Source organism: Treponema sp. OMZ 805 (genome assembly GCF_050937395.1).
Classification (GTDB): Bacteria; Spirochaetota; Spirochaetia; order Treponematales; family Treponemataceae; genus Treponema.
The window spans coordinates 1-112,848 of record NZ_JACCLP010000010.1; the positions used below are offsets into that span (position 1 = coordinate 1).

General features: G+C 45.5%; 97 protein-coding genes, 3 tRNA genes and 2 pseudogenes. 57 read left to right on the forward strand and 45 right to left on the reverse strand.

The features are described 5' to 3' along the window. The 3 genes from HGH47_RS08555 to HGH47_RS08565 all read left to right on the forward strand — a co-directional run. A partial coding sequence (locus HGH47_RS08555) for a hypothetical protein (protein WP_432911743.1) occupies positions 1-1,019 on the forward strand: 1,019 nt, incomplete at its 5' end. 85 nt (positions 1,020-1,104) lie between these two features. Beyond that, positions 1,105-1,812, forward strand: a complete 708-nt coding sequence (locus tag HGH47_RS08560; RefSeq protein WP_432911746.1) for a hypothetical protein — start codon at positions 1,105-1,107, stop codon at positions 1,810-1,812. A 22-nt stretch (positions 1,813-1,834) separates the two neighbouring features. Next, positions 1,835-2,896, forward strand: coding sequence for a hypothetical protein (locus HGH47_RS08565; protein WP_212564908.1), 1,062 nt, complete (start codon positions 1,835-1,837; stop codon positions 2,894-2,896). A gap of 266 nt (positions 2,897-3,162) precedes the next feature. On the opposite strand, the gene HGH47_RS08570 is transcribed toward HGH47_RS08565, so the two are convergent. After that, positions 3,163-5,580: a Lon protease family protein gene (locus HGH47_RS08570; RefSeq protein ID WP_432911749.1), complete on the reverse strand. Its 2,418-nt coding sequence runs from the start codon at positions 5,578-5,580 to the stop codon at positions 3,163-3,165. Between the two features lie 97 nt (positions 5,581-5,677). On the opposite strand from HGH47_RS08570, the gene HGH47_RS08575 reads away from it, so the two are divergent. The 3 genes from HGH47_RS08575 (at position 5,678) to HGH47_RS08585 (ending at position 8,240) form a co-directional block, all read left to right on the forward strand. Beyond that, on the forward strand, positions 5,678-6,922 hold the full coding sequence (locus tag HGH47_RS08575; protein WP_212564909.1) for a hypothetical protein: 1,245 nt from the start codon (positions 5,678-5,680) through the stop codon (positions 6,920-6,922). Then, positions 6,906-7,868: a GNAT family N-acetyltransferase gene (locus HGH47_RS08580; protein WP_212564910.1), complete on the forward strand. Its 963-nt coding sequence runs from the start codon at positions 6,906-6,908 to the stop codon at positions 7,866-7,868. The genes HGH47_RS08575 and HGH47_RS08580 overlap by 17 nt, the downstream gene beginning before the upstream one ends. Positions 7,869-7,988: 120 nt before the next feature. Further along, positions 7,989-8,240 (forward strand): type II toxin-antitoxin system RelB/DinJ family antitoxin, encoded by a 252-nt coding sequence (locus HGH47_RS08585; protein WP_212564911.1) that lies wholly within the window; start codon positions 7,989-7,991, stop codon positions 8,238-8,240. Positions 8,241-8,490: 250 nt separating this feature from the next. Here HGH47_RS08585 and HGH47_RS08590 read toward each other — a convergent pair whose 3' ends face one another. Beyond that, complete coding sequence (locus tag HGH47_RS08590; protein ID WP_212564912.1) at positions 8,491-8,805, reverse strand: BrnA antitoxin family protein; 315 nt, start codon at positions 8,803-8,805, stop codon at positions 8,491-8,493. Then, positions 8,771-9,112 (reverse strand): BrnT family toxin, encoded by a 342-nt coding sequence (locus tag HGH47_RS08595; protein WP_253674972.1) that lies wholly within the window; start codon positions 9,110-9,112, stop codon positions 8,771-8,773. The genes HGH47_RS08590 and HGH47_RS08595 overlap by 35 nt, the downstream gene beginning before the upstream one ends. A 213-nt stretch (positions 9,113-9,325) precedes the next feature. On the opposite strand from HGH47_RS08595, the gene HGH47_RS08600 reads away from it, so the two are divergent. After that, on the forward strand, positions 9,326-10,525 hold the full coding sequence (locus HGH47_RS08600; protein ID WP_432911756.1) for an ATP-binding protein: 1,200 nt from the start codon (positions 9,326-9,328) through the stop codon (positions 10,523-10,525). Here HGH47_RS08600 and HGH47_RS08605 read toward each other — a convergent pair. Beyond that, the gene (locus HGH47_RS08605; RefSeq protein ID WP_432911759.1) at positions 10,503-11,273 is read right to left on the reverse strand and encodes a hypothetical protein; all 771 of its coding nucleotides are present in this window, start codon (positions 11,271-11,273) and stop codon (positions 10,503-10,505) included. The two genes, HGH47_RS08600 and HGH47_RS08605, sit on opposite strands and share 23 nt — an antisense overlap. Before the next feature lie 156 nt (positions 11,274-11,429). Between HGH47_RS08605 and HGH47_RS08610 the strand changes: the two genes are divergently transcribed. Both HGH47_RS08610 and HGH47_RS08615 read left to right on the forward strand, forming a co-directional pair. Beyond that, positions 11,430-12,176 (forward strand): copper homeostasis protein CutC, encoded by a 747-nt coding sequence (locus HGH47_RS08610; RefSeq protein ID WP_432911762.1) that lies wholly within the window; start codon positions 11,430-11,432, stop codon positions 12,174-12,176. An 11-nt stretch (positions 12,177-12,187) separates the two neighbouring features. After that, the gene (locus HGH47_RS08615) at positions 12,188-12,556 is read left to right on the forward strand and encodes a transposase family protein (protein ID WP_432911900.1); all 369 of its coding nucleotides are present in this window, start codon (positions 12,188-12,190) and stop codon (positions 12,554-12,556) included. 1 nt (position 12,557) lies between these two features. Here the strand turns inward: HGH47_RS08615 and HGH47_RS08620 are convergent, their stop codons facing one another. The 9 genes from HGH47_RS08620 to HGH47_RS08660 form a co-directional block, all read right to left on the reverse strand. Continuing rightward, on the reverse strand, positions 12,558-12,845 hold the full coding sequence (locus HGH47_RS08620) for a 3-hydroxyacyl-CoA dehydrogenase NAD-binding domain-containing protein (protein WP_212564916.1): 288 nt from the start codon (positions 12,843-12,845) through the stop codon (positions 12,558-12,560). Between the two features lie 207 nt (positions 12,846-13,052). After that, positions 13,053-14,591 carry a leucine-rich repeat domain-containing protein gene (locus HGH47_RS08625; RefSeq protein WP_432911765.1) on the reverse strand — a complete coding sequence of 513 codons (1,539 nt, stop codon included), beginning with the start codon at positions 14,589-14,591 and terminating at the stop codon, positions 13,053-13,055. 148 nt (positions 14,592-14,739) lie between these two features. After that, the gene (locus HGH47_RS08630) at positions 14,740-15,303 is read right to left on the reverse strand and encodes a chromate transporter (protein ID WP_432911768.1); all 564 of its coding nucleotides are present in this window, start codon (positions 15,301-15,303) and stop codon (positions 14,740-14,742) included. Continuing rightward, positions 15,300-15,884, reverse strand: a complete 585-nt coding sequence (locus HGH47_RS08635) for a chromate transporter (RefSeq protein ID WP_212564919.1) — start codon at positions 15,882-15,884, stop codon at positions 15,300-15,302. The genes HGH47_RS08630 and HGH47_RS08635 overlap by 4 nt, the downstream gene beginning before the upstream one ends. A 327-nt stretch (positions 15,885-16,211) precedes the next feature. Beyond that, positions 16,212-18,806 carry a transglycosylase domain-containing protein gene (locus HGH47_RS08640; RefSeq protein WP_432911773.1) on the reverse strand — a complete coding sequence of 865 codons (2,595 nt, stop codon included), beginning with the start codon at positions 18,804-18,806 and terminating at the stop codon, positions 16,212-16,214. 88 nt (positions 18,807-18,894) lie between these two features. Further along, positions 18,895-20,739: a glycoside hydrolase family 2 protein gene (locus tag HGH47_RS08645; protein ID WP_432911775.1), complete on the reverse strand. Its 1,845-nt coding sequence runs from the start codon at positions 20,737-20,739 to the stop codon at positions 18,895-18,897. After that, positions 20,736-22,121: an MFS transporter gene (locus HGH47_RS08650; RefSeq protein WP_212564922.1), complete on the reverse strand. Its 1,386-nt coding sequence runs from the start codon at positions 22,119-22,121 to the stop codon at positions 20,736-20,738. Before HGH47_RS08650 ends, HGH47_RS08645 begins: the two co-directional genes overlap by 4 nt. Positions 22,122-22,134: 13 nt before the next feature. Then, positions 22,135-28,326 carry an MG2 domain-containing protein gene (locus HGH47_RS08655; protein ID WP_212566580.1) on the reverse strand — a complete coding sequence of 2,064 codons (6,192 nt, stop codon included), beginning with the start codon at positions 28,324-28,326 and terminating at the stop codon, positions 22,135-22,137. A gap of 227 nt (positions 28,327-28,553) precedes the next feature. Further along, positions 28,554-28,627 (reverse strand) — tRNA-Arg (locus HGH47_RS08660). Between the two features lie 509 nt (positions 28,628-29,136). Between HGH47_RS08660 and HGH47_RS08665 the strand changes: the two genes are divergently transcribed. Continuing rightward, positions 29,137-29,766 (forward strand): TlpA family protein disulfide reductase, encoded by a 630-nt coding sequence (locus HGH47_RS08665; protein WP_230974346.1) that lies wholly within the window; start codon positions 29,137-29,139, stop codon positions 29,764-29,766. Beyond that, positions 29,759-30,562 (forward strand): cytochrome c biogenesis protein CcdA, encoded by an 804-nt coding sequence (locus HGH47_RS08670; protein ID WP_212564924.1) that lies wholly within the window; start codon positions 29,759-29,761, stop codon positions 30,560-30,562. Before HGH47_RS08665 ends, HGH47_RS08670 begins: the two co-directional genes overlap by 8 nt. Positions 30,563-30,593: 31 nt before the next feature. Here the strand turns inward: HGH47_RS08670 and HGH47_RS08675 are convergent, their stop codons facing one another. Then, complete coding sequence (locus tag HGH47_RS08675; RefSeq protein ID WP_253674961.1) at positions 30,594-31,508, reverse strand: selenium metabolism-associated LysR family transcriptional regulator; 915 nt, start codon at positions 31,506-31,508, stop codon at positions 30,594-30,596. Between the two features lie 78 nt (positions 31,509-31,586). After that, complete coding sequence (locus HGH47_RS08680; protein ID WP_212564926.1) at positions 31,587-32,405, reverse strand: M23 family metallopeptidase; 819 nt, start codon at positions 32,403-32,405, stop codon at positions 31,587-31,589. 350 nt (positions 32,406-32,755) lie between these two features. On the opposite strand from HGH47_RS08680, the gene HGH47_RS08685 reads away from it, so the two are divergent. After that, complete coding sequence (locus HGH47_RS08685) at positions 32,756-33,322, forward strand: redoxin domain-containing protein (RefSeq protein WP_212564927.1); 567 nt, start codon at positions 32,756-32,758, stop codon at positions 33,320-33,322. A gap of 80 nt (positions 33,323-33,402) precedes the next feature. Here the strand turns inward: HGH47_RS08685 and HGH47_RS08690 are convergent, their stop codons facing one another. Together HGH47_RS08690 and HGH47_RS08695 are read right to left on the reverse strand one after the other, a co-directional pair. Next, positions 33,403-34,329, reverse strand: a complete 927-nt coding sequence (locus tag HGH47_RS08690; RefSeq protein ID WP_212564928.1) for a transcriptional regulator — start codon at positions 34,327-34,329, stop codon at positions 33,403-33,405. A gap of 209 nt (positions 34,330-34,538) precedes the next feature. Continuing rightward, positions 34,539-35,291, reverse strand: a pseudogene (locus HGH47_RS08695) (ATP-binding protein); the annotation flags it as partial. Positions 35,292-35,534: 243 nt separating this feature from the next. Between HGH47_RS08695 and HGH47_RS08700 the strand changes: the two are divergent. The 8 genes from HGH47_RS08700 to HGH47_RS08735 all read left to right on the forward strand — a co-directional run bounded on the left by HGH47_RS08700 (position 35,535) and on the right by HGH47_RS08735 (position 45,690). Beyond that, the gene (locus HGH47_RS08700) at positions 35,535-37,778 is read left to right on the forward strand and encodes an AAA family ATPase (RefSeq protein WP_230974347.1); all 2,244 of its coding nucleotides are present in this window, start codon (positions 35,535-35,537) and stop codon (positions 37,776-37,778) included. A 38-nt stretch (positions 37,779-37,816) separates the two neighbouring features. After that, a complete protein-coding gene (locus HGH47_RS08705; protein ID WP_212564930.1) occupies positions 37,817-38,779 on the forward strand; it encodes a leucine-rich repeat domain-containing protein in 963 nt (320 codons plus the stop codon). Between the two features lie 12 nt (positions 38,780-38,791). Continuing rightward, on the forward strand, positions 38,792-39,571 hold the full coding sequence (locus HGH47_RS08710) for a leucine-rich repeat domain-containing protein (protein ID WP_230974348.1): 780 nt from the start codon (positions 38,792-38,794) through the stop codon (positions 39,569-39,571). A 114-nt stretch (positions 39,572-39,685) separates the two neighbouring features. Further along, positions 39,686-39,898, forward strand: a complete 213-nt coding sequence (locus tag HGH47_RS08715) for a hypothetical protein (RefSeq protein WP_385903840.1) — start codon at positions 39,686-39,688, stop codon at positions 39,896-39,898. 160 nt (positions 39,899-40,058) lie between these two features. Continuing rightward, positions 40,059-40,433: a hypothetical protein gene (locus HGH47_RS08720; protein WP_432911788.1), complete on the forward strand. Its 375-nt coding sequence runs from the start codon at positions 40,059-40,061 to the stop codon at positions 40,431-40,433. 310 nt (positions 40,434-40,743) lie between these two features. Beyond that, positions 40,744-43,809, forward strand: coding sequence for a leucine-rich repeat protein (locus HGH47_RS08725; protein ID WP_432911791.1), 3,066 nt, complete (start codon positions 40,744-40,746; stop codon positions 43,807-43,809). 111 nt (positions 43,810-43,920) lie between these two features. Beyond that, positions 43,921-44,616, forward strand: coding sequence for a uracil-DNA glycosylase family protein (locus HGH47_RS08730; protein ID WP_230974349.1), 696 nt, complete (start codon positions 43,921-43,923; stop codon positions 44,614-44,616). A gap of 87 nt (positions 44,617-44,703) precedes the next feature. Further along, entirely contained in the window at positions 44,704-45,690 is a 987-nt protein-coding gene (locus HGH47_RS08735) for a helix-turn-helix transcriptional regulator (protein WP_432911795.1), read from the forward strand. Here the strand turns inward: HGH47_RS08735 and tsaD are convergent. The 3 genes from tsaD to HGH47_RS08750 form a co-directional block, all read right to left on the reverse strand. Beyond that, positions 45,662-46,684 carry a tRNA (adenosine(37)-N6)-threonylcarbamoyltransferase complex transferase subunit TsaD gene (gene tsaD, locus HGH47_RS08740; protein ID WP_432911798.1) on the reverse strand — a complete coding sequence of 341 codons (1,023 nt, stop codon included), beginning with the start codon at positions 46,682-46,684 and terminating at the stop codon, positions 45,662-45,664. The genes HGH47_RS08735 and tsaD overlap by 29 nt on opposite strands. Next, entirely contained in the window at positions 46,681-48,099 is a 1,419-nt protein-coding gene (locus tag HGH47_RS08745; protein WP_432911801.1) for a divergent polysaccharide deacetylase family protein, read from the reverse strand. The genes tsaD and HGH47_RS08745 overlap by 4 nt, the downstream gene beginning before the upstream one ends. A gap of 116 nt (positions 48,100-48,215) precedes the next feature. Further along, positions 48,216-48,289, reverse strand: a tRNA-Pro gene (locus HGH47_RS08750). Positions 48,290-48,463: 174 nt separating this feature from the next. Between HGH47_RS08750 and HGH47_RS08755 the strand changes: the two genes are divergently transcribed. From HGH47_RS08755 to recA, 3 genes are all read left to right on the forward strand, one after another. Further along, positions 48,464-48,850 (forward strand): DUF4418 family protein, encoded by a 387-nt coding sequence (locus HGH47_RS08755; protein ID WP_212564937.1) that lies wholly within the window; start codon positions 48,464-48,466, stop codon positions 48,848-48,850. Positions 48,851-48,874: 24 nt separating this feature from the next. Then, positions 48,875-49,540: an ABC transporter ATP-binding protein gene (locus HGH47_RS08760; protein WP_432911805.1), complete on the forward strand. Its 666-nt coding sequence runs from the start codon at positions 48,875-48,877 to the stop codon at positions 49,538-49,540. Positions 49,541-49,918: 378 nt separating this feature from the next. After that, positions 49,919-51,277, forward strand: coding sequence for a recombinase RecA (gene recA, locus HGH47_RS08765; protein WP_212564939.1), 1,359 nt, complete (start codon positions 49,919-49,921; stop codon positions 51,275-51,277). A gap of 152 nt (positions 51,278-51,429) precedes the next feature. Here recA and pth read toward each other — a convergent pair whose 3' ends face one another. Both pth and dtd read right to left on the reverse strand, forming a co-directional pair. Continuing rightward, positions 51,430-52,044: an aminoacyl-tRNA hydrolase gene (gene pth / locus HGH47_RS08770; protein ID WP_432911809.1), complete on the reverse strand. Its 615-nt coding sequence runs from the start codon at positions 52,042-52,044 to the stop codon at positions 51,430-51,432. A gap of 16 nt (positions 52,045-52,060) precedes the next feature. Further along, positions 52,061-52,513 (reverse strand): D-aminoacyl-tRNA deacylase, encoded by a 453-nt coding sequence (dtd, locus tag HGH47_RS08775; protein ID WP_212564940.1) that lies wholly within the window; start codon positions 52,511-52,513, stop codon positions 52,061-52,063. 151 nt (positions 52,514-52,664) lie between these two features. Between dtd and rsmG the strand changes: the two genes are divergently transcribed. The 5 genes from rsmG (at position 52,665) to HGH47_RS08800 (ending at position 58,802) form a co-directional block, all read left to right on the forward strand. Further along, positions 52,665-53,351: a 16S rRNA (guanine(527)-N(7))-methyltransferase RsmG gene (gene rsmG / locus HGH47_RS08780; protein ID WP_432911812.1), complete on the forward strand. Its 687-nt coding sequence runs from the start codon at positions 52,665-52,667 to the stop codon at positions 53,349-53,351. A 313-nt stretch (positions 53,352-53,664) separates the two neighbouring features. Next, positions 53,665-54,966 (forward strand): dicarboxylate/amino acid:cation symporter, encoded by a 1,302-nt coding sequence (locus HGH47_RS08785; protein ID WP_432911815.1) that lies wholly within the window; start codon positions 53,665-53,667, stop codon positions 54,964-54,966. Positions 54,967-55,339: 373 nt separating this feature from the next. Beyond that, positions 55,340-56,896, forward strand: a complete 1,557-nt coding sequence (locus tag HGH47_RS08790; protein WP_253674946.1) for an extracellular solute-binding protein — start codon at positions 55,340-55,342, stop codon at positions 56,894-56,896. Positions 56,897-56,900: 4 nt separating this feature from the next. After that, positions 56,901-57,908, forward strand: a complete 1,008-nt coding sequence (locus tag HGH47_RS08795) for an ABC transporter permease (RefSeq protein ID WP_432911819.1) — start codon at positions 56,901-56,903, stop codon at positions 57,906-57,908. A 27-nt stretch (positions 57,909-57,935) separates the two neighbouring features. Beyond that, complete coding sequence (locus tag HGH47_RS08800; protein WP_253674944.1) at positions 57,936-58,802, forward strand: carbohydrate ABC transporter permease; 867 nt, start codon at positions 57,936-57,938, stop codon at positions 58,800-58,802. A 75-nt stretch (positions 58,803-58,877) separates the two neighbouring features. On the opposite strand, the gene HGH47_RS08805 is transcribed toward HGH47_RS08800, so the two are convergent. Next, positions 58,878-60,176, reverse strand: a complete 1,299-nt coding sequence (locus HGH47_RS08805) for an ABC transporter substrate-binding protein (RefSeq protein ID WP_432911823.1) — start codon at positions 60,174-60,176, stop codon at positions 58,878-58,880. Positions 60,177-60,409: 233 nt separating this feature from the next. Between HGH47_RS08805 and HGH47_RS08810 the strand changes: the two genes are divergently transcribed. Further along, a complete protein-coding gene (locus HGH47_RS08810) occupies positions 60,410-61,060 on the forward strand; it encodes a Crp/Fnr family transcriptional regulator (RefSeq protein ID WP_432911826.1) in 651 nt (216 codons plus the stop codon). A gap of 236 nt (positions 61,061-61,296) precedes the next feature. Then, positions 61,297-61,370, forward strand: a tRNA-Ile gene (locus tag HGH47_RS08815). Positions 61,371-61,472: 102 nt separating this feature from the next. On the opposite strand, the gene HGH47_RS08820 is transcribed toward HGH47_RS08815, so the two are convergent. Together HGH47_RS08820 and nrdD are read right to left on the reverse strand one after the other, a co-directional pair. Beyond that, positions 61,473-62,243, reverse strand: a complete 771-nt coding sequence (locus HGH47_RS08820; protein WP_432911829.1) for a radical SAM protein — start codon at positions 62,241-62,243, stop codon at positions 61,473-61,475. 3 nt (positions 62,244-62,246) lie between these two features. Further along, a complete protein-coding gene (gene nrdD / locus HGH47_RS08825; RefSeq protein ID WP_253674940.1) occupies positions 62,247-62,759 on the reverse strand; it encodes a glutaredoxin family protein in 513 nt (170 codons plus the stop codon). A 280-nt stretch (positions 62,760-63,039) separates the two neighbouring features. On the opposite strand from nrdD, the gene rpsP reads away from it, so the two are divergent. From rpsP to HGH47_RS08880, 11 genes are all read left to right on the forward strand, one after another. After that, on the forward strand, positions 63,040-63,288 hold the full coding sequence (gene rpsP / locus HGH47_RS08830; protein ID WP_253674939.1) for a 30S ribosomal protein S16: 249 nt from the start codon (positions 63,040-63,042) through the stop codon (positions 63,286-63,288). 14 nt (positions 63,289-63,302) lie between these two features. Continuing rightward, positions 63,303-63,536, forward strand: coding sequence for a KH domain-containing protein (locus HGH47_RS08835; RefSeq protein ID WP_006188554.1), 234 nt, complete (start codon positions 63,303-63,305; stop codon positions 63,534-63,536). Then, on the forward strand, positions 63,536-64,060 hold the full coding sequence (gene rimM / locus HGH47_RS08840) for a ribosome maturation factor RimM (protein WP_253674938.1): 525 nt from the start codon (positions 63,536-63,538) through the stop codon (positions 64,058-64,060). The genes HGH47_RS08835 and rimM overlap by 1 nt, the downstream gene beginning before the upstream one ends. Further along, entirely contained in the window at positions 64,057-64,803 is a 747-nt protein-coding gene (trmD, locus tag HGH47_RS08845) for a tRNA (guanosine(37)-N1)-methyltransferase TrmD (RefSeq protein WP_432911835.1), read from the forward strand. The genes rimM and trmD overlap by 4 nt, the downstream gene beginning before the upstream one ends. Continuing rightward, positions 64,781-65,140, forward strand: a complete 360-nt coding sequence (gene rplS / locus HGH47_RS08850; RefSeq protein WP_253674936.1) for a 50S ribosomal protein L19 — start codon at positions 64,781-64,783, stop codon at positions 65,138-65,140. Before trmD ends, rplS begins: the two co-directional genes overlap by 23 nt. 5 nt (positions 65,141-65,145) lie before the next feature. After that, on the forward strand, positions 65,146-66,123 hold the full coding sequence (locus HGH47_RS08855) for a hypothetical protein (RefSeq protein ID WP_432911839.1): 978 nt from the start codon (positions 65,146-65,148) through the stop codon (positions 66,121-66,123). A gap of 83 nt (positions 66,124-66,206) precedes the next feature. Next, positions 66,207-66,449 carry an EscU/YscU/HrcU family type III secretion system export apparatus switch protein gene (locus HGH47_RS08860; RefSeq protein WP_432911842.1) on the forward strand — a complete coding sequence of 81 codons (243 nt, stop codon included), beginning with the start codon at positions 66,207-66,209 and terminating at the stop codon, positions 66,447-66,449. Beyond that, on the forward strand, positions 66,442-67,665 hold the full coding sequence (locus HGH47_RS08865; protein WP_253674934.1) for an HD-GYP domain-containing protein: 1,224 nt from the start codon (positions 66,442-66,444) through the stop codon (positions 67,663-67,665). Before HGH47_RS08860 ends, HGH47_RS08865 begins: the two co-directional genes overlap by 8 nt. Next, positions 67,665-68,036, forward strand: coding sequence for a YraN family protein (locus tag HGH47_RS08870; RefSeq protein ID WP_212564951.1), 372 nt, complete (start codon positions 67,665-67,667; stop codon positions 68,034-68,036). Before HGH47_RS08865 ends, HGH47_RS08870 begins: the two co-directional genes overlap by 1 nt. Next, complete coding sequence (locus tag HGH47_RS08875) at positions 68,033-68,209, forward strand: hypothetical protein (protein WP_212564952.1); 177 nt, start codon at positions 68,033-68,035, stop codon at positions 68,207-68,209. Before HGH47_RS08870 ends, HGH47_RS08875 begins: the two co-directional genes overlap by 4 nt. Continuing rightward, positions 68,209-68,610 carry a hypothetical protein gene (locus tag HGH47_RS08880; protein WP_432911847.1) on the forward strand — a complete coding sequence of 134 codons (402 nt, stop codon included), beginning with the start codon at positions 68,209-68,211 and terminating at the stop codon, positions 68,608-68,610. The genes HGH47_RS08875 and HGH47_RS08880 overlap by 1 nt, the downstream gene beginning before the upstream one ends. A gap of 183 nt (positions 68,611-68,793) precedes the next feature. Here the strand turns inward: HGH47_RS08880 and HGH47_RS08885 are convergent, their stop codons facing one another. After that, complete coding sequence (locus tag HGH47_RS08885) at positions 68,794-69,081, reverse strand: hypothetical protein (protein ID WP_253674932.1); 288 nt, start codon at positions 69,079-69,081, stop codon at positions 68,794-68,796. Between the two features lie 2 nt (positions 69,082-69,083). After that, positions 69,084-69,368 carry a type II toxin-antitoxin system RelE/ParE family toxin gene (locus tag HGH47_RS08890; protein ID WP_253674931.1) on the reverse strand — a complete coding sequence of 95 codons (285 nt, stop codon included), beginning with the start codon at positions 69,366-69,368 and terminating at the stop codon, positions 69,084-69,086. Positions 69,369-70,543: 1,175 nt separating this feature from the next. On the opposite strand from HGH47_RS08890, the gene HGH47_RS08895 reads away from it, so the two are divergent. Continuing rightward, positions 70,544-72,469 carry a hypothetical protein gene (locus tag HGH47_RS08895; protein ID WP_432911851.1) on the forward strand — a complete coding sequence of 642 codons (1,926 nt, stop codon included), beginning with the start codon at positions 70,544-70,546 and terminating at the stop codon, positions 72,467-72,469. Positions 72,470-73,108: 639 nt separating this feature from the next. Here the strand turns inward: HGH47_RS08895 and leuS are convergent. The 13 genes from leuS to murQ all read right to left on the reverse strand — a co-directional run bounded on the left by leuS (position 73,109) and on the right by murQ (position 90,417). Further along, positions 73,109-75,679, reverse strand: coding sequence for a leucine--tRNA ligase (gene leuS, locus HGH47_RS08900; RefSeq protein ID WP_432911854.1), 2,571 nt, complete (start codon positions 75,677-75,679; stop codon positions 73,109-73,111). Between the two features lie 67 nt (positions 75,680-75,746). Beyond that, positions 75,747-76,031, reverse strand: coding sequence for a hypothetical protein (locus HGH47_RS08905; protein WP_212564631.1), 285 nt, complete (start codon positions 76,029-76,031; stop codon positions 75,747-75,749). Positions 76,032-76,045: 14 nt separating this feature from the next. Next, positions 76,046-76,204 (reverse strand): rubredoxin, encoded by a 159-nt coding sequence (rd, locus tag HGH47_RS08910; protein WP_212564630.1) that lies wholly within the window; start codon positions 76,202-76,204, stop codon positions 76,046-76,048. A gap of 274 nt (positions 76,205-76,478) precedes the next feature. Beyond that, entirely contained in the window at positions 76,479-76,844 is a 366-nt protein-coding gene (locus HGH47_RS08915; RefSeq protein ID WP_212564629.1) for a VOC family protein, read from the reverse strand. A 148-nt stretch (positions 76,845-76,992) separates the two neighbouring features. Further along, positions 76,993-78,096 (reverse strand): endonuclease/exonuclease/phosphatase family protein, encoded by a 1,104-nt coding sequence (locus HGH47_RS08920; protein WP_432911859.1) that lies wholly within the window; start codon positions 78,094-78,096, stop codon positions 76,993-76,995. Positions 78,097-78,528: 432 nt separating this feature from the next. Then, a complete protein-coding gene (locus HGH47_RS08925) occupies positions 78,529-79,401 on the reverse strand; it encodes a type I phosphomannose isomerase catalytic subunit (RefSeq protein ID WP_432911862.1) in 873 nt (290 codons plus the stop codon). Between the two features lie 86 nt (positions 79,402-79,487). After that, a complete protein-coding gene (gene priA / locus HGH47_RS08930) occupies positions 79,488-81,488 on the reverse strand; it encodes a replication restart helicase PriA (protein ID WP_432911865.1) in 2,001 nt (666 codons plus the stop codon). Between the two features lie 3 nt (positions 81,489-81,491). Then, a complete protein-coding gene (locus tag HGH47_RS08935) occupies positions 81,492-82,346 on the reverse strand; it encodes a uracil-DNA glycosylase (protein ID WP_371922036.1) in 855 nt (284 codons plus the stop codon). 470 nt (positions 82,347-82,816) lie between these two features. Further along, positions 82,817-83,323, reverse strand: coding sequence for a hypothetical protein (locus tag HGH47_RS08940; RefSeq protein ID WP_253674924.1), 507 nt, complete (start codon positions 83,321-83,323; stop codon positions 82,817-82,819). Then, positions 83,320-84,402, reverse strand: coding sequence for an AAA family ATPase (locus tag HGH47_RS08945; RefSeq protein WP_253674923.1), 1,083 nt, complete (start codon positions 84,400-84,402; stop codon positions 83,320-83,322). Before HGH47_RS08945 ends, HGH47_RS08940 begins: the two co-directional genes overlap by 4 nt. A gap of 217 nt (positions 84,403-84,619) precedes the next feature. After that, on the reverse strand, positions 84,620-88,423 hold the full coding sequence (locus HGH47_RS08950; protein WP_432911870.1) for an InlB B-repeat-containing protein: 3,804 nt from the start codon (positions 88,421-88,423) through the stop codon (positions 84,620-84,622). A gap of 119 nt (positions 88,424-88,542) precedes the next feature. Beyond that, on the reverse strand, positions 88,543-89,460 hold the full coding sequence (locus tag HGH47_RS08955; RefSeq protein ID WP_432911873.1) for an N-acetylglucosamine kinase: 918 nt from the start codon (positions 89,458-89,460) through the stop codon (positions 88,543-88,545). Positions 89,461-89,505: 45 nt separating this feature from the next. Next, positions 89,506-90,417, reverse strand: coding sequence for an N-acetylmuramic acid 6-phosphate etherase (gene murQ / locus HGH47_RS08960; RefSeq protein ID WP_432911876.1), 912 nt, complete (start codon positions 90,415-90,417; stop codon positions 89,506-89,508). Positions 90,418-90,753: 336 nt separating this feature from the next. Here murQ and HGH47_RS08965 point away from each other — a divergent pair, with 336 nt between their 5' ends. The 5 genes from HGH47_RS08965 to HGH47_RS08985 all read left to right on the forward strand — a co-directional run bounded on the left by HGH47_RS08965 (position 90,754) and on the right by HGH47_RS08985 (position 96,942). Further along, complete coding sequence (locus HGH47_RS08965) at positions 90,754-93,351, forward strand: UvrD-helicase domain-containing protein (protein ID WP_432911903.1); 2,598 nt, start codon at positions 90,754-90,756, stop codon at positions 93,349-93,351. Positions 93,352-94,229: 878 nt separating this feature from the next. Continuing rightward, the gene (locus HGH47_RS08970; RefSeq protein WP_212566482.1) at positions 94,230-94,454 is read left to right on the forward strand and encodes a hypothetical protein; all 225 of its coding nucleotides are present in this window, start codon (positions 94,230-94,232) and stop codon (positions 94,452-94,454) included. A gap of 177 nt (positions 94,455-94,631) precedes the next feature. Then, complete coding sequence (locus tag HGH47_RS08975) at positions 94,632-95,255, forward strand: hypothetical protein (RefSeq protein ID WP_212566481.1); 624 nt, start codon at positions 94,632-94,634, stop codon at positions 95,253-95,255. 209 nt (positions 95,256-95,464) lie between these two features. Next, positions 95,465-96,202, forward strand: coding sequence for a flagellar filament outer layer protein FlaA (locus HGH47_RS08980; RefSeq protein WP_212566480.1), 738 nt, complete (start codon positions 95,465-95,467; stop codon positions 96,200-96,202). After that, positions 96,202-96,942 carry a flagellar filament outer layer protein FlaA gene (locus HGH47_RS08985; RefSeq protein ID WP_432911881.1) on the forward strand — a complete coding sequence of 247 codons (741 nt, stop codon included), beginning with the start codon at positions 96,202-96,204 and terminating at the stop codon, positions 96,940-96,942. The genes HGH47_RS08980 and HGH47_RS08985 overlap by 1 nt, the downstream gene beginning before the upstream one ends. 41 nt (positions 96,943-96,983) lie before the next feature. Here HGH47_RS08985 and HGH47_RS08990 read toward each other — a convergent pair whose 3' ends face one another. Continuing rightward, complete coding sequence (locus tag HGH47_RS08990) at positions 96,984-97,655, reverse strand: hypothetical protein (protein WP_432911884.1); 672 nt, start codon at positions 97,653-97,655, stop codon at positions 96,984-96,986. A 3-nt stretch (positions 97,656-97,658) separates the two neighbouring features. Continuing rightward, positions 97,659-97,898: a hypothetical protein gene (locus HGH47_RS08995; RefSeq protein WP_432911906.1), complete on the reverse strand. Its 240-nt coding sequence runs from the start codon at positions 97,896-97,898 to the stop codon at positions 97,659-97,661. Positions 97,899-98,022: 124 nt separating this feature from the next. Between HGH47_RS08995 and HGH47_RS09000 the strand changes: the two genes are divergently transcribed. Continuing rightward, a complete protein-coding gene (locus HGH47_RS09000) occupies positions 98,023-99,687 on the forward strand; it encodes a Na/Pi cotransporter family protein (RefSeq protein WP_212566477.1) in 1,665 nt (554 codons plus the stop codon). Between the two features lie 116 nt (positions 99,688-99,803). Here HGH47_RS09000 and ileS read toward each other — a convergent pair whose 3' ends face one another. Further along, complete coding sequence (gene ileS, locus HGH47_RS09005; protein ID WP_432911888.1) at positions 99,804-103,088, reverse strand: isoleucine--tRNA ligase; 3,285 nt, start codon at positions 103,086-103,088, stop codon at positions 99,804-99,806. 148 nt (positions 103,089-103,236) lie between these two features. Here ileS and HGH47_RS09010 point away from each other — a divergent pair, with 148 nt between their 5' ends. The 5 genes from HGH47_RS09010 to HGH47_RS09030 all read left to right on the forward strand — a co-directional run bounded on the left by HGH47_RS09010 (position 103,237) and on the right by HGH47_RS09030 (position 105,094). After that, positions 103,237-103,458: a hypothetical protein gene (locus HGH47_RS09010; protein ID WP_432911891.1), complete on the forward strand. Its 222-nt coding sequence runs from the start codon at positions 103,237-103,239 to the stop codon at positions 103,456-103,458. 104 nt (positions 103,459-103,562) lie between these two features. Then, a complete protein-coding gene (locus HGH47_RS09015; RefSeq protein WP_044013163.1) occupies positions 103,563-103,811 on the forward strand; it encodes an AbrB/MazE/SpoVT family DNA-binding domain-containing protein in 249 nt (82 codons plus the stop codon). Continuing rightward, the gene (locus tag HGH47_RS09020; protein ID WP_044013167.1) at positions 103,808-104,206 is read left to right on the forward strand and encodes a putative toxin-antitoxin system toxin component, PIN family; all 399 of its coding nucleotides are present in this window, start codon (positions 103,808-103,810) and stop codon (positions 104,204-104,206) included. The genes HGH47_RS09015 and HGH47_RS09020 overlap by 4 nt, the downstream gene beginning before the upstream one ends. A gap of 326 nt (positions 104,207-104,532) precedes the next feature. Next, entirely contained in the window at positions 104,533-104,850 is a 318-nt protein-coding gene (locus tag HGH47_RS09025) for a BrnT family toxin (RefSeq protein WP_212566474.1), read from the forward strand. Then, complete coding sequence (locus HGH47_RS09030) at positions 104,822-105,094, forward strand: BrnA antitoxin family protein (protein ID WP_212566473.1); 273 nt, start codon at positions 104,822-104,824, stop codon at positions 105,092-105,094. The genes HGH47_RS09025 and HGH47_RS09030 overlap by 29 nt, the downstream gene beginning before the upstream one ends. 33 nt (positions 105,095-105,127) lie before the next feature. Here the strand turns inward: HGH47_RS09030 and HGH47_RS09035 are convergent, their stop codons facing one another. Further along, positions 105,128-105,886: a hypothetical protein gene (locus tag HGH47_RS09035; protein ID WP_230974645.1), complete on the reverse strand. Its 759-nt coding sequence runs from the start codon at positions 105,884-105,886 to the stop codon at positions 105,128-105,130. Positions 105,887-106,242: 356 nt separating this feature from the next. Here HGH47_RS09035 and HGH47_RS09040 point away from each other — a divergent pair, with 356 nt between their 5' ends. From HGH47_RS09040 to HGH47_RS09050, 3 genes and pseudogenes are all read left to right on the forward strand, one after another. Further along, complete coding sequence (locus tag HGH47_RS09040) at positions 106,243-110,778, forward strand: InlB B-repeat-containing protein (RefSeq protein ID WP_432911897.1); 4,536 nt, start codon at positions 106,243-106,245, stop codon at positions 110,776-110,778. Positions 110,779-111,147: 369 nt separating this feature from the next. Next, entirely contained in the window at positions 111,148-111,378 is a 231-nt protein-coding gene (locus HGH47_RS09045; RefSeq protein ID WP_162663440.1) for a hypothetical protein, read from the forward strand. Positions 111,379-111,383: 5 nt separating this feature from the next. Beyond that, positions 111,384-111,641 (forward strand): annotated as a pseudogene (locus tag HGH47_RS09050) (type II toxin-antitoxin system RelE family toxin). 50 nt (positions 111,642-111,691) lie between these two features. On the opposite strand, the gene HGH47_RS09055 reads toward HGH47_RS09050, so the two are convergent. Beyond that, the gene (locus HGH47_RS09055; RefSeq protein ID WP_212566470.1) at positions 111,692-112,576 is read right to left on the reverse strand and encodes an Rpn family recombination-promoting nuclease/putative transposase; all 885 of its coding nucleotides are present in this window, start codon (positions 112,574-112,576) and stop codon (positions 111,692-111,694) included. 109 nt (positions 112,577-112,685) lie between these two features. Between HGH47_RS09055 and HGH47_RS09060 the strand changes: the two genes are divergently transcribed. Then, positions 112,686-112,799, forward strand: a complete 114-nt coding sequence (locus HGH47_RS09060) for a four helix bundle protein (protein ID WP_212566469.1) — start codon at positions 112,686-112,688, stop codon at positions 112,797-112,799. The last annotated feature ends 49 nt before the right edge of the window (positions 112,800-112,848 follow it).

Here is a 112,848-nt window from a genome sequence, read left to right on the forward strand (position 1 = left end):
TACGCACTTACGCACTTACGCACTTACGCACTTACGCACTTACGCACTTACGCACTTACGCACTGCTCTGCCTCGTTTTATGTGCCCCTCTTTATGCGCAAGAAGTACCGCTCTGGGTTTTAAGCAAAGACGTATACTTTCCATCTGACACCTATCTTAGCGCGCTCGGCGTAGGAGATACCAATCAAGCATCGCGCGAAGATGCAATCTCACAACTCACTCTCTATTTTGATTCAACAATAACCGTAAACAACACAACAAACGCTTCCATAAAAGAAACACGCGATTCCGTAGACAAAACGCGGAGGCTTTCATCCGAAATTTCCGTTTTTTCGGAAGCTGAATTGCCGCCGCTTTCATTCACGGAATCGTTCTTCCATGCAAAGAACGGGAAATGGTATACGTGCGCTTCTATCAATAAAAAAGAAGCTGCAAAAATGTATGCGGCGGAACTGCAAACCGGCATTAAAAATGTTCAACTTACGCTCAAAAATCTCCAAACATCATCTTCCTTTACGAAATTTGTCGATCTTTCAAAAACGCTCAAAGAGCTGAATGCGTTGCAAAAGACGGCGGAAAAATTAACCGTTTTGGATTTTGCAAACGGTGAAAGACTGCACTCTTCAATTATTACGCTGAAAAATGACTGTATAACACAAAGACAAGCGTTAAAGGAACGGATGAAATTTTCCATTCGGATTGAAAATGATTGTGATGATGCCGTTACAATCGCTTTGCAGGAAATCCTTGAAAACGAAGGTTTTATCTACGACCCTGACGGCGCATTGTGCCTGAGCGGAAGTATTAAAACCGCTATAACCGAGAACGATGCCGGTGTTTTTGTAACGCCCCGTTTGTCGCTTAAAATTATCGATACAAAAAACGGCGGAAAATCGCTCGCGTCTTATGCAAAAGCATATAAAAGATGGGGGCACATCAATGTGGAAGGCGCGAAGAAAAAAGCCTTTGTTGAAGTTGAAAAAGATCTGCGTGCACACTTTATGGAAATTTTTCGGTAATTGTAATTGCAATGAAGGGTAAGAATTTTCAAAGAGGCATCCGCAGTTTTTTTATATTTAATTTACTTATTATATGGAGGAAAAAATGAGTAAAAATTTTATCAAAACGGTTTTGGTGTTATCGGCAGGTTTAATGCTGATAGCAGGATGTGCTTCTACAGGTGCGGCAACGACACAAAATGTGCTGCCTCAGGCTTCCGGTAATGCCCGCAATCTCAAATTTGAGATTATCGATTGGCAAGGCGCTTCTTTCGGAGCGGAAATCCCCGAATGGGCGCAAATTGTTCTAACGGATAAGGAACAGCTTGACCGCATCGCAGCAGCGCCCACGTATAAAGATTTAGCGGTACGGACGGCTTCGGCGCAGGGTAGGGATATTGACCTGTTAAAACGGTGGGTCCAAAACGACATTGCCGCAGCGGTTACCCGTGAAATTGCGCAAACAATTACAGTTAAATCCGGCCAAGGAATGAGCGGAAATAAGGACAGCGATAAAGACGCGCAAAAATTACTGCAGGATGTGATGGGTGTTTTTTCGTCCGTTACTTTAAACGGGCTGGAAAAAAGCCGCGAATTTTGGGTTGGACGGCGCGACAAAGGGACTGGGAAGGAAAGCTATGAATATGTTGCCGTGTATGTTATCAATAAAGAAGATTTACAACTGCAAATAGACCGCGCACTGGGTAAGGTCGCCGCAAAAACCGAAAAAGAGAAGGCGATGTTAACCGATATTAAAGCTGCAATACAAAACTCTGTTGATAAAGTTCAGCATATCGATTTCGGCGAACAATAAAAAAGGAAACGGGAAGTATACTATGAAAAAATTAATTATTTTTATCAGTCTGCTTTTGTGTGCCGGTTTTGCCTTTGCCGCAGATGTGCAGACTGCATTAAAAGAAACAGCGGAACAGTTTTCCGCTTCGCTTAAACCGAAAAGCGTTGTTGCGATTATCGGTATCCATTCAGAAAGCCCGGTATTAAGCGACTTTATGCTTGATGAACTGACACTGCGGTTAGTGCAGCTTAAAAAGCTCACCATTGCCGACCGTGCAAACTTGGAAGCGATAAAGAAAGAGATGAGTTTTCAGCTTTCGGGAGAAGTCGGCGACGAATCCATTCAGCAGTTAGGCGCCAAGATCGGTGCGGAAACGGTTATACAAGGTACGCTAAAACAACTGGGTAAAAGCGCTCGGTATACGTTGACCATCCGCGCATTAGATGTTACGACAGCCGCCGTTACCGATATGTACCGCGCAGCCGTAGAATTGAATGAGATTGAAGCATCGATGCTGGGAGTAAAAGCAGTAAACAAAACAAACGCGCCATACAGCGTAGGAAGTGTCGGGTTTCAAAACCTTTTATTCGGGCTCGGTTCATATAGAACCGGCCATCCCGGCGACGGCGCGGCATTGACTGTCGGACACATTGTCGGCTGGGGATGTCTCTTTGCGGGTATTGGTCTATGGACCGCCGGAGATTCAGCAATGGCAAGCTTGCGCAGAGAGAGCGAGCAGGCTGACCAGCAGGCTGATCGAAACCGCCCTCCTTCTGGTTGGTCTTATTTGGATGGAACTAGTTACGAGGATTATAAAAATAAGCAAGAGCAGTGGCAAGAAGCGAGAGATAGGCGAAAAAACGACGAAGCTACCAGACAAGCCTCTATAAATCGTCAAATTTCGACAGGTGTAATACTTTTGTCGGTAGGTGTCATCGTAGAAGTTGGTTCCTTTATTTACGGTTTTGTAGCGCCGGCTGTGCATCTTAAACGTGCCCGTGCGAATGCGCTTGCTGCTAACGACACCGGCGTCAAGTTTAATATTGCCTATACTTCGTCGGGGGACATAGCGCCGCAGCTTTCGTATAAGATCAGGTATTAGACCTGCTCCGATAACTGTGATGCCGAACAGGTTGGTGGATTGATAAATATCGTTTTTGCCGATAAGATAATGGCAAGGCAGACGTATCAGTTTTTGAAAATATACAGTACATCTCTGCACTGCGTCATTAAAAGTGTACATGAAGGTATACTTTTAATGACCAGTTTCGCATAAGTGCGAACCGCTGCTGTTGGTTAGTACTGTCGGCATTCTATAGGGCATCTCTAAAAACTCGGTTAGATTTTTCGAGTTGCCCGACATCCCGCTTACTTCCTAAACGCTTTCACTTTTTCCGCGAAGTCCCGCAGCGCGGCAGAGACGCGCACGGTAACAGCTGCCGTGTCACAACCGCTCAAGAGCTCGATACCTTCATCGATATTGCTTACCGCCCATATCCTAAACCGCTTTTCGGCGATAGCGTTGATGACGCGCTCCGGCAAAAAGAGATTGTTTTTATTGCCCTGAGGAATCATCACCCCTTGCGTGCCGGTAGACCTGAGAATCGCGCAGGTGTCAAAAAAGCCGGTTATCTTTTCCGAAATACCGCCTACCGGCTGCACCATACCGAGTTGATTCAAACTGCCGGTTACCGCGATATCCTGCCTGAGCGGGATGCCCCCGATTGCGGAAAGCAGCGTGAAAAGCTCGGCGCAGGAAGCGGAGTCCCCATCGATCATACCGTAGGATTGTTCAAAGCAGATTGCAGCGGAAATCGACAGCGGAAAATCCGGCGCGTATTTTTGTCGGAGAATCGAGCTGATGATGAGGTGCGCCTTATCGTAAATTTCGCCGGAAAGCCCTGCCTCCCGCTCGATGTTGATAATACCGGCAGTACCCGGCGAGGCTTGTGCGGTAACGCTGACCGGTATGCCGAAGGTATGGAAGCCGCGCTCCTCTACGGCAAGCCCGTTGATTTTTCCCACTGCGGCGCCGGAGGTATCGATTAAAATTTCTTTGAGCTGCACCATCTCGGCGAATTTTTCTTCGGGTAAGGCCGCAAGGTAATGCCGCCGCTCGATTGTTTTGGTAATGATCTCATCGGTGATAAGCTCGCACGATTGCTGCTTCGCCGTATAATTCGCCTCCGCAACAAAATCCGCAATCTTCGTAAACTGAGCGGAAATCAAATGCCGGCTCTCCGAAAGTTCAACCGCATAGGCAAGCAACTTCGCATACCCCGAATCGCTGAACGGCAGCGAATGGCGGTCTTTTACAAAGGTTTCGATGAGCGCCAAGACGGCGGCCAAGTTTTCATCCGTCAGCGGCATCACCGAATCGAATTCTGCGCACACCTTGAACAGCTTATAAAAGTCGGGATCCTCTTGATAGAGAATCTCATAGGAATATTCGCCGCCGATGATGATAACCTTCAGCTGTGCAGGAACCGGTTCGGGCTTTAAAAGAGAAGGCGTATGCGTACCGGCGGGCGGCGCTTGCACGGCAATACGTCCCGACTGCAGCACCCGCTTTAAATACACCCACGAATCCTCTTCTTCCAAAAGATCTTTCAGCCGCAGCACCAAAAAACCGCCTAAGGCACGGTGTACCGCTCCGCCGCGCAACCGTAAATGACCGTTCAGCAGCCCGTCTTCTTCATCACCGTGTCCTTCGATCGTCCCGAAAAGATTGGAAAAATTCGGCTGGTTTTCGTCGATAACGTAGGATTTATCCTCCGTATTTTCGCAAATCAAATTGATTGCATACCGCCCGAAAAAAGACTTCTTGCGCCGTGGAGACTTAAACGGCGCTGCATACATCACGGCACGGGCAATCAAATCCGCCTCGGTCTTTTTTAAAAAAGACGCAATCTTTTCATTGTGTTTTTTCTGCGTATCGGTTTCGGCAGGATAGCCGTTCAACAGCGCACGAGGCTTTTCAAGTTCCTCCGCGATAATCGGTTTGAGTAAATCGATGTAGAGCTGCTTGAGTTTTTCTTCCGCCTCCGTTCGGTTTTTCCGCAACAGGGCAAAAAGATCGGCCAGCTCATCGAGCGAGCGGTAATAGGTTTCACGCAAATCGTTGAGCGCTTGTTCGGAAAACTTTTTCCGCGCAACCTGCAGCTGCAACTCGCTAAACGAAATCTCCTTTCCTTTGATGAGCGGAATCAAATCGACGGATTGATTGGAATCGTCTTTCAGCTGCAAGAGTTTAAATCCCCGCGATAGCATCGTCACTTCAAAATTTGCAAGCAGGGAATTTTCGCCGCTGTCCACCGCCGACATAATCTTCTTTTGAGCAGACAAAAAGTTCTCCGATTTTTCAATCTGCAGCGCCCGTTTATAGAGCGCTTCAATCGCATTTTTGAGGCTGTGCTGAAACTTCTTGCCCTCCCCCGCCGGAAAAAACAGCGCGACAGGCTCCGACGGATGACGATAGTTATACGCATACGCAATATCTTGCAAGGCGGCGGTATTTGGTTTATAGTCCTTGAGCAGCGAAGTGAGAACCGTCCGGCGGCCTGTTCCCGGCGCCCCCATAATAAAAATGTTGTAGCCGTCGTCCCGAATACTTAAACCGAGTTCTAATGCGGACACCGCGCGGAGCTGCCCGACGATCGGCTTATGCGGCGCCTTCGTTTTTAATGCGGCGATTTTCGATTCCGGTATACTGAATTGAATTTCCGAAAGCGGAAGCTCCCGTGCCGAAGCCTGCTGCGAGATGTTTGACGTTGATGATGTATTCAATAGCTTCAATCTCCTCAATAATTACTACTAGATATTAAAGAACCTCTAAAAACCGATTACGCTGTTAGAGATTCTCGATATTTCAAAAGGAAAAAATATGACCGATCTGTTACTAAGCGAGCTTGTAGTTCTACTCCTTTTACTGCCGGTAGTGCTGCGCCCGTTTTCAAAAAGCTTAAAAAAAGGCCGTGCGATTCCTATTCTACCTTTTCTAAGCCTCTTTGTCTGTATCTGTATTATCATCGGACAGGGAATTGTCCTCTATCTTTTTATTTTAGTCCTCTTTGTACTGATTGTCTGCCTTTCGGAAATAATACGGCTGATTGCGTTTTTTCAAGGGATGCTGAACGATTTTTACAGCATCGCATCGATAATGCTGCGCATTGTGTTATTGTGCCTTTTTTGCGGAGTAGCGTATTGCGCATTCAGATATGCGCCGGAAGCAAGTATCAGAACCGAGTATCCGCTGACCGTCCGTTCGATCGAATTAACCGATAAAACAAACGCCGGTACCGATAAAGATACTGCCGAGCAAACCGCCGATTCAGCTTCACCTGATTCTTCCTCTCCGAGTAATCTATCCGCTTCGCGGAATCCTATCGAGGGATTATTGATTGAGCGGCAGGGCGGCGCCGATAAAAGAGCGCTGGTGATTATTGCCGAAGCCTTCCCCTACACCGAACGGCCGGAAACGCTTGCCTCTCTTTTGGCGGATCAAGGCTATACCGTTGCGGAAATCACGAGACTTAAACCGCGCGGCATTATTCCACGCATCGAACTGTACCGCAAGCTGCTGCAGCTCGCCGGGAAAAAAGAACACCGGTATTTGACAAAAGAAGATGACCCGCAGACGGCAGCATTCTTTGCCGACTTTCTCAAACAAACGGTTGCCCGCTACGGACGCAATAAGCGGATATTTTTATATGCGGAGAGCATTTATACCGATTTAGCCGCGCACTTTTGTACGGAAAATCCGGGAGTGTTTACCGGTGTGTTTTTCAACCTTTCCGAAGAAGAGCCCCTGCCGCCCGCCCCCGACGGATGGATACAAACCATGCGGGAACACAATCCGGAACTGCTGCCTGAGGACAATGTATCCGGCACTGCTGACCAACCGACTTCGACCGAAGCGGCATCGCAGCCTCTTACCGCCCCCACACAGCCGGAGCTGCCGCTGCCGTTCTATTGTTACATCCGCCCCTACTCCGAACTGGCAGGATTCGGACAACTGCGCGCAGAGGATGCCCTCGCAGCGGAACTCTTAGGCAGCGGCCGCAGCATCGGCAGGCAGGACAAAGCCGCAGCAGCCGCGGCATTTAACCGGTATGCACTACTGTTTTGAACTGCTGACCCCGGAGACTATCTATGACGCGGCTGCATTCGTGCGGCAGCACGAATACCGCTGCATCGATCTTGCAGAGCAGCTGCGGCTTTGCTTGTACCCCGACTATGCTCCGCGGTATAAAAAGGCGGCGGCTGTCTATGCCTGCCCGCAACGGCAAACTTGTCCGCAACCGCAAAAAATCTGCTGCGGGGTCTTACTGTTCAGCACGTATGGGCTTCTGTTCCACTGTATCGATACGGACATTCCGGAAGAAACGGTCTTAGCTTTCGGTCGGTTCTTTTTAGACGAGAACGTGTTCTATAGCGAACACCAGTGGGAACTCCATGCCGTTGCCGGCATCCGCGAACATACAATTCTCTTTGAGCGGATTATTGCAGCAACCGTATCTGCGCAACATACACCAGTTCGGCTTGACGCCGCCGTAGATTATTACCTGATGCGGTGCGCCAAACCTTGTACGGATACATTCTTTCAAACAGCACAGGCCACGCTGAATGCCGCGCTGTCGATTGAACGCGCAACGGAGAATGATCTTACAGAACTCTTCCCGCTCCAGCTTGATTATGAAAATACCGAAGTTGCCTACGAAGGCCGCCCGATAAACCCCGCCGTCTGTAAACTGTCGCTGCATACTCGCCTTGCAACCGAATACATCTACAAGGTGTCGGCAGACGGGCACATTGTCGCAAAGGCCGGAACCAACGCACAAGGCTTTCACTGGTTCCAAATCGGCGGCGTCTACACCCTGCCCTCATACCGGAACAAGGGATTAGCCGCAGCAGCCGTTGCGCATCTCATCAATACCCACAGCGCAAAAGCGCACGGCTTCGCACTCTTCGTAAAAACCGCCAACACAGCCGCCCTCCGCGTATACGAAAAGCTCGGCTTTGAGCAGTGCGGGCTGTTCAGAATGAGTTATTGGAAAGCGGGGGCGAAGTTATAGAAGGGGAATGAGGGAAAGACTTGCAATTTTTGCTGAAAGATAGAAAGCACATGTAATGCAAAATCTTTACAAATAAGCTCTATTGCTATACAATACACTAAAAAGGAGGAGTATGTAGTTATGGCACAAATTAGTTTGAGAATTGATGATGATGTAAAAAGGAGTGCAGAGCAAGTATGTGCAGATATTGGTATGTCTCTATCTACGGCAATCAATATTTATCTGAAAAAACTTGGAAGAGAAAGACGTATACCTTTTGAAGTGAAAGCGGATCCGTTTTATTCTCCTGAAAACAGCGCAATTCTTGATAAGAGAATCGCAGATATACGAATAGGAAAGAATATTTCCGAACATGAACTTATCGAGGTGTGATAGTGCATAAAATTGCTCAATGCGGTTCTCATTACGGCGATAAGTAAATGATTTTCTGATGGACGCAGTGAATAAATGGCTGCTATAAAATCCGATACTGTTTTGCAATAGGTAAGAATGAATAATAAACCTGTCCGGAAACTCGCCTTTCTGAACAGGTTACCTTGAAATGCGATGTTCTAAATCGTGCTATTTGTACGATTTAGAACTCGTCGACCTATTCGAAAACGAAAGTTTCAGAATAGGTCTATTATAGTGTTGAAATCGGGCAATTATTCATTCTTGCCCAACGTATGACATTATTTAACCGTGCTTGGTACCCTTTTCCATCTTTCCGTAACCATTCAAGATTATCATTATCAATCTTTGTATGAATTGCTGTTTTGGGAACTTTTAACGCTTGTATGTAATAAAAGCCGCCGTTGTTGTCAGGCATACTCGGTGGAATATCGGAGAAGTTTATCTCACTGTCAGGCATTTTATCTAGCCGTTCAAGCGTTGCCCTTTCCTCTGCGGTCAGCGGCGGAAAATCAATAACCTTGTATTCTCTTTGCGTTTTCTTCATAAAGCTTTACCTCCGTTTTCACTGCTTTTCGTGCAGAAATAAGCCTTGTAAGTCCATCCCTGTCAGTTGCTATCACGGTTACGATATAGTGTCCATCTATCTTGCCTATATATTTTTCCCGATCCTCATCGTCTGAATGTTTATAATCATAATCTTGGTAAAGTAACGGATCATTGAATATACGGCTTGCAAGTTCAAAACTAAGCCCGCTATGGGTTCTTATATTTGCTTCATTCTTTGCCGTATCCCACACAAAAGCATTAAGATAGACAAAATCCTTATTCCGTCCCATATATTTAATATACATTATTCATATACATAAATCAAGTGCAAAAAAAATAGAACATTATATTGTCAAGGACTCTTTTTAAACTTCTTGCCTCATGCCGTATCCTCAGTTTATAGAATCGACTATAATCGAAAAATAACAGCTATCAACATATTTTATCGACTATAATCGAAATTCATATTGATTCTATTAAGTATTTCGATTATAATCGAAATAATAGGAGGGGGCTTTATGAGTCAGATTATCAGACCGAAATACCTACAACAGATTGCGCAATTTGTAGACAAGCCGGTTATTAAAGTATTAACCGGTATGAGAAGAGTCGGAAAATCAACGCTTTTAATGATGATAAAGGACGAAATTCTCAAAAACATACCCGTTGAAAACAAGCTCTATCTTAATTTTGAGTCGGCGGAGTTTTTTGATGTAACAACAGCCGGCGCTTTACATGCCTATTTACAACCGCGCATACAACACATAAAAACGAAATGCTATTTTTTCTTTGACGAAATACAAATGGTGGCAGGATGGGAAAAGGTTATCAACAGCCTCAGCGTGGATACGGACTGCGATATTTATATAACCGGCTCAAATTCGACGCTTATTTCGGGAGACCTTGCAACTCTGCTTTCGGGGCGATATACGGCGTTTGAAATTTATCCGTTTACCTTCGACGAGTTTACTCAAATATGTAAAGATAAACAGCTTTCAAATGAAGCGCTCTTCGATACATATATACGGATTGGCGGAATGCCTTTTTTGCACTATTTTAATTTTGAGGAAGCTCCCTGTTTTAAATATTTAAGCGATGTGTATAACACTGTATTGGTCAAAGATGTATTGCAGTACAATAACATTCGGGATGTCGATATTTTTAACCGTATCTTATCATATGTGCTCGAAAATATCGGTCATACTTTTTCGGCAAACAGTATTAAAAATTATTTTAAAAATGAGAAAAGGACTGTTTCGCTCGATACCATTTTAAATTATTTGGAATATTGCCAGAATGCATTTATCATAAAAAAAGTCCCCCGCTATGATATGGCAGGTAAAAAGATACTGAAAGTAGACGAAAAATATTATGCAACCGATCACGGATTCCGGCAAGCGCAGGGATTTCCCAATACAAAAGATATTGAAAGAACATTGGAAAACATTGTGTTTATCGAACTTGTCTCAAGAGGATATGAAGTAAAAATCGGAAAACTGAAAGAGAGAGAAATCGATTTTATCGCACAAAAAAATAATCAGCTCTCTTATTATCAAATCGCCTATATGTTAAGCGATGAACAAACACGCGAGCGGGAATTCGGTGCATATAAATCGATTGAAGATAATTTTCCCAAATATGTGTTGTCGTTGGATCGTTTTGATTTCAGCAGGGATGGCATCACTCATAAAAATATTATTGATTTTTTATTAGGGTAGAGGTTTGATAAGGCAAATACCTACTTGCCATTTGCAGCTGATAGCTAATAACCAGTTTACAATACAAAATCGAAGAAATATACGCATTACAGGTTAAAAAGATAACACGTGCTAATGACGGCGTATACTGGGGATTATCAATAATAGCAAAACCGGTATAAAAGGCCGTTGCATACAGTATAAAGAAAAACGGCAGAACAACGAAAAAATTCTTCCGAAAGATAGCTTTACTTTCAGCGATAATATGCTTCATCTTCATACTTTCTTTTTTATAAACCAAAATAGTGGGTACAAACACCAAGCGGCTGAACCAGTATAAAAGCAGAATAAATATCAAACCGGTTTCTATCCAATCCATAACGGAAGAGAGAGCAGATGCTTCCGAATGTGCCGAATGAAAAGTAAGCATAACCACAGCAACCGGTATCGTGATAACAATCAACTGAATAAAATAAATAACATAGAGGTGTAGAATTACGGCAAAAATAGAATTGAAAACGACATTCCCTATCTGTTGCTTTATATATGCCCGCTGAAAATAGACAATAACGGCTGTTTGCAAAACTGCTACGGCAAGAATTAAAAGCGTGATAAAAGAGTTTATCGCCTCGTTTGAACCGGTAAACATGGGCATGATATTTGAAACGACCGATAAACCTATATAGGCAAGCGTATAGTTAATAAACGGTTTTCCCAAAAGCTTCATATCGGATACGATCGATCGAATAAGATTGATGAATTCTTTCATACCGGTTTCCCTTTTTGATGAATAATGACTGCACCAATCATAGCCGATATCCGATATTTTTACAACGAAGAAACGAAAAACCTATTTTTTAAGAAAGACCTAAGAAACACATCGCGTATCGTTGACCTTTGATAAGGGGTATTCTATAATTACGGTATGAAAAGCACTATTACGATTGAAATTTGCGCAGGTTCGCTCGATGATGCGATTGCAGCCGAAAAAGTCGGCGCTGCAAGAATTGAATTAAATTCTTCCTTGTTTTTGGGAGGTCTGACTCCTTCACTCGGAACTCTTCTCCTTGTTAAAAAAGAGACAAATCTCAAAGTGATGACGATGGTTCGCCCCCGCGCCGCAGGATTTTTGTACACCGCATCCGAATTTAAGACGATGAAAGAAGATGCAAAACTGTTTATCGACAACGGAGCTGACGGTATCGTATTCGGATTTTTAAAAAAGAACGGAACGATAGATGAAAAGCGATGCGAAGCGCTCATCAAAATTGCAGGCGATAAAGAAAAGGTATTCCACCGCGCAATCGATGTCGTGCCCGATCCCCTGAAAACGCTTGACATTCTGATTGATCTCGGCTTTACCCGTGTACTTACCAGCGGACAGGAACCGACCGCCTACGAAGGCATGGAGCTGATCTCCGCGATGGTTAAGCACGCAAAAGGCCGCATAGAAATTCTGCCCGGCGGCGGCATTACAAAGAAAAACGCGGCGAAGCTCGTAAAAGGCACCGGTGTCAATCAGATTCACTTTGCAGCGTTAAAAGCCGTAGCCGAGCCTTCGACGGCAAAGAACCCCGCTATCTACTACGGCGGCGCCCTCTACCCGCCCGAAGACCGGTTTGAAACAGCCGACCTCGGCGCAATGTCCGAAATTATCGGCACCGTAAAATAAGCGCTTGGAGTATTAAACTCTCCTCACGAATAAAGGAACAGAAGGGGAAGGAACGGACAAAGGATGAAATCGAGTTCAACGGGGAGATTCCACGGCAAAGAATTGCCATCGAGCATACCAGCCGTTATTTGAAGAGATTCAGGATACTTGGTTCCAGATACCGAAACAAACGAAGAAAATTCGCTCTCCGTATTACGCTGATCTACGGCATTTATAACTTGCGACACTGGTTTTCCAACATGTCTAATGTAAGGGAACTCCAGCCCTCTGCAAAACTCCCATTACTAAGTATATACCTGAATATCCAAACGGACAAGGAAGAATTCTTGGGCATCTCTAAAAACTCGGTTAGATTTTTAGAGATGCCCGACGAGTTTTAATTTAAGTCTTTATATTGTAATGACTTAAATTAAAACATCGCAAATTACATCTAATAGTCAGTGAAATGCGGCTTAGAATAACACTTACATCAGATTCAGCAGCAAGTCCCTCTTCCGCAAATTCTCCTAAACTTGTCTTTATCCGTTCGAGCGCCCGATTAAGGCTTGCTTCATTTCTTCCGATCAAGACAACCGTATAACCGGCTTTTGCAAATAATTCCGCAATACCGTGACCTATAATACCGTTTCCGATAACGGCAATGGTTTTTCCATCCATTTGATTAAGCATTTCTATATTCCTCCTCATTCTTATACTACAGGGCATCTGAAAAAACTCGGTTAGCTTTGCTTCGCATCCTTCGGAATAGAAGATACATCATCAGCATAGCTGATACCGAGTTTCAATTTAAGTCTTTATGTTGTAATGACTATCAACGCCGCTTCGTTAATAGTCAGACATAAAAATTGATTTCCGTGCAAGCAAAATCGGGGATTGCTACCGCTTTATAATTGTCCAATTATTTTCCGTTGCAGTGATACGGGCTTCGATACTCGGCTCTTCATTTTCATAGGGATACGCATCGGGTTTATTTTTATCTGCCTGATAAATCACTTCACAATACGAAGCGGCATTTTTTTTAGGAAGGCTGTATAACAGTGCATCGAGCGTTGCGCGAGTCAATCTGTTTTTTTTAATGTCCAGCGTAATAATACCGAAAGGCGCTTTTGATAAATTGTGCGGGTCTATTTTTATCTCAGTTAAAGCATTGTACGAACACGTCATATCATTGAGTATTTGACATGTTCGTACATCAAGGATTTTCAGGCGATTCCAAGCGCAAAACAATCTCTCTAATTCCCGCTGTTTTGAAACATCAAGCGTTTGCAGGTTATTATAGCTGCAGTTCAAGATTTCCAAATGCGGACAGCCTTCTATATCCAGTACGTTCAAATTGTTCCGTCTGCAATTAAGTATTTTTAATTCAGGCAAATTGCCTAAGATGAGCGTTTTAATACCGCCCTCACCGTCCTCATTTGCATTGGAGGCACAATATAAGTTGTGTAAAAAAAGGTTATTTGAAACATCCAACGAAGTTAAACTGTTCCAGCTGCAATCAAGTTTCTCCAGTTTCGGCATAGCCGAAGTATCCAGTGCGGTTAAAAGAGTGCACCCTGAGGTATCTAAATATTTTAAATGAGACAGCTGCGGCAGTATGAGTGAATGAAGTTGTTTACCGTGCATACTGAGCTGTTCTAAATGCGGATTTTGCAGCAAATTGAGCGTGTCATTCGTAGCGCCGCTGAGCTGCACTATTCTTAGCTTAGGATTACCGGAAAGATCAACGGAGGTTTCACAACGCAGGATCAGTTCTTCTAAGTTAGGATATCGGGAAAGATTAAAACTTTCGTTTTCCGTAACGCTTATGTCCAATTTTTGCAAATGCGGCGAATCAGGTAAGGCTATGCTTTCGAAGGTAGTTTTAGCCGATAGTACTTTAAGTTTCTTATTATTCGATAGATCAAGCGTTTGCTTTTGAGGGGAAAGAGTGTATACCTGTCCCGAAAGTTCAAGATACTCCAATTCAGTCAGTGCAGAAAAATGAGGCATTGCAGTAAATTTATGCGGCGCACATATCAATGTTTTGATATGTTTCCCGTTTTTGAATACCATACCGGTTATTGTTGTGGGGGGACCGGTAAAAAGAAAAAGCCCCCTTATTTCTATTTGCGTTATATCTCCGACAATACCGATACGCTCCTGATTGAGCAGTATGATTGGGGAGGAGCCTTTATCTCTTGCAGAAAAAGGCGGCAACTCCTGCATTTTATCGGCGGTGTCCGTTCTCGCTCCGATAAGACGCGCAGGACGGCCGCTCACTGTGTCGGCAAATACTGCAATGCCTTTCATTTTCGTATCCAGCTCAATGATAATATCGGCATATTCAACATCAACCGGAGCACTAAAAGGCGGATAGCATGATGAAAGGCAGCATATCAGTAATACCAATCCGATAGACCATAGTTTTGTTTTCATGGCTTCCCTCCATAAAAAGTCAAGAAGAAAGTATCAACTTTCGATTGACTTTTTACGCATGTTCGTAACGAAGTGAGAACATGCATACAATATGCAAGTTTGCAAAAGGCAAACTTTGCAGATAAAAGCCGTACTATTTGTACGTTTTTTAAAACAACACAAGACCGACAACAGCTCCGGCAAGAATTAAAAAGATGGGATGCAGCCGCTTAAACAGTATTTGCACAAGCAAGAAAAGACAAAAGACGGCTGCAGCTTTCCAGTCAACCAATTCCGTCCACTGCCGCGAAGCGTAAAAGGCAGGCAATGTAAATACCGCAACGGCAAGTACGTTCCATGCAGCAGCGGCAATCATCCCCGCGGCTCCCGCCCGCAGTCCGTACATGGTATTCTTAACCGGCGCCGCATTTTGAAACGATTGGGTAAAGCAGGCTATCAATACAATCACGATCAGCGACGGCAGCACAATCCCTGTCGTCAATACAAGGCTGCCCCAAATACCATACAACTCATACCCGATATAGGTCGCCATGTTGATACCGATCGGCCCCGGCGTCGATTCCGAAACGGCAATCATTGCAATAAACTGTTCAGAACTGATAATCGAGCGGGCTACCAACTCCTGCTGCATCAAGCTGACGGCAACCAGTCCGCCGCCGATGGTAGAAAGGCCGATATACATAAAAAGGAAAAATAAACCGAACAAACTCATTCGTTATCCTCCTTACGGCGGCCGGAAGCTCTTTTGCCGTTTCGGATAATCTGCGCACAAAACCCGATGATACCGGCGGCAAGCACAATCAAGATACCGGAAATATTCCACACGGACATTGCGAGAAAGGCGCCGACAGCAATCCCCGCGGTAACGAAGTCGGTAATAATCTTTTTGCCGAAAGTAAAAACCGCACGGGCAAGCAGGGCGGCAACAGCGACATAGACGCCTTTCATCGCACGCTGTATCCATTCAATATCGGAAAAGCGGGAGACGGAACCGGCTATCAACGTAATGACAATCCACGAAGGGCACACAATCCCTATTGTGCTCACAATCGCTCCCAAAAGGCCGGCGCGCTTATACCCGCAGAACGTCGCGACATTGACCGCAATAATTCCCGGCGTACACTGCCCTATCGCAAAGTAATTCAGAATTTCTTCTTCAGTCAGCCACTGCTTCGATTCTACCAATTCCCGTTGCAGCATCGGCAGCATACTCATACCGCCGCCAAAGGTAAAAAGTCCTATCTTAAAAAAAGCCGTGAACAACTGCACATATCGTATCAATCCGTCTTTCATAGCTCACCGCCCCCTTACACTATTGCACACCTCTAAAAAATTGATTCGCGGTCTTGTTGGTACAGTACACAGCGATAACCTTACCCTGATAATTACCATATTGTAACTTTTTTTCTTTATCAAAGCAATCTTTGATTATTGTATAATACCCATTTACACAAAACTTCTTACAACGTTAACAATATTGCAAATTGATTGACTGCAAGAACCCAATTTCTGATCGGCATCGTTATTACTGTTGCGCTTTCTGTTGCAGATATCCTGTCCGTGCAGCGAATACTCAAAAAGTATCTTTTAAAACTCGGTTTGATTGTTAGATGTTTCCTTTCATTCAACGGTGAATGCAACAGACACCTCATCATCGCCGCAGCGGACGATAAGCCGGTGTTCTCCTTTTTCCAACGGAAGGCTGCCTGAAAACGGGCGGTTTAGGGTAATCGGAGCGCGGCCGTCGTAGCTAATGTGTACGGTATCTTCCGTACCGCCGGTAATTTCGATTGGAACGCCGATGCCTTGGTAACGAGCATTGCTGACAAAACGGCTGCCGTCTGTCGGCCGGATGACAGTTAACGCATTGCTCGGCTGTCCGATTGTACCGTGCCGTGTGATGTTCGAAAACCAGCGCCGGTATTCTTCGGGGTATACGGTAACTAAGTGCCCGTTTTGTATTTGGTGCCAGCTGCATTCGCCGCCCGCTTGGTCATATTCGCCGGTTTCCCGTTTATATGTGCCGTGCCGGTTGGGTGCGTTGAGCCGGTTGGATGTGCCGAAGCTGTTGTATCCGCGCTGTCCATTGTACCTATTGTGCTCGTTGAAAGCGGCGAATGCGGACGGCAGATATTCCTGTACGGTATTGTGGCATGCGGGACCGGCGGGCATTCCCGAAAGGGCGCAAACGGATTCGCGGCGCCAGTGCTCCGGTTCTGCAAAGTTTTTTGCCGGTACCGGAAGACCGTCCGTGAAGGGCTGGCTGTGCAGCAGGACGAGTAAGTTCCGAGCAATCGAAGCGGGAGCGGAGCTTCCTGTTTTTCCGATAACGGTATTGCCTGCAAAATTCCCCATCCAGATGCCGACGGTAAAGGCCGATGATGATGCGAGGGCGATAAGGCTTTGGAATTGATTCGCCGTTCCTGTTTTAAAGATGGAAGGGAAGGGAGTGTTGAGGGGTGAAGAGAAACCGAATCCCTTTGCCCTTGCTGCGGAATCTGAAAGGATTGAGCAGATGAGCCGCGCGGTGTCTGCGCTGAAAACCTGTTTGGGTACGGAAAAGCCGTCGGCAGTGCTCCCGTCCGTAAATGAGCGCAGCGGAAGGAGTACTCCGTCGCGGGGAAAAACGCTGAACGCGCGTACCAGTTCGTAGAGGGGAACCGGTACGCTGCCGAGTGCAAGCGATAGCTTTACATCCGAGTCCTCCGTATCGATAGACTGAAAGCCGAGTTCCTCTAACGTACGCAGATAGGTTTCGATACCGAGTTCGTTGAGGAGATAGACGGCGGGGATGTTGAGGCTGGAGGCAAGCGCAACCCGTAAGCGGACGGGACCGTTAAAGCGGTTATTAAAGTTGCGCGGGATATACGCCTCCTCCTTTCCGAACCGTATCGGAATATCCGGCAGTATATCCGACGGCTTCCATCCTTGTTCCAATGCGAGCGCATATAAAAACGGTTTTGAACTGCTCCCGCTCTGATTTAACGCGGTAACGCCGTCGATTTTTCCGTTGCTTTCATCGTCAAAATATGAGTTTGAGCCTACCCACGCAAGGATATTTCCGGTTGCGTTTTCGATAACGAGAATGGCGCCGTTGTGTACGCGTGCTTGAGGATTGTTTTTCAACTGAGCGCAGAGGAGCAGTTCAGCCTGAGCGGACAAGGCGCTGTCTGCGGTTAAATACCAGTCGGGCGGCAATGCTTGAGGTGCTGCTTTGGGGAATGCCGATACGGACCGGTGCGCTGTCTGTAGCTGACTGTTTTTCTGTGTGAGACTGCTATCCTGCGCAATTTCCGAACTGTCTGTCGGTTGCGGTTGAGTACCGCCTTGCGGAACTTCCGGTTGTCGGTGAAAATCGCCTGCTTTATACCGCCGTACAAGGTATTCGATGTAATGAGGCATCCCAAAGGGGTATTCAAAGCGGCGTGCGGTACGGGCCGCCTGCAACAGCCGGTTTGTAAGCGGGGTGTCTTGTTGTCCGTCCTGTGCTTCGCTTTCTTGCATAAAGACGGAGCGGTAGAGCGCGGCTGCTTTTTCGGCACAGGCTTCGGGATGCTCAAGCGGGTTGTAACCGGCGGGACGGCGGGGGATGACTGCGAGGCAGCAGAGCTGTTCCGCAGTCAGTTCCGAAAGCGGCAGGGCAAAAAAATTCCTTGCTGCCGAGGTAAGGCCTTCGGTTTGGAAGCCGAACGGAAGGCTGTTAAGATAGAGTTCAAGAATACCCTGTTTTGAAAGGCACCGCTCAATCCGGAGCGCGTTTCGAGCTTCACGGAGCTTTGCAAAAAACGTGCGCCTTTTTGCCGGAACGACGAGGCGGGCAAGCTGCATCGTAACGGTAGACGCGCCGCTGACCCGCTTTCCGCTGCTGATATTTTGATAAGCTGCTCGTGCAATAGCGGCAACATCGATGCCGCGGTGGGAGAAAAAATCCTTGTCCTCCGCAGCGAGAAAGATGCGGACGGCATCGGGCGGCATCGATTCATACGCCGTAAATTCACGCCGTATGCCGTCCTCCAGTGCGAGGATTTGAATAAGGTTGCCGCCCCGATCATAGACGCGGGTACTCCAATCCCGCTTCATAAAAGCGTCCAGTTCCGGGAACGGGAAAAAGAGCGAAAGCCAACTGCCGATACAGAGTGCACTCAGCAACGCTGCCGTGCCGTACAGCAGCCGTTTTTTAGATAATCTGCGCGTATTACTCTGCCGTATTTTCATAATCATTTATAATCGGCACAATCGGTTGTATGAACGATATTGATGTCATACCCATACTGCTATATTCGCCGAAGGTCTTGCTCATCATTTACTTATCGGAGCAGTGTTTTTTGAAAAGTCCATGTAACGTTTCGGCAATCTGTAAGCTCAAGTCCATATCCAATTTTGTTTCTTTCCTGTCATAAGTAAAAATACCGTTCACCTCATCTTCAACATCGCTCACTTGAGTATAAATTGAAGCACTCAATCCCTTTTCCATCGCCGGATATACATCGGTTTCATAGAGGTTCCGGATACCGTCGTTTAAAGATTGTCTATCTTTGAAGATTTTATAACCGTATAAAATATCGGAGGAGGTATGACCGTCCACGGCTAAGCTGAACCCTCCGAATTCGGTTAAGGCTAAAATCCGATTCAACGGATCGGGTTTCGGGCGGAAGGACTTAAAATAAATGTGATAGCTGTGGAAATCTCCTGCCCCTTGATCAAAATAGCCGCTTGCATGATCGATGAGCCTCGTAGGATCTTTTTTATGGACGTATTCCGCCATTGAGGCTGCTTCGAATTGTCCCCATCCTTCATTAAAAGGAACCCATACCGAAAGGCTTACCGTATTATACAGTAAATCGATGGTACGTTCGGCATCGCGTAAAAATATGGTTCGCCCCTTTTCGCTTTTGCGTCCGTGGAGGGCATAGCGGTTTTTCGTATCGTTAAAATTGAAGCCGAGCCACGGTGCATATTGAACGACAAACGGTTTATACGGGCCGCCGCCGCTGACAAAATCCTGCCAGACAAGCATTCCGAGTCTATCGCAATGGTAGTACCAGCGGAGGGGTTCTATTTTAATGTGCTTCCTCAGCATATTAAAACCCATATCTTTCAGCTTTTTAATTTCCCAAATCATCGCCTCGTCGGAAGGCGGCGTATACATTCCGTCGCTCCAATAACCCTGATCCAAGAGCCCGTGATGAAAGATCGGCGTTCCGTTTAGACTGAGAACGGGACCGTGTTTGCCGTTGATGATTCCGAATTCCCGCATACCGAAGTATGAAGTTACCGTATCCTCTCCTGCACGGATTTCCACATCATAGAGGAAAGGATGTTCGGGACTCCAACTCTTAAAATCGGCAGGCATTTTTATCCGCAGCGGATTGGTTGTGAGCGTGTCTTCCACAATTACAGAACCGGAGTCAAAGATTTTAATGCGTATATCATCATCAAGTTTAACATATATATCATCAAGTCGATGCGAAGAGTTTACATTGTTTCCGCCGGTATCGGCTCCGGTAATAAAAACTGAAATTTCAACTTCACCGGTTTGATAATGAGGAGCTATATTGATCTTTTCGATATGAGTGTCGGGAACTTTTTCGCACCATACGGTTTGCCAAATACCGCTCTGCCCCGTGTACCAAATCTCTCCTCGGTTTAAGGTTTGCTTACCGTAGGCCTCATCACCGGTATCGGTATCGTCGGTAACTGCAATGACGATTTCCGTTGTATCACCGTTTAAAAAATCGCTGATATCAAAAGAGAACGGCCAGTATCCCCCCGAATGGGAACCTGCTTCTTTACCGTTGACATAGACGGTACAGTGTTGATCTACCGCTCCGAAATGTAAAAGAAGTCGCTCACTCGGTTTGCATTGTTCAAAATTGAATGTTCTGCAGTACCATAGCGTCTCCCCCGGAAGCAACTGCCGCTGTACATTTGACAGGATTGTTTCCGGAGAGAACGGTACGATTATTTCTCCGTCCCATATTTTAGGCATCTGTTTATCGGCGGTTATCGCGTAGTCCCATGCTCCGTTTAAGCATTGCCATTCTTTCCGCGCCAACTGAGGGCGTGGGTAATCGTTTAAGGGCTTTCGCTTGTCGAGCGCTTCACCCCACGGTGTGAGTAAAGGTTTTATCGGTTTGTTTTTTCTCATGTTATTGTCTCGATGGTAAGGAGGTCGTTTCTGCGCCGGTTATACATTTTCGATGCGAAAAAGAGCGGGAAGAGCGCCGTTACCGCTAGAATCGCTCCCCACAGATAGATGGATTCTGCGGGAATATTTTCGATGATTCCGAATTCATTCGCGATGGAGCCTGCTCCGTTTTTAACAATGATGTTGCCTATCACGGTTCCGATAATCATCGGGGTGAGGACAAAAAAGAGAATACGGATACCTTCAAACTGACCGCGTGCGGTTTCGGGATAGAGTTCTTTAACCCAGATGGTCATCGATTGCGTAACGAGAATTTGTCCTGCACCTGCAAGGAAAACGGAAAGGAACAGCGGAATGTTTTGCATGCAGAATACCGTTTCCGTGTTAAAAGCTGCGGGCTTTGCAAAGAGCGATAAAATGCATAAGCCGACGATATTCAGAATAATTGCAAAACAGGCAAGCTGCGGAGTATGCCTCTTATTGATAATCCCGATTGCAGGAATCACCGGCAGGGACGCGGCGACTAAACATAATCCTTGAATAATGCCCATGCTCCCAGCGTTAAAGCCCATACGGTAAATCATCCAGTTTCCCATGTGGACAAAATAAACATTGAACGAAACAAAAAAAAGTGCCGTTGTAATACACGCAAGCATCAATTCTTTTTGAGAAAAAAATCCTTCCGCTTTAAAGATTGAGCTCAATTGCTCCCAAAATGAACCGGTTTTGCAAGGTTTTAAGTCGGGAGAATCTTTTAATAGAAGAAGCGAGAGAAGTCCTGCAAGGATGACAAAGATACCCATAGACCAAAACAACCGCTGATAGTTATTTTCGCTGCCGATGAGCAAACCGCCCAATACGGTGCCGACGATGGTGCCGATTATCGGTTGAATTGCGAGCACGGCTCCGACTTGACCACGGTTTTTATCGGTAGTCATGTCGTTGCTCCATGCGTTGTATCCCGAATCGTTTCCCATAGAGCCGAAAAAGCTCATAACATCATCGGCTAAAATAACAAGGACTGCTGCCCAGATTGAAGCCTTTGCTCCGGTCCCGACCTGTCCGTGTCCCACAAATTCGGTAAGACCGAACAGAATCGTCGTCAATCCCCATACGATGTAGCCTATAGAGATAAATCTTCTTCTCGAACCTATTCTATCCGACAGTGTCCCGAATATGAAGGTTGAGAATGTTGTGACCAAAGCGCTGGTAATAACCATGAGCGTTACGATAGAGGAATCTTTAGCGATCTTTGCATACACAAAGGTATTAAACCATTGATTTTCGATATTCCAGCATAACTGCCCCGCAAGACCTAAGCCCCACATTAAAAACCAAAACCGTTTTGTTCCGATAAGTGTTTTTTCTTTCATAGTATCCATTACTTATTATCCATCACTTAATCACATACAGTATTCCGCCGCTTCGTCCAAAGATTTCGTTTTCGTACATACACTCGGCGGTTGCGGGTGGGCAGGGGAATACACCGCGGCGGGCTGCACGGAATTTAAAGCGTACCGTGGTACCGCCTTTATCCCAAGTGTTCCAGAAATACTGTACTTCGTTGTCGTATATCTGCTGATTACCGGGATCCCGCCAATCAGTCCACGGTTTCTCCGTATCTGCTTCCTCTTCCCTGTAGTTGTCCGATGCGGTGGTAACGAAGGCTGCGTCTGAAATTTCCGCGCCTGAGGGGATGGGCGCCCGCAGCGCGACAAACGTATAGTCCTTTCCCGACGAGAGGCGGATTGCCATTTCGTAGGTTTTGCCGCTTTCGAGGGTGATAACCGAGCTGTTCTCCGAATCCGGCGTTACGATTGTATCTGCGGCAATGTCGCGAATAGTACAGGAAACTCCAAGCCCTTCGTCGCGCGGCTGCTGGCGTTCCTGCGGCAGTGCATACGCAAGCGAGGCGGTATAGTAGAGCTGTCCCGTACCGGTTTTGGTAAAGCGGAGCGGCAGCAGGGTATCCCGTTTTGCCTCTGACACCGGCTGTTCCTTAAATGAGAACAGCTGAAACGCAGGTTTTGCTGCCGCTCCTTTAAACGCCGCGGTGAGCAGCTCCTTACCGGCGAGCGATGCCGCCGTGGTAAAGTCGGTAGCATCAAGCTGCGCATACTGAATATATTCGTACACCGCCTCGAGGACGTGAGCCGTGGTTGCCGTATTTTGCCAATAACCGCCCTTTTGACGCTGGAGCAGGGTATACAGCACTGCCCGCACCGCATCCTCACGGCTATGGTCGGACGCCGCTTTTACCAAGCTCTGCAGGATAAGCGCCAAGTCGAGCGAAAGGTCGTTATCGTACCAGAAGCGGTAACCCTGCGGCGGCGGCACCGCGAGCGATACGCTGCGGGTGGTAAAGCGGCAGGAGTTTATAATCCGTTCCATGCACTTCGCCGCCTTTGCCGCATCTCCGGCGCGGTTCCGCTGCGTGTACGTTAAGCTCAGCAATGCAAGGGCGGCAAGATCATTCGGCTGCGCAGTGTAGTCTTCCAGCTGAGGAATTACCCGTGCCTGAACAGCCGTCAAAATGCTCTCATCAAAACCGGCGTTGTTCATTGCCAGTACAAAGCAGGCGTAGGCCTGTATGTACGGCGAGAGTGCTTTCCTCTTCGCAAGCAGCTGTGAGCGAATATAGTCGGTCAGTTTTTTTGTATTGACGGCAATATCATCTTGGCTGTATCCGCGCTGCTGTGCGGCGGCGCAGATATGCGCAATCCGTAAACTGACATAAAAGTCTGTGTCCCAGCCGCCCGGCCAGTAGGGGAAGCCGCCTTCGTACGTTTGTTCCCGCGCCCATGCCGCCATCGTTTTTTTGACCGTGTGCCGGACATTCGGTACCTTGCTTTTAAGCGAGAATACGTCGATGTAGTTTTCAAACAGGACGAGCGGTAGAATACGGGCAGACTGCTGTTCCATGCAGAGGAACGGATAGTCGAATACGTAATCAATAGCCGACGACAGTGCGCCGAGTCCGCTTGAATCCAGCGTCAGACTGAGCGATCCGGTGTTTTCATCTGCCATAGACGGAATGATCAGCCCCTCGGCTGCTTCGTTTTCATCTTTTGCGATAGCGCCGGTTGAAGTTACGGTTTCAAAGACAAATGGCCGTTCGATAACGAGCGGCTGTATCAGTTTTTCTTTGAGCGCATCGGAAGAAACGGTAAACACCGCCTCCACCGTGCCCGCCTTTACCGCTGCAATGTCAAAGTAGACCGCCGCCTGCTGCCCGCCTGCAACGGTAACCGTATGCGTTGTCTCCCCGTCGATAAAGGCGGCTCCGCGGTGCGGTATGCCGACCGCAGAGGTATCCTGCCCCTGTCCATTTTTTTGACCGGCGGCATTTCCCGCGCTTCCTTGCTTACCGCCCTGTGCATCGGCAGCGGAATCATCTTGCGAGCCGGGTTCGCGGACTGAGGCGCGTATCGTAATGCTGTGAGCGCGGGTGTCCACATTGGAAATGAGGACGCCGCATTCTGCCGTATCCCGTTCGCGGAGGCGGCGAGGCATAACCGGCAGGATGTTGACGGTGTTCTGCACGGTAATCTCTTCTTCGTGCAGGGCAAAAAGGTCGGTATGTGCTCCGACGGCGGTAAGCCGGTAGCTGGTCAGCGTATCCGGTAGCTTAAAGGTTGCCGTTACCTTACCGTTTGAATCCGTCTTTAAGATAGGAATAAATACCGCGGTCGGGTTAAAGTTGCTGCGTTCCGCTTCATCATCCCCTTTGCCGCCGTCCGAATCGCCGCCTGCAAGGGTTTTCGCTTCCTCCATAACGGGATCCATCAGCCACGCGCGGGAATCTCCGCCAATGACACCGAGCTGGAAATTGCCGGGATTATAGAAGAAGTCGAGCGGATTGGGCACGTGATAGTCTATTAAATCGAGGACGCCGCGGTCTACGGCAAGCAGGGTGAGTTCCGCATTGACCAAAGGCTTACCGCCTCTTGTCGCCGTCAGTGTAACGGTTGCTTCCTCTCCGGGTTTGTATATGGACTTATCTGCGGCGAGTTCGACGGAGAACGCTTTGACGCGGGCATTTACAAAGACCGGCGTCATACCGAACATACCTTTCGGCTTATCAAGATCAAGTTCGCCAAGCTTGTGCTCAGGCTCCTTTGTCCGTACCGAATACGACGACACCGCAACATACACCACGGGTACATAGTTGCCCGCAATGGGGATTTCCAAAACCTGCGTATTCCCGTCGAATTCGCGGATTTCTTCCGTAAAGATACCTTCGCGCTCTACCGTGATAAGGTATCTTCCCGCAGGGAGCGGGCTTTGCATCAAAATGCGGGCGGTGTCGCCGGGGTTGTACAGCGATTGGTCGGGTGTAAGGCGCAGGGCGTCTTCATAATCGCGATCCCAAAAGCTCGCGCCCGATCCGGTAACATAGAAGCGGTAATCGGTTTTGAACGTGCGCCCTGCGGTATCGGTTCCGCTCATGCTCAGAATATATGAACCGGCATTTTTCGGCGTTACCTGCACCGTTCCCTTTGCAGCGGGTTTCACGGTTGCCGTATGCTCGGTGATGTTTTCTTTTTCGTAGTTTGAGTAAACACTGCCGCCCGAGCCGCGTTCCTGCACGAGCTTCCAGTTTTCCCTGATCAGCTCAACGGTAAAATCCTCCGCGGCCGGTTTGGTGTCGCCAAGCGGATTGCCGTCGGGGGAGGCGAGGATGAACGGAAAGGTGAGCTTTTGCCCTTTTTGCGCAAAGCCGGTAAGGTTTTCAGGCCGTGCAAGCCCGATGTAGAGCGCTGCCGGATGCACCATAACGGTATTCCGTGCGGAAATTTGCTGATTGCTGATGTCGGTTATCGAAACTTCTGCGCTGTACCGATAAGGAAGCCCGATAATGCCTTCCGAAGCTGCGGCTTGACATGAAAGTTCCGCCGTCCCCGTATTCGAAAGTTTTCCGGAAAACGATGCAATCTGATCGATACCGTAGCCTTCTGCTCCAAACTGATAGGGCTTTAATGCCGGATGTCGAGGGTTAAAAGAGGCTCCCTGCCGCATCCAGTTTCCGCTGTACGCAGCTTTGCCAAGCCCCCCGCCTGAAAGGTACGAGGCTGATACCGCCGCTTTGATGGTATCTCCCATAATAATCGGCTGCTGCGGCATACTGACTTCCGCTTGAAATTTCAGCTTTTCAAAATATGCGACAGTGATCGGGCATTCTTGTACTCGGTTGTTTTCATCGCCGTCAGTCCGCCGGTAGGTCAGGCTGTAGGAGCCGGGGGGCAAATCTTCCGGTAAGTCGAATAATCCCCAAAAGCTGCCCGAATCGGTACAGGTACCTTCTTGTTCTGCAACGTCGACCTCATCTCCTTCCGATGAATAGCCGGACAGCGTAATACTGTACTGCCCCTCGTACGGCGCAAAGGTACTGAACGTTTGCGTGCGGTCAATTCCTCTGAACGAAACCGTTTCTCCGGGTTTATACAGCCCTCTGTCCGAGAAGAGGAACGTCCGCTGATGTGTTTCAGCAACTTCCGGCGGATAGTACGCTGCAGGAACATCGAAGCGCCACGGGCTGTGGGTGCGCGGATAGAAAACAGCTTTATCCCCGTCTTTTTCTACGAACACGGCTGCATAATGTTTCGCGTTACGGAAAAAACGGATACTTTTGTTTCCATAAGGAAGGACGGCAAGCCCTTCTTTATCGGTGGTGCCGGAGGCAAATGGCTCTTGCGCACCTTCTTCGGGACTTACCGTTTCATTCTTATCGGTTTTCGCATCGTACAGGTACACCGAAGCGCCTTCCACCGGTTCTCCCGTCGACAGTTTAGAAACCAGTACAACGGTTTTATTGAGTGCGGAGCGGACGGTGATGCCGAGGTCTGTTACTTGCACGGTCGAGGTTCGGCGGCTGACACGCGGCTTTGTATCCCGCTGTGAATAAGGCGGCAGCGTTATTTCAGAATCGATGCGGACAAACCCCTTGCCGTTTTCAAGGTAGGGGTCAAGGTCGGCAAGTTCAAACTGCCGTTTATTCCGCACGGAGACATTTAATGGCTTTGCCTTTGAACTGTTGTATGCATCTCCCCAGCTCGAAAGATTCAGCGGATCGCCGGTTTTTGCGATTGCATAGTCTGATTGGGAAAGGATATTTTGATATTCAAACAGGTATTTATGCGGATACGCCGCTTCCAGCATCAGATGTCCCGTATCGGTAAACTGCACAAAGCTTGGTGCGTCGGGAACGGTAACCGTATAGGATGCGGCGGAGGCAATCGCTCTGCCGTAGGTATCCTTTATACCGTTTTGAACAGTAACGGCGTACGTTTCTTGAGGAGCCACCGGCAAGCCGTGAATGAGCACGGTTGAATAGTATGATGTTGCATTGTGCACTTCGATATTTTTTTCACCGAATGCAAGCGCCGGTTTTATAGAAATATTGTTGAGTAGGGTCTTTTTGTCCACCGGATGGGAGAACCGGAGCTCTATCGGGTTTGTATAGCCGTAGTCGCTATGATAAACAGTTGCGCCTTTGCAGGTAAACGGCTTGAGCGTATGGTATTGCGCTGTGGTGAGGGAGCCGTCCGGACGCTTTGCTGCAATGGTAACCGTTGCATTGAAGGGGATTTTACCGTCAATCGTAACCAATACGTTGAAGTCGTTTTCTTCTTTAATGCGGGAGATGGCATAACGATAGGGGACGGCTTGTTTTCCGGCTTCCTGTACCGATACGGAAAGAAGCGATTGCAGTTCGGCAGGCTGTACCGGATAATTGAAGCTGAGCTGCACATCGTTTGCCGCTTCAGGAATCAGGTTGTCGGTGTCGATCGGTATCCACCGGTCTGAGTTTTTGCGCAATGTATAGCCCGGCTGGGAATACGTGATACGGAGCACTTCACTGGTAACGGTGAACTGTCTTTTTCCTTCTATTTGTTTTCCGTTGAGCGCCCGTACCCCGTCTTTAACTGTTATCGTGTATTTCTGTCCTGGCTTTAGGCTGTCTTCAGGTTCAAAGGCAAGGTACCGCGAGCCGTACCAGCGGAATATGCCTTTTACGGCAGGACTGATTGAGAGGTAAGAGGATTCTTTTTCCGGTTTGCCGAGGGCGCCGATTGCCTTAACCGGCAACGAGAACACAACATAAAAAGATGGGGACGTTACCGCAGCGGGTATCTTGCCCTTCGGTCCCCAATCGGCAACCGTAAGCGCTCCGCTTTGCGGGATGTCGATGGTGCCGGTTTGCTGTGCGGTTTCTCTTCCGCCGCTAGCATCCACTTGACTGCCAGCCTCTGCCGTTAATTGCGGTGTATAGGCGGTTTTGTATGCCGTAAGCGCCCGTACCCCGGGAATAACGGAGACATCTTGTGCGGATGATTGCGGTGCAGGCGCTTTAAACGCCGGTATCTTTGACTCCTGTTCGGGTTCGGGCGTTTCTATCGCATACTGCGGTAAAAATTGCTTTTCAAAGTCCGAAATATTCGGATCATCGTACTTGCGCTGCGTCTGCTCCTGCAGCTTTGCGATATACGCTCTTTGCTTCGCATCGCCCGAACGTGAACCTTTGCCGCAGCCTACTATCAGGACTGTCAGGGATATGATCGTTACAATAATACCGGATTTTTTCATCATCACGCTCCATCAACTAATAACAGCTGGCGCATCTAAAAACTTACGGGTTATAGATGCTTCTAATAGTATACAAGAGCGACGTTGAATATACAACATGATATTTCAAGCTAATCAGTAAAAAAAAAATTGAAAAAATTCGGGCAGATGATTTGTGCGATGAAAGGGAAAAAAGTATAACTATGAAGTATCTTTGCTATCGAAAATCGACGGGTGGTATATTAAGATGAGACCGGCGGGATTCGAACCCGCCACCTACTGCTTAGAAGGCAGTTGCTCTATCCAAATGAGCTACGATCTCTTGGACGCGCAGTTTTCACTGCGAATATGTTATATATATACAATAGGAACGAAAAAAAGTCAACCTATCGTGCAAACGCATCAGACTGTTTCTAGTAGCCCCGCAAAATAATTGGGGCTGTTCAACCAGAGTAACGCCAAGGAATTGCCATCCGTGTCAATTCCTTGGCTGCCGGTTTTTTCAAAAACCTATTTCTGTTTATCACCTCTGCCATCCTTGACAGTTCTGACTGCGGTTCAAATGGTCTCACAGTCCCAATTATTTTGCGCTTTTGCTCTACTCTACCTGATGCATTTGCCCTGCTACTGAAAAAACTGTGCAAAATTTTCTTCAAAATTTTGCACAAAAAAGATCTAAGTGCTTACATATTTCTGATGAAGTTACCCTGCCCAATCTGCTGCATCGGCAGCTCAAGAAATATTTTAGAGAATCTTTCAAAATTATTTAATTAAAAATCATTCCGAATATTTGACTTCTTGCCGTAAATATACTATTTTGTGTGCATGAAAATGAAAACATTATATTTATGCATTGCTTTTGGTTTCCTTGCGCTTGGCTGTTCCGCTAAGCAAACACAATCCGCTGCTTCGGCAACGATGTCGGATTCTGAGGCGCGGAAAACTGCTTCTGCGGCAGCGCAGAGTTCTGCAAATCAACAGACCTCTACCGATCCTGTTGCAGCGCTCAGTTCGCTCGGGTTTTATGTGTATGACCAGCCGATCGATCTGCCTATAACCGCGCCGATACCTGCGCTTACGGGTGATCCTGTCAAAGTGAGTGATTTTACCGGTAACATCACGCTCCTCAATTTTTGGGCGACATGGTGCCCGCCCTGCCGTGCGGAAATGCCTTCCATCGAGCGCCTATACAAAAAGATGAGCGGCACAAACTTCCGGATTGTTGCCGTCAATGCCGGTGAGCATCGCACACAAGTTTCGTCCTTTATCGAAAAAAATAAGTATACATTTCCCATCTATTTGGATGAATCAAATGCGGTATCGTCCATCTTTGCGGCACGCGGGCTCCCTTCTACCTACCTCGTTAATAAAGAGGGAAAAGTTATTGCCGCGCGTATCGGTGCGATGGAATATGACCAAGCGGAATTGATAAAACTGCTCAAGGAATTAGCCGATGGGTAGTGCGTCTCTTCCCGGTTTATTCGGGGCGTTTTTTGCAGGACTGCTTTCGTTTTTGAGCCCCTGCGTCCTGCCGCTCATTCCTGTGTATCTCTCGTTTATTTCAGGTGAGTCATTGACGGAAATTCGAGAAGGCGGCAGCGGTCGTATGCGCCTTTTCCTGCGCAGTGTCAGCTTTGTACTTGGGTTTACGGTGGTATTTGTGCTGCTCGCTATTCTCTTCGGGACAGGCGCTCGTTTTATCGGCAGTTCCGCCCCCCGCGTCATTATGCGGATTGCTGGAGCCATTGTCATAATTCTCGGCCTTAACATGCTTTTCGATTTTATTCCGTTTTTACGCGGGGAGATAAAAGCACAAGCGCCAAACACTGCTGCGAGTTTTTCAAAGGCGTTTGTATTCGGGATGTTGTTTGCCGCCGGATGGAGTCCCTGTATCGGGCCGATTTTATCGTCCATCCTTCTGTTTGCCGCTCAGTCGGGGAATGCCGTAAAAGCAGCCTTTCTGCTTGGCGTATATTCGCTCGGCCTTGGCATTCCGTTTTTGTTGGTCGGGCTGTTTTTTGATAAAACGGAACCGTTACTGCGTTGGTTTAAACAACATGCACGCGGCGTAAAGATAACGGCAGGCATCCTCATTATCTTTTTCGGAATTCTGATGGTAACCGCCGGTTTGGCCAGCATTACCGCCTTCTTTACCAAGATAGGCTATGCATTGGAAGACTACGCGCAGACGGGAACTCCCCCGTTCAGTTCTATTGCAGGCGCTCTTGCCCGATGGCTACAATTCCAAGGAGTGTAGGAATATAGGAAAGCCACCGGAAACCGGCTTTTTAGATTGCGTTATTCTTTACGGATTTTTTGTAAAGGCGTGCGCAATCTAAAAATTCCTGTAAATATGTTGGGAGCATAATCTTTTTATTCCATACAAGATACAGGTCGCGGTATCGATGCGGGATATTTTCAAGTGAAAAAGAAAGCAGCTCGCCGCGGCTTATCATATCATCAACTGCGATTTTTGAAATAAACGAGGTTCCAACCCCTTGCATAACAAGCCGCTTAATCACTTCGATGTTATTAATTGTAGTAATAATATGGAGCGATTCGATAGAAATATGCGCGGCGGTGAGTATCAAATCCATATTCTGTTTTACGGCGGAACCGGTTTCCCGTACGATGAGCGGTTCTTGCGCAAGCCGCTTTATATCCGGCCGTATCTGCTGCAGAGCCCGATAATAGGGGATATTGGGCGTAATAAAGACAAACTCATCTTGATAAATCGGATAGAACTCGCAGTTTTCATCATCAGTTTTCATACCGACAATACCGGCATCTACCTTTCGTGCGGAAATCCGTTTGATAGTCTCATAACTGTTTTGCTCTTCAACTTGAATGAGCGTATTGGGATGGTTGTTTTTGAAGCGGCTTAACACAAAGGGAAGGATATATCCCGTAGGAATGGTAGACGCACCGAGCCGTAGAATTTTTCGATTGGGATTGATAAACCGATCAATAAGCGATGAACGCTGCTGCAATAAATCCTTGGCTTCGCGATAGAGCAGCGTTCCTTCTTCTGTAATTTTCAGCTCCCGTGTCGAGCGGATAAAGAGCGGGCTGTCAAGTTCTTCTTCAAGCTGTTTGATGTGGAGACTTACCGTCGGCTGGGAAATATTCAATTCTTCGGCCGCCGCAGAAAAACTCAAATTTTCTACAAGCTTTACAAATACCTCAAGATGTTTAAATTCCATAGTTAGTCCTCAAAACGGTAGTAGGAAAATCGTAAAAAGGGATCCGCTCATATTTCGGGCATTTTAAGAACGTTGCAATTACTGACCTCTCGGCGCCTTTGCGGGATCGAGCGGTTTATTGTTCTTGTATACCATAAAATAAAGCCGCGGGGTACCGGTAAGCGAATCTGAGGCAAGGGTACCAAGTTTTTGACCGACGGTAATATGCGCACCTGCTTGCGGAAGTATCTGCGCCAGCCCCCCGTATACATAGACATACTTTGTTTTTGACTGAATAAAGATAACCTGCCCGTACCCTCGGTGCGGTCCCATCGAAATAACGCGTCCCGAAGCGATAGCTTGTACGGAAGCGTTTGCCGTCGAATCGATAGCGACACCATAGAGCTTTCCCGAAAGGTACGAAATATCGGAGATGGGAACAGGCCACAGAAGCTTTTTGTCGATTGCTTTTTTTGTATATGAACGCGGATCTTCCCATGAAGCTTGAGGATTTTGCTGCGCTGCCCCTGTATTCTTAGGAGCTGCAGCAACGGCAGTTTTTTCTCGTTCCGGTACAATCAATATTTTTCCGACTTTTAAGACGGCAGAATCGGAAAGACTGTTCGCCTTCCGTAGCGCGTCAACGGTAACGGAGAATTTTTTTGCAATGCTGTAAAGGGTGTCGCCCTTTTGTATCGTGTATGTTTCGGGGATGTAAATTTTCTGCCCAACCGTAATTTTACCTGCATCACTGATGTTATTCCGTTCCAAGAGAATAGCAACCGGCACCGAATATTTGCGGCTTAACGCATAGAGCGTTTCGCCTTTTTCCAATATATGCAGGGTATCAGCTCCGGAGACTGAATAAACGGCAAGAGAAAAAATAAAAATACAGACGGAATAACGATGCTTAGACATATTCGTCTATAAGTATCGGCTCATTATGCAAAAAACATAATATCGCAGTTGAGGGCAACCGCATCAGACTGTTTTAAAATAACCCCGCAGAATAATGAAGGCCGTTCAACCAGAGTTGAACCACTTCGCGGTTCAAATGGTTGTCCAACCTCCATTATTCTGCGATTTTTATCCATTTGTCTGGTGCGGTTGCCCGTTCTCTAAAAAACTACACGAAATTTTAGAAAAATTTCGTGTAACAAGGAGGTAATCGATTGAAATATTATCAGTGCGGTTAGCCCGCACTAGACATTTAGAGGGTGTTTCATTATTATCGTAACGATTATCAATTTAAGTTATAGGAGTATCTTATGGAAAATTTAATCGGAACAAAGATTATCGATTTTACTTTGCCTGCCTACTGCAAGGGAAAGTTTACTACGGTATCGACTGAGTCATTATTAGGTAATTGGTCCGTGTTTATGTTTTATCCCGCAGATTTTACGTTTGTGTGTCCGACCGAATTGGCCGATTTGGGTAAGCTGTATCCGGAATTTCAGGAAATCGGATGCAAGGTATTTTCCGTTTCTACCGATAGCGAGTTTGTGCATAAGGCATGGGCAGATGCAAGTGCGACAATCAGTACTCTGCCGTATGAAATGATTGCCGATAAAGCGGGTGTTTTTGCTGCTTCCTTGGGTATCCTTGTACCTGAAACATGGGTTGCTCTCCGCGGTTCCTTTGTTGTTGACCCTGACGGTATCATCAAAGCATACGAAGTGCACGATAACAGCATCGGACGCGATGCCTCCGAATTGCTGCGTAAGGTTCAAGCCGCCCAGTTTACTGCAGCGCACGGCGATCAGGTATGTCCTGCAAAATGGCACCCCGGCGAAAATACCCTGTATCCTTCAATTGACTTAGTCGGAAAAATCTAAGGAAGTGCTGATTAAAGAAAAGCTGTTACCGGCAAACGGGGCTGTTCCGAAAATAACCAACTTTTGAGACATCCCCATGCCTATTTTTTTAAAAGCTTCGAAAACGTTGCTTTAAGCTTTGCAAGCACCGATGGCGTTTGATCCTTTGCCGTTTTCTCTAATGCAAGGAAATCCCGTGCGGCATCATCAAGACTGAAATCGTTGCCGTTCTTTTGTTTGAGCCTATCCCAATGCTTGACAATCCAAACATAGATATCACTCTTCGTCCGATTTTTAAAATCGGAAAGCAGCTTATATTTATCTATCACGGCGATAACCGGAAGATACACCGTTTTAAACCATGAAATCAGCGCATCATTAAAATCGATTTCGGTATGCTGCTGCTCGTTCATATAATACTTATGGACAAGAATATGATTATAGATGACATCGTAGCGACCGGTTGCGGTAAAGTCCAAATCCCAGTAATCGGTCAGATCGCCGAAACTCGTTTCGTTGTAAAACACCCGTTTTTCGTAACTGATAACCGCCGCAAGCAGCGTGTCCAGCCTAACATCAGGCGGCAGCTGCATCTCGCTTTGCAGCGAGATCACTTCAGCATCGATAAACGCAACGCCCTGCATCTTTGCCACCGACACACGATGATTCCCGTCCCGGACAAAATACAATCCGCCGAGCTCATACAGTTGAATGGGCGGCAACACGATATCGGACAAATGAGCTTGATCGACATTAACCCACCGTTGTTTCAATTCATTTGAACGGGGGAGAAAATGATTGTCAAAATCGTTATAGCGCCCCTCACTGCCGACAATCTTTTTGATCGGAACTGTTTTAAGCCCGACATACACCTCATTCTTAGGTTTTAAAATCTTTTTTACGTCGTTCAACGAAAGAAGCCGTTTTTTATCGGGATGCATGACATTCTGCATCTCATTGATCCATGCCTTATTGCGCGCTTTGGAAAAATCTTCTTGTGCCTGAAATCTGAAAGCATCCGACTGCATAATACTAAATTATGGTAGTAAATAAAAAACAGACTGTCAAGTTAAACCACCAAAGTCTCTGCTACCCATGTGTTAGGTGTGTCCTCATCTATTCCATCTCCGAATACCGCGCCTGCATCAAGGAATGTACCTCCCTGTACATTCCTTGATAGCAAGTTTCGGTACGACCGAAACTTGCTGCTGTTTGGAACCACCGCCATCCATGGCGGTTCTGTGAGTATTTGTATTTCAGGCTGAAAATTTGCTTCCAGCTCTTGCTGCGTAATTCCGCACAACGCAGCATAGTCACGATCAAGCGAAATATCGCGGAGATTATTCAAGTCGCTAAAGATACTGACCTTGCTAAACTTTGTTACACCGGTTAGGAATACAAAACGGAGATATTGATCGCAGGATTTAAACACACCGTAAAAACCTTTCAGAATGCGGCGATATGTTTCGTTTAATGCTTCATCGGTATTCATTGTTTCCAAAAGCGGCTTGTCATACTCATCAACTAATACGACGACCTGTTTACCGGTTTTCTCGTAGATACGCTGAATCAGGTCTTTTAACCGACTGTCAGGGGCATCCTCTCTCCGCTCAACCGTAAAAGTTTTCTCCCAATCGCGGAGGTGTGCGTTCAAAATATCCAGCAATGCCTGTTCATCGGTATACGCTTTCGCATTAAAATCCAAATACAGCACCGGATACTTCTGACACAGTTCCCGCTGCCCCGCTTCGGCATTTTCAAGTTTTTCTATTGCAAGACCGCTAAACAGCTCTTTTTGACCGAGAAAGTACGCTTTTAATGTGGAGAGCAAAAGGCTTTTCCCAAACCGGCGCGGACGGCTTAAAAAATATACCTTACTGGTATGGGCAAGCCGAAATATACAATCAGTTTTATCAATATAAAGAAAATTTTTTTCCCGTAAATCTTCAAAGCTTTGTATGCCTATCGGCAAGTTCCGTGTAACATCCATGTAACCAATATAGCAAAGATAGAGAGTTTCTGCGATTTTCTTCTTTTGATATTCTAAAAATACGTCCGTTCTATCACCACCTGATAGACTGATTATGCTATTAGTATAGTCGTTGGGACAATTAACAACCCCGGCGCGGCATGTGAGCATTAACCATCCGCACGAATCACTGAAGGGGAAGCGAGGGGAACTATGCAGACGGATATAATAAGATTTATCGATGATGAAAGTAAGCAGGAATGTATGGCTGTAGCCGGGTATCTTTATAATCTATGTTCGAATAGTAAACATCTGGATAAGTATAAATCATTACTGATATTATTACAGGCACTCATTGTGCGTCTAAAAAAAGAAACACAAGCTGAAACAATTGTGCAAGCATTTATTCAAAAAGGGATAAAGGAAAAACAGCTAACGGTATTTACGCCGGGAAAAAATTACAATCATCCGTTTGAATACGGGAGTAAATTGGATGTAAATTTTAAAGAAGATACGAAAATCGCTGCAGCTGTTGACAATTTTACGACCGATTCCATTTTTACGATAAATCTTTGCCGTTGTGTTTTTATGCAGAGAGAAAACCTTGCTAAAATTATCGCACTTATTTTCTTTTCCGCCAAGATAAATAACAATGATACATATATCATTCCTCAGAGAATAAATGTTTCAGCACGGATAACCAAGATACTTAATGATATAACTCCTGTTGAATTTCTATTTGATACCTTACATCTTTCACACCAAGAAGCGGTATTGCTTACGGCAGTATATAGAACACAGACAATCTATGAACTCTATAATTTTTATGATGATGTGTTATATCAAAACACAGAAAATAAAATGACGATATATGCAAAATGTATTAATACGTCTTTACAAGCAATAAGAATCTTATTTGAGAATGATAAAAAGCTTATTTCATTCGGGTTAATGAATAAGTACGATTACGGTTGTATTGAAAACGAAAGTATTTATTGTATTTACAATAAAAATTTTGATGCGTTTTTTTCCGGCACATTAAAAGAAGAAAAAGCAAACGCTGCCTTTAATCTCAATAGCTACGCTATAAAAAAAGAGCATTCAAGCTTGGCATTGCAATTTCTAAAAAGTAACTTTCCGTCAAATATTTTACTCTATGGAAGTCCCGGAGCCGGTAAAACGGAATTTGCAAAAACACTTGCAAAAGAAAGCGGACTGCGACTGTTTATGTTTAAAAATGAGCTGGATACCGATAGAGCATTGCAGCGCTTACATTGTATTCTTTCTATTCCTAAAAAGGATACACTGTTTGTTATTGACGAAGCTGAAAATATCTTAAAAACAATTGAGCCGCATTTTAGGATGTTTATGAGCACTACTGAAAAAGGGATTGTAAATAAGATGCTTGATAATAATGTCAATAAAGTTGTGTGGATTGTTAATTATACTGATCTTCTTGACATATCTACGTTGCGGCGTTTTACGTATTCAATTAAGTTTAACGAAATGCCGAAATCACTTTTGAAAAAAATCGCACAGTCAAAATTACAAAACAGCAACATAAGCGGCAAAATCTTACATACACTTGTCGATCTCTGCGACAATTACCGTATAACAGGTGCCTCAATCGATAATATGATTAAAGCGGTGAATAGTGTTCATTGCAGCAGTCAAACTGAAGAGCAAATCGTTATTGATGTAAAAAATACGCTTGAAGCAAATTCCGGACTTATATACGGTAGTTCCCATGCCGGCAGAAAAATACAAAAGACATACGATATTGGGGCGCTCAACACCTCTATCGAACCGGATGATATTATCACGATGATAAAAAATGCAGAAGCGTATTCTGAGTCTGTACAAACAGATGTTCCCGCCGGAATCCGTATGCTTTTTTATGGATTAAGCGGTACCGGAAAAACGGAATTTGCACGATATATTGCAAACTCTTTGGCTAAAGAGCTTATTCTAAAAAAAGCTTCCGATATATTAGGAAAATATGTCGGCGAAAGTGAACAGAATATTAAAGAGGCTTTTGAAGAAGCGGAAAGACAAGATGCGATACTGCTATTTGATGAGGCTGATTCATTTTTTACCAACCGTTTCAATGCAGAAAATACTTGGGAGCGGACAATGGTCAATGAATTTTTAATGCAGATAGAAGCCTTTAACGGTTTATTGATTTGCACTACCAATATGCGCAGCATCATGGATCCTGCATTGCAACGCCGCTTTCATATTATGGTTGAGTTTCAAGCCCTCTCTGCAAATGGAATAAAAACTTTGTTGATGAAATATTTTCATAATGTGTCATTTAATGCTGATCAAATAGAAAAGCTCAACCAATGGCAATCCGTTACTCCGGGGGATTTTAACGCGCTCTATGGAAAAGCACGGTTTATGCCGCAAGAAAAAATAACTTCCGAATATATTATTACTGAATTAGCACAGATGCAGCAAGAAAAAAACGGCGTACAAAAAATGATCGGATTTAGTATCAATGCATAACTGATAGATAATTTATGAAATATAAACGGAGGAAAAGTATGGAACACATATCTGCATTACGGCTTACCGCTGAAGAAGAAGCCAATTTGCAGCTGTTGAGAATAACAGATGGGATACTCATCGGAGTAACAAATAGAGACGACCTCACCGGAAGTCTTATATTACCGGACACTATTACCGAAATCGGGAGAAAAGCATTAAGCGGCTGTACGGGTTTAACAAGCATTACCATACCGGACAGCGTTACTCAAATCGGGTACGGCGCTTTTTTCCGCTGCATGAGCCTCACAAGTATTACCGTTCATTCCGATAATCCAGCCTATTGCACTCAAGAAAATATACTTTATACAAAAGATATGAAAACACTTTTACGGGCTGTTGCAACAGGATGTGTGGTCATACCTTATGGTGTAATTGAAATCAGCTATGGGGCTTTTTCCCGGTGTAGAGGTGTAACGAGTATTTCCATACCGGATAGCGTTATTAAAATCGCTATGGGAGCTTTTTGCTATTGCAGCAGTATAACACATATTATTATACCAAGCAGTGTTACTGATATCGGTATGGGACCTTTTGGTTATTGCACAAAGTTAACGGATATTCCCGTCGATAAAGCAAATCCAGTCTATTGTAGCAAAGATAATATGCTCTATACAAAAAACATGAAGACCCTTATACAAGCAACTCCCGTAAAGACTTTCATAATACCGGAGCACGTTACCGCAATAGGCGGTTATTGTCTTGCCGGTTGTACTGATGTAACCACTGTTATCATACCGGATGGGGTTATCGAAATTGGAGAAGGTGCATTTGACAGTTGTGAAAGATTAGACAATATAATCATAAAATCCGAGCGTTTAACGGAAATCGGATACGATGCTTTTTCGCATATTAAACACGATGCACGGTTTACCGTAAAAAACGAATCGATAAAAGCGCTGTTACAAACTTGCGGCAGCGATCTACAGAACGGACAAATTACCGTTAATTCGAATTTATAGGATAGAGAAAATATGGAACAGATATCTGCATTAAAACTTACCGCTGAAGAAGAATCAAATGTACAGTTGCTGGAAATAACAGACGGGATAGTTATCGGCGTAACAAATAGCGCCTACTTTACTGGAAGTCTTATATTACCGGATACAATTACGGAAATTGCTCATCACGCCTTTGAAGGCTGCAGCGGTCTCACACGTATTGTTATACCTGATAGTGTTACTAAAATCGGTGACTGGCTTTTCCGCGATTGTACCGATTTAAAAGAGGTTATTATTGGAAGCGGTATTTCAAAAATCGGTATTGGAGCTTTCTTTGATTGCACTCATTTAAGCACTATCACCATACCGCAGGGCATTATCGAAATAGGAAATCTCGCGTTTAAGAGCTGCAGCAGTTTAAAAACTATCAATATTCCGAGCAGCGTTCGTAAGATCGGCGAGTGGGCATTTGTCTGTTGTAGTGGTTTAACGGAATTGAATATCGAAAAAGGCGTTACCTCAATTGAATACAGAAGCTTTGTTTGCTGCACCGGTTTAACAAGCATTACCATACCGGACAGCGTTACTCAAATCGGTGAGGAAGCTTTTGGTGCATGCAGCCGCTTAGCAGCTATTAGAATTCCCGATAGCGTTACCGAAATCGGAAATAATGCCTTTTGTAATATTCAAAGCAACGCACAGTTTATCGTAGCAAGCAAGGCGGTAAAAAAACTACTAAAGCATTCTGACAGTTCTATACAAGATGAACACATTATCGTAACACACAGTAATATCGAACATTGTCAGTTGTAAATTTTCTACCTCTATCACTTCCTGATAGACTGACTATGCTATTAGTATAGTTAATTGGGACAATCACTGAAAATGTAGCGTATGTTCAATTTTAATTTTTAAGGAGAATCTCCGATGGAAATAGTTATTTGGTGCGGCAAATATGGGATTAATAATTGCGGACGTCATTATACAGCACCTGTTTTTGGCGTCAAACGGTTCGAAAAAGCGAAAAAGAATACAAATTGGTTTCAAAAACAAAATGATAAAAAAACATTCAGCGACTTTTTGAAAGAAGCTATCGAAACAAATAATTTAGAACAGAGGAAAGAATCAGTAGGCAACTAAGGTGCCCTATTATTGGTATTAAGTATGGTTCCTTAAAATTCACTAGCCGAATAAAATATCAATTTTAGAGGCTTCTGAATTGGTGCGCAGAATGCGCACATTTTAATAAGCGAGTTTGCGCTTGAGCAAACTCGACGGTTAACGAGGCAACCCTATTTGGTTGCCGAAGTTATACCTTGGTATATTTTGGCTCCTTCCCGATTTATCTGATTTATTTTATGCCAGTACAACAGACATTGCATTTGCACAAAAATATGGTGATTGGCTACTATCTCAAGAAGACCATAGTAATGTATGGGAGAAATTAAAACAAAATGGTTATTTGCACTATTTACCGAAAAGGTACAGAGATGAGTATTGGAAATTACCAAGAGGCAGAGTCTCATATAATATATTACTTGGTAAATATTATGTATATCATGGCAATTGGTTTTTAATAAAACATGCAAAAATTATTGAGAAAAAATTTGAGCTTCCCGTCAATCATATCGTTTATGAAGAAGACGAACACTATTCGAACAATATCAGTTGTTAAAAATATTTTTTCACCTCTATCACCTCCTGATAGACTGACTATGCTATTACTATAGTCAGTTGGGACAACCATTGAAAGGGAAGCTCAGATTGAGAGCAATAGATACTATTTTATTGGTTCCTATGAATAAAGTTTAAAAAATATTTTTATACTTGACTTTTGAGGGGGGGGGGGGGGGGGGTATTATGGAAGAGAAATGCCCTGTAAATAATGCGGGGAAGAAAAGACCGTAGAAACTGACCTGATGTCAACCTGTTTTCGATGATGTCGAGACAGGACGGTCTATACTATGTATAAAAGGAGTTTTATTATGAAACGCAGATATATTTTACTTCTTAGTGCGCTTGTATTATTTACCGACGCTGTAATAATGACCGGCTGTCCTGCCCACGTACAGCCGCAAACCCAAAAGTACAAGGTAACGCTCAAGTCCGGCAAGCATGGTACGGTAACGGTAAATCCCGCACTCCCTGAGGACGGTATGGTTGAAGCGCATACGCGGCTTTCTTTTACCGCGCAACCTGACGAGGGGTATGAAGTTGATACCTGGACGGGAGTAGATCATAACTATCGCGGTAATACGACAGCAACGCTTACGATAATGGCAGACACGACCGTATCCGTCACATTTAACAGGATAGGCTACAGTTCGGAAAAGCAGAAGTACAAGGTTACGCTTGTTCAACCCGAACACGGTACGGTAACGGTGAAACCTGCCCTATCTGAAGACGGAATGATTCCACAGTATACCAATCTTACGTTTACCGTAACGCCGGAACCCGGTTGGCAGGTGAACAAATGGACGGGGGCGAAAATATGGCAAGATAAGATAGGATACGATGTTGAGAACAATGAGGTACATCTTTCCGTAACCGAAGATGTAACCGTAAGCGTTACGATGATAGAAGAAGGGAAAGCCGATGCATCGCTTTTGATAATCGATTCAACCGGCAGACTGACTGGTGTAACCGACAAATACAGACTAAAGGGAAGTCTTGTACTGCCAGAGACGGTTACCGCAATCGGCAGTGAAGCGCTTGCCGACTGTACCGGTTTAACAAGCGTGATTATACCCGATAGCGTTACCTCAATCGGGTATAAGGCTTTTTACCGGTGTACCGGTTTAACAGGCGTTACAATCGGAAATAATGTTACCGAAATTGATGAAGGCGCTTTTTCCGGCTGTTATAATTTAATGAGTATTACGATACCGGATAGCGTTACCACCATTGGTTCCGATTCTCATTCTTTTTTTAGTGGCGGCGCTTTTCATGACTGTAAAAGCTTAACAAATGTTACGATCGGAAAGGGCATGACTAAAATAGGATATTCCGCTTTTGACGGTTGTAATAAGATTAAGACACTCAACATTAATTGTAAAACGGTACCGTATCTCGGTATGACATCTCTTAAAGAGCTTACGCTCGGCGATAATGTAAACGCAATCGGAGAGCGAGCATTTTACAGTTGTACCGATTTAACAAACATTACCATTCCGGACAGCGTTACAAAAATAGGAAACGAGGCGTTTCAAGGCTGTACCGGCTTAACGGATGTTATCATTCCTGATAGCGTTACGGAAATTGGTAAGGCTGCTTTTAAAGATTGCTCAAATATAATCAGTCTAGGTATCGGCAAAGGACTTACTTCTATTTACTTAGGTGATTATCACTATGAAAGTCCTTTTGACGGTTGTAATAAGATTGAAAAACTGAATATCAACAGTAAGACAGTTCCACGTCTTAACATCAAAAGTCTTAAAGAGGCTACTCTCGGTGAGCAGGTTACCGAAATCAGTGATGGCGCTTTTTCCTATTGTGAAGGTTTAACGACTATTACCATACCTCATAATGTGACTAAAATCGGTGAGAGAGCTTTTAAAAACTGTACCCATTTAACAAATGTTACCATCCCGAATAATGTAACTAAAATAGGAGACGAGGCATTTGAAAGCTGTATCGGCTTAACGGATGTTATCATTCCCGATAACGTTACGGAAATCGGCGCGAGTGCTTTTGCCAGCTGTACTAAATTAGCAACTGTTAACATCGGAAATAACGTTACGATGATCGGTAATAATGCATTTTCCGGCTGTACTGGCTTAACAAGTGTTACCATACCGGATAGTGTTACAAAAATAGGATACGCAGTTTTTGAAAACTGTACCGGCTTAACAAGTATTACTATACCGGACAGTGTTACCAAAATAGGAAGCGAGGCATTTAAAAGCTGTTCCGGCTTAACAAGTATTACGATACCGGATAGTGTTACCACTATCGGTTCAGATTCTTCCTCTTTTTTTAGAGGCGGAGCTTTTGAGAATTGTTATAGCTTAACAAGTGTTACGATCGGAAAGGGCGTGACTAAAATAGGATATTCCGCTTTTTCCGGGTGCAATAAGATTAAGACGCTCAACATTAATTGTAAAACGGTACCGTATCTCGGTATGACATCTCTTAAAGAGCTTACGCTCGGTGATAATGTGAACGAAATAGAGCGCGAGGCGTTTCAAGGTTGTACCGGTTTAACAAATATTACAATCGGATCCGGTGTTACAGAAATAGGGCGCGAGGCGTTTCGAGGCTGTACCGGCTTAACGGATGTTATCATACCTGATAGCGTTACGGAAATCGGCAAATCAGCTTTTAAAGATTGTTCAAATATTATCAGTCTGACTATCGGCAAAGGGCTTACTACTATTCACTTAGGCGATACTGATTATTTAGGAGATAACCAAAAAACTCCTTTTAACGGCTGTAATCAAATTGAAAAGCTGGATATCAACTGTAGTATCACCCCCCGCCTTGATATCACAAGTCTTAAAGAGATTATTATCGGCGATAATGTTACTACAATCAGCGATAATGCATTTTCGGGCTGTACCGGCTTAACAACTTTGACGATACCTGACAACGTTACTAAAATCGGCGAGAGGGCTTTTAACAATTGTTCAGGTTTGATAACTGTTACTATCGGTAAAGGACTGGAGCATTATTACTATTCGTCTTTTGATGGCTGTAACAATGTTAAAACGTTGAATATCAATTGCAGAGATGCTGTTGACTTTGGCTTTTCTCAAACTCTTACAGAATTAAACCTAGGTGATAATGTAACAAGGATTCGTGGTTATGCATTTTCAGAATGTTCACACTTAACAAACATTACCATACCGGAGAGTGTTGCTTTTATTGGCGTGCATGCCTTTGACAAATGTTCAAATCTTACAACTGCCATTTTTAAGAGTAAAGCCAGTTGGAAATTGGAATATGAATATAATGGCGATCATATTAACATACAGGAGGAGCTGGAGAATCCTTCAACAGCTGCGCAGTATTTAAAATACCAGTATACTCATTTTAGCTGGACTAAAAACTAACACCCTCTGCCGCTTCCTTTTTACGAGAATGCCGTATCGGAAGCGGCAGCAAGGTGGTTACAGCCTTTTATTATCATATATCAATCCGCAAAAGGCGGGAGGAGGGAGAAAATGAACAAAATGGCAAAAAAGATCGATGAACAACTTTTACGGATTAACAATCTTCATTGGTTACCGTGGATAGGAAAGAACTATTCCGCAAGTCAGACAAAGCTGATGGTATTGGGAGAAAGCCATTACCTTTGCGCAGGCGACAGTCCTGATGAGTACGGCATCGATTTTACCCGCAGCTTTATCGGTATGCATCAAAACGGCGAGGAAGGAACAAACGTTATCCGCAATTTTGAAAAAACAGTATTGAATAGAGATTATGATGAAGAGCTGAGCAAAGAAGAAATGACGGCAATTTCTGACAGTTTTGTCTACCAAGTCATTATTCAGCGGCTCCTCACCGCAAGCAAAGAACGCCCCGACGATTCCGATTTTGAAGCCGGATGGCATATCATTTTAGAAACGATAAAAATACTCAAACCGAATACGGTTGTTTCATTGGGTGTAAAAGCCTTTGATGTATTAACCAATTTGGAATACGAGGGGCTTACTATTAAAAAAGAAAAATGGGGAGATGATAAAATCAACAATGCCTATCCTCGCTATTGCCGTATAGAGCTTGACGGGCATCCTATCGACATCATTTTCCTCCGTCATACCAGCGGAACGATGGGCGGTTACTATCCTCTCGAATGGCATAAATTCTTAAAAAAATATTTTGATGTCTCCCGATATTTGAGTGAATTGAAGCTATAGAAATAACCATAAAGTGCTGGAATCTGCAAAACGTTTTACATTTTTTGCAGATTCCAAAATCTCCCGTTTCCTACTATAATTAACACTATGAAAAAGAACCCAAACCGTGCGATCACCCATCAAATGTTAGAACGGCTCACGTATATTCATAATCGGATAAAAGCTGAATGCTTTCCTAATGCATCCGAACTTGCAAAAGAACTGGAGTACAGTATTCCGACAATAAATCGCGATATAACGTTTTTACGGGATCGGTTTAATGCACCCATTGCATATAATGCGCAAAAGAAAGGATTTTATTACAGCGAAAAATATGAAATGCCGATTCAAAATATTTCGCAAAAAGATGTAACAGCGCTTGTTGCTGCAAAAACGCTGCTGCAGCAATATCAGGGAACGCCGATCTACAAAGAACTCGTTGCCGCCATTGATGTTATTACGTTTCCGCAAAGGCAAGGAACGGGAGCCTTTATTGACCGTATCGCCGTTCCGCCGATGCCCTATGCTATCATCGATGAAGCGGTATTTACCGCACTCTACCAAGCGATGATTCAAAACCGCACGATCGAATTCGATTACTGCGGCGTATTGGATAGAGGAAAGGTACACCGGCGTGTCCGTCCGTATCAGCTCCTTTTTGATGACGGACGATATTTTCTATTCGGCTATGCAGAGGAACGCCAAGCGGAACGGCTTTTTTATATTCCGCGTATTGAAAACCTTTGCATTACCGATGAGCTTTTTACACTGCCCGAAAATTACGACTTTATCTCCCGCTGCGGCGGCGGAAGATTCGGCTCATTTATGGAACCGGAAACCGTTACCTACCGCATTGCATTCTACGGCGAGTCTCGTCTCGCAATAAAAGATTCCGTATGGGCTGATGATCAAAAAATTACCGAATATGATGAAGAAGGGAAAACCGAAATAGTCTTTTCCGCAGCGCAAGGCTACCGGATATTGAAATGGGTCTTGTCTCACGGCTCAAACGCACAGCCGCTTGAACCGGAAGATTTTGTGCAAGACTGGCAAGCGGAAATACAGGCTATGGTAAGGCGGATTTCCGGCGTTTAAATCCTTCGACACGGGCGCTTGCAGGGCAATCGAGAGGGCTTCTATCCCCGCGCTTCAGATAGCGGTAGCCTACTCCGGCAATCATGGCGGCATTATCCGTGCAGAGCTTGAGCGGCGGGAAGATACACGTTAAACCTTTTTGTTCGGCGAGTTTTTCACGAAGCAGCGAATTTGCAGCAACGCCGCCGCCTGCGACAATCGTGTGCAGTCCCGTATCTTCAACCGCCCGCAGCAGGGAACGCAGTAATATTTTAACGGCTCTTGATTGAAAGGCCGCCGCGATATTTTCGGGCGTTTTTTCATATCCGGGATTCCAGAATTGATCGATTTGATTGATAACCGCGGTTTTTAATCCCGAATAGGACACGTCATACCGGCGGCCGGATTCGTGCAGTACCGGCATCGGAAAGTTCGCAGCCTTTGGGTCGCCGTTTTTGGCCAGCCGGTCGATAATTACGCCGCCCGGATAACCGAAATCGTAGAACTTTGCAACCTTATCGAATGCTTCGCCCGGCGCATCGTCAATGGTACTACCGAGCACTTCGATTGAATCAAAATCGTATACTTTACAGATAAGCGAATGTCCGCCCGACACTAAAAGACCGAGGTAGGGATAAGGAATGTCTTGTTCAAGATGCGCCGCGTACAGGTGCCCGAGCATGTGGTTTACGGCAATAAAAGGTTTATTGCATGCCCATGCGAGGGTTTTCGCAAAGGTCAGCCCCACCAGCAGCGATCCCATCAGCCCCGGCCGATTGGTTACGGCGATACCGTCTATCGATTGCAATGTTTCACCAGCTTCCTGCAAAGCGGTTTTAACAACCGGTAATATCCATTCGGTGTGTTTCCTACTTGCAATCTCAGGCACGACACCCTTATATGCTTCGTGAAATGGTATTTGAGTTGCCACTACCGAGCTGATGATTTTATGTCCGTCCTCCACGACGGCGGCTGCCGTTTCATCGCAAGAGCTTTCTATTCCAAGTATCTTCATTCTATTATTCCTAGTGAAAATCCGTCTTCGATAAGCGCAGGATACATTTCGGTTAAAAGCTGCGCAAGCTCAACCGTAAAGACATGACCGATCATGATGGCAGAACCTTTCTGTCTCGCAATGCGCAACCCTTTTTTAATTTGCGTTTCCATTGCAGCGCGGCTCTTATCGTTATCAATAAAAATTGCCCGTTCCCAGACAGCCATGTTTTTCTCCTTTGCAACCTTCGCAACGACTGACCGAGCGGTTGTCCGCGAATCCAAAAAGAATATATGTTTTTCCGCTACGACATCCAAGACCGCGCTCATCGCTACCTCGTCCGCCGTCATCAGTGAGCCTTCGTGATTATTCATCCCGGCTACCGGCCAAATTTCTTCGAGATTTTTTCTGACGATTTTTTTGATTTGCTCCGCAGAAAGTCCCGGCGTAACAGCCCCCGGCCCCGGATTAATATGCAGATCGACCGATTGCATCGGCTGGTGCAGAATAACCTGTTTTCCGGCCTTGCGTATCCGCCGCGCCGACTCGCTAGAGTAGCGCAATCCGGGTAAAACTGCAATAGTACAGGGGAATGGCAGCCGCAAAAAGTATTCAAGCTGGTCGAGATTGTGCCCCGCATCGTCAAATACAAAGGTGAGGTTCCCTGCATAAGGAGCACGCTTGCGCGGCTTTTCCGGTTTTGCAGCAGGCTGCACCGGTTGCATTGTTTGCACGGTTTTTTTCTTATCGGGTACGGCAGGTTTTTCCGGTACGCTGTTTTTTTTCGATGCAGTATTTTTTTTATCAGGTGCAACGGATTTCTCCGGTATGGGATTCTTTTGCGGAGCCGGATGGACTACCGGTTTTTCTTTCTTCGCAGTATCTTTCTGTGCGGCAGAAGCGGTATGGGATACCGGCGCAGATGCAGCAGCAGGCGAATGCGGCGCCGGTTGTGCAGCCGGTGTTGTTTTTTTGGCAGTCAGTACTTTCTCCTGTGATGACGCCGTTTTTTGCTGCGCTGCCGGTGTGTTTTGCCGTTTTTGCTGCACCGCGGAATCGGTATGCGGCTGAGCTGCAACGGAAGGCTTCTGTGTTGCCGATGTATGCGCAGCTTCGGTTTTCGGTGTTTGTTCGGTTGACGGTATTTCCTTTTCAAGCGGAGTTTGCGCCGTACCGGTATCCGATTTTAAGGAATTTTTCAGATTAGGGACTAATTTCAGTACTAAAACAAGATTAAAACCCAAAAGAAGGACGCACAATATCACCAACGCGGCAATGAGATTACCTCTCGAACGCTTCTTTCGGGCAGTGGAACTACGCGGCTTTTTCTTTGCTGTAGTACCGCTGCGGCTCTTCGTTTTTGACTGAGTTTGCGCCGCTGTTTTTTTCGGCGATGTTTTTTTGCTTGTTTTTCCTTTATCCTCTTTCTCGGGCATAGGCGAAAGCATAAAAACAGCGGGGGTTAATGTCAAGCGGTATTTGTGCAGAGAAACGTATCGCTCCCTTTTATTATGGAAAGGTATGAGATGGACAGAAATGAAATAAAAAATAATCGGGCAAGCCGGATTTGAACCGGCGACCCCAAGTCCCCCAGACTTGTACGCTAACCAACTGCGCTATTGCCCGTTTTGTTTCAATAACAAAGACAGATATTATCGATAAAGTTTCATTATGTCAATATGTCTTGTGCCGTGTTGGTATGTAACCATCGATTGACTTTTACCGTATTCCGTATATACTAGACACATTCGATAACTTCGTTGTCGAACAGGTTTACTAATATGTCTGTGAGGTTATATTATGAAAAAACATGTTGTAGGAATGTTAATCATTATTATCGGGTTACTCGTCTTGTTTGCTCCCTTCGGATTTGCTCATGTCTGTTTCCCTAAAGCTGACGGCGGTTTTATGAAGTGCCATTGGATGGGAGAAGCTGTCCGAATGCTCGGCGGTTTAATTGCCGCATTGGGCGTTGTGTTCTTACTGTTCAAGAGTTCCCGCATCGGTATCGCATTTTCCAATATCGGGCTCGGTGTTTGTCTGATATTATTGCAAACGGTTGTTATCGGTACCTGCAAGAATGTAGCCATGCCTTGTAACGTTTATACCAAACCCGTCATTTTACTGTTGGCAATCGTGCTGATAGCCATTAATGTCGGATATCTGTTCGTTAACAGAAAACGATAAATTTTGCCATTGGATTATTACGGTATGTTATTGCAAACAAAACAACTTTCCAGAACGTTTACCAGAAGCGGTTCCGATTTTTTTGCCGTTAAGGAGGCCGATTTCACTATCGATTCTTCCGATTTTGTCTTTATTGTCGGCCGCTCCGGTTCGGGAAAAACGACGTTATTGAACCTCATTTCGGGCATTTTAGAGCCGACTTCCGGTACGATTTTATTTGAAGATAAAGACATTACGATGATGAGCGATACCGAAAAAAGCTATTACCGTAATGAGTCGATAGGGTTTGTTCCCCAATCTCTCGGCGCTTTGCCGAATCTTTCGGTGCTGGATAATGTGCGCGTACCGTTTTTTTTATTTGAACGGGACGGCGATACCGAAGGGCGGGCGCTGAGCTTATTGGAAGTGATGGGGATAGCGCACCTCAAAGATGAAATGCCGAAAAATCTTTCAGGCGGAGAATCAAAGCGGATGCTTATCGCGCGCGCCTTGATGAATGCTCCCAAGCTGCTCATCGCTGACGAACCGACGGCAAACCTCGATGCGGAAACGGCTGCCGGTGTCATGCAGGCAGTAAAAGATGTAAACAAGCTCGGAACTGCCGTTCTTATCGTAACGCATGATTCCAATATCTTGGATCCGAATTGTACAACTTACCGGATGGACGCCGGTACCCTTTCAGAAGCATAGATTTTCCATAATATTGCTTTCTTATGTGTCTTATGCTATAAATTAAGACTAAATGATAGTCTGTATACATAGACGCCTTATCAGCAAAGCTGATAATAAGTGTTTTTATAAATGATTACAGCAGTATTGTCAGATGTCCTTCCGATTAAAAACATATCGGTCAGGAAAAAACTCGATTCTTTGTAAAAATTTCTAAAAAAAGTGATTTTCAGCAATTTTTTTAAGCCAAAATCGCAATGACGATATATAACAAAGATAAGAAGCACTGCAGCGGGGCAAAACGTGTCGGAAGTTCGGAAGTAAAGAGACTTTTGCAGAACGTCATTAGTAATGTTCTGACGGCACCGGCCGGGCGCACTATAACTATGGAGGCCATAAATGGCAAAAACAAAATCGGAAATAAATCAGGTAACCAATATTACCGATGCCGATGAAAAACTCAAAGCGTTGGAGGCTGCGCGCCTGCAAATTGAAAAACAATTCGGGCAAGGCTCGATCATGAAGCTCGGGGCAAAGACCGAGACAAGCGGCATCGAAGTAATCCCGTCGGGTAGTATCTTGCTTGATGAGGCGCTCGGTATCGGCGGTTATCCGCGCGGCAGAATTATCGAAATATTCGGGCCGGAGTCATCGGGAAAAACCACGCTTGCGCTCCATGTTGTTGCCGAAGCGCAAAAACGGGGTGGCATTGCGGCGTTTGTGGATGCCGAACATGCCCTTGACCCCCAGTATGCACAAAAACTCGGTGTTAATATCGATGAGCTATGGGTTGCCCAGCCCGATGCGGGGGAGCAGGCCTTGGAAATCACCGAAAACCTCGTTAGATCGGGCGCAGTAGACGTTATCGTCGTAGACTCGGTAGCCGCCCTTACGCCGCAAGCGGAAATCGATGGCGAAATGGGCGATTCGCACATGGGCTTACAGGCGCGTTTGATGAGCCAAGCGCTGCGAAAATTGACGGCCATTATCTCGCGGTCAAAATGTATTCTCATCTTTATCAACCAAATCCGCATGAAAATCGGCATTGCATACGGAAATCCTGAAACCACCACCGGCGGTAATGCGCTCAAATTCTATTCCTCGGTACGTATCGAAGTCCGCAAGGGCGAAGTGCTCGGCAAGGATGAAGATGAGGCATGGGGGAACAAGGTGCGCATCAAAGTGGTAAAGAACAAGGTCGCGCCGCCGTTTCGAAAAGTCGAATTGGAAATCCTATTCGGAAAGGGGATTTCTCCCTACGGCAGCTTGCTGGATTGCGCAGTAAAATACGAATTGATAGATAAAAAAGGCGCATGGTATTCATATAAAGAGGATAAGATTGGGCAAGGGCATGACAATGCCGTCAAATTCTTGGAGGATAACCCCGATATCGCAATCGATCTTGAAAAGACCTTGCGCGCGCAGCTGTTCCCCAACCAAAAATATGTTTCGAGTTTTGTAAAAACCGATCAAGCCGCCGATTCCGGCTCTGCAGGCAAAACACCGTCCGGTTCAGGCGAAGCGGCTGCGGCAAAGACAGGGGCATCAAAAGCGGCCGCTTCCGTAAAACCGGGAGATACAAAGGCTGATAAAGAAGCCGATGCTCAGACCGCTCCGGCAGGGAAAAAATCCATGCTCGAAAAGGCCGCTCTCGCGAGCGGCAAAACTGAAAGCTTGAATGCCAGTTCTGCGGCAGTATCCGCTGCGCATAAATCAAAGCCGGGCAGCGCTTTTGACGGCGACAACGAACTCTTTTAACCTGCCCGATATCACAGGGTAATCGCATCAGACAGATAAATAAAAATCGCAAAATAAATAGGCTATGAGACCATTTGAGCCGCAAAGCGGCGAAATTCTGGTTGAATAGCCTATTTATTTTGCGGGAAATATAGCAAAACAGTCTGATGCGATTACCCTCCTGAGGGCAGTACCTTCGTCCATGCGGGAAGCAGCTTTTGCGGATCCTGCCGCTCGGTGATGAGCGCCGTAAAAAGCGGTTCCAGCTGAGGCAGCGCTGCATCCAGCAGGGTAAATTCTTCTTGAGAAAAGGGAGAGAGCACATAACCTGCAATATCGGGATGCTCGGCGCTGCTGCTTTTTTTTCCGCCCGGACGCCCGATACCGATCCTGAGCCGCCAAAAGTCCGGCGTTCCCAGCGCTGCCTTTATTGAGCGAAGCCCGTTGTGCCCGCCAAGTCCTCCCGACCACTTGAGGCTCAAGGCGGCAGGCGGCAGTTCAAGCTCATCGTGTACAACAAGTATTTCTGCCGGAGGAATTTTGAAAAACTGGGCAGCCTCCCCTACTGATTCGCCCGATAGATTCATATATGTTTCCGGCTTTAAAGCATGGACAGCCTGCCCCCCGCTCACTGCTGCCGGAAAACGCCCGTACAGGCCGCGGAACTTATGCTGCCACGAAATTCCCCTGCAAATAGATAAACGATCCGCAGCAATCCACGCTGCGTTATGCCGGGTGCGTTCATACTCCCGCCCGACATTTCCCAAAAATGCTATTAACGAAATCATCTTTTTTAACCTGAAATTATTCTTTTACCTTCGTGTCGATTATGATCGTAACCGGTCCGTCGTTGTGAATTTCCACCTGCATATCCGCTCCGAATTGTCCGGTTTTTATCGGCTTACCAAGCGCTTCGCTCAGTTTGCGGATACAGCATTCATAGAGCGGGATTGCAATCGAAGGATCCGCCGCTGCATTGAAGGACGGGCGGTTTCCTTTCTTGGTACTGGCAAACAGGGTGAACTGACTGACCAGCAAAATGTCTCCCTGCACATCCGCAAGGGCACGGTTCATCTTCCCCTCATCGTCTTCGAAAATCCGCATCTGTACGATTTTCTTAACCAACCAATCTATATCGTCCTCAGTATCTTCAGGACAGATACCGAGCAAAATAACAAAGCCCTTGCCGATGGTCTGCGTTTCAAAGCCTTCAATAGCCACACTTCCCGACCGTACCCGCTGTATTACCGCCCGCATAGCACACACTCCTTATCATTTCTTCCATATTATGTCCTTATTATGTCCTTCCGCGCTTGCGAATATTCGAGGTTTCAGTATAGTATAATAACAAAATTAAGCATATAACGTACCGGTATTGTTTCGATCGGCATTGGGAGTGCACTTTACAATGGATACACAAAACATAGAACTTTTACAAGCGGGATTAGCCGCATTACATATTGAAGATCGGCAAGGCAAACTGGCAGATATGTTAACGCGATACATTCGCGAACTTGAAACGTTTAATGCCGCATTTAATTTGATAAAGGTACAAACCACTCAAGAGCTGATTATCAAGCATATCCTCGACAGTCTTGCACCGTGGGAAGCATTAGCGCACCGGCTCGATTCACACAAAAGCGAAGACACCTGTACTATTGCGGATATCGGATCAGGAGCAGGGCTGCCGGGTATTCCGCTTGCATGTCTGTTTTTACTTAAAACGCCGAGCATTAAATTTACACTGATAGAGCGGATGCACAAACGATGCGCTGTTTTGGAAAACATACAAGCCATGCTGGGGCTGACCAATACCGCCGTGCTGGAATCCGAGGCGGAAAAAGCTCCTGCCGATTATTTCGATATTGCCGTGTTCCGTGCATTTCGCCCACTTGACCGAACCATGTTGGCTACGCTGCAAAAACGAATCCGCAGTACCGGTATCTTAGCCGCCTATAAAGGAAAAGCAACCGCAATTGAAGAAGAGATGCAAGCATTGGGGACTCATAAACCGGACTATCAGATGATACCGGTACAAACACCCTTTTATGACGCGGAACGGAATCTCGTTATCATCTCAAAGGAAAAGCTTTAAGACGCCTCTTAAAATACGATCTATAGACCTATTCTGAAACTTTCGTTTTCGAATAGGTCTACAAGTTCACGCACCGCATTTCAAGGTAACCTGTTCAGAAACGGAAGTTTCCGAACAGGTTTGTTATTGAACAGCTCTATTCCGAAGGATGCGAAGCAAATTTAACCGAGTTTTTAGAGGTTCCGTCTATTATTGACACCAATAATTTATTTGCATTTAGCTCTGACAGGGGGTATAATAGAACCGTACTATCGGGAGGCTCTCGAAGCTTCCATCTTTAGAGCTATCCCGTTGTAATTAAAGGAGGCTCATGATGAAAAAAAATGTACTAAAACGGTATCTGGATTCCAACTTGTTAAGGCGAATCCTTGGAGCGCTGATACTCGGCGCAATTACCGGTATTGTACTCGGTTTCTTCCCCAATGCGGTGCAGCCATACGTTACCTATACGAAGTTTTTCGGCGATGTATTTATTCGATTACTGAAAATGATAGTTGTACCTGTCGTATTCTTTTCAATTATTTGCGGTTCAGCCAGTATTGAACCGGCAAAATTGGGGCGGATCGGTGTTAAAATCATTATCTATTATTTGCTGACCAGTGCTCTTGCCGTATTTGTCGGACTTGTGTTTGCTAATCTGCTGCGTCCCGGCTTCGGTTTTTCGGTTATCGGTTCGGCAGCTGCAAAGGCAAAGATCAGCGAAGCGCCTGCAATGAATCAAATTCTCTTAAAAATGATTCCTACTAACCCGATGGAGGCTTTGGCTCAAGGGGATATGCTGCCCATCATATTATTTGCAATGCTGTTCGGTTTTGCCGTTTCTTTTGTCCGCGGTTCAAAAGACGAATTGCTTCGTAAAAGCGGTGATACGGTATTTTACGGTTGTAACGGGGCGGCAGAGGCAATGTATAAAATCGTCGGCGGAATTATGCAATACGCACCGATCGGTGTATTTGTTTTAATTTCGATCGTATTTGCCCAACAAGGACCGCAGGCGATAGGGCCGCTTTTAATGGTAACACTCTGTGCCTATCTCGGCTTTGTCGTACAGACGATTGCGGTGTACGGCGCTATTCTTGCCGCGTCGAAAGTTTCGCCGATAACCTTTTTCAAAAAGATTCACGAAATTATGATTACCGCTTTTGTAACCCGTTCGTCATCGGGAACGTTGCCGGTTACCATGCGCGTGGCAGAAGAAAATTTGGGGATTCCGCGCAGTATTTCTTCGTTTACACTGCCGCTCGGCGCAACAATCAATATGAACGGAACCGCCATCTACCTTGGTGTTTGCGCAATGTTTATCGGTTACGCAATCGGTTCCCCGCTGAGTATTGCCCAGCAGATTACTGTTGTACTTACGGCAACGTTGGCAGCGGTCGGCACTGCGGGTGTTCCGGGGTCGGGAGCCATTATGCTGCTGATGGTGCTTGATTCCTGCGGCTTAAAACTCACTGAAGGGTCGGCTGTAGCGGCTGCTTATGCAATGATTCTCGGAATTGATGCACTGCTTGATATGGGAAGAACTTGTATCAATGTAACAGGCGATGTCGTAGGTACACTCATCGTGTCACGGCAGGAAGAAAAATACCAAACGTCAAATCAGGCAGAGGTCTAAGGAAACACTGGGGCTGTCCAAAAACAGAAAGCCTGTCTGTTTTTCTGTGCAATACCGTTTGGACAGTCTCTTAATTCTATGGGAAATTTTATTTTACGACTTACCACGAAAAAACAAAAAACATAGTAAAACTTGACAAATAGGTAAGAGCAGGTTACCCTTTTAAAAGAGCATCTTGATACAAACTAAAATACTTTTAAAGAAGCTCATGGGCATCTCTAAAAACTCGGTTAGATTTTTAGAGATGCCCGACGAGTTTTTTGATAAGGCTTTACATTATTATGACTTATCAAAAAACATCGCAAAAGGAATCTAAGGAAAACCTCTAAAAACTGAGGTTTTTAGAGGTTCAATCATCAATTTGGAGGAAATTATGAAACGTATGTTGAAGCTCTGTGCCGCACTGTTGATTGCCGGTGTCTTGCTGAGCGGGTGCGATACGAAAAAAACAGACGCATCCAAAACCAATTCGGAAAAGCCGATTGAAATCTCATTGTACTATTCAGACAATGCGACGCTCCCTTTTAAGGCCGATTGGCTCACCGTGCAGGAATCGGAAAAGCGCTCAAACACGAAATTACACTTTGAACCGATACCGATTGCCGATTATAATACAAAAGTATCGTTAGCCTTAAATACCGGCAACGGTCCCGATGTAATCCTTTACCAAAACACCAACGGAGAAAACGGATCGTTGGCATTAAACGGTGCGCTTATACCGATCAGCGATTATGCCGACTGGACTCCGAACTTTAACGCACAGGTAAAAAAATTCGGATTGGAAAAAGACATTGACGCAGTTCGCCTCAAGGATGGAAAATATTACTATCTGCCTTCTTTATTCGACGTTCCCTTTTACGACGGTGGATTGATTTTGCGTGAGGACATACTGAATAAATACGGCTTATCTCAGCCGAAAACATTTGACGACCTCTATGTCTATTTAAAGAAATACAAGCAAGATAATCCCGACTCATACCCCCTGACGATTTTGGCCGGCCCTCGGGTTTTATACAGAATGACAATGCCATCATTCGGAATCAGCCTCAGCAAAAACTCCTCAACCGGTACCGGCGTTTTAAGCTGGGACTATGAGCAGGGCAACTATTTTGCAGGCGCCGTAACGGAAATGTATCAGTCCTATGCACGGTTCCTTGCAAAGCTTTACAAAGAAGGTTTGTTGGATCCTGAAATGGCCGATCCCATCGACGGCGACAAATGGGCGCAAAAACTTGCTACCGGTAAAGCAGTTGCTACGTATGCGTACTATGACCAAATCGGCGGCGTTACCGGCAAATCGGCTATCGAAGGCTTTAAGCTGCAAATGTATCCGCCGCTCGCAGGTCCTGCAGGCGCTCACCATCAGCCCAAGAGCAGAACACAATGGGGTATCATGTTCCCGTCAAAGACCGCAAAACGCGCTGACTTTGAACAAATTGTCCGTGCAATTGATGATATTTTCTTCAGCGATGAAGGGGCAAAGCTCTGGTGTCTCGGCGTAGAAGGCGTAACCTATACGGTTGAAAACGGTAAAATCCAGTATGCAAAAGAAATTACCGAAGCTCCTGAAGGTATTTACAAGACGATGCAGTTAAAATACGGATGCGGCGCCGATACGACGCAGCTGGTATGGATCAACAGCAGAGAAATGACCAAGTATGACGACAATTATGCCCGCATCAATGCAGAAGTAGAAAAAATGGATATGGCGATCCAACCCATTCCCCCTACTCCGCTGTTTGATGATGCTGTCGCCGAAGAAGCAGGTATCCTGCGTACTCCGCTCTTAGACACATTTGAAAAATGGAACAACGATTTTATCACCGGGAAAAAAGATATTGATAAGGATTGGAATGCCTATGTTACCGAAATGAATAATGTCGGCATTGAAAAGTACCTTACACTCTATAACGAGCATGTAAGGAAATAACCTCTTGCTGCGCCTGCATAAGCATCGCTTTGCGGGCGTATTGGGCATCTCTAAAAACTCAGGTATAGCTTTTAGAGATGCCCAATTATTTTTTAACGCTATGAATCAAAGAACAAAACGCTATTTTCATCAATATTGGCAGCTTTATGCGATGCTTCTGTTGCCCTTAATTTATTTTATCATATTCAAATATGTCCCGATTTTCGGTAATGTACTTGCATTCAGACGATATCGTCCGGGTCTCGGCGCATTCGGTACTGAATGGGTTGGGCTGCGCTATTTTACGATGTTTTTTAAAGACCCAGCTTTTTGGCGGGCATTTAGGAATACGCTGACTTTATCGCTGATGAATTTACTCATAAACTTCCCGATACCGATTATCTTTGCGCTCCTTTTAAACGAAATACGTTCCGTTTTTTTAAAGAAATTTGTACAAACGGTTTCATATATGCCGCGCTTTATTTCAACCGTTGTCGTTATTGCAATGGCTGCGGAAATTCTTTCGCCGAGTACCGGTATTTTAAATCTTCTGTTAAAAAATACTTTCGATATGCAGCCGATCTATTTTATGAATGAACCGTCTTATTTTAGAGTACTATATATTTTCACCGACACATGGCAATATATGGGTTGGACTGCCATTATCTATCTTGCGGCAATTACGGGAATTAACGAAGAATTATACGAGGCGGCGAAGATCGATGGAGCAGGAAAATTGCAGCAGATACTGTATATCACTATACCGTCTATCTTGCCGACTATTATGGTGATGCTTATTCTGGAAATAGGTCGATTACTGACGCTTGGCTTTGAAAAAATCCTGCTTATGTATACCCCGAACAATGCGGATGTCAGCGATATTATCGCAACACTTGTATACCGCACCGGCTTGGCAAATCAGAACTATTCGTATGCAACCGCAATCGGATTATTTACCGGTGTTATCGGCATCTTCCTCGTGGCATCTGCAAATGCAGCCAGTAAACGCCTCACCGACGAAAGTATCTATTAAAAAGTACCCATTAACACGGAGTGATCTATGCAATCAAGAAAAAACTCGTTCAGCATTTTTAATCTTATCCTCTTTATTGTGATGGCATTTGTCGTACTCATCTGCATTGTACCGTTTATATATATGATTGCCCTGTCTTTCTCCGACCCCGCAGCCATTATGCAGAACAAAGTATCGTTTTTACCGGTGGGATTTACGACGGCAGCATATAAGCAAATATTCACATATCCGAATTTCTTTAGGGCGTACGGTAATACTATTTTCTATACTTTTTTTGGCACCCTTATTGCACTCTGTTTTACCTCGACCTTTGCGTATCCGCTTTCAAAGAAATTTTTACGGGGAACCGGCATCATCATGAAGCTGATAGTCTTTTCGATGTTTTTTTCAGGAGGTTTAATCCCCACCTATCTGCTTATTTCTTCATTGCATTTAACGGGTACGGTATTCGCGATACTGCTTCCCTTTGCCATCAATCAATTCCACCTGATTATCTTGATAAACTTTTTTAAAGCCTTTCCGCATGAACTGGAAGAAGCTGCATTGATAGACGGACTCGGCTACTTTAGAATTTTTACGCAGATTGTCATTCCTCTTTCGACTCCTGCTTTGGCGGCAATCGGTCTGTATACGGCAGTATTCTTTTGGAACGATTGGTTTAACGGATTAATTTACTTAAAGTCTTCACAGTTTCCCGTTATGCTTTTTTTGCGTAATATCGTCAACGGTACGGCAACAATGGGAGACGGCGCCGGCAGCGCAGATATGTCGGTTATCGGTATTTCGATTAAAGCCGCCGTCATTATCGTTTCAACGCTGCCGATTATCCTGCTGTACCCCTTCCTGCAAAAATACTTTGTGAAAGGGCTGACAATCGGCTCGGTAAAAGGCTAAACAGTAAAAGGCTAAATAGCATATATCACGTAAGCGGTGTTGTAAAACCGGCAGTTTCTACAACACCGTCTTTTTTTATCGGCGGCTTTCGGAGCTGCTGCCGGCAGCGGTTTCAAAATCGGCTTTAATTTTTTCCAACAAGGTACCGATATCATTTTGATAGATAAAATCCCAACCAACCCATGAGAATTTTTTATCGGCCGATAAACGATTATCGACGGACGGATTGGTAGACGGAAAGAAACCGCTTTGCGCAAAAACCGTACCGGTCTTTTCCGAAAGGAAAAACGACACAAAATCTTTTGTGAGCGCTTCGGTATCTTTCTTTACCAGCATAAAAATAGGAGCGACAATCGCGCCGTCCTTCGGCCAAACCGTCTTCAGAGGAGTCCGCTCGTCTATCATTTTAGAGAAAAAATAAGGACTGATACTGACGACAGGCTGCGCAGCCGCAGCGCTCTTTCCTCCTTTTACCATTTGAGCAGGATGCATATAAGCGCTGCAAGCCTTTCCTAATTTCTTAATGCCTTCATCACCAAAACGCGCGTAGATATTAAGGATGACAGAATTGAATAAATCCAAATCGCCGAATGGAATAGCGACGGAATGTTCAAATTCGGGAGATAAAATATCCTCCCATGTTTTCGGCACTTTCCGACCATTCAATAGAGCAGTATTTACAATCATAATTGCAGGAACGACGCCGATAATGGCGTAATTTTTTTTCTCATCCCGCAAATCGATATAGTCATTGCAAAAATCTTTATTGACCGTATCAAGTGCACAGTGGAATTCCTTGTTTTCAATAAAAGAGCCCATCAGTTTTTTATCAAAGAACAGTTCAAAACCGGCAGACAGGAGCACATCCGGCAGGTTTTCTTTTTTACCGGTTCTTGCCAGATCGATTATCCAATCAATACCGAGATTAGCCGATCTTAGATCATATCTGATTTTATAGTTTTTCTTTTCCAATTCTTCCTTATGCGTTTCGACATAATCGGAATAAAATGCTTCAAAACTTTCCAACAGCGGAATCCGTATCGGGCACGGTAAAACACCTTCAATCCTGATCGTTTGTTTTCCGTCTTCCGGTTCAACACGGTTATTATTCTTTGCCTTTAAACTCAGATCAATATGCGCAAAACCGGAGGAGGCTGTTTGTTCGATAACCTCAACCAGTTCCTGCTCGCAACGAACGATATCCAATTTCTTAGAAAGAAAAGCTTTTTCAAGTGTGATTTTCTTTCCCATCAATTTGCGCATGACCGGATTAGTGAGCGACGTAAATCCCTTCCCTGCCAAATAGCGAATTGTTTCGGGGTACCGTTCCGTAACGTCAAAGACCGTTTCGTTCATATTAAAATAATTATTCATAATCTTCCTCCAATAAGAGATATATAGTAGACTATTTACCACCGATACTTTTGGGCATCTCTAAAAACTCGGTTAGCTTTTAGAGATGCCCGACGAGTATTTTTTATAGATTTTTATATTGTAATAATTTATAAAAAATACATCGCAAATAAGCTTAAGGAAAACCTCTAAAAACGGAAGTTTTTAGAGGTTCCCTTTAAAAAGCCCCGCATATGATGCAAAGGAAGGACGCTGTGAATCCGTTATTCAAAGATATTCCCGCAAAGGAACTGGAAACCTATCTTACCGCCGTCAAGGCAAAGACCGCCGTCTATCCAAAAGACAGTTTCATTTTCTTTGAAGGTGACCTCCCCAAGGCATTGTTCGTTCTTAAATCGGGAGTTGTCCAAATCGAAAAAAATGATATCGACGGTAAACGAATCATTATGAACCGCTTTGAAACACCGGAAACAGTCTTCGGTGAAGTCTATGCTTTCTTACAATCCATCCCGTATGATTATTCATGCAGGATAATCGCCGATGCGGAAATTCTCAGTATTCCGGCAAATATATTTTCGGCTGCTTCAACACTGCCTGCCGTACAAACAAAAATTGTACGGAACCTTTTGTCTATTTTTGCGCATAAAACCTATTTTTTAAACCAGAAGCTACTAATCTTTTCATCATTTACGCTACGCAAAAAAATAGCCGTGTATCTGTTACAGCAAGCACGCGGTCAGCCTAAAATAACGCTTACACTGAACCGAGAAGCTATGGCCGAATATCTTGCCGTTCCGCGCCCTTCCCTATCCCGCGAATTGATGAATATGCAAAAAGACAAGCTGCTAACGATATCCAAAGATACCGTAACCGTTAATATCGATAGGCTCGAGAATCTTGCATAAATCAATTCTACAGTAAAACTGACTCCAAAAACTCTAATTTTTAGAGCTATGTAGACTATAGCATAACGAAAGCAAGGATTCTGTACCATTTGTTACCGAATAAATTATTAATATAAAAAGAGATACTATGAGAACAAATAAGATTAGCAGTCAGATTTTCGATATTCAATTTTTTCGATATTCGTTTTTCGATTGCTTGACTAAAGCCGTAAAATAAAGTATTGTAATGCTTTCTTGGGCCTATAGCTCAGTTGGTTAGAGCAGCGGACTCATAATCCGCGGGTCGCCGGTTCAAGTCCAGCTGGGCCCATTTTCCCCCTCACAACAATTTCTACAAGTAACACCGGAGTCTACAGCATTGCGCTGTAGAGAACTCACAATTTTCTATCTATTTTTATAAATTGCAAATCGATTAACGTAATCTACTATTGGGAATCTTTGTTCCGGCAAGACGGATGAGTTCTTCTGTTTCAGCCTGTGTATATGGACGGATTGCATTCCATGCGGGATTAAGACAGTTCCCCGGTAAAAAGGGAGCAAAAAACCATGCGGCATCGGAAGGGAGTAATTCTGAAATAGCGCGTATATCCTCGTCGCCTACAAGCGGCGGAACAAGAACTGTTCTATATTCGATTTCTACCGGCCGACAAAATGTTTGCTTTTTCTGCAAAATCATCAGCGTCCGTCTCAGCGCAGCTTCAGGCTGTTCAGTCATCGGATCAGTCCCTGCCGGACAACAAAATCTGAGTTCATGATAACGGGCGGGGGCGGTCTTTATATCGACGGCTATCATATCCGGACAGAGCGCTTCGTCGTGCAAGAGCGAATACATTCTATCCGGCAATAAACCGTTTGTATCAAGCTTAACGGCAAGCCCTGCCTTTCGTGCCCGCAGAATAAGTTCCGGTAAGACCGGAGACAGGAGTGCTTCGCCGCCCGAAATAACGAATCCGCGCAGTACCGGCTTCCGCTTTTCGATATGCTCATAGACCGTTTCGAGCGGTACGTAGTCATTAGTACCGCCCTGTAATGACTGAGCGGCAGGACCTTCCGAAACGGATGCACATACAAGCTCGCCGTTATAACAATACGGGCAGCGCAAATTACAGCCGGGCAGAAAAACCGCAGCGGCAACCTTGCGCGGATAGTTGACAAGCGTGGTTTTCTGCAAACCGACATTCATAGATTATGCGATAACCGCTTCTGCCGTATACGGGGTCAAATGATACGCTTTAAGATCGGCAACCGAATATGCGCGGGAAAGCTCTTTTTCCGATTCGTTATACATGATAACGGTAGGACAGGAGCGGACTCCGTGCTTTGCAGCTGCTTTAATGCCTTCTTCGGTATCGGCATCGATATAATGGATAGCAATACCGAGATTATTGCAGTAATCTTTAACAGGGGGGCAATTGGGACACGTCTTTCGTGTATATACCTCAAAAAAGGCAGGATATTGAATTGACGGTGTTTCCGTACCCGATACGGCACTTTGCCCTGCATAGAAGGAGATTTTCGGATTTTCGTGCTCGAACATTTTTCGTTCTGAAAACTCTTCACGCTTGCCCTTATTCCAATTACGGACGGAACGGTAATAACCGACTATACGTGCATATACTTCCGTTGTGGAACCGTGTACGTTTTGCAGTTCGGACTGTGTAGCTGCAATATCGGCATCGATTGCTTCTCTTGTTCTCATGGTGTCTTATCCGCCTTTTTATAGAGTTACGTTTCACTATATAAGTTTATCTATATAGCGTTTATTATGCTTGTATTTGCTATAATACCCCCATATATAGTGTATGTCAAGAGGTCAAACAAAATCCGGCTTTGTCGTGAAACTCCTTACCCTATAGTTGACCAAGTATCGGTTTTTATGTATCATAGCCTGTATTTTATACTTGCAGGAACATTTCTAAAAACTGCTATTTTTAGTAGTTCCTACTATATTGAATTGATTCATTTCCGGGAGGATTAACGTGAGCGTAAAAATCAGACTCAAGAAATTCGGGACAAAAAAGCGTCCGTATTACCGCATCGTGGTACAGGATGTCCGCGAACCCCGCGACGGTAAAACCATCGACGAGGTAGGCATTTACCATCCTATCGAAGCGGAAGAGCGGCAAATTGCTTTTGATGCCGATAAGGTACGCGGTTGGCTTAATAAAGGCGCTCAGCCGACCGACACTGTTCGTCACTTACTCAACAAAAAACAATTCACGTTATAGGTCGGCTATCGAACATGGAACGTGATTTAGTCGAGTACATTGCAAAGTCGCTTGTCGATGATCCCAGCGCTGTTTCCGTGTCGGAAAAAGAAACCGATCGCGGCATTGTGTTGGAGTTACGTGTTGCAAGCGGTGATGTTGGAAAGGTAATCGGAAAATTCGGAAGGGTTGCTCAGGCAATTCGGACGTTGCTTATGGCATCAGCCGGCAGGAGCGGGACCCGTTATTTGCTGGAAATTCTTGATTAATGGACTGGCTCATAACCGGTAGGGTTCGGGGTACATTCGGTCTTGAAGGCTTTATCAAAATAGAAAGCTGTTCGGGCGAATATGAGCATTTTTTAAACTTAACAGAGATAAAGCTGCGGCTTTCATGCAAAGAACCGGAAGGGCAGCGTCCCGAAACATCCTATCAGGTTGAAGAGTGTGTTATCCGTAATGCGGATGCATTATTAAAACTACGAGGTATCGATTCGCCTGAGGCGGCAAAGAAGCTGCACGGAGCGGATATATTGGTTCCTCGGGATATGGCTTGCCCGCTTGAACGCGGCGAGTTTTATATCAATGATCTTTGTAATTCCGACCTTGTGTACAAAGGAAATTCTGTGGGTACAATTGCAGATGTAGTGGAAGGCGGAGGCGGATTGTTATTGGAAGTCTCCGAGGCTGCAACAGGCAGAACCGTGTATGTTCCGTTTCGCTCTCAATTTATCGGGAAGATAAACATAGCGGCAAAGCAGGTTGAGCTTATGCACCGCTGGATTCTCGAATGAGATTCAATGTGCTGACCTTGTTTCCCGAAATACCCGCCGCCTTTTTCGAATCGTCGATCATGGCGAAGGCGGTCGAACGGGGGCTTATTACCTACAATCTGGTGAATATCCGCGACTTTGCTTACGACAAGCATCGAACCTGTGATGATCTAACCTACGGCGGCGGGGCGGGAATGCTCCTCTTGCCGCAGCCACTTGCGCTCGCGCTCGATTCCGTGCAGGCTGCCGAAAAACGAGTTATCTATGTAACTCCTTCCGGCAAACCCTTTACGCAATCATGTGCAGCAGAGCTTGCACGAGAAAAAGAACTCGTGTTTATCTGCGGCCGCTATGAAGGAATTGATCAACGAATCATCGACGAATACGCCTGCGATGAAATTTCGCTCGGCGATTACGTGATGTCCTCAGGTGAACTTGCTGCACTCGTAATAATAGACGCGGTGTACCGCTTGATCGACGGCGTTATTTCCCGCGAATCCCTTGAAGAGGAGAGCTTTTCCGACGGTTTGTTGGAATACCCCCAGTACACACGGCCGCAGATATTCAGGGACAGGGCTGTTCCTGAAGTGCTTCTGTCCGGCCACCACGAGCACATTCGTAAATGGCGGCTTGAACAGCGGATTAGAAAGACGCTTGCCATGCGTCCCGACTTGCTGACAGCGATCCGTAGTTCGCCTGAATGGACAAAAGAAGCGGAACTTATTTTACAGGAGATAACAAATGGCAGAGAATTTAATTCGTAAGATTGAAGAAAAACAAAAGATTGTCGAAAAACCTTCTTTTAGAGTGGGCGATACCGTAAAGGTACACTTCAAGATTATTGAAGGAAAAACCGAACGTATTCAGATATATGAAGGCTTGGTACTGTGTTTTAAAAATGCGGGTATCGGCCGGACATTCACGGTAAGAAAGAACTCTTACGGCGTTGGTGTCGAGCGCGTATTCCCGCTTCACTCGCCGCGTATTGCAAAGGTGGAAGTTGTGCATACCGGTAAGGTACGCCGTGCTAAGCTGTACTACATCCGCGAGAAGATCGGTAAGGCAGCAAAGATTAAGACACTGCTGCAGAAAAAGAACTAGCGGATATGCAAACCGTAGCGGAACGGTCGGCGCTTATTATTCCGTTAAGCTGGAACACTGCGCTTAATAAGACCGTTCTTTTACACGGGAATACTGCTGCCGGTTTTACCGAAAACGAGCCGGTAACGGTTCGGGTACTGTCATTCCTTAAAAATAATATGGTGCGGATTGCCGTTAAAGGTTCCGTACTACAAGCGCAGACAAAAGCTCTTTCTCAGGATATTCGAGAAGGAGCTTTTTTATTGATGCGCGTTCATATTAACGAGAATACCGTGGTACTAACACCATACCGGAAACATATACTGCCGCAAATCCCGCATGGCGATGTATTTACCCAGCTCGCCATACCGCAGTCCGACCTTACGGCGGCATTGATCGCCTTTTTCCGTCAAGCCGAACAGCCGCTTCAATCCCGCCCACTTTTAAAAATCCTTTCTTCGCTCTCTGCGTTTGCCCCGCACGAGAAAAAAGCTGCTTTTGCCGCAGCGCTCCTCTACTCCCGCGGCATTGAACCTTCGCCACAGCTGATTGCACAATGCCTCACAGCGCTTTTCGGCCTTTCCGATAAGCAGGGAAGAACCGCTGTCGAAGAATGGGACGACCAAGACCTCTTTCGTTTCCTCAATCATGTAAAAACAGGCAAAAACCACTGGGTAGTATTCCCGTTTGAAAAACAGCTCAACACACTCTGGAAAGGTTCGGCAGCATTTTTGCTTGACCTGCAGGATACGGTGTGCCGTGAATGCTGTCTGCGGGTGCGAAGTGAAAAAAAGCAGGAATCTTGGACGTTTACGCTCAAGGATCACCAATGTCTTTTTTCCTATCGAGGGCAAGACGAACTTTCACTACAAAAACAGGAAAAACTCACGGCATTGCTACAAACTTGTCTGGAATCCGCAGGAGTTACGTCATATACCGTACATTATGCCGATAATAATAGAGAAGAGAATCATACCCTTGCATCAATTGATATATCCGTGTAGTATAGACGTGGAGTGAGGTATGACTTTTTTATATTACCGTGAAGATAAAAAACGATAATATGAGCAGAGCACGGGACTGTTCGGTGGCATTGTCATATACATTTGGGGAGAGTGTTCCGCTGATTACCGCCTCAGGACGCGGTACAGTTGCGCAAAAGATACGGGAAATTGCCGATAAATGTCATATTCCCCTCATCAATAACCCTCTGTTAGCGGAAGTGTTGGTTGAAGCCGAAATAGGCTCTTGCATTCCCGAAGAAACGTATCAAGCGGTTGCCGCTCTTTTTGCATTTCTTCAAAAAAAGGATGGGATAATCGGTGCTTAGGCGAATTAAGGTAGAAGATTTAAAAGAAGGTATGCTGTTTTCAGAACCGCTGTTCTTTGACGACGGTAAAAATAGAGTTCTGGGCAAAGGGTATCCGGTTTCTGAACGTGAACTATCGGTATTAAAGCAATGGAAAGTACCTTTTGTTATGACAGCCGGTAAAAGCATAAAAAAAAGAGCGGAATTAGATGAAAAATTAGATGCACTACCCGACAAAGGGGGAGCTCCTACCGCTAAAACAGCTAACAAAAACACTCAAAAGAAAACAGCGGAAGAAAATACTATTTTACAGCTTCCGGATATTTTAACGCACAGCGAACTGTATACCGAATATTTGGCGATTATCCTAACACTGGATATCTTTTTAACCGAGGTAAAAAAAAGAAAACCAATATCACCCCGCCCCATAGATGGAATTGCCCTGAGACTCCGTAATTTGCTCGCCGCCAATAGACCGCTCGCTATTTCATTCATCTTATCAGCCCAAATTCCTGAACGAGAGATGGCAAAAGCCCTCGTGGATACCGCTATTTTAGCTGAAACCATCGCAAAATTCATGAATCTTCCGGAAGATTATATTGATGACATAGTGCTCGCTTCCCTACTACACGATTGTGGGATGCTAAGAATTCCCGATGCCATTTTAAACAAGAAGACTGCGCTTTCAGATACTGAAATGCAGACCGTTGCGGCTCATACCGTCTATGGATATAAAGCCGTATTATCGGAATTTATGTATACCGAACGGGTCGCGATGCTTGTTTTGCAGCACCACGAACGATGGGACGGCAAAGGATATCCGAACGGACTTGATAAAGAATCCATCGAAATAGGCGCCCGTATCATCGCTGTTGTAGATGCCTTTGTGGCGATGACCGCACAAAAGGCGTATCGTAGTGCACTGCTCGGTTATGATGCGATGAAAACCTTACTTGCGGATAAGGGACGCCGTTTTGATTACGAAGTTATCAAAGCTATGATTCAAAGTATCGGTGTATATCCCATCGGTTCAATAGTGTTGATGAACGACACATCCATCGCCCGTGTTGTGGGTACAGCTCCCGAAGCGCCGTTGCGTCCGTCGATTAGAGTAATCATTGATGAAACCGGACATCTTTATCCCAATAATAAGGGTAAACTTATTGATCTGAAGGAATACAAAAATACTTTTATTGTCAAGGCTATTGACCCGCTACAGTATCAGCAAAAAAAGTGATGGAAGAACGGCTTGGCCCGGCAGGAGAATCTTATGCAGCAAAATGGCTTGAACAGCAAGGATATTCCATCATTGCCCGAAACTGGCGTACAAGAACCGGCGAAATTGACATCATAGCGGAAAAAGGTGAAAGACTTGTTTTCTTTGAAGTGAAGACATTGCCTCACACATCGCTTGCAGACTTGGATATTATTGTCGGAAATAGAAAACAGGAAAGGATTTGTAAAACCGCTAAATATTTTCTCTTAACTCATCGAAAATATAACAAGATGCATATACGTTTTGATGTTCTTGTGTTGCCGTTTGACCCGCGAACAACGGAAGGACTCGAGCCTTTGCATTTAGAGAATGCTTTTGAGGATTATGTATGAATGTTGGCGTGTTTCCAAAAAAAGAGCGGTATACCCCCCGCAAATACTTTACCGAATCCGACTTTCGCGAAATGGAAACAAAACTCAAGGATGAGGCGTATATTCAAGCTGCAATATATCGATTAGCATCGATATTGACCGAACAGATGATGTACATGAAGGATGATGAATAATGAGTAATAGGCGGGGACACAGAAGAGATAATCATTATACCGAAACTGCCGCAACAGACAATAAACCGTATACCGGCTCAAATCATAATGAACCTACAGAACTTTTTATCTGTGCACGATGCGGGAAACCCATCAAAGATTTAAGCGCTGCATTAGCGGATAAAACAGACGGCAAGCCTGTGCATTTCGATTGCGTATTGAATTTTTTAAGGCAAAATGAAACCTTACAGGAAAATGAAGCGATTTCTTATATCGGACAAGGAAGATTTGCCGTTATCAAATATGCTTCAATGGTAACGATGAAAGAGTTCACGATTGTAAGAATCATCGAGTGGGAAGATAAAAATCAACGCGCAGAATGGCGAAGCACCATTGCCGACCGTTTCAGCTTAATCGATTGAGCAGCCATCAGCGTATATCCTAAGCACACTTCCGGACAGCCTATTTGCAAAAGGCATCGCGTATAAATTGCAAGGGGTATCGCATAATTCTTTTCCTTGACTTGACCAGATTAACAGGTTAAACTTATCATAGTTTTAAACCGCAACGCAGCTTGTCGGCTTTGAAAACGGTGTTATGTGATATTACTTCTGCATTAAAGCTGAATAATTCAAATGATTTTCTCTTGCAAAAGAAATAAACTCTTTTTCTTCCTGTGTTACCCGAATTTGAAATTTCAAAGGCGATCCGAATTTTTGTTTTCGACCGGCATTTTCCCTTGCTCCGCCATGTCCAAACTCTTTTGCATAATTTGCAAGACCGGATTTCTTTAAATATTCCTTTTCAGAAATAATTTTTTCATCGGGAGAAAGTTCTGATTCCAATTTCTTAAAAACATAACCTTCGGAATCTTTTACATATACATATTCCATAATCAGATCTCCTTCAAACGTTTCTCAGCGAGTTTTATAGTTTCTTTTGGAGTTTTCTGTGTCTTCTTTACAAAAATAACTCCTATTACAATAATTTTCCCTTCTTTATATTTAAATAAAGACCTAAGTTCATTTGATTTTATTTCAAAAATCTTTTTCTGAAGACGCTTTACTTTTACAAACTCAATTCCCCGTTGTTCAATCTTTTCATATTCTATTTTTAGTAAATCTTTTTGCGATTGTTCCAGAGATGATATTTCAGATTCAACAACAGGCAGTTTTTCCACCGTAAACTTCACGATTTAAATATACCATTTATTTTGATTTTGTCAACAATTTCAATTAAATATTATCAATATATAATTTCGTTCTTTTTAAGAATTATCTTCCTTTATTATCAAATAGAGCCCTGTTATATCTGCTATTTGAACAGTCTTTATAAAAACTTGTGAAAGGAGCCATTTTCCTATTCCGTTTCCCTGTAACTCTCTATTAACAGCGAGCCTCGCGATTCTCAGTGTAGGCATCGCGTATAAATTGCAAGAGCTATCGCATAATTCTTTTCCTTGACTGGAGCAGATTAACAGGATAAACTTATAATAGACTAGGGTAAACGCATCAGGACGTTTTTTTAACAACCCCGCAGAAAAATTGAAACTATTCGACCAGAACTGCCAAGGATGGCATCGCTAAACAATGTACATCCTTGTACATTGTTTAGCTTCGAGTTTTTCTGATGAAAAACTCGATACTGTTTGGAACCACTGACTTCCTGTCAGTGCAGCGATGTTTTGTGCACGCACAAAACTCGCCATCAATGCGCCCAAGGATGGGCGTGGGATAGGTCAGAAACAAGTTTTGGAACAAAACTTGTCCTCAACCGATGTATATGGACGTACATCGGTTGAGAGGTACACGGATGTACAACAGTTGAAGATGGTTCAAATGGTCTCACAGTCTCAATTTTTCTGCGGTTTTTATCTACTCTACCTGATGCGTTTACCCTTTTGCCGGAAAAATGTGCGAAATTTTAAGCAAAATTTCGCACAGAAATAAAAAATATTCGCAATGGAGATCACTATGAAACAAAAACGATTAACAAGCTTTTTCGTATTAGGATTAGTGGCTGTGCTACCGGTACTATTTACCGGATGCCCCAAGTTATCGGATAATCCCCCCCCCCCCCGTAACTGAACTGCATTTTGATGAAGCTACTATACAAGTTGAAGTAAAAAACAACGATACGTTAACGCTCGTAAAAAACGGGGATCAAATCCAAATCGGTGCCGAATTAAAAATACGAGCAAAAAACATACCATCCGATAAGACACTTGAAGAATGGAAAATTAACGGAAAAACGGTTGCCTCAGCAACGGAAACATTCAACCATACTATCGTTAAAGAAGATGCCGACAGCAACGGTAAAACACACATCACCTATACCCTTAAAAATAAAGCTGCATTGTTAAGAGTACATTTTGATACGGCAAAGGTTACGGTGGAAGCGCTTACTACAGGTGCTTGGAAACCGCTGAGTTCCGGATCGGAAATAGTCGACAACACTCAGCTACGATTGACTGCGATAGGGCTTCCAGCCGACAGTACCGTACAATCATGGACAGTCGGAAAGACAAACATCCCTGCAGAAGGGCATGAACTTACCTATACCGTGCGCAAAGCCGACGCTAACGATAATAATATCGTAACAATTTATTACACTGAAAGAAAGATCGTCAATCTCAAAATAAATTTCGATGCTGCACAGGTAAAGGTTGAATCGGAGCAAGCAGGAACATGGAATACTCTTACGAGCGGTTCGACAGTTCAAGAACACACACGGCTGCGACTGACTGCGATTGGGCTTCCCGTCGGCACTCCCGTACAGGCATGGAAAGTAGGAAATACAATCGTTCCGGCAGAGGGGTCTGAGCTTATCCATACCGTACGCAAAGTTGATGCTGACAGCAGTAATCGTGTAGCGCTTGCATATACTGTCAAAAGTGACAAATTGATAATTGCCTTTGATAAGGAAAAGGTGAAAGTATTTACCAACGAGGGCGGTATCGTTAGAGACGGCAGTGAGCTGACGGTTGGGATGAAATTGAACATTGCAACTCAAAATCTTCCTACAGGGGAAATTGTAGATACTTGGAAAATCGGGAAACGGAACATTTCAGCTGATTCAAATGACTGTGAGTATACCGTAATGGCCGAGGATGCCGAAAGCGATGTCATTACCATCAGCTATACGACAAAGCCCGCTCAGAAGTTTACCCTTACCTTTGATGACGCCAAGATGACGGTGCAAGAGCGTAAGGAAGATGGGCCGTGGCAAATACTTTCAAACGGTGCAGAGGTGGAAGAAGGGGTGAAAATCCATATAGACGCCAAAGACCTTCCGGCAGGGCAGATCGTAGATGAGTGGACTATCGGAAAGGAAACAAAAGCCCCCCAAGACGGAAACCGATGTTGGTTCACCGTAGGTTCCGATTATGCCGAAGGCGGCACCATTACCATCGACTACACGACAAAGCCCGCGCAGAAGTTTACCCTTACCTTTGACGGGTCAAAGATGACGGTAGAAATGAGGCAGCAAGGCAACTGGCAATCCATCTCAAGCGGTACACAGGTAGAAGAAGGAACTCAAATCAGTATAGAAGCCAAAAACCTTCCGGCAGGGCAGATCGTAGATACGTGGAAAATCGGAAAGAGAACCTTTGAGGATAAGGCTGAATGGAACGGAAACCGGTGGGGGTTCCACGTAGGTTCAAACTATGCCGAGGGCGACACCATTAGCATCAGCTACACGACAAAGGCCGCTAAGAAGTTTACCCTTACCTTTGACGAGTCAAAGATGACGGTGGAAATACCGCAGCAGCACGGGCAGGCTCAAACGCTTTCAAAAGGTGCAGAGGTGGAAGAAATGACCGGTATCATCATTGAAGCAAAAGACCTTCCGATAGGACAGATCGTAAATACGTGGGAAATCGGGAAGAGAACCTTTGAGGATGAGGGTAATTGGGGTGGAAACCGGCACTGGTTCTGCGTGAGTCCTGATTATGCCGAAAGCGGTGTCATTACCATCAGCTATACGACAAAGCCCGCTCAGAAGTTTACCCTGAGCTTTAATGAAGCAAAGATGACGGTGAGAATATGGCAGCAGTACGGACAGGGACAAACGCTTTCTAACGATGCAGAGGTGAAAGAAAGAACGCAAATCAGCATTGAAGCCAAAGACCTTCCTGTAGGCAAGATCGTAGATGAGTGGAAAATCGGGAAGAGAACCTTTGAGGACGACAAGGGTAGTAACAGGTGTTGGATCCGCGTAGATTCCGATTATGCCGAAGGCGGCACCATTAGCATCAGCTACACGACAAAAAATGAATAGCAGATGAATATGATTTTTCCGGAAAATGAGTAAAAACATCAGACAAAGTAGATAATGGAAGCATCCCCTTGCCGCTTTTGGGGCAAAACTTGTCCTCTACCGATGTACATGGACGTGCATCGGTAGAGGGACACACGAATGTACGTGGAAGTGTATTATTGGGATGCAAGGGGATGGCGAAAAAGTGATCAACTTTTGAGACATCCCCAGCCTTTCCGTAAGCCTTTTGAAATAGACGATGCAGATGCTAGGAGCGTACAAAAAACACCCGCAGGCACGGTACAAAATGTACTTCCGTGTACATTTTGTACCTACGTGTTTGCAAGGCAAACACGCTACTGCACGGAACCACGGACATCCTTGTCCGTTCTGATACGTTGAGGATCTTCAGTAGCGGCATGCGGTATAGAGCTTTCCGTTAGCCTTTTGAAATAGACGGCGCAGATACGAGGCGCGAGCAAAAATAAAGCGGAGACACGCCACAGAATGTACGTCCTGTACATTCTGTGGCTACGAGTTTAGCCTTACGTCTAAACGCGTTACTGATTTACTCCCCCGCCATCCGTGGCGGTTCTGATACGTTGAGCATTTATTTTTGCGCAGCAACGAAGTAGATGCTCCGTATATTTCAAAAGGTTATTAGACGACGATATTTACAAGCTTATTCTGAACCACGATAACCTTTTTAGGCTGTTTATCGCTGAGGAAGCGCTGTGCGCCATCTGTTTTTAACGCGAGCGCTTCAAGCTCATCTTTCGGCAAATCGACGGCGGCTTGAAATTTATCGCGCACCTTTCCGTTGATTTGCACGACAATCGTACATTCGGAATCGATGCAAAACTTTTCGACAAACATCGGCCACTGCGCATATGCAATTGTTTCCGTATGGCTTAACTTCTCCCACAGCTCTTCGGCGAGGTGCGGTGCGTAGGGCGCAAGCAGCTTGGCAAATGCCTCCCATGCAAAGCGGGGCACGGTCTGATATTTTCCGAGCATGTTGACAAAAATCATCATCTGGCTGATTGCCGTATTGAAGTTGAGCGATGCGGTATCTTCGGTTATCTTTTTAATGGACTTATTGAGGATCTTGGTAATTTCCGCATGTTCCGGCGTACTCATGTCGTTCACCGGACAGGAAATCAGCTCTTTTTCGGAAAGAGCCCAGATTTTCTCTAAAAAGCGGAAAATACCGATCAGCCCTTGCGTATTCCACGGTTTGGACATATCGAGCGGCCCCATAAACATCTCATACATACGGCACGAATCGGCGCCGTATTGAGCGATCATCTCATCAGGATTGATGACATTTTTTAAGCTCTTCGACATCTTTGCGATAACCCGCTTCAACTTTTCGCCGGTACTCTTTTCTTCAAAAGCATCATCGCCGGTCTGCACAACCTCATCGACCGGCACGAGCGACCCGTTTGAACGCTGATACGCAAAGGAAGTGATCATTCCCTGATTCACAAGCCGCATGAACGGTTCTTTGGTATGCACCACACCTAAATCGTACAGTACCTTGTGCCAAAAGCGGGCATAGAGGAGGTGGAGTACCGCATGTTCTGCGCCGCCGACGTAGAGATTAACAGGCATCCAATACGCTTCTTTTTCCTTGGCACAAAAACGGTGTGCATTATGAGGATCGAGGTAGCGGAGATAGTACCAGCAGGACCCCGCCCATTGAGGCATGGTATTGGTTTCGCGGCGGGCGGAAGCTCCGCAGTGGGGACACACGGTATTCACCCATTCGGGTATCTTGGCAAGCGGGCTTTCTCCCGTGTCGGAAGGGGTGTAGCTATCCGTTTCAGGCAAGGCGAGCGGCAAATCCTTTTCGTCCAGCGGAACGACGCCGCATTTCGGGCAATGCACCAACGGGATAGGTTCTCCCCAGTACCGCTGTCTGCTGAACACCCAGTCGCGGAGCTTATAATTGACGGCCTTTTTTCCGAAGCCGTTAGCGGCGGCGTAGTCGGTAACACGCTCTATTGCTTCCCGCGTCGGCAGTCCGGTAAATTCGCCTGAATTTACTGCATAACCGTCGGCTGCGGTACATGCTTGCGGTACTGCGCGGTAATCGCCCGCCGCTCCCTTTTCCTTCCATTCAGCTTCTGAGGCAACCGTTTGAATAACCGGCAGTGAAAAAACGTGAGCAAACTCCCAGTCGCGCTCATCATGCGCCGGAACCGCCATAATGGCGCCGGTTCCGTAAGAAACCAAAATATAATCGGAAATCCAAATCGGAATAGGTTCTTTTGTCAGCGGGTTCACCGCATAGGCGCCGGTAAAGACGCCGGTTTTCTTTTTTGCAAGTTCAGTCCGTTCAAGATCGGTTTTCTTTGCCGTCTCGTCAATATACTGCTGCACGGCGTCTTTTTGCTCCCCGCTGACAATACGCATGACGAGCGGGTGTTCCGGAGCAAGCACGAGGTAGGTCGCCCCGAAAATAGTATCCGGCCGAGTAGTATACACGGTAATCTTTTCGTTTTCATACGGAGCGGCAAGGTGAAAGTCTATTTCTGCTCCGGTGCTTTTGCCGATCCAATTCCGCTGCATCATCTTAACGGATTGCGGCCAATCCAGTTCTTCCAAGTCTTCAAGGAGCCGCTCCGCATACGCAGTAATCTTGAGCATCCACTGCCGGACATTCTTGCGGACAACCTGTGTGCCGCACCGTTCGCAGCAGCCTTCTTTCACTTCCTCATTCGCAAGGCCGGTTAAGCAACTCGGGCACCAGTTAATCGGTGCTTCCGTTTCGTAGGCTAAGCCTTTTTTATACAGCTGTAGAAATATCCACTGTGTCCAACGGTAATAGTCCACATCCGAAGTTGCAAGCTCGCGATCCCAGTCGTAGGAAAAACCGAACGCCTGTATTTGCCTCCGAAAGGTATCGATATTTTCTTTTGTCGTAATACGCGGGTGAGTACCGGTCTTAATGGCGTAATTTTCCGCCGGTAAGCCGAAGGAGTCAAATCCCATCGGATGCAGCACCGCGTATCCGTTCATACGGAGGTACCGGCAATAAATATCGGTTGCCGTATATCCTTCAGGGTGCCCGACGTGCAAGCCTGCTCCCGACGGATACGGAAACATATCCAATACATACGCCCGTTTTTCCGGCGGATAATTTTCGTCCTCGGTTACCTTAAACGTCTTATGATCTTTCCAATATTTTTGCCATTTTTTTTCAATATCGCCAAAAGGATACGGCATTATACAACTCCTTTGAGTAAAACATTTTAGAAATTTTCCTTAGATTTAATGCAATAGCATTTATTTATTATAGAAGGATTACTTTTTTGCTGTTGGTTTTGGTAATACCGAATACCCGCAAAATATTGTCCGTGGTATAATCCGCATGGGCTAAGTTATTGTAATAATCCGTAACGGTTTGCAGTTCCTCTTGAGAATCATCGTAGACTGCAAAGGCAGCTGCGCTGCGGAAAGCGCCTGCCTCAAGCAATTCCGTCAAGCTCTTTCCGCCATTTTTAGCACGCCGTTCTTTATCGACTACTGCGGCGGCACCGTCATATCCGATTGCACTGATAAAATCATTTTTTGTCATTTTACACTCTCCACTTAAACCTTTTTAAATCCTTCCTTCGAAACGCCGCAGAGGGGACATACCCACGTTTTGGGCAAATCTTCAAATCGAGTACCCGGCTTAATATTACCTTCAGGATCGCCGGTTTCAGGATCATACTCATAACCACATAAATCGCATACATATTTATCCATACTCTACTCCATCTATTCCTTACAGAATACTTGCAGGTCAACACTATACGGGTTTTAGGACGATTTTACAAGTAGGTGCAGACAAAGCATATCAACAATAAAATAAGGGTATAGCACAAAATTGGGTATAGGGGAGAGCAATCGAAAAGCTATTGTATCGCGCTCATAGGACATCTTCCTTCATGTCTTTACTTGTCAGTGGTTGCATTTTTTCTAATACATTTTATATCTGAGCATCTCTAAAAAGAGGTTCTTGTTAGAGATGCTGTTCTGTTTATTTAGCTTCAATAAAATCTATTTCTATTCCATTGGGATCGACCGCTGTTAATATCTTTTTACCATCTTTTACCGTTCGCGGCTGCATAATAATACGGACATTTTTAGAGCGGAGATATTTTTCCGTCTCTCCAATCTGATTTACACTGAAAGTCAACGAAATAGAGTTTTCCTTTTTCACCTTTGAACGATCATTATGGATCAGTTCCAACCGGCCATTCGACTTAGGATCGTACAAAAAGGCAATCTGCTTCCCCGGGGCAGCAGACATCATAGACTCAAAGGTAAGTCCGAGAACCTTTTCATAAAACTGCAATGATTTTTCCATGTTGTCGGTTCTAATAACCACACTGTTCATCTGCATCTTTTACTCCTTGGCAAATATCCGTATTCCGGTATCTGCGATACTTACAGTATACCCAACAATGGACAATTTTGCAAAAGGAATATCTTCTTCCGGAAAGATTAGAGGCAGCATCATTTATTTATAGTATACGCGTTCTCCTGCATCTTTAGGGATTCAACGTAACACGCAGTTTTACCGGATTATGGTCTGTATACCGGAAAGATTCATCGAGTGTCTCCACCGATAAAAGAGAAATATTCGGAGACAAAATAAAGCCGTCAATAACGTAGTACGGCCACTTTTTGCGAATATTTTCGTCGGTAAGCGCAGCCGTATACGGCGCTTTGTTCAGGCGGCACGAGGGAACTCTGTCATCGACGGCAAAGTGCCAACCTTCAGGGAGTAAGCCTGCATCCATTATACCGGGCGCCCAAAATTCATCATAGAGGGGATACAACGACCGTGTCCCCGGAAAGGTTTGATTAAAATCTCCGCCCGCTATCACATAATTGCCCGCTTCATATTCAGCGCGAATAAAATCGGCGACCGCCTTTGTCTGCGCAATCTTTCCTTCCCCTTCATCATAAGCTTCCAAATGTAGCACGGCCGTTACCAACTCTCTGCCCGATTCGAGGGGAAAACGGGTTATCAGCATACAGCGTTTTAAATTAACCGTACTGACCGGCCACTTAAACGGTACCGGCAACGCAAAACGATAGGTCTCCGTAAAGGGGTATCGCGTAAAAAGGCCGACTCCGCTCGCCACTTTTCCGATTGGGGGAATCGGATACGGTACATACGACGCCTTAAAATTATAAGTATAGGTAAGCGCCGTACCAAGCGCCTCGGTAAGCGCCGCCGTTTGGTCGATGTAATAGGAACGCTTTGAGGACTTATCCATTTCTTGAATAAAGTAAAAATCGGAAGGATACCGTTTCAGTGTCTCGATAACTCCTGCAAGGTTTTCTTCGACCTCTTTCTTATCCGAAGGGCGCACCATAGTACCGCCGTCCATAAAAAAATCATGCTTTGCGCCAAGACCGCAATAGCCGATATTCCAACTGATAATATCGATCGGCTTTGCAAGCGCAACGGTTTCTTCCGTAAGAGCAGTTTCTCCGATGATTTCAGCAGGCTCTTGAGCTTGGGGGCGATATTCCGTTATCGTAATAAACAGTAGCAGAATCCCGAACGCTATAGCGGCAGCCGCTGCAATTCCAGCGATCACCTTTAATGCCAAAAGAATATTTCGTACCAAAAACGTCTTCATCCAGACCATCCTTTACATGAAGCTGCCGATTTTTATAGATATCGATTAACCGGTGAACTCCTATTTTTTTCTTAACAATAATTATCAGCTTTGATATTCATTCTGTCAACATTGTTTTATCGAGGTAAATGCATCAGGCCGTTTTCTTAGTAACCCCGCAGAAAAATTGATACTATTCGACCAGAACTGCCAAGGATGGCAGTGGTTCCATACAGTAGTGATGTTTTGTGCACGCACAAAACTCGCTTTCAACGGTTGTACATGGACGTACAACCGTTGAAGATGGTTCAAATGGTCTCACAGTCTCAATTTTTCCGCGGTTTTTATCTGTTCTACCTGATGCATTTACCCATTTATCGGAAAATGTCCGAAATTTTAAGCAAAATTTCGGACAGAAGGAAGGTAACCCCGCGGAAAATATTTTTAATGCGGTTACCCCATCAGCATAACCGAAAGCAGCGAATCCCGATCAGGCAGTACGGAAACGGCAGCTTCCCGCCGCACCACAATGCAGTCCTCAGTTTTTACCTGCAAGGCGGGAACTCCGGCAGTTTCAAGCATACCGTTTCCGGAGATGATAAAGAGGCTGCACCATCCCGTTTTTGCAGCAGGGGTATCAAATGCCGAAAACGAAATAGTCTCCGTAGTGGGAAAATCTTTTTTTTCAAGCCGAAAATACGGACATACCGTTTTTCCGCTAAACGGATGTTCCGGCGTCAGTGTAGACTTAGGCAGATACCGCAATACATCAAGTCCTTTTTGTATATGTACCTCACGGGGACGTCCCCAGTCATAGAGCCGATAGGTTATATCGCTTGACTGCTGCACCTCTAAAAGCCGCAAGCCGCCTTGTATCGCGTGAACGGTTCCGGCAGGGATAAAGATAAAGTCCCCCTTCGAGACGGGAACGGATCGGAGACAGCGCTCGAGCGTATTATTCCGAATGGCTGTTTCCAACTCGCTTCGGCGGTAATCCTTTTGCAATCCGTAAATAATCTTTGCATCGGGAACCGCATCAAGCACATACCAGCATTCTGTTTTACCGGCGCTGTGTTCATGGAGGTACGCATAGTTATCGTCGGGATGCACCTGCACCGAAAGCGTTTCGTTCGCCTGAATGATTTTAATCAAAAGCGGATACGAAGCGCCGACGATCGCGTCAAGCAGTGTTCCGCCTATCTGCGCCGCCGCATCATCTACAAGAGACTTGCCCGCCGGATGAACGGAGACAATCCACCGCTCATATCCCCAGACCTTTTCGGAAATAAAAGGCTGTGTTTTAAACATCGTTATATTCTGCTGCATATCATCCCCCTCAACTGCATCTCGTCGGGGTTGTTGATTCCGAAGGATGCGAAGCAAATCCAACCAAGTTTTTAGAGATGCCTACCTTACAATAAACTGACCGGATCGACATCCGTTTCGATATACACACCAACAGCCGCTTTGTATTCGGTGATAAACCGGTAGACGGCTTTTTGCATCGGTGCAAGCGTTTCGGCGCGCAACAGCAGCTGCATCCGGTGATTGCCCGCTACGAGCGAAAGCATACAGTCGGACGGGCCGAGTATTTCTATACTTTCCGCAGCATCCGGCGGAAACAGCTTCGGTAAAAGCTCCCGCGCACCGAAAGCGGCTTCTTCCGCTTTGTGTTGATCTTTACTGCGGAACACCAGCCGGATAAGGCGGGCAAAGGGAGGAAATTCCAAGGCATGCCGCTGCTTTAGCTCCTGTGTATAAAAACCTTCCACATCATTGTGCTGCGCACAGACAATTGCAGGGTGATAGGGATTATAGGTTTGAATGATAACTTCCCCGTCCGGAACATATCGCCCTGCCCTACCCGCCACCTGCATGATGAGCGAAAAGGTGCGCTCGGCAGCTCTAAAGTCGGGCATCTGCAAACCGGTGTCGGCAAGTGCAATTCCGACCAACCGCACGCCGGGAAAGTTTAACCCTTTGGCAATCATCTGCGTGCCGAGCAAAATATCGACGGCGCCGTCCCGAAAGTTATTTAAGATGTGAACCGTCTGCTTGTTTTTTTGCAGCACATCGGTATCGATACGCTGAACGGTGCAATCGGGGAAGGTTTTCCGCACCTGTTCTTCAATATATTCCGTACCGATGCTCGTGTAGCCCGCCTCGATGGAGCCGCATTCGGGGCAAGCGCTCGGCGGCTTTGCCGTCCATCCGCAGTAGTGGCACTTCATCAGCCCCTCGCTTTTATGAAAGGTGAGCGGCACCGAACAGTTTTTACACAAGAGCTCGTGTCCGCAGTTCTTACACTTAAAGAAATGAGAGAAGCCGCGGCGGTTCAAAAAGAGAATGGTCTGTTTCCCTTGGGTTTTGGTGTGGCGCATTTCATCGATTAGCGCATTGCTTAACGCTCCGGCCGTATGCAACAGCGATTCGATGCGGATATGGGGCAGCGCGCCGCCGGAAAGCCGCTCGCTCAACCGCAGGGTGCGGATTGCGCCGGTTTTCATCAAATGCCATGCCTCTACCGACGGTGTCGCCGAACCCATCACCAGCGGGCAGCCGTGTTTTTTGCAGAGGTACATCGCAACCTGCCGCGCGTGGTAGCGGGGCGCAAAGCCTGACTTATACGAACCGTCGTGTTCCTCGTCGATGATGATGAGTCCCAAATCGCGGACGGGGGCGAATATGGCGCTGCGCACTCCGACGACAATTCGCGCCTCGCCCCGCGCAATACGCCGCCATTCCGCAAGCCGCTTGCTGCCGGTCAATCCCGAATGGAGCACTGCGCAGCGGCCGCCGAAACGCTTTTTGACGGTTTCCGCAACCTGATGGCTCAGCGTAATTTCGGGCACAAGATAGATAACCGATTTTCCGGCGGCAAGCGCACGAGAAGCGGCCTGTAAAAAGACTTCGGTTTTACCCGAACCGGTAATGCCGTACACATAGAAGAACTCGCCGCCGGTGCAGCCGGAAATCGCTTCTACGGCGGAACGTTGTTCTTCCGAAAGCGTGAGTGCCGAAGCGGAAAAATCGGTTCCGGCGAATTCAATCCCGTCGGTATTCAGCTCCCCCGCTTCTCGTTTACCGGAGGGCAGCATCGCAGACAGCGCAACCCCCTCGGCGCAGATATAAAAGCGGGACATCCAACGGGCGAGCGCCGCCTGTTCATCGGTAAAAAGCGGTTCCGCATCGATGATGCGGTCGATCGGCTTTATATCGGCTTCGGCAAAAGGACAGCTTTTCGGCAGCGTTTCATGTTCCGCAACGATAAAACCGACGAGCTTGCGCGAGCCGAATCGAACCGCCGCACGTCTGCCGGCCAACGATTGTTGCCCGTCCGCAGCAACAGGATTCCGGTAAAAGAACGATTGATATAATGGAAGTTTAAAGACAAGCTCAAGCCACTGCGCCATAGACTAGCCCTGCGCCTGAAGTTCGTGCAGACGGGCGCGGAACCGCTTGAGGTCTTCCCATGCGGGGCGTTTAAGGCTTTCGTCCCGAAGCAGCGCACTCGGATGATAGGTCGGCATCAGCGGTATCCCCTGATAGTCGAAAAAACGCCCCCGCAGCTTGCCGATACCATCGGAGGTTTGCAGCAAATGCTGTGCGGCAATGCGCCCCATCACCAGAATCATCTTAGGGCGGAGCAGCCGTATTTGCGCATCCAAAAAGGCGGCGCAGCAACTCCGTTCCTCCGGCGCGGGGTCGCGGTTCTGTGGCGGGCGGCATTTGACCACATTGGTGATATAGCAGTTGGTCTTACGCGAAAGCTGAATAGCCTCCAGCATCTTGTCGAGAAGCTGCCCCGCCCTGCCGACAAAGGGTCTGCCCTGCCGGTCTTCGTCCGCGCCCGGCCCCTCGCCGATTACCATCACCTCAACGGAGTTGGTCAGGCGGGACAGCTCTTCGGGGCCTTCCCCCGCCACCGGATGGATACGGGTTTGCCCCAACACGCAGGCGGAGCACTGCGCAACCGCAGCGTAGATATCCTGCATCGACCGGAACGATGCGCCGGAACTGTCTGCCGGAGAATCTTCATCGGCAAAAAAGCCGCTCCGTTCATTGCCGATACCCGCGGGATGTGCCGCAAGCGTAACAGCCTCGCCGGATGAGTCCCCACCCGTTAAATCCGCAGAACTTCGAGCGACCGGCTCCGATGCTGCAGCAAATGCAAACGATTGGGGATACGGCGCATCGCTGCGGTATCCTTCAATATATTCCGATGCGGTTCTAAAAAAACGATATAATACTTCACACGTTTCCATAATCAACTTTCCGTTAGCCTTTTGAAAATAGACTGTTAAGCAGTTATACATCCGTGTACAACTCATGACGCAGATGCCCCGTTTTTATGACTAACCCTTCCGTCAGCCTTTTGAAATAGGTGGAGCAGATTCGAGGCGCGAGAAAAAATTAACCGCAGGCGTATCTTTGATACGTTGAGGATTAATTTTTTCGTAGCAACGAAGAAGATGCCCGCATATTTCAAAAGACAAGGTTGAACAACCTTTTTTATTTTGCGTGGCTAGTAAAAAAACGGCCTGATGTGATTACCCTACCATATTTGCGGGCATTATACACGGAATTGCAAGAAAATGCAAAGAAAAACCACTGATAAGTTGCGCCTTCCTATTCTTCTAACCTCATACGGAAACTGTAGTATTTTACGCTTTTTAGATACAGTTGGGAAAAAATTGATTTCCGTGCCCCTTAAATGATTTTATTTTTTAGTGCTGGATAGTTACAATTTTTTTATTTTATTTGACCTATTTTCATATTTACTGAAAGAAGAGCTTTTGTCGGCGGTTCTCGACCAGAATTTATATATATCAAAATCTTTATCTTCCAGTTTTTTTAAGCAATTTTTCTCCTTTAAAAAATCGCTTTTAAAATCACTGTTTGATTTACTGTTGAGCAATTCTTTTATATTTTTGATTGAAGTTGCATATATGATTTCATCTTCAAAATTATTTACTTGAGGAATTAAAACCGTCTCGATGTTTTCCCGCTGAAGCATATTCAGATTTTCATAAAGTGTATGCTCCGTATCAGCGGCATCCGTATCAAAAACTATAATAACTTTAGACTCCCGAGGTATAAGCCGTAAAAGTGTATTACTTATTTTCCGTTGATGTAAGACGCTCACTTTTCCCGATAAGATATATTTTCCTTTTAATATCTTTACGGCTTTTTCTTCCATTTGACCTTCAACCAAATAAAAACACACTGTACCGGCTGCCATAATCACCGATCCTCATTAAGATATTCGATTGAAAGAATTTTATTTATATCCGGAGAGATATCGAGTACATCATTTTTTACAATATTTCTTAAAGATATGTTATTTTTTTTTATTTTTTCTTCGGGGTGAACGACTTCTATCTTGTCATTTTTTCTTAGAAATATAAACGAATGTATAGGCAAATTCATTTCCAAAATATCTGTATTATGTGTCGTAAAAAATAATTGCGTATTCGGTTTTAATAAAGAAATCATTAAGCTTAAAACAGATTGTTCAATATCGCTTTGTATAAATGAAAATTGTTCATCACAATAATAAAAGCCATGCGTACCTTCGTATAAAGCGCTAATAAGAAAAGCTATATCCAAACCGGCTTTCGTTCCGCTTGATAAAAAATTCTTATCAACAACTTCCCCGTTTTGTACAAAGAGATCGCCGGTTTTACTTTTTATAATATAGCTTTTATCAACTTCCATACTCTTTAAAACCTTTGTAATAGAGGTATCAAGCGTCTGCAAAACCGCATTTAAAATATCCAAATCCAATATATTGGCATTATCCTTGAGTAAGGATGAGCTTTTCTCATCTCTAGGAAATGTAAATAGCCACCCAAACTGAGGTAGCTTTTCTAATTTTTCAATATTATCTTCTCCGTGTAATTTTTGGAGTTTTTTTACACACGTTTCATACGAATCGTTAACTGCTATTTCGGAAGAAAAAACATCAAGTGAAACTATTTTTTCGGGCAGAAATGTGCAGACAGCTCTGTATAAAACGTTATCATCGACTAAAAAATCGATAGAAAAATATGCTTCGCTTTTTTCATCTAAAAAATTATCGTCAAATGATTTTATATTTTTTTTTGAAAGAAAATTAAAAATATCAACGAGCGCTTTACCGAGAGATGTTTTTCCGGAAGCGTTCGCTCCCATAAGAATATTAACTTTTTTATAACGAAAATTCGGCTTTGTTTCCAAATATTCATTTTCGATAGTGGATTTTACTAATTTTTTGGGATACGAAAAATTGACTTTAAAATCTTGAAACCCGAAGAGATTGTTAAGCTCCAAGTTCATTACAACCATAATAATAGTCCTTCTGTCTTATTAGTTCCATTTTTCAGAACTAATAAAACTATACTATATATTTTTTTATACGTCAATTGTAAGCCTCAATTATTTTACGTGGCTAGTAAAAAAACGGCCTAATGTGATTACCCTACCATATTTGCGGATACTATACACGGAATTGCAAGAAAATGCAAAGAAGTAGTGAATATCACCTATTACATACAAGAGAAGCCTATTTCAGCCTAAGCTTCAATACATGGTTTTGAGAAATAAGCTTCCAATGGGGCTGGCTGCCTATTTTATCCGTTATCGTAAATTTATTTTCGTAGCCTGATGGAATAGTAAAACTGGAATCGCCCTTCACTATTTCTCGGTTGTTTTGATAGCCGCCGTTCGTACTATTTAACGTAATACGTGCAACTTTTTCCGTAGCAGTTAGCTCAGCGGTCAGCGTGATAAAGGCAGTATTCGTCAAATATATGTCATTCTTGCTTGGACCAGTGGCTCCTCCGCTTGGTTCAACATTAATAACCGTAGAACCCGACATATTGAAGACCGAATCGTCAATATATATAGCCCCTCCGTCCCTTTTGGCAGTGTTGCCGATAACGGTAGTATCTTTAAGCGTAAGCTCTTTATCGCTATAGATACCGCCTCCATTTCCAACGTTGCTATTCTGGTTAGAAGCTTCATTATTCTCTATCCTAACACTGTCCATCGTACACGTTCCTGCATTAACCATTCCGCCACCGTAGTATTGTACGTTGTTATCCTTTATCTCAGCATGGTTAATAGCTGCCGTTCCACGGTTATACACGCCCCCGCCGTAATCAGCCGTATTTTTAGAGATGATAACAGGTTTCTCACTAGCCTCATTGATAGTTAATGTACCGAGTTTAATATCGCCTGAATCTTTATCTACAAAAATACCGCCACCGTTACCAACGTCTGCTCCTATCTGCATAGCAGTGTTACCGCTAATTTTTGTACCTGCTTTTAAGATACATTTAGCCTCCGAATTGACGAATATACCACCACCCTGTACCGCATAGTTCCCTTTGCTTGTATCGTCGTCGCCGATGGTACATTCTGTTATAGTAATCGTGGAACCTCCGTTATAAATAGCTCCACCCCCGCCGTTCGCAATTACACCGCTCGCTGAATTCTTTGTAAAAGAACCTCTCGATATAGTAAGAGTTCCCGCTTTAACGTGCAGACCGCCTCCTCTCAGTGCACTACAGTTATTAACAGTTACATTTTCCAACTTACATTGGACGTTATTACCGTTATACAGATTGATACCTCCCCCGTTAGCTTCTGCTTCACAGTTTTCAATAGTCGTATCTTTTATGCTCACCGTTCCTTTCGGCTCTTGAATATTGATACCGCCGGATGACAGGCTGCTTTTTCCTTTACACTTTTCTATTCTACAGTTTTCGAGTATTAAATCTTTGCCTTTATTAAAGTAAATACCGGCTGCATTATATTGGGTCTTACAGTCCTTAATCGTTACATTCTTCATTGTAAGGGAACTATTATCATCAACATAGACGGCATATTTTTCGGTCTTGGTTAGGATTACGCTTTCAAGCGTTAAGGTCTTACCGCTATCCACCTCAAAAATACCTTTAATCTTTGTCCCAGCAGTCCCTCCATCAGCTCCGGTACCATGTGCATTCAAAGTATACCTATTGCCCTCGGTTGATTTTACGGTGATATTCTCTTTTACCTTTATTGTAGATTCCATGATGGTCCATTCATACGTAATATCGTTTGCTATTTCGATAACGGCACCGTCGGAAGCTTCTTGAACTGCTTTCCGTAAGGCTTCCCACGTGGTTATTGCCGGACTCTGACCTCCAACAGCCTTAAACTTGACGATAACGGTTACGTTATTCTGCACCGTTAGAGAAGCATTGTTATTATTGCCGGAATCAGGAACCGCACCCGTCCAGCTATCTACTTCATAGCCGAGAGCCGGTTGTGCGTTAAATCTTACCTCACTATTGTAGGGAACATCGGTAAATTGTTTGTGCTCCGTGCCGCTTGCTGTGTCATATTGGGTGTCATATAAACCTATAAGTTTTCCGCCCTGTCCTCCGTCTACTTTAAATGTTACGATATAGGTCTTTGGCGTCCACCGCGCCGTGTATTCCGCATTTGCTGCAGGGAATACGAGCGATGCAGGCAGTGTAGGATTCCAGCCGTTAAAGGTATAGCCTTGTCTGGTCGGTACAGGCGCGGTAAACGCTGCACCGAATTTACCATTTCTCGTAACATCAGCCGTACTACCGCTGATATTTCCGCCCGCGAGCTTAAAGGTTACGGTAATGCGCTTCCTCTTATATTTGACTTCAACAACCGTATTTCCGTCTCCGGTAATCGTTTTTTGCTTAATGGGGAGCGGCTCAAAACCGGCATAGCCATTTGCCGTAGCCGTTGTCAGTGTCCCCGTAGTACCGTGCAATGTTTGAGTATCACCGAAAACAATCGTGTAATCATCATCATCAATATTTTGCTGATAGTGCTGTACCGTGTACGATACACCTCCCTCTGGATCCCATTTTGCATAGAGGGTAATGTCGGATGTTACCGTACCGGAAGCGAAATCCCATGCAGTTGTACAGGCATCGTCTTTGCACCAGTTGCGGAACGTATATCCCGCCGGAGCAGTCGGTGCGGCGGGTATTGGCGAAATTTTAAAACCATAGAGTACCATTTGAGCAGGAACCTCGCCTCCGCCTTTGGAATTAAAGGTTACCGTATGTTCCTTTAAGACTTTATAGTACACCGTTTTAGAAGCGCTCGGCTTAAATCCTACTCCGGCTGTATGATAGGTTAATGCATACTGTTTTTCGCTTGCTCCGTGTAACGGCATATCTACGGTAACGGGAGAAGTTCCCGCCTGCTCAGGTGTCGGTGCCTGCCCTACCTCCGTCAGCGTATAATGAATCCTTACGCCTGTAGCGGAAACACTGAGCGTAATTTGAGCTTCCGGCGCTAAAGCGGCAGCTTTTATGACAATCGCCTGATTCTGTGCAGTTCCGTCACCCGAAAGAGAATCTATCTTTGTCCCCGTAATGACAGTAACTTGCGCCTGTTGCGGCTCATTTAACTGAGTCCTTGCCGTAACCGATTTTGAATACAGTCCTTTTTCGTCCTTCAATCTAATCGTATAGTCTTGTTTTGCACTACCGGGCATTACTTTAACATCGGTTTTAAAATACAGCACCCAATCAGCAGGAATAGCTTCCTCATTGGGGGGCGCTAATTTTGTTACTTTATCTTTACCGATAAACGGACCGCCGTCTTGTACTTTCAGCTGTTTCTGAGCGCCGTCAACCGAAAGAGGATACAGTGAGCCGCCAATTTCAATGCCGACAATATCTCCATGCAAAAGTTTGTTGCCGCACAATTTTTCCATTTCGATACTCGGCAGTTGCAAGCACAGGACGTAATAAGAAGTTTCGGAAGGCGAAGCGGTTGTTGTCTGTGCAATAACACATTTGTCAATAGCCGGAGGAGGAGTATTTACTTTGAGCTTAAACGGGACGGTTTGTTTGAATACTCTGCCGTCCGTGGTATAGAGCTTAATAGAAGGAGTTATATTCCCCTTGCCCCATTCATACTTTTGTAAAAAGGCAGGAGTATAGGTAAGCTTCAGCTCGGTATTTGAAATTTTCTCGAACTGATAATCTTTGCCGGATTGAGGTGCAGCAGCTCTTTTATCGGATGTATTTTGAGTTTGCGGAAAGGTGATAATATCGGCAGGGCCATCGGAATCTCCCGGCATCCTAAAATGAAAGTTTTTAGGATTGCGCAGGGAAAATGTAACCGTTACAGCTGCCTTAGAGGGAACGCATTGCGTACCTTCAGCATCGGTTTGAGCTACCGTATCAAACTTATAACCTGCGATAGATGCTTCGGTTGACCAATAGCTTAAATACTCCTCTATATCTGCCGTGTAGTTTTTACAGGCAATGGAAAGGCAAAGAGCCAGAGTTGAAAGAATAACGCCTCGCATAACTTTTTTCATTTAAAACCCCGACAGAATTCAAAACGGCGATAAAAGCACTATTTTTGCATTTTACATCATATTGAGCAAAAAAGAAAGGCAAATATTTACAATGTTTCCACTGCGCTTGACGCGAAAGTTCACTGCCTGCCCAGACGGGCAAGAATACATGCGCCGACTACCGGCTCAAACCGGCGGCGGATAATCCGCACCTGCGGCAAAGCATCAGCGATATAGGCGGCGGTCAGCTTTGCGAATGAGACTTGATGCTCTAAAATGCCGCCGGAGAATACCAGTTTCGCCTCTGCTCCGTCGAAGAGGGCGCCGTATACGCTGCGAGCAAGGAGTGAGAGGTCTTGAGCGGCAGTTTCCAGAATACGTGCGGCAACTGCATCCGATTGCTGCGCCGCCTGAAATACACAGGGCGAAAAAGAGGCCACCCGCGATTTATCAAAGTTTGTGTACAAAAAGGGGAACAATTCCCGTATGGTATTAACGCCGTAATGTTCAAACAGCATTGGCGCCAATATGGTGCGCACTCCGCGGCGCTCCAGAGCGGCGGCGGCAGCTTTAATCCCGTCCAATCCTATCTTAAAGCCGGAACCTTCATCTCCAATTAAATGCCCAAGTCCGCCGGCGCGGGCGGTTTTACCGGTCTTGTTCAATCCGGCGGCAATGGAGCCGGTACCGCTCACCACGATAATGCCTTCCGCTGTTCCGGTGCCGCCAGCAAGCGCCGCAAGCGCATCATTGCAGAGATACAAGGGGCACCGGATTCCTTCGCCGGTAAAAAAACGGCGGAAATCTTCGGTTTCTTGCTCCGTGCTCATACCGGCGGAAGCAAAGCAGCCTGCGGCGCAGTCCTGCACATCGATACCGCTTTCGGTTTTTAATTTTTGAATCAACTCGCGGATATTGTTGCAGGCAGCGTCGAACCCTACCGCGTACCGGTTGGTAGAGCCGCCCTTTACCTGCGCAAGCAGCTGATCGGTTCCATCACAGATACCGAGCCGAGACTGTGTTCCCCCTCCATCGATTCCAAAAAATAAGCGCTTCATTATTTACCGAACTCCTCGCTGTTAATATGCCACACAATAGGCTGTTTACCTTCGCTGCCCGTGTTTATACGCATCGAGCGCATTGTTGATATTGCCATTCCCCTGCTTAAGCAGCGTTTCGGCTTCCTCTTTCGATACCTCAAGCGAAGCCATAATCACCGCCGTCCGTATCTTCCGGCCGGAATCCTCAAATATCTGTGCGGCATGAGCCTCCCCGCATCCGGTAATCTCGCTAATCAGCCGCTTCGACCGTGCCACCAGCTTTGCGTTTACCGGCATCAAATCGATCATAAAGTTATTATATACCTTCCCCAGCCGAATCATCGCTGTGGTGGTAATCATATTCAGCGCAAGCTTTTGCGCAGTGCCCGACTTCATCCGAGTGGAGCCGGTAACGATTTCAGGCCCGACCGGCAGATAAATGGGATAATCGGCAAGCTCGAAGGTGCGTGAATCTTTATTGCAGCTTATTGCACCGGTCGGGCTGCCGAGCGAACGGGCATACCGGAGCGCTCCCAGCACATAAGGGGCGGAACCGGAGGCGGTAATGCCGACCAACATATCTGACGCCGAAAAACCCGCACTGCGCAGCTGATCGATACCGTGGTTTTCATCATCCTCGGCGCCTTCGATGGAACGGCGGAGCGCGGCATCGCCGCCTGCGATAAAGCCCTGCACCATATCGGGGGACACGCCGTAGGTGGGCGGACATTCTGAGGCGTCCAACACCCCCAAACGGCCGGAAGTTCCCGCACCGAGGTAAAACAGCCGTCCGCCCTTTTTAAATACCTCAACCGCGCAATCGACCAGCCGCGTCAACTGAGGAATCGCTTGCGAAACCGCCTCGGGAACTTTTTTATCTTCATTATTGATAATCGTTAAAATTTCTGCCGTACTTTTTATGTCAATTTGATACGAAGCAGGATTGCGCTGCTCCGTTACGGGAATTTCTTTCATTGCTATCTCCTGTAAGCAAAAAACATCTTGCTGATTTTAGCTCAATCTTCAGTTTTTGTGTAGCAGAAATCAACAGTCTCGACGCAGAGCATCGAAACTGTTGATTGTGACTGCCGAAATTATACCTTTCTTTCCCCTAGCCAAGCCCTCGATAAACTCATACAATAAGTTATCTTTAAAACTATAGCTCTTAGATATCATGGTATCTTCTAAAAACCGCAAGTCTATCGGCTTGTTCTGTAAAGAAATGATTTATCGTATCCGCTCGTGCGGATTGCGAATCAGTTTTTAAAGGTTTCCATCATTAAGAGCGCGTATTCTATGGTAAAATTATATATGGAAGAAACGTGTAACTATTTATCGGTTTTAAATCCTGAACAAGTTGAAGCGGTGTGTCATACCGGCTCGCCGCTGTTGATTTTGGCAGGCGCGGGTTCTGGGAAGACACGGGTTATTACCACAAAAATTGCGTGGCTTATTGCAGAACAGTGTGTGCGCCCTGAATCGATTTTGGCAGTTACTTTTACCAACAAAGCTGCGCGGGAAATGGCGGAACGGGCACGGGTACTGGATGAACGCGCAGCCAGGTCGAGTATCCGCACCTTTCACTCTTTCGGTGCGTGGATGCTGCGCCGGTATGCCGAATGGGCGGGACTTTCTCCCAATTTTACGATTTACGATGATGATGATTCGGTAACGCTGTTGATGAAGGCGCTGCCTCAACTGAATAAGCAGGAGGCGCAGCGCTTTATACGGAAAATCTCCCGTGCAAAAGATTATTGCCTTCTACCCGATAGCCCGCAACTTGCCGCAATCGACCCCGCACCGGAGTTTGCGGAAATCTACCGTGCGTATCAACAGCGGCTCCGCGAAACGGGGAATGCCGACTTCGGCGACCTGATTATGCTGCCGGTCCAGTTGCTACAAGATCATACCGCTATTGCGCAGCAGCTGCATAGACGTTTTACAGTGATTCTTGTGGATGAGTATCAGGATTCAAATGATGCACAATTCCGGCTGCTGCGGGAATTAACCGGCGAAGATACGTATGTCTGTGTTGTCGGTGATGATGATCAGTCCATTTACCGATTCCGCGGCGCTGAAGTGCAGAACATCCTCACCTTTGACCGTCAATTTCCGCACACAAAGATTATCCGGCTGGTGCGGAACTACCGTTCGTATGAACCTATCCTGCAAGTTGCCGGTTCTATTGTGTCCCGCAATGAGGGACGGCTCGGTAAAACGCTGATTGCAGCGCGCGGAACCGGCGGACAAAAGCCCTGCCTTTATTACCTACCGTCTCAAGACGCGGAGGCGGAACTCTGTGTACAGCTCATCAAAAAGGCGGTGCAGGAGGGCGGTTCGTACTCAGACTGGGCAATTTTGTATCGCACCAATGCGCAATCGCTCAACTTTGAAACTTCATTCTTACACGAAAAAATTCCGCACAAGGTAGTCGGTACGCTCAAGTTCTACGAACGCGAGGAAATTAAGGATGCGCTTGCCCTTTTAGCACTCATCGCAAACGGACGCGACGAAATTGCCTTCCGCCGTATGGTGAATAAACCCGCGCGGGGAATCGGCGAAACCACACAGAATAAACTGGTCGCGTATGCCCGCGCTGCATTTGCACGCTTATCCGCACATACAGATACACATGAAAATGTAGGAAAAGCGGCAAAGGCAGGTTCATCGGCATTCGACAGTTCACCGGAACAAGATAACGAAGATGCACAACAGGAGTTCACTCAACTGCAAAACAGCTCCGCGCAATTGCTGCAACCGGAGTTTGCCCAATTACAAGATACCGCTGCCCAGCCTCTGCAGAAACAAGTACAGCCGGAGCTGTCCCAACTGCAAGTGCCCACTCCCCTGCCCTCGCAACAACAAGCAGAAGGTACACCGCAACAGCAGCCGCAACAAGGAGCCGACTATATTACCGTACTGCGCGGCGCAGGGGCAAAGCTCCCGATATCTAAAAAAGCAGGCGCGGCATTGCAGGAGTTTTTAAACACACTGCATTCACTCCGCAGCCTTCTTGCCGAATACGATTCTGCGAATCCCGATACCGTCTTTGATACTGCGAATGCCACCGGCACTGCGGCGTTTGACACGGCAGTGGATACCGACGCACACGCTAACAGCCTGCGGTCTGATGTTCCAACCGGCAGCACCAGAAACACCAACACCTCTGAACAGGCAGTTATGCAAAAACACGGACAGCAGGGCGAGCGGCTCGCTGCCTTTGTACTGGCTGTTATTGAGCAAACAGGTTTAGGCGTCTTTCACCGGAATCAAGACGAGGTGATGGGCACGCAGAAAACAGCGAACCTGCAGGAACTTGCCAATACCGCCTCGCTATACCCCTGCTCAACTGCCGGACTGACTTCCTTTTTAGAGCATATCGAACTGGATCGCAGCCTTGCGGAAACCGAAGCAGGAGCCGATGCCGTGCAGCTTATCACCATGCACAACACAAAAGGACTTGAGTTCCGCAATGTAATTATCACCGGTCTTGAAAACGGTATTTTTCCACGCAATGACGAAAGCGCCGAAGATATGGAAGAGGAACGGCGGCTGATGTATGTTGCCTGTACCCGTGCACAGGATGCGCTGTATATGACCAGCTGCGCGGCACGGCGGATGTACGGGAAGCTTTCATTTATGGAACCGAGCCGCTTTTTAGCGGAAATCGACAGCAACCTTATCGACGTGATAGGGCAGTCCATATCCGGCTCAAGTACCCCTGCCGATGAGGAAGCCGCATTGTGGAAGTGCGGACAGCGGCTCTATCATGATGACTACGGCTACGGCTATGTCGTACAGTCAAGGCAAAGCGGCGGCGAGTTGGTGATTACCGTACAGTTCGAAAACGGCAGCCAAAAACGCTTTTTCCCTGTGTATCAAAGATCTCAACTTTTTCGGGTCGACTAGTCTTTTGCAAATATACGGCGCATCTACTGCGTTACTGCGCAAAAATAAATGCTCAACGTACAGCAAGTACGTCTCCGCTTTATTTTTGCTCGCGCCTTGTATCTGCACCGTCTCTTTGCAAAAGCTTACGGAAGTTTTTTTTCGAAAGCGCCCTTTTGCAAATATACGGCATATCTACTGCGTCGCATCATTAAAAGTGTACATCCGTGTACACTTTTCATGGCGAGTTTCGGCTTTGCCGAAATATCGCTTCTGTTTAAACCAGCGGCATCCGTGCCGCTTATGAAAATGCTCAACATATCAGAACGCCCAAGGACGGGCGTGGTTCCACGCAGTAGCGAGATTTGAGCTCCGGTCAAATCTCGTCGTTGAGCAGTGCACACGGAAGTACACTGCTCAACAGCGCCATGGAGGACGGTGGTTCTACGCAAAGGCGATGTTTTTGCGATGCAAAAACTCGCGTCCGGAAGTGTACACGGATGTACACTTCCGGACAGTCTATTTCAAAAGGCTTACGGCAAAAGGCTGACGGAAAGTTTCTTTTATACGAAGGGTAAACGCATCAGATAGATAAATTAAAATCGCAGAATAAAGGGACTATGAGGCCATTTGAACCGCAAGAGGTTCAACTCCGGCCGAATAGTTTCTTTATTCGTGCGGAGGATTTAATACCCCGACGCTCTGCGTCGTAACAAAGGGTATTAAAGCCGACTGCAACCACTTTATGAGAACAACATACCCCGACGCAAGCGTCGGGGTTGTTGATTCTGCGGGAATAGTTAGAAAATCATCTGATGCATTTGCTCGATTATCTCGACAAAAAAACGAATATACGGTATGCTTTTGCATACAAGCTTTATTATTAGGAGAGCATCGTTATGAAAACTTTACATTGCGACATTTGCAAAAAAGAATTGGTTAATCCTATAGCCGGAAGAACCTATTGGCATATCCGCGAATATGATATTTGCGAAGCCTGCAAGGACACCATCGAAGCAAAAATTCGGCCGATTGTCCGCCAACATGTACCTTATTCCCAAGATTGGTATGAAGATCAGTTTATATCATTGATCGAAAAAGGAGTCGCTGCACGCCATCCGTAAGAGGAGCGGTGGTGTAACATTATATTACCGAAAAAATGAATAGGGGATTGTTCGAGTTATAGGATATTTTGGATGGTTCCCTGTTCTAGAGGAAAGCCTCTAGTATTCCGTCGCCCCTAGGTTTGTGTTAAAAATGAGCGTTGTCTATCGTATCATTTTATGATATTCTAATGGGATATGGCTGTTTTACTATTATTTTGTATTCCGCTCATTTTTTTCTCTTATGCCTTTCAATTAGAAGAAAAAAATAAGCATATCTTTATGTTTTTTGTCGGTATTGCAGCGACAACGCTGTTCTTACTGATTGTGTCTTTTTTTTCTGCAAAAACGGATCGCTATATCGGTTCGTTAGGAAGTTATTTTTTTTACTCCTTTTTTGTGGATACCTTTATTCCCTTTTGCATTGTACTATTGATTGCGCTGATCTTTTCCGGTTTTAACGTTTTGCCGATTCCGGCAGCGCTGTTTGGTCTATTTACCGTAAAAATATATCAGCAATTATTTCTTGCAAGTACGCATCTCCGCATTATGCCCATCGTACTTTGCATCATTCTGTATACAAGCGCTCTTTTTATTCTGGATGCACTCTTACATTTTTGCGCCGAAATTACTTTCTACTATGCCGTTGCTTGTACACTCTGCTTCCTTCTATTTATGGGGATCCTTATGTTGGGCACTTTTGCGCTGGGGCTTTATTATTTTAAAGGGGACCCAATAATCTACGGTTCGATTTTAGCAGGGCTTGCTTTAATCGGTACGGTACTCCACTTTATACTATACCGAAAGGGAAACGCCGGTTAACAAGCGGACAAAAAATGCAAAAAAAGCGTCTACCCCTTGTATATTTTACCTACTCTGCCGATACTGTAGGCAGAGTTCTTCATCCGCTGCGGAATTGATGCTCCATTATTTCAGGTTTGAGGATTACCGAGTTGTTTGACAAAGTTTTCTTTTCAGACTATAATGGGTATGATTTCTTAGAATATCGGCGGAAATAAAAGGAGTTGTGAATGAAACAAGGCGTTGTTATTACGGTCTTTGTTCTGATGTTTGCAGTCGTTTGTACTCCATTGGCAGCGCAGGATAGCGGTGTTAATTATCAAACGTATATGGTGGAGACTTTTGACTCCCCCGAATCATCAGAGATAGCATGGAATGGTATTGGAAGTAAATTTATCACTGAAGGTTATCCTATCTTAAAGTATTTTGACGGAATGCCGAATGCTCTGCGGGTTATGCAATCCGATTCCGATAAAGAATACAAATTTTTAGGAATGCAGTTTAAATTTAACCGCCAGGGCGATAACTGGGTCGATGTTTATCCGACGAAAGGTTCCGGCGATGATGCCGCTCCTTATGAAATTCCCTTAAAAGGGATTGTTCAGAGATTCGATCTTTGGGTCTGGGGTGCAGGCTATGCGTATGACCTCGAAATTCTGGTACGCGATTGCAACGGACGGATACATACATTACCGGTCGGAACATTAAATTACCATGGATGGAGAAATTTAGCGGTTACCGTTCCCACGAATATTCAACAGCGGTCACGCTATTTATCACAGCTTAAATATATGAGCTTTGTCGCATTTAGAATCCGCACTCAGCCTACAGAGAACGTTGATGACTTTTATGTTTTCTTTGATGAATTCAAGGCATTAACCAATACTCGTATACCTTCTTATGACGGATATGAGTTAGAAAAGGCTCAGTTTGGAGATGCCGATTCAAATAAGGAGGGCGGAAAATAATGACAAAAAAATATGTTACCATCTTAGCATTATTATCAGCGCTATCGTTGTTTGCATTTGCCCAAGAGAACACACGCGATGCATCATCCTTGGATCAAGCAGATCCTTCTCGTATCGGTGTTGAATCTGCAGAACAGCGTTTAAAAGAAGTATCGGTCGATAAGTTTGAAAATGAAGGTTCTTGGACGTGTTCCATGTCCTCGGATGAGGGTGTTATTCAAGGACGTTTATTTGATGGCGCTCCCAAGCAAAAGAAGCCGATTCCGGAAGAAGAGAACCTTAATTTACCCGATAGCAAAGTTTATGGTACAAAGGTGTCTTTCTATCGCCGCGGTTATAATAGCTTTGAAGTCCGTGCCGTCAAACCGATTCCGGTCGAAGGCATTACGAAAACCGTCAGCGTTTGGGTTGTCGGAAGAAGCTATCCGCACGTTTTAAAGCTCATCCTTGAAGACTATATGGGACAGCGCTTTGAACTCTATGTAGGGAAGCTGAACCATGCAGGATGGAAGCTGATGACCATTGCAGTTCCTCCCCAGAATGCAGCAGGAACGGGAATTGTACAAAAAGATTATCACTATGGAACAAGCATGGGCTTAAAGGTTGTAGGTTTCCGCATTGAATGCAATCCGTGGGAAGCTTATGGAAATTACTACATCTATTTCGATGATCTTCGTGCCGTTACCGACCTTTATGAAGTCGATATGCGCGATGATGACGATATGAAAGACAGCTGGTAAACCGTTGTTCTAACTCGTATCAATCGATTGAAAACCGGTATCTATTCGATACCGGTTTTTTTATACACATGATAGCGCCCCGCTTTCGTATAAAAAGCTATTTTTTGACATTTTTTTAAAAACGATAGGAGATATGATGCGTATACACCGGCGCCTAATTTCCTTACATCGGCGCTAATAAATACATCAGGCAGCTTTGCCATAAATGTCGCGATCAAGCTATTGATACCGTGAAATTCCTCTTCTCGATGTATCTTTAACAGCTTTTTATCAATAATACGCGGTCTTTTATATCTGCTTCGCCCCTTCTTATCATCAATTTTGATAACTTCACAATCGATATACAGAATTTGTATCGTAAGATTTGGATTATCAAGACAGTGAACAATCCCTAACAGCTCTCTGAAAATCTGATAGGAATTACCGTGCTTAGGACTTTTACGGCAGCTGCGCTTAGAGCCGTCTGCATTGAGCATCAGTATATAGGCATTTTCTATGATGGGATAGACAATCTGAATAGGATACCGCGGCAAAAGCTTTTCCAATTTAACCCGTAGAGCGGAAAGTTTGGAGGTTTGTATTTCTATTATCCGCCCTGTATCGTAAATATCACAGATAAAACCTGCTATCGATGTTTCCTGCACGGAGCTGTCACTACTGTACAAGTCTTTTAGGGTGCGGTGCAGGTGTGTTTCATTATAGGTGTTGATCATTCGTTAGACGTATGCACGTAATTCTGCAGCATCCAACTGTTCCAATATGTAATAAATTGTAACAATACCCCTTTCTTCACGGGTGCGTTTTCCGCATACCTGATACACAATCATCTTATTTGTCGGGAGCGGCGGCATTAATCGATTCCCGTTGATGTCGTACAGAGAACCGACCATAAGTTCATCGGAAACTTCCTGTGTATCGCCATCGGGAAATATCATATAATATTCATAGAGCGTCATATCGACACTATAGCAGTTTTTTTTTAACTCGCACAAGAGAGAGATGAGGGTGTCCAAAAATCTTCTCCTAAAATCAACTGCTTGTGTCATTGCAAAAGACATTACCTTTTGTTATGCTGTCGGCATGAAAATAGTTGTAATATTGCTACAAGCATTGGGGAGCCTCGGCTTCATTCTATACGGCATGAAACTGATGAGCGAAGGTATTCAGAAAAGTGCCGGAGGAAGCCTTCACCGAATCCTCAATATGATGACCGGTAATCGGGTTCTTGCCGTCATTACCGGTTTTGCAGTTACTGCTATTGTTCAATCATCAGGCGCAACCACCGTTATGACCGTCTCTTTCGTCAATGCGGGGCTTCTCTCATTGACACAGGCAATCGGCGTTATATTCGGCGCCAATATCGGTACTACGGTTACCGCATGGATTGTCGCGTTGGTCGGCTTCCAGCTCAAGCTTGCCGAAATTGCCATTCCGGCATTCGGTATCGGCTTTTTTCTTACCTTCTTCAAAAAGTTCCGTCAGGAAAGCTTGGGCGAAGGCATCATGGGCTTTGGGCTCCTCTTCACGGGACTCGGCATTCTTTCTTCCCTGATGCCGGATATTTCCGCCGATAACCTTTCGTTTTTATCGTTAGCTGCCGATGGCAGTATATACAGCATTATAATCGGTTTTGTTGCAGGTTTTGTTTTAACGGTTGTGTTACACTCCTCGTCGGCAACCACCGCTATTATTTTGACCATGGCTTATGGCAACGTTATCGGTATGGAATTCGCTGCGGCAAGCGTACTCGGCAGTAACGTCGGTTCGACAATCGACGCAGTTGTCGCAGCAATCGGCAGCAAGCTCAACGCGCGCAGAACAGCTATGGTGCACGTACTGTTTAACGTATGCGGCGCACTTTTATTTTTAATCTTTTTTAAACCATCACTCGCACTGTTGTATCGTTTAACGCCTGAAGGCAGCAGACTTGCAGATATCACCATCCGGCTTGCACTCTTCCACTCGCTGTTCAACATCCTGAATACTTTGATTGCGCTCCCCTTTGTTTCATATATTGCGCGCTTCGTAGAATGGCTTGTCAAAGACAAAGGAGACGAATCACCGGAACGGTATCAACTGGTTATGCCGAACGAAACGGCAATTAAAGAGAACATTGAAGCTTACATTCTGCAAGCCGAACGCGAAATCAGTGTAATGTCTACGGTTGTACGAAAGATGTTTGACACAATCCGCCCCCTGCTGGAAGACGATCACAAAGGCTCCGTTGAAGCCGTCATTGAACAGCTCGTACAGCAAGAAGACTATGCAGATCAAATGCAGGAAGAGTTATCCCGCTTCTTGATTGCAACCTCCCGTCTGTCGCTCAGTGTTAAAGCGGAGCACAATGTACGGCTGATGTTGACTATCGTCGATAATCTCGAAAACATGACCGATCATATTTATGAATTAGGACTACACATCGAAAAGAGCAAAAAGAAAAAGCTCAATATTCCGAAAGAAGATATGGATAAGCTTTTGCCCTATCTCGGCGTCGTTAATCAATTTATTCATTTTGTACACGATCACTTGAATAAACCGTTGGCACAGGATCAATTGGCGCTTGCCGATGAAATGGAACAAACTATCGATGCAATGCGCAGCAACCTCAAAAAACTTGCGCGGAACCGTCTGGAAGAAGGCGGCAATGTTAAGGCGGAACTTTTGTATATCGATATGGTGCGGACAATTGAAAAGGTCGGAGACTGCGCGTTCAGTATTTCCGAAACGCTCAGCAAAACGATGTAACAATTGGGAACATCAAAAAAGGGCAGCCGCTTGCACTATTTCAAACGGCTGCCCTTTTCTGCATGGCGGATACTAGGCACTCGGCTCTATCACCTTATACCCAGCACCACGCTCCCCTACACTCCAGCCGCCTTCTCCAGCGCGATGTGCCAGCAAAGCCCATCGCCCATGTCAAGCTCGGCAGCAGTCTTTCCTGCAGGCAGCTCGGCCCTAAAGACCGCCTCGACAGCCAAGGTCTCATTCATCAGGTAGTCCTTGTTTGCCTCGAACGCTTTTTGCAAGAGGTGCTTCCCGTCCGTATCAGTGCCGGAAACAGAAAGCGTAATCCGGTCGGTTACTTCAAGCCCGGACTCCTTCCGCAAGTTCTGCACCGCGCGGACGAGGTCGCGGATATAACCTTCCAACAGCAGCTCCTCGGTTACCTGCGTGTTAAGCGCAACCGTCAGCGTCCCTTCGTTCAGCACCTTGAGATTCGCCTTTTCAATGCGGTTCAGTATTACCTTGTCGGAAGTCAGCTCAACAGCTTGCCCCTCCACATCAATGCTCAAGGTTGCGCCGTCAAAGAGGCTTTCGATCTCCGCAGACGAGAGCTTCTCAATTTGAGCCGCTGCGGTTTTCATCTTTGCGCCGAGTTCTTTTCCCAGTACCTTAAAATTCGCCTTGGCGGAATACTCAACCAGCTCATCCTCTTTGTCGTGGAAGATAACCTCTTTCACATTCAGCTCTTCCATAATGCTGCTTTCCATTTCGCGTAAGACCGACTTCTCCTGCTGGTTCTTCGTAACAATTTCCACAGCTTTGAGCGGCTGGCGGATTTTCAAATTGAACTGATACCGGAGCGCCCGTCCCATCGACACGGCTTTTTGCACCGTCTCCATCTTAAACTCAAGCTCGGTATCCCGCGCCGCTTCCGCATAGACGGGATAATCCGCCAAGTGTACGGAAAGAGGATCATCCGCTGTTCTCAAGTTTTGCCAAATCGATTCGGTGATAAACGGTACGACCGGAGCCGCGACCAGTGCAAACTTCTTGAGCGCGCGGTACAAGGTCTCGTAGGCTTGCGCCTTATCGCCGTCGTTTTCGCTCTTCCAGAAGCGGCGGCGGGAGCGGCGGATATACCAGTTGTTCAGCTGATCGATATATGCAACAATCGGGTCAATCGCCTTCGTAAGGTCGTAATCGTCCAACGCCGCCGTTACATCAAACACAAGCTTTTCAGTTACGGAGAGAATCCAGCGGTCAAGCGGATTGTTCAGCTCTTTCACAAAGGCGGCGATATGGGTATCCGTGCCGTCGAGTTTCGCATAGGCAGGCGGCGTGACACCGTCGATGTTCGCATACGTCACGTAGAAGCTGTAGCTGTTCCACAGCGGAATTAAAATACCTTTCAGAATATCGCGCACACCGTCATCGGAGTATTTCAAATCCTCCGCCTTAACCACGTTTGAGTGCATCAGGAACAAGCGCAGCGCATCCGCCCCGAACTGCCGGACAACCTCATTGGGATCGGTATAGTTCCGCAGCGACTTAGACATCTTTTTCCCGTCGGTTGCCAGCACCAGCCCATTGACAATACAGTTTTCAAAGGCAGGGCGGTCGAACAGCGCAGCCGCCAAAACAGTCAGCGTATAGAACCACCCGCGGGTTTGATCCAGCCCTTCGGAAATAAAATGAGCGGGGAAGTGCTCTTCAAAGTATTTTTTATTTTCAAAGGGATAGTGCACTTGCGCATACGGCATCGAACCGGACTCAAACCAGCAGTCCAGCACTTCCGGAACACGGTACATCGTTTTGCCGCACTGCTTACACGGTATGGTAATCTTGTCAACAAAGTGCTTGTGCAAGTCTTCCGGATAAACACCGCTCAATGCTTTCAGCTCATCGCGGCTTCCCACACAGAGGGAGTGTCCGCAGTCGGGATTGGAACACTTCCAGATCGGCAGCGGATTTCCCCAGTACCGGTTCCGGCTGATTGCCCAGTCGCGGGCGCCTTCAAGCCACTTTCCAAAGCGTCCCTCTTTGATATGAGCAGGCTGCCAGTTGATTTTGCTATTCGCCCGCAGCATCGCGTCCTTTACCTTTTCCACCGAAACAAACCAGCTGCTGACGGCACGGTAAATGAGCGGGCTGGAACAGCGCCAGCAGTGCGGATAGGCGTGCAGAATTTGATCCCGTTTCACCAGTTTCCGCTCAGCCTTCAACCGCTCCATAATATCTTTATCAGTATCTTTTACAAAGCGCCCCTGATAGTCCGGAACCTCCGCCGTAAACTTACATTCAGCATCTACCGGGCAGATCATCGGTATTCCGCTGCCTTTAAATAACGTGCTATCCTCTTCACCAAATCCCGGCGCCGTATGAACAATACCGGTACCGTCTTCCGTAGAAACAAAGTCGCCGATTAAAGTTTGGAACGCACCCCGTCCTGCATCATCGGAACTGCCGTCCTCTTTTACGGTCAAATTCGCAAAATACGGGAAAAGCGGCTCATAGCAGATACCTTGCAGCTCTGCGCCCTTTTTCTTCCATATAACGGTGCATTTTTCCGGTTCGCGGTAGTACGCAGCAAGACGGGATTCGGCAAGAATATAGTGCTCCCCCTCATCGGCAACCAGCACGTAGTCTATATCCGCGCCGAGTGCAAGCCCAAGGTTGCTCGGCAGTGTCCACGGGGTGGTTGTCCACGCCAAAAGATAGGTATTCGGCGGAAGCGGCTCCGCAGCAAAAGTTTTTGCCGCAGGGGTACCCGCAACCGTATACCGCGCCTTAAAGCGGATGGTAATCGCAGGATCGTGTACATCCTTATAACCGCCGAGATTCAGCTCATGATTGGAAAGTACCGTGGAACAGCGCGGGCAATACGGCAGAATATAATGCCCCTCATACAAGAGCCCCTTCTCCCACAGCTGCTTCATCACCCACCAGATCGACTCCATATACGCGGGTTCCATCGTCTTATAATCGTTATCAAAGTCAACCCAGCGCCCCAGCCGATTAATCGTATGCCGCCACTCCTTCACATACCGCAGCACACTCGCCCGGCACGCCTCATTAAACTTGGCAATACCGTACTTTTCAATGTCAGTCTTCGAGTTCAGCCCCAGCTCTTTTTCGATCAAGTTTTCTACCGGCAGCCCATGACAGTCCCATCCAAACCGCCGCTCAACCTTTTTCCCCTTCATCGTCTGATAACGCGGAATAATATCCTTAATCGTACTCGGCACAAAATGCCCAAAATGCGGCAGCCCCGTTGCAAAGGGCGGGCCGTCAAAAAACACGTACTCATCAGCCCCCTCACGCTGCGCAACAGACTTCTTAAAAACGTCGTGGTCTTCCCAAAAGCGCAAAACCGCTTCTTCCTGTTTCGGAAAATCCACCTTAGGATCAACCGGTGTATACATACCTCATACTCCTTGTCTATAAAAGGCGTTATCCGGAATCTCTAAAAACTCAATCTTTAGAAATGCCCCTCTTTCACTAAAACGCACATCTATTTATTCTTACTAGTTTCAATTTTTTGTGTTGTTATGTCAATATTTGGGCGGCTTTTTGGGCGGCTTTTTGGGCGGCTTTTTGCTTCCGCAAAAACCGGTCTCCGGCTCCAATCTTTTTCCCGTTCCTGCATCATCGGAGGCAGGTTTTTCCGCTTCACTGCAAAGCCTTCCTGCTGTTCTTTTTCTGCAAAACGTCCACGGATGGACGTGGTTCTGCTCAGCAACGAGTTTGACGTTTCGTCAAACTTGTTATCAGGTGCTGTACACGGATGTATAGCACCTGATAGGGGATATCCGTCTCTGCCCTTCCGCTGAACAGTCCCTTGACGGCATTTCCTCCGTTAGTATATAGTACAAGTAAGGAAAGTAAGGAGATGTTTTATGGAACTGGCAAAAGTAACATCGAAAGGGCAGATCACTATTCCTCTTGTAATACGAGATATGCTTGGGTTAAAAAGCGGTGATAAAGTTTTTTTTGAAGAAAGCAAAGGAAAAGTGTATATTGCAAATGCTTCTCAAATAACTTTGTCAAATATTCAAACTCAAATGCGAGGAGAGGCAGAAAAAGAAGGCTTTCAAACGGAAGATGATGTTGTTGCATACATCAAAGAATTAAGGAAAACACGTTGAGAGTTTTCGTAGATACCAATATCATTATTTCTGCGATACTTTTTCCCAATGCTAAAGTTGCTAAGGTTTTTTCTCATTTAATTGAAAAGCACACGGTAATAATTGCTTCATACATAAAGGACGAATGTAAAGAAGTTTTTGAAAAGAAATTTCCATTAAAAAAAGAACAGTTGAATATTTTTTTTAATGGAATCAGGTTTGAAGAATTTAAGACTCCCGAAAAAATCGATGAAAAGAAATATCCGGAAATTCGAGATATAAAAGATTTACCGGTTCTTGTATCTGCAATTTTATCCGATTCGGATATTTTAATCACAGGTGATAAGGATTTTGAAGATATAAAAATTGATAAACCACTCATCTTTACACCGGCAGCGTATTTTGAATTGATTTAAGATAGCGCAAGGGTCGTGTATACATACCTCATACTCCTTGTCTATAAAAGGCGTTATCGGGAACCCCTAAAACTTTAATCTTTAGAAATGCCCCTCTTTCACTAAAACGCAAATATGAGAACCTCTAAAAACTATACCTGAGTGTTTAGAGATGCCCGTCTATTTATCTGTGTAGTTTCAATTTTTTACGTCATTATGTCAATATTTGGGCGGCTTTTTGCACAGTTTTAACTATTGTAGCCGCCGAAGTTATACCTTGGAGTCATTATCGTTGTCCAACGATAAATATACTTGACGATATATCCTCATCAGTATATATTTTCCCTATGGGAAAAACAATTATAAGCAACGATAATCGTTTTGAGTGGGACGAAGACAAAAATCGTGCTAATATTGAAAAACATGGAATCGCTTTCGAAGAAATATTGGAAGTATTTGATGATCCTGCATTTTTAATCGGATATGATTTTGAGCATTCTGAAACAGAAGATAGATACTACGGAATTGGTAATTTGAATGGAATATTGATAGTATTGGTCTTTTTTACTGAAAAGAAAGACAGAATACGGTTAATATCCGCACGGCAAGCAGAGAAAGACTTGAGGGAGGAATATTATGATTATTTCAACAAAATTAACGGCTGAAAGATTGGAAGAAATAAAAAATCACCCTATATCGTATGATGAGGATAGCCCCAAACTGACAAAGGCACAAATAGCCAGACTCAGACCGGCGCATGAAGCATATTGGAATGTAACGCCCGTTAAAAAAACAATTTCTATAAAGATCGATGCGGATATTCTTGCGGCACTTCAATCCGGAGGTAAAGGCTATCAAACAAAAATAAATAGTATTTTAAGGAAAGCTATTACTACCGGTGATTATTAATCGATCCTGATAGTTTTATATAATAATCGCCGGTTACTCAAGCTTATATTGCAACAATAAAATCCGCAGCGCTTCTCGGTTGGCGACGCCGAAATATTTACAGGCTGCAGCCATATCTTTTTTGACCACTGAGGTGCTGACATGATAGCGATTTCCCAGCGCTTCGTAGGTTTCCCCTTGTTTAATCGAACCGAGGATGAATGCAATTTGCCGTTCCGAAAGTTCATAATCCGATAATTTTAAGGTTGAACCTTTCGGTGGCAGGGTAATGGCAGTCGTTATCGTTTCGTCCGGCAGCAAAAGATACGAAAGCTTTCCTTCGAGTTTTTGATACAGTACAACGCAGACGGTAAGCCCGAAGAGGGTTCCTAAGATTTCAAATATAACGAATGCAAATCCGAGGACGGGATAGATTGTGATAGTAACCAGCAACCAGTAACCACCAAGCAATATCACCTTTTTTTTCCGATTAATGGCAAATTCTCCATTAACAAAACAGATGATAATACCGATACAGAACATCGAAGTTCCGATTCCCATAAAGCCGACAAGGACGGCATTTCCTGCTTCGACAAAAAAGACGATATAGGTTAAGAGCTTTTTTTCGGGATGAACGATAAGGATAATGGAAAGACACACGCAGAAAGCATTCAGCGCAGCTTTGATCAAATTCATATACGGTATAACAGATACGTATGGAATAGCAACTTTAATATTCATTATCATTGCAAGGGTCATCATACCGGCATTTAAAATATATAACAGACGATCAGGGCTTAGTTTTTTACTCATAATCGGCAGTACCATATCAAAAATAATGCAACAATTCTAGACTTGCGATTGTCTTCCCTCTTTTTTCTAGCAGAGGGGCAATTGTATCAGGCAGAGTAGATAAAAATCGCAGAATAATTAAGACCGCGAGACCATTTGAACCGCGAAGAGGTTCAACTCTGGTTGAACGGTCTTCATTATTCTGCGGGCTTACCAAACAACACTTTTGATGCGATTACCTGAGCTGCTTTCCCTGTAACCATGGTTCTTTTTAAGCAACCGCGGTTATTTTTGCGCTAAAAACGTATCTTATATGGAAGATTTCTGTTAATATATTTAGATTTCTTTTCAATATATAAGATATAGGTAGTTGTTCTATGCGGAAATTTTATGCCATTTTAACCGGAATATTGTTTACTCTTTTGTTTGCATCCTGTAATCAGTTTACCGCAAATATAGACGACTATCTCAGCTATTGGGCATCGGAAGCGTATATTACCGATTCAAGCATAAAGGCGGTATTACAAAACGACCTCAACAGCATACCGAGTGTCCCCTCGGCTGAAGATGTTTCCGTCACGTTTAAGCTGAAAAATCCTAAATCTTTTTCGCTCGATTTACCTCCGGCGGCAGCCCCGGCAAAAAAGGTGGTTGTGTTTGAGCATTTAACACAGGCTCCGGTAGCGGGTACGGATTATACGCTCACACAATCCGAAGACCGACAAAGTCTGACCCTTACGTATAAGGCTTCTTTTTTAAAAGCGCATGAATGGGGTGCGCAAGACCTTTCTTCCACCCTCTCCTTGTATGCCGCAGACGGCCGCCTCTTTAAACAAACCTACACTCTAAAGCTAAAAGCGAATACACCCCCTCAGAATCCGAGTTTCACCGTTGCAAAGACAACCGGTTCGCCTGCTTATTATGTGCTGTGCATCAAGGTGCCGGATATGGATAAGAGGGTGCCGGGCGGGCTTTTGCATAAAGATCTTGCCCGTATTGAGGTCAACGGAACACCCTATACGTTTTCGGCTAATGAAGCGCAAACCGCATTTACCAAACCGGAAGCTGATGTCTTTATTACGCATTCCGATGCAGAAAAGCTGAATGAGCCGGACGCCGATGATGTTCCCGCCGACAGCAGCTGGGTACTGTACTATAAAACCGATGTTGAAGTGAAAGACGGCGCTGCAAAAAAAGACTATACGATTAAACTTATAGACGAAAGAGGCTTAGCTTCCGACATACTGAACGCAAGTACAAAACCGAATAAGGCGGAAGCAGAGAATATTACCATCACGAAAGGAACGAAAATTTCCGGAAGCGGCAGCGAAGCCGATCCTATTATCATCGGTACCGGCAGCGCCGGAGCTGAACTGACCGCGTCTTCGCCGACGGCAAACACGACGGTGCACTGTACGCTGACCGATACCGGCAGTTCAACGCCGATAAAGTATGACGGCAATCCCGTTACCGTACCGCTTCCGTTAAACGGCGCCGGTGAAAAGAAGTATAAGCTGGAGTATTACACGGACGGCACTGACTTTGCGGCAACGCCGGTGCGGACTGTCTATTATAAGGTTGTGCAAGGACACACGGTAAGCTTTGATGCAAACGGAGGAGTCTATCCGGACGGTACTACCGCAGTTTCTAAGATTGCGCTGCACGGCGCTACAGTTTCAGCACCCGACCCGCGGCCGAAAAAACAAGGGTTCGGAGTAACCGGCTGGTATAAAGATAAAGCCTGTTCTGCAGGGCAAGCGTGGAACTTTGCAACGGACATGGTAACCGGTGATATGACGCTCTATGCGCAGTGGACGGCAGGTGCAGATACGCCCTATAAGGTAAAACACTACCAACAGAATGTTAATGATAATAATTATCCTGCCGAGCCTACCGATACGGATGATAATGCAACGGGTACAACCGGCGCGAATGCTGCCGTAACGCTAAAAAGCTATCCCGGCTTTGAGTTCGATAAACTTGAACCGGCCTCCCCGACCATCGCTGCTGACGGTTCAACAGTAGTAAAAGTATACTACAAGCGCAAGACCGTTCATTTGACGTTTAATCCAAACGGTGGAAAAATCGACGGCAGCACAGATAATAAGACGGTATCAGGTAAATACGGCGCAACGCTTACGGCTCCTACTGCGCAAAAAACCGGCTATACTTTTAACAGCTGGAAGCCGGAAGGTAGCGCACCGGCGCTGACTTTGACGTTCCCTGCAGCGGATGCAACGTACACGGCGCAGTGGACGGCAAATACCTACAAAGTGCACTTTGACAAGAATGACAACGCTGCCACCGGAACTATGGCCGACCAGCTGTTTACGTATGATGATACGACTAAGGCGCTTACTAAAAACAAATTTATTAAAAGCGGTCATACCTTTGACGGCTGGGCAACAAGTGCAGACGGTTCTACATTCTATGCTGATGAAGCACAGGTAACCAATCTTGCGACGGCTCAAGACGCGATAGTAACGCTCTATGCAAAGTGGAAGAAGGCTCGCTACAACGTAACCTACCGCGTAGAAATCGTAGACGACAAAGCGGGAGGAAAGATTAAAGCCGATTCAGGTAGCTTTGTAGAAAACGGCAGCACATCAGTTGAAGACGGCGGAAGTGTAGGCTTTACCGCGGATCCCACCAATACAGACTGGGAAGTTGCGGAATGGAAAAAGGGCAATATCGTAGTAAACGGAACAAACTCAACCTATACACTTTCCAACGTAACCGCAGATACAACCGTAACGGTGAAGTTTTACCAGTCGCACATAAAAAATCCGGCAACGTGGAAAGACCTTGCGCGTGCGGTTAAAAGCGCACCCGATAACGCTACCCTTACCATAGACGGCGAAATAAAGGCGACGAGCGATACCGGCAACAACGGCGAAATCGTTATCAACAAAAACCTGACGATTAAAAGGGCGACCGGCGCATCATCCGCCGTGATCGACGCAAACAACAGCACCGGCGGCAAACCGAAGCACCGCATCTTCAAAGTGGAAAGCAACAAAACGCTCACGCTGGAAAACCTGACGCTTAAAAATGGTATGGCTGAGGGATCCGATGGACCCGGCGACGGAGGTGCAATTTACGTACATGGTGCAAGTGTCAAAATAACAGGCTGCACCCTTACGGACAACACGGCGAACAAGAATGGCGGCGCAGTGTATGCAACAAAACGCGACGATAATGCTGCGCACGTAACAATCAGCGGCGGTTCCATCAACGGCAACACGGTAACCGACGACTATGGCTTCGGCGGCGGCATCTATATCAACGATGGCTGTGAATTGACGCTTAAAGGCAACGTAACGGTTAAGGGCAACAAGGCCGCGAGGGGTGGCGGTGTGCGTGCAAACAAGTCAACCGTTACCATGAACAGCTGCACCTTTGAGGGCAATGAATCGACACACGGCGACGCGTCAAACGGCTGCGGCGGGGTGTATGTCCACGGGGCAACCGTCAGCATGCAAAGCTGTACCCTTAAGAGCAACAAGGGAAACGTGAGGGCTGGCGGCCTGCTGGTCGAGGGGGGCGCAAAGGTTACCATGGATGGCTGCACCCTTACGGGCAACACGGCAACCACAGGCGGCGGCATCTATATCACCGGAGGCAGCAGCATCGTAACGCTTAACAACGGCGTACAGATTAAGGACAACACGGCAACCACAGGCGGCGGCGTTTATGTACAGGACGGAACCTTTAAAATGCAGGGCTCCGCAATCGTTACCCCCTCTACCGGATCTGAGCAATATACGCCAGGCAAAAACGACGTGTATTTGGAGAGCGAAAAGAAGATAACCGTTGACGGCATTTTGTCAAACAATCCCGCAGCGCGCATTACACCGAGAGAGTACACGGCGGATCACTTATACCTAACAGGCAGTAGCGTCAGCAGTCAGCATCTCAAATTCACCGTCCCGCCGCAGAAAGTTACGGAGAACTCGGAGAACTGGAATGTATTTTGGTATATTGCCGCTGACGGTACGTTGAAAGCGGAAGTTGAGAACTCTTCACTGTTGCAGGAAGTAATTAGGAGTAGACCCAACAATACGCCCTTTATTATAAAGCTGGGGAATATCGACGACCTTACAACGGTTGAAATACCGGGAAATAAAAAGATTATGCTCAAGGCAGATAGAGACGTAACCTTAACATGTCCTAACAATGGGCATGACCACTATAAACACTTGCAGGTACAAAGAGATGCGACGTTAATATTAGAAGGTAAGATAAAACTGCAAGGCGCCGACTACGGCGATAAGGACCACTACGCGCTCTGTGTAGAAAAGGACGGCAACGCGGAAATCAAAGACGGCGTAACAATTACCGGCTTTAAAAATACCGGAAGAGGTACTGTGTTTGTAGACGGAAATCTTACCATGTCAGGCGGAACAATTACCGGCAACAAAGCCCGCAACAAAGGCGACGGCACTGCATACGATGACGGCAAGGGCGGCGGCGTGTATATATGTCCCGACAGAAGTTTTACGATGACTGGCGGAACGATTTCCGACAACGAAGCCGGCAATGGCGGCGGCGTATACGTGAGCGCGGACGGCCCTCAGTATATATACGGCAATTTTATAATGAAAGGCGGAACGATTAAAAACAACAAAGCCACCGTGAGCAGCGTCTATTCCTACATCGAATATACCGGCCATGGCGGCGGCGTATGCACACAGGGCAATTTTGAGATGAGAGGCGGAACAATTACCGGGAATCAATCAGAGAGAAACTGCAAGGCGGTGCAACTTGAGCACGACTTTTACTGGTACGGCGGCGACATAAAGGATAACGGAGGCGCTAATCAGACAGTTAGCGGCATAAGGGCAGTTGCCGATAGAAACGGCGGTCTCTACTATTTTCACAACAATACATATCCGCGTAAGGAGCCAAGCTAAGGGGGAGATTTGACAACGGCGCAAAGTCCGCATTGCGGACTTTGCGCATACTTCCTAAGTACAGTTTTCAACACGAGTTTTGGCAGGCTTACGCTTACCAAAACATCGATTACTTAACGCTTTTCCGTCATCCGAGGCGGTTCTCTACGGCAAGGGAGGGAGAATAATTTTTAATTAAGATTTCAAGGGAACTATGGGGAACCTCTAAAAACCTCAGTTTTTAGAGGTTTTCCTTAGATTTAATTTGCGACGTTTAAACTTAAGTCATTATTGTATAAAGGCTTAAGTTTAAACTCGTCGGTCATCTCTAAAAGCTAACCGAGTTTTTAGAGATGACCTATGGTATAATAAAAGACGAGGAGGCTTACTATGCCTACAATGACTATGACACATAAAGCATATCGGGAATTAGAGCAGGCTGCACAAATGAGCGGAGCAACCAAAGATACGGTTTTGGAAAATGCCCTAAGCCGCTACCTTGCCGAATTGCAAGAAGATGCTGAAGATGCTGCACTCGCCGAAAAGGCGTGGTTTGACTTTGAAAAAAGCGGGGAACCTGCAATCCCTGCTGAAGTTCTGTACAAAGAGCTTGGACTATAATTAAAATGAAAATTGAATACGCTCCGAAAGCAGGTAAACAGTTTTCAAGTCTTGATAAGCCGATACAAAACCGCATTAAAAGGTATATGGGCGAAATTGCCGCGCTCGGTAATCCGCGCTCCCGCGGAAAAGCGCTTAGTTCAAACCTTGCTGGTCTATAGCGCTACCGCGCGGGCGATTACCGCATTTTGTGCCGTATCCATGATGATAAATTGGTTATCACCGTCATCGAAATCGATCACCGGTCAACAGTGTATCGATGAGATAATGTGTGTGTGGGGCTAAATCTTAATTATAAATTCATGATTAAGATTTATTTTATCGCTTCGACCTCTGCTTGGGTAAGGCCGGTCGCTTGCGCTATCTTTTCCCGAGAAAGCCCAAATTGCAGGAGATTTTTTGCCGTTTCGAGCGCTTTTTGGTGGGAACCTTCTGCAAGGCCGAGCGATTTACCGCGTTCGATCCCTGCCTTGAATTGCACTTCAGAAATAGTTGCTATGTCGCTTTTTAGCTTCATTCTCGATTCATAGAGCTTGCGTTCTTCAGGATTCAAACTGAGTATATCGATTTTCTCATTCAACATCTGCAATACCGGTGAAGTTGTTGCTAACATAGTTCTTACCTCCTTGTCATCCGTTTCTATAAACCGTAACCAGTTTAGCAGCTTTTCTTGCTTTTTGGTAGTGATAGTTTGCCGTATTTCAGGTCCTTTTACTGCCGACAAGTTGAGGAAATGTATCTCCAGTAAGTCAGTAAGTGGCTGCTGTGTTTTTTGCTCCAGTATACTATAGGTAGAATGTATTTCACTATTGAGCTTAAAACCTTGTGAGATCAGATTAATAGCAATGCATCTTGTAAGACTGGTATACGGTTCTCCTTCTTTAAAGCCTTCAATGTACATTTTAGACCAATAGAACAGTGTTCGAGGAATAAATTCGGCAGACCAAGAGTTTTGTATTTCAATGTCGATAATTGTTCCATCGGTTAAACGAAGCTTGACATCAAGAATTCCCGTTTTATCGGTGAGTTCATTTTTGGTAAGCTCTTTGTCCAGTAGTTCAAGCTCTGCAATCATACCACTCGGCATATCCAGTACGCATTCAAGAAAGTCCTGCAAGCAGGCTTTATTCTCTTCCGAGCCGAGCAAGAGCTTAAATAAATAATCGTTTTTAAGTGTTAATCTATAGGTGTCTTCCATTTTTGCCTCCATACCCTTTATATAAAGCACGGATGTAAAAATGGCTTGAAAAATACGAAAAATTCATAATTATGAATTATAAATTACAAATTAGACAAAAGCGTTTGCGTTGAAGGTCATTGCCTTGTACAAAAAGCTCTGCGATACGAACCGTGAGTTTGTTATGTCGAAACAGCTTTTAAAAAGCGGCACGAGCATCGGGGCAAATATTAAAGAAGCCTAGCAAGGACAAAGCAAGGCAGACTTTTATGCAAAGCTCTTGAGATAAAGGT

What these genes read in the sequence shown, in the direction of transcription:
- HGH47_RS08625 (WP_432911765.1), bottom strand. Translation starts at nt 14,591, where the DNA reads ATGAAAACAAAACTATGGTCTATCGGATTGGTATTACTGATATGCTGC.
- HGH47_RS08565 (WP_212564908.1), top strand. Translation starts at nt 1,835, where the DNA reads ATGAAAAAATTAATTATTTTTATCAGTCTGCTTTTGTGTGCCGGTTTT.
- HGH47_RS08640 (WP_432911773.1), bottom strand. Translation starts at nt 18,806, where the DNA reads ATGAAAATACGGCAGAGTAATACGCGCAGATTATCTAAAAAACGGCTG.
- HGH47_RS08880 (WP_432911847.1), top strand. Translation starts at nt 68,209, where the DNA reads ATGAGTAATAGGCGGGGACACAGAAGAGATAATCATTATACCGAAACT.
- HGH47_RS08875 (WP_212564952.1), top strand. Translation starts at nt 68,033, where the DNA reads ATGAATGTTGGCGTGTTTCCAAAAAAAGAGCGGTATACCCCCCGCAAA.
- HGH47_RS08730 (WP_230974349.1), top strand. Translation starts at nt 43,921, where the DNA reads ATGAACAAAATGGCAAAAAAGATCGATGAACAACTTTTACGGATTAAC.
- HGH47_RS09055 (WP_212566470.1), bottom strand. Translation starts at nt 112,576, where the DNA reads ATGGAAGACACCTATAGATTAACACTTAAAAACGATTATTTATTTAAG.
- HGH47_RS08985 (WP_432911881.1), top strand. Translation starts at nt 96,202, where the DNA reads ATGACAAAAAAATATGTTACCATCTTAGCATTATTATCAGCGCTATCG.
- leuS (WP_432911854.1), bottom strand. Translation starts at nt 75,679, where the DNA reads ATGCCGTATCCTTTTGGCGATATTGAAAAAAAATGGCAAAAATATTGG.
- HGH47_RS08990 (WP_432911884.1), bottom strand. Translation starts at nt 97,655, where the DNA reads ATGATCAACACCTATAATGAAACACACCTGCACCGCACCCTAAAAGAC.
- HGH47_RS08975 (WP_212566481.1), top strand. Translation starts at nt 94,632, where the DNA reads ATGGCTGTTTTACTATTATTTTGTATTCCGCTCATTTTTTTCTCTTAT.
- HGH47_RS09000 (WP_212566477.1), top strand. Translation starts at nt 98,023, where the DNA reads ATGAAAATAGTTGTAATATTGCTACAAGCATTGGGGAGCCTCGGCTTC.
- HGH47_RS08800 (WP_253674944.1), top strand. Translation starts at nt 57,936, where the DNA reads ATGCAATCAAGAAAAAACTCGTTCAGCATTTTTAATCTTATCCTCTTT.
- HGH47_RS09030 (WP_212566473.1), top strand. Translation starts at nt 104,822, where the DNA reads ATGATTATTTCAACAAAATTAACGGCTGAAAGATTGGAAGAAATAAAA.
- rimM (WP_253674938.1), top strand. Translation starts at nt 63,536, where the DNA reads ATGGACTGGCTCATAACCGGTAGGGTTCGGGGTACATTCGGTCTTGAA.
- HGH47_RS09025 (WP_212566474.1), top strand. Translation starts at nt 104,533, where the DNA reads ATGGGAAAAACAATTATAAGCAACGATAATCGTTTTGAGTGGGACGAA.
- HGH47_RS08950 (WP_432911870.1), bottom strand. Translation starts at nt 88,423, where the DNA reads ATGAAAAAAGTTATGCGAGGCGTTATTCTTTCAACTCTGGCTCTTTGC.
- HGH47_RS08610 (WP_432911762.1), top strand. Translation starts at nt 11,430, where the DNA reads ATGAAAAGCACTATTACGATTGAAATTTGCGCAGGTTCGCTCGATGAT.
- HGH47_RS08920 (WP_432911859.1), bottom strand. Translation starts at nt 78,096, where the DNA reads ATGAAGACGTTTTTGGTACGAAATATTCTTTTGGCATTAAAGGTGATC.
- HGH47_RS08760 (WP_432911805.1), top strand. Translation starts at nt 48,875, where the DNA reads ATGTTATTGCAAACAAAACAACTTTCCAGAACGTTTACCAGAAGCGGT.
- HGH47_RS08855 (WP_432911839.1), top strand. Translation starts at nt 65,146, where the DNA reads ATGCAAACCGTAGCGGAACGGTCGGCGCTTATTATTCCGTTAAGCTGG.
- HGH47_RS08970 (WP_212566482.1), top strand. Translation starts at nt 94,230, where the DNA reads ATGAAAACTTTACATTGCGACATTTGCAAAAAAGAATTGGTTAATCCT.
- HGH47_RS08700 (WP_230974347.1), top strand. Translation starts at nt 35,535, where the DNA reads ATGGCTGTAGCCGGGTATCTTTATAATCTATGTTCGAATAGTAAACAT.
- HGH47_RS08690 (WP_212564928.1), bottom strand. Translation starts at nt 34,329, where the DNA reads ATGCAGTCGGATGCTTTCAGATTTCAGGCACAAGAAGATTTTTCCAAA.
- HGH47_RS08870 (WP_212564951.1), top strand. Translation starts at nt 67,665, where the DNA reads ATGGAAGAACGGCTTGGCCCGGCAGGAGAATCTTATGCAGCAAAATGG.
- dtd (WP_212564940.1), bottom strand. Translation starts at nt 52,513, where the DNA reads ATGCGGGCGGTAATACAGCGGGTACGGTCGGGAAGTGTGGCTATTGAA.
- HGH47_RS08725 (WP_432911791.1), top strand. Translation starts at nt 40,744, where the DNA reads ATGAAACGCAGATATATTTTACTTCTTAGTGCGCTTGTATTATTTACC.
- HGH47_RS08655 (WP_212566580.1), bottom strand. Translation starts at nt 28,326, where the DNA reads ATGAAAAAATCCGGTATTATTGTAACGATCATATCCCTGACAGTCCTG.
- HGH47_RS08620 (WP_212564916.1), bottom strand. Translation starts at nt 12,845, where the DNA reads ATGCTTAATCAAATGGATGGAAAAACCATTGCCGTTATCGGAAACGGT.
- trmD (WP_432911835.1), top strand. Translation starts at nt 64,057, where the DNA reads ATGAGATTCAATGTGCTGACCTTGTTTCCCGAAATACCCGCCGCCTTT.
- HGH47_RS08745 (WP_432911801.1), bottom strand. Translation starts at nt 48,099, where the DNA reads ATGCCCGAGAAAGAGGATAAAGGAAAAACAAGCAAAAAAACATCGCCG.
- HGH47_RS08805 (WP_432911823.1), bottom strand. Translation starts at nt 60,176, where the DNA reads ATGAATAATTATTTTAATATGAACGAAACGGTCTTTGACGTTACGGAA.
- HGH47_RS08580 (WP_212564910.1), top strand. Translation starts at nt 6,906, where the DNA reads ATGCACTACTGTTTTGAACTGCTGACCCCGGAGACTATCTATGACGCG.
- pth (WP_432911809.1), bottom strand. Translation starts at nt 52,044, where the DNA reads ATGATTTCGTTAATAGCATTTTTGGGAAATGTCGGGCGGGAGTATGAA.
- HGH47_RS08980 (WP_212566480.1), top strand. Translation starts at nt 95,465, where the DNA reads ATGAAACAAGGCGTTGTTATTACGGTCTTTGTTCTGATGTTTGCAGTC.
- HGH47_RS08735 (WP_432911795.1), top strand. Translation starts at nt 44,704, where the DNA reads ATGAAAAAGAACCCAAACCGTGCGATCACCCATCAAATGTTAGAACGG.
- rplS (WP_253674936.1), top strand. Translation starts at nt 64,781, where the DNA reads ATGGCAGAGAATTTAATTCGTAAGATTGAAGAAAAACAAAAGATTGTC.
- HGH47_RS08605 (WP_432911759.1), bottom strand. Translation starts at nt 11,273, where the DNA reads ATGAAAGAATTCATCAATCTTATTCGATCGATCGTATCCGATATGAAG.
- HGH47_RS08635 (WP_212564919.1), bottom strand. Translation starts at nt 15,884, where the DNA reads ATGAAAGACGGATTGATACGATATGTGCAGTTGTTCACGGCTTTTTTT.
- rsmG (WP_432911812.1), top strand. Translation starts at nt 52,665, where the DNA reads ATGGATACACAAAACATAGAACTTTTACAAGCGGGATTAGCCGCATTA.
- HGH47_RS08650 (WP_212564922.1), bottom strand. Translation starts at nt 22,121, where the DNA reads ATGGATACTATGAAAGAAAAAACACTTATCGGAACAAAACGGTTTTGG.
- HGH47_RS08715 (WP_385903840.1), top strand. Translation starts at nt 39,686, where the DNA reads ATGGAAATAGTTATTTGGTGCGGCAAATATGGGATTAATAATTGCGGA.
- HGH47_RS08785 (WP_432911815.1), top strand. Translation starts at nt 53,665, where the DNA reads ATGAAAAAAAATGTACTAAAACGGTATCTGGATTCCAACTTGTTAAGG.
- HGH47_RS08590 (WP_212564912.1), bottom strand. Translation starts at nt 8,805, where the DNA reads ATGAAGAAAACGCAAAGAGAATACAAGGTTATTGATTTTCCGCCGCTG.
- HGH47_RS09035 (WP_230974645.1), bottom strand. Translation starts at nt 105,886, where the DNA reads ATGAGTAAAAAACTAAGCCCTGATCGTCTGTTATATATTTTAAATGCC.
- HGH47_RS08680 (WP_212564926.1), bottom strand. Translation starts at nt 32,405, where the DNA reads ATGTCTAAGCATCGTTATTCCGTCTGTATTTTTATTTTTTCTCTTGCC.
- HGH47_RS09045 (WP_162663440.1), top strand. Translation starts at nt 111,148, where the DNA reads ATGCCTACAATGACTATGACACATAAAGCATATCGGGAATTAGAGCAG.
- HGH47_RS08905 (WP_212564631.1), bottom strand. Translation starts at nt 76,031, where the DNA reads ATGACAAAAAATGATTTTATCAGTGCAATCGGATATGACGGTGCCGCC.
- HGH47_RS08885 (WP_253674932.1), bottom strand. Translation starts at nt 69,081, where the DNA reads ATGGAATATGTATATGTAAAAGATTCCGAAGGTTATGTTTTTAAGAAA.
- HGH47_RS08915 (WP_212564629.1), bottom strand. Translation starts at nt 76,844, where the DNA reads ATGCAGATGAACAGTGTGGTTATTAGAACCGACAACATGGAAAAATCA.
- nrdD (WP_253674940.1), bottom strand. Translation starts at nt 62,759, where the DNA reads ATGAGAACAAGAGAAGCAATCGATGCCGATATTGCAGCTACACAGTCC.
- HGH47_RS08965 (WP_432911903.1), top strand. Translation starts at nt 90,754, where the DNA reads ATGGAAGAAACGTGTAACTATTTATCGGTTTTAAATCCTGAACAAGTT.
- HGH47_RS08670 (WP_212564924.1), top strand. Translation starts at nt 29,759, where the DNA reads ATGGGTAGTGCGTCTCTTCCCGGTTTATTCGGGGCGTTTTTTGCAGGA.
- HGH47_RS09040 (WP_432911897.1), top strand. Translation starts at nt 106,243, where the DNA reads ATGCGGAAATTTTATGCCATTTTAACCGGAATATTGTTTACTCTTTTG.
- HGH47_RS08710 (WP_230974348.1), top strand. Translation starts at nt 38,792, where the DNA reads ATGGAACAGATATCTGCATTAAAACTTACCGCTGAAGAAGAATCAAAT.
- HGH47_RS08645 (WP_432911775.1), bottom strand. Translation starts at nt 20,739, where the DNA reads ATGAGAAAAAACAAACCGATAAAACCTTTACTCACACCGTGGGGTGAA.
- HGH47_RS08755 (WP_212564937.1), top strand. Translation starts at nt 48,464, where the DNA reads ATGAAAAAACATGTTGTAGGAATGTTAATCATTATTATCGGGTTACTC.
- HGH47_RS08600 (WP_432911756.1), top strand. Translation starts at nt 9,326, where the DNA reads ATGAGTCAGATTATCAGACCGAAATACCTACAACAGATTGCGCAATTT.
- HGH47_RS08995 (WP_432911906.1), bottom strand. Translation starts at nt 97,898, where the DNA reads ATGACGCTCTATGAATATTATATGATATTTCCCGATGGCGATACACAG.
- recA (WP_212564939.1), top strand. Translation starts at nt 49,919, where the DNA reads ATGGCAAAAACAAAATCGGAAATAAATCAGGTAACCAATATTACCGAT.
- HGH47_RS08955 (WP_432911873.1), bottom strand. Translation starts at nt 89,460, where the DNA reads ATGAAGCGCTTATTTTTTGGAATCGATGGAGGGGGAACACAGTCTCGG.
- HGH47_RS08685 (WP_212564927.1), top strand. Translation starts at nt 32,756, where the DNA reads ATGGAAAATTTAATCGGAACAAAGATTATCGATTTTACTTTGCCTGCC.
- HGH47_RS08790 (WP_253674946.1), top strand. Translation starts at nt 55,340, where the DNA reads ATGAAACGTATGTTGAAGCTCTGTGCCGCACTGTTGATTGCCGGTGTC.
- HGH47_RS08705 (WP_212564930.1), top strand. Translation starts at nt 37,817, where the DNA reads ATGGAACACATATCTGCATTACGGCTTACCGCTGAAGAAGAAGCCAAT.
- HGH47_RS08820 (WP_432911829.1), bottom strand. Translation starts at nt 62,243, where the DNA reads ATGAATGTCGGTTTGCAGAAAACCACGCTTGTCAACTATCCGCGCAAG.
- HGH47_RS08595 (WP_253674972.1), bottom strand. Translation starts at nt 9,112, where the DNA reads ATGTATATTAAATATATGGGACGGAATAAGGATTTTGTCTATCTTAAT.
- HGH47_RS08945 (WP_253674923.1), bottom strand. Translation starts at nt 84,402, where the DNA reads ATGGTTGTAATGAACTTGGAGCTTAACAATCTCTTCGGGTTTCAAGAT.
- murQ (WP_432911876.1), bottom strand. Translation starts at nt 90,417, where the DNA reads ATGAAAGAAATTCCCGTAACGGAGCAGCGCAATCCTGCTTCGTATCAA.
- rd (WP_212564630.1), bottom strand. Translation starts at nt 76,204, where the DNA reads ATGGATAAATATGTATGCGATTTATGTGGTTATGAGTATGATCCTGAA.
- priA (WP_432911865.1), bottom strand. Translation starts at nt 81,488, where the DNA reads ATGGCGCAGTGGCTTGAGCTTGTCTTTAAACTTCCATTATATCAATCG.
- HGH47_RS08835 (WP_006188554.1), top strand. Translation starts at nt 63,303, where the DNA reads ATGGAACGTGATTTAGTCGAGTACATTGCAAAGTCGCTTGTCGATGAT.
- HGH47_RS08925 (WP_432911862.1), bottom strand. Translation starts at nt 79,401, where the DNA reads ATGCAGCAGAATATAACGATGTTTAAAACACAGCCTTTTATTTCCGAA.
- HGH47_RS08630 (WP_432911768.1), bottom strand. Translation starts at nt 15,303, where the DNA reads ATGAGTTTGTTCGGTTTATTTTTCCTTTTTATGTATATCGGCCTTTCT.
- HGH47_RS08675 (WP_253674961.1), bottom strand. Translation starts at nt 31,508, where the DNA reads ATGGAATTTAAACATCTTGAGGTATTTGTAAAGCTTGTAGAAAATTTG.
- HGH47_RS08560 (WP_432911746.1), top strand. Translation starts at nt 1,105, where the DNA reads ATGAGTAAAAATTTTATCAAAACGGTTTTGGTGTTATCGGCAGGTTTA.
- tsaD (WP_432911798.1), bottom strand. Translation starts at nt 46,684, where the DNA reads ATGAAGATACTTGGAATAGAAAGCTCTTGCGATGAAACGGCAGCCGCC.
- HGH47_RS09015 (WP_044013163.1), top strand. Translation starts at nt 103,563, where the DNA reads ATGGAACTGGCAAAAGTAACATCGAAAGGGCAGATCACTATTCCTCTT.
- HGH47_RS08665 (WP_230974346.1), top strand. Translation starts at nt 29,137, where the DNA reads ATGAAAACATTATATTTATGCATTGCTTTTGGTTTCCTTGCGCTTGGC.
- HGH47_RS08575 (WP_212564909.1), top strand. Translation starts at nt 5,678, where the DNA reads ATGACCGATCTGTTACTAAGCGAGCTTGTAGTTCTACTCCTTTTACTG.
- HGH47_RS08585 (WP_212564911.1), top strand. Translation starts at nt 7,989, where the DNA reads ATGGCACAAATTAGTTTGAGAATTGATGATGATGTAAAAAGGAGTGCA.
- ileS (WP_432911888.1), bottom strand. Translation starts at nt 103,088, where the DNA reads ATGTATACACCGGTTGATCCTAAGGTGGATTTTCCGAAACAGGAAGAA.